We start from the raw sequence: 115,343 nt of genomic DNA on the forward strand, positions 1-115,343 counted from the left end.
CTTCCGCGTCTTGGAAGGACTTGCGCCCGGAAGGATTGATCTCGGTGTCGGACGTGCTCCGGGAGGGATGCCGATCGCTTCCATGGCTCTTCAAAATGGAGGAAGACGGATGACTGACCAATATCCCGAACAAATTCAGGATCTCGTCACATATTTACACGATCAAGCCGATGAACACCACCGCTTTCCCAACTTGACCGCATCGCCGAACGTGGCCGCAGCGCCCGCTGTCTGGCTGCTCGGCTCCTCAGGGGAAAGCGCGAGGCTTGCCGCCCAAACAGGGGCATCGTATACATTTGCCCAATTTATTAACGGCGAAGGCGGAGAAGAGGCGGCCAGACTTTACAAAGAGAGGTTCGAACCTTCTGTATTGGGTGAACAGCCAAACGTGATCATTGCTGTATTTGTGATTTGCGCTGAGACAGAAGAGAAAGCAGAGAACCTTGCAAAAAGCTTGGATTTCTCTTTATTAGCCAATGAACAGGGGATAGTGACCGAAGGCTTTCCATCATTGGAAACGGCGCTGTCATATCAATATTCTCCTTATGAAAGAAAGAGAGTGGAAGACAATCGAAAACGGATGGTCATCGGGACGCCGCGGCAGGTGAAGGAACAGCTGCTTGAACTGGCCGGCGCTTACGGAACGGATGAAATCATGGCGGTGACGATCACCCACGATTTTCAAGACAGGCTGGAATCTTACCGGCTGCTGGCCGAAGCGTTTCATCAGTCAATTTAACGTTTTTGCTGAAAAAAATCGAGAAAATGGCGGATCGGGAAAAGAATAAACAGAATGCATATGTATAAAGCGGTAAACAGCCAGCTGAGCGGAACGAGGATGACGGTATCGACGGTTTGCTCCGTTGCTTTTTGAAAAGGCTTGGGCTCGCGCTTCTGCAGGTTGACGGCGAAGTACAAAATCGTGAAAAATATAAAGCAGACAATAAGGAAGGATAAGCCGAATAATACGATAAAAGAAAGCATATATACGATGTCCTCCGATTGCTTTTTTCACGTTTTGAAGAGAAGGGAGAGCTTCTCCTGAACGCATTATCCGTATTTTAACATATAAAAGCCTTGTTGAGTGGTTCTCAACAAGGCTTGTCATTATTCGACGATAAAAGGGTCTTCCGTCAGAATGTAGCTTGATTTTCCTTTGGCGGACGCATAGGCTAGCATATAGTATTTTCCGGACTTAAGGGTTGCGGCGTCATTGATTTTGCCGTTCCATTGATAAGATTGATAGCCTTTGCCTTGGTTTTTATAAACGCCGGCCTGCCCGAGAAGGTTCAGATTTTCATCATAGACGAGAAATGCGAGCTCTTCAGCCCCGCCCGGCAGGTAGGCTTCGATCGTGTAAGCACCCTGCTTTGCCCCCGGTTCAACCGTTACGGATGTGACGCGCGGGTAGTCAGGCTCTTTGACGATCAACAGGAGCGGAATTTCGGCGACTTTTCTGCCTCCTTCACGGACGTAAACCGTGCCTTCATATGTGCCTGCTTTCGTTTTGGCGGAATTGACGGTTACTTTTGCCGTTGCTTTACCTGTTTGATGGGCCGGTACCACGACTCGTTCCGTTCCTGATACCGTGATGCCCGCTCCTTTAAAGGAGTATTCGAGCTGATAGGCTTTTCTGAATGAAGAAAGGTTTTCAATTGTGAACGCTTGTTTTTTCGTTTGTTTTCCTTTGTCTTTCAGGAACGTTCCGTATGAGTGGCTACCCGGCGTTACAATTGATGAAGCATGAAGGGCCTCGATGATGCGGATGCTGCCCGCTCCTTGCGTATTGTGAGGGAGAGGCTTTCCGTTTTCATCCGTCAATTTTTCCGCCGTATTCATCAGCACGCCTTTGATTTGCTCTGGCGTCCAATCCGGTTTGGCCTGCTTTAATAGGGCTGCCGTTCCCGCGACATGCGGGGAAGCCATGCTTGTACCCTGCTTTGAACCGTAACCGTGAGGGTTTTTCGGATCGTGGGTCGGAATGGTGCTGACGATATTGACGCCTGGCGCTGAAACGTCAGGTTTAATCATCCATGTATCCATGACAGGTCCGCGCGACGAGAAGGAGGCAATCGTTTCCCCGAGCTTTTTGTCCAATTTGAAAGAAAAGACAGCAGAGCGTTCCCCTTCTTTGATCTGCTGAACAAGCTTTTCGCCCTCTTCTTTCGACAATTTGACAGTCGGTACGGCCATCCCCATAACGTTGGCCTCGATTTCCCCTGTTACATTATTGTAAATCACGGCTCCGACAGCGCCGGCGTTTTTGGCGTTTTCGGCCTTATCCACAAATGGAATGACGCCTCTCTGGATAACCGCTACTTTTCCTTTCACATCTTTGCCTTTGAAATCGTCAGCTTGTCCGATCCCAGCTTCAACAAGTTCCACGTCTTGACCGTTCAAAGCTTCAAGATCTTTTTCCTCCTGGTATCCCATCACTTTTGCTGACGAATACGAAGGAAGCCTCACAGAATATTCATTATATGGAAGCTGCGAGGCGCCGACGGAAATCGCATCCCTTGAAGTTCCCGGCGAGCCGACCGTCCAGTTTTCCGGTCCGCTGTTTCCGTTTGACGTAACGGCGACAACTCCTTCGGCCATCGCCCAGTCCAGTGCGATGCTTGTTGCATAATCAGGGCTGTTCAGTGAATTGCCCAATGAGAGGTTCATCACTTTTGCTCCGTCCGCGACGGCTTTTTCAATGCCTGCAATCACGTTCTCGGTTGTTCCTGAGCCGCCGGGGCCGAGCACACGGTAAGCAATAAGCGTTGCTTCAGGCGCCACCCCTTTAATCTGACCGTTCGCGGCGATGGTCCCCGCAACATGGGTGCCGTGATCAGTCGCTTCTCCGCGCGGGTCGCCTGCCGGTGTTTCTTGTGGATCATAGTCATTATCCACAAAGTCATACCCCTTATATGGGCCGAAATTCTTCTTTAAGTCAGGATGTGTGTAATCCACACCCGTGTCAATGACAGCTACCTTAATGCCTTTACCGGTATAGCCTGATTTCCATGCCTGATCTGCTCCGATGTACGGTGCACTTTTATCCATCTGTGGATAAATGGCATCCGCTGCAAGTGTCACGTCTTTTCCTTTTATGCTGTCAGGTTTGTAAGCTGCGTTCGGATAAACCGCTTTTACTTCCTTGACGGCGAGCAGCTTCGGAATTTCACTGGCCGGCAGTTTCATTGAAAAACCCGAAAATACACGGTCGTATTCGCGGTTTATTTTCGCTTTTTTGAGTGTTTTCAGCGCACTGTTTTTCGCTTTGCTGCGAGCGGTTTTTAAAGAAGCTTTCGTTTGCTTTTCCCCATCCGCTTTTGCTTCGGCAAGCGACTTTTCTTTCAGCTCCACAATAACTGTTGTCTGTTTATCAGACGTCACATCAATATCACCGTAGATTTCAGCTTTCTCAAGTTCAGGCGACTTTTGATCGGGAACGGATGTTGCCTGCACTCCGGTGAGGAATGTGGATAACGAAAATAATAGAATAAAAGCCATAACGAAATAGCGCATGATACTTTTTCTCAATCTGTTTTCCCCCTTACGGATAAATGGTTTCTTTGTAATCCTTAGAGTTTCGAACTTTTAAAATATTCTCTCAGTTTCAAAAAAATCCTTCTATATATAGAAATAATTTTCAAAGATTCAATGTATTGGAGTGGATGTCTTTAAACTTATGCACAATTTACTGTGTATAAGTGAATAAACTTGTGTATAGATATTGTAGGGAATATACGTTCTTATACTAAATGTTGAATAAATATGTGGATATGTGGATATACCCTGTGGGTAATATGTGTTTATCCTTAGGATAAGCTGTGAGTAAGTTACATTCATGGTTTGTTTCCGTTGAATCATGCGTTTCCATCAGTTTTCAACAAAACTTCTAAAAACTAGAATCATTTTGCACACACATTGTGACAAACATTTTCATTTTGCTGGGATAAGATAGAGCAAGAAAGTTTAATAGAGTTGCTAGTTTTATCACAACGAAACTGGAGGGGATAGGTATGAAAGGTTTGATATCATTTTTAAAATTATGGACGGCCGTGCTGCTGAATGCGGTGGTGCCTGTCAGAGAGACTCAGATGAAGGTGATGGCGTTCGCCGGCGGTACATATCAGGCTGCCGATGCTTATCAGGCAGGCGGCTTTTCGGAAAAAAGAGAAGAATCAACAGAGCGGATGTCGGGCTGTAAGAGAGCGATGCCCGGCAGTTTTACGACAGAACCCAACCGGGCTGTTTGCCAAAAAGCGGTGAAGAGGGTAAGAGCCGGACCAACTCTTTACATGGGAACTTAAACAAGGTAAAATCCCACTCATAACGGGAAGTGGGTGACGGCTTTGAAAATCTATAAAGTATTGAACAACAATGCAGCAATCATAAAGGAGGATGGTCAAGAAAAAATTGTCATGGGGCCTGGTATCGCTTTTCAAAAAGGCAAAAACGATACCATTCCAAGAAACAAGGTAGAAAAAATTTTTACCATTCATGAAGAAAATGAAAAGTTTAAACAAATCCTCGAAACACTTCCGGAAGAACATATTGAAGCTGCCGAAGAGATCATCAGCTATGCGGAAGGGCGGCTGTCCGCACCGTTGAGCGATCATATCCACATCGCCCTTGTGGATCATTTGTCATTTGCGATCGAGCGAGTCCGCAAAGGATTCGTCATTCAAAATAAATTATTAAATGAAATCAAAGCGCTTTATAAAAAAGAATATGAGATCGGACTCTGGGCAATCGATTTGGTCAAAGAAAAATTGAAAGTCGAATTGCCTGATGATGAAGCGGGTTATATTGCGCTGCATATTCATACCGCAAAAATGGATGCGGAAAACATGCAGAAGACGCTTAAATACACGAACATCATCAAAGAATTGATAGAAAAAATCGAATGCTGTTTCAATCAGAAGATTGACGAAAACAGCATCTCATATCAGCGTCTTGTCACGCATCTCAGGTATGCCATCAACAGGCTGGAATCAAATGAAGCGTTTCATGTCATGGACGATGACATGCTTTATTTCATCCGGAAAAAGTATCCTGGAAGCTACCAGTGTGCGGCAGGGCTGGCGGATTACGTGAAAACTGAATATGATCTTCATCTTCCGGAATCGGAAGTCGGATATATTACGCTGCATGTCCAGCGTTTAAATGATTCCTATAGGTAATACCGCCTGATAACGCGCGATCAGGCTTTTTTTAGGTCGATTTTCACAGAAAATAAAAAAGTAGTTGACGAAAGCGTTATCACATAATAAAATGAAAGCGTATTAAAAAATAAATACCGGGGATTGTGACTGGTAAAGCAGGCAAGACCTAAAATTTGCTAGATGAATGGGGAGAATCTATCCGCCATTCGTTGGTGAATTTTAGGTCTTTTCTGCTTTTTTTTTAAAAAAAGGAGGAGTCATCATGAATCACAAAGAAATCGCCGTACGTCTTATACAGCTTCTTGGCGGAGAAGATAATGTTATCAGTGCAGCTCATTGTGCGACAAGGCTTCGTTTGGTGATCAAGGACGAAGCGAAAATCGACCAGGAAAAGGTCGAAGAGCTGGAAGGTGTAAAAGGAGCCTTTTCGAGCTCTGGCCAATACCAGATTATTTTCGGAACAGGACTTGTTAATAAAGTGTATGAACAGTTTGCCAAAGAGCTGAATCTTGACCAAAAGGAAACGGTTCAGCACAGCGATGCCGCAAAGGGAAAAATGAATCCTTTAGCGCGATTCGCGAAAACGCTGTCAAATATTTTCGTGCCCATCATCCCGGCCATTGTTGCAAGCGGTTTATTAATGGGGCTGTTGGGGATGATGAAGGCATTTCAGTGGGTCGATCCTGATGCAGCGCTGTATAAAATGCTTGATATGTTCTCAAGCGCGGCATTTATTATCCTTCCGATCTTGATCGGTGTCAGTGCTGCGAAAGAATTTGGCAGCAATCCTTACCTGGGGGCTGTACTTGGAGGTATTTTAATTCACCCGAGCTTGTTCAATCCTTGGGGACTGGCAACTGCATCTCCGGATGTGATGAACTTTTACGGGCTCAAAATTGAGATGCTGGGCTATCAAGGAACCGTTGTTCCAATTTTGCTTGCCGTGTATGTGATGAGTAAAATCGAAAAAGGCGTAAGAAAAATTGTTCCAAACGCGATCGATCTTTTAGTGACACCGTTTGTCACGATTATTTCAACGGGATTTATTGCCTTTATCGCAATCGGTCCTTTAGGAAGAATGCTTGGTACAGGGATCACGAACGTTTTAACTTATGTGTATGATCTTGCCGGACCTGTTGCCGGACTGATTTTCGGAGGAACATACTCGCTGATCGTTTTAACTGGTGTTCACCACAGTTTCCACGCGATTGAGGCCGGCCTTATCGCTGACATCGGCAGGAACTACCTGCTTCCGATCTGGTCTATGTCCAATGTCGCCCAAGGCGGGGCCGGACTTGCCGTATTCTTTTTGGCAAAGCGCGCAAAAACAAAAGAAATCGCTTTACCTGCTGCTTTCTCTTCTTTTCTTGGCATTACCGAACCTGTTATTTTCGGTGTTAACCTCCGTTACCGCAAGCCGTTTATCGCGGCAATGGCCGGTGGAGCGCTCGGTGCTGCATACGTTGTCTTTATGAATGTTGCGGCAAACGCCTACGGTTTGACGGGAATACCGATGATTGCGATTGTTGCCCCGCTTGGAATGGGCAACCTGATCCATTATTTAATCGGAATGGCGATCTCTGTGTCTGTCGCGTTTATCACAGCCTTTATCTTAGGAATTAATGAAGACGAGAAAAAGTGACGGAAGGAGGGGAAAACGATGAATCAAGATCAGGAGCTTCGTCAAAAGGCAATAAACCGGGTTGAAGAATACCGGGATATTGTAAACCTTGATCCCTATCGGCTGCATTATCACATCATACCTCCTGTCGGACTGCTGAATGATCCGAACGGATTCATTCAGTGGAAGGGAGTTTACCATCTTTTTTATCAGTGGATGCCTTTTAAAACGGGGCACGGTGCAAAGCTGTGGGGGCACTACTCTTCAACAGATCTCGTGAACTGGCGGCATGAAGAGATCGCCCTCACGCCGAGCGACTGGTTTGATAAAAACGGCTGTTATTCAGGAAGCGCGATCGCTGAAAATAATGTGCTCCACCTGTTTTATACGGGGAATGTCAGAGATGACGAGGGAAATAGGGAGACCTATCAATGTCTCGCCGTCTCAAAAGACGGCATCTCGTTTGAAAAACAGGGGGTTGTTGCAAGGCTTCCGAAAGGATACACGGCTCATTTCCGCGATCCGAAAGTATGGAAAAAGAGTGGCAGCTGGTACATGGTGCTCGGCGCCCAGACTGAAAAACTTGAGGGCAGAGCCGTTCTGTTTCAATCGGATAATTTGAAAGACTGGCAGTTCCTTGGCGACATCACAGGTTCAAATACAGATCAGCTCGGGGAATTCGGCTATATGTGGGAATGCCCTGACATGTTCGAACTAAACGGCAAAGACGTCTTAATTGTCTGTCCGCAAGGCCTTGAAGCAAAAGAGATGCGCTACCAAAACGTCTATCAGTCAGGTTATTTTGTCGGTGAATTGAACGAGCAGAAACCGGGTTTTACACACGGAGACTTTGAAGAGCTTGACCGCGGCTTTGATTTTTATGCGCCGCAGACGACAAAAGACGAATCAGGCCGGAGGATACTGGTTGCCTGGATGGGTGTTCCAGACCAGGATGAACAGAGCCAGCCGACGATTCAGCATCAATGGGTGCACTGTATGACATTGCCGAGGGAATTGCATTTGCAAAACGATAAAATCGTTCAAAAACCGGTCGCGGAGCTTAGAACGCTCCGCCAAAACGAAAAACGCGCAGCAATATCACTTAATCAAGGCACCGAAAAACTGGACATTGTTCAACCGGACAAAACCGAGCTTTTCATCAGCCCGCAACTTATTGAAGACAGCTTTGAGATTTCCTTCAGGGGTGCCGCGCGACTCATTTACAATAAAGCTGACGGCATCATAACTTTGGAAAGAAACAGCTATGTTGATGAAAGAACGGAAGCCAGACATTGTCGTTTGCATGAGCTCCGCGATTTAAACATCTTTTTAGACGCGTCTGCGATTGAAATCTTCGTCAATGGGGGAGAGGAAGTCTTTACGGCAAGATATTTTCCTTACCCGGGAAATAATGATGTTTGGATCGGTGCCAGAAAAGAAATCATAGTGAATGTGACATCCTGGACGGTGGCATAAAGGGTGCGGTTTGCTATTTTCTGTACAATCCCTTTATGATATGCTTTTTTTAGAGAGAGTGCAGTGAAAAAGGGGTTGTTTTTTTGGATCAAAACCAGCAGAAGTTGACAGCTGTGCGTTTGAAAAAAATGGCGGATCATATTGAGGATACGAGAGAGGAATACAATGGTTTGCTCCTTCAGATGAAGAAGCTGATCGGCGGTATTGAAGATAAAACAATTCCGGATGATGAAGAAATACAAAAGAAACTTCAAGACACTTATGAACAAATGAAAGAATATGCTCTTTTTGTGGAATCGATCGAGACTTTCTTAAGATCATCTGCAAGAACGATCAAACGCGAAAGCTAAATAAAAGCCAGCCCCTTTTAATGGGGCTGGCTTTTATTTGCCGCTGAGCCGTAAAGCGGAGTGCTTCGTCGGCCCGACGTATTGATTCAAACGGAATGATTCGCGGATGGCTTCCGTAATAAATGTTTTTGCAGAATAAATGGCTTCTTTTACATTTGAACCTTTGGCGAGTTCAGCCGTAATCGCTGCGGAATAGGTGCAGCCCGCCCCGTGCGTGTATGGAGTTTCAATTCTTTCTCCTTCGATGACTTCTGCATCCCGGCCGTCAAATAATACATCTACCGCTTTTTCGTGATTCAGTTTGCCTCCTCCTGTAATGAGGACGTGTTCAGCGCCGAGGCCGTGAATGACTTTTGCCGCTTCCTTCATTTGCTCAACCGTTTTAATTTCTCCAAGTCCGCTGAGCTGGCCGGCTTCAAAAAGGTTTGGCGTAATGACCGTGGCAAGCGGAGCCAAAAGCTCTCTTAAAGCCTTTGCGTGTTCGGGATACAGCACTTCATTTGCTCCTTTACATACCATAACGGGATCAATGACGACATTTTTCATGCTGTGCTTCTTGATTGTGTCTGCCGCCAATTCAATGATATCAACGGTCGGAAGCATGCCCGTTTTCATCGCATCTACCCCGATGCCGTCCACAATCGTCGACAGCTGGGCGCGGATGACTTCTGTATCAACTGGGAATACCTGGTGATTCCAGTTGTTCTCAGGATCCATGGCGACAACAACCGTAAGGGCCGTCATTCCATAGACGTTCTTTTCTTGGAACGTTTTTAAGTCCGCCTGAATGCCGGCGCCTCCGCTTGAGTCAGAGCCGGCGATTGTCAGTGCTTTGTGCATTGTCATGTTCAGTCAATCCTCCACGATAAGAGATTCCATCCAAAGTTGGTTTATTACTTATTATAGACAGCTTTTCGCAAGATCACAATGAAATGGCTGCCGCTTTATAGTGCAGCGGTCCTCTGCCAAATTTCGTGAATGGATTGGCATAAAAAACCAAACCATCTTTTGATCCATGTGAAATTATTCGCATTATGATTTAATATGTTTAGAATGAAATAAGAAGGAGCGTATATCACAAATATGAACATATCTATCGTAGTTGTCACGCACAACCGGGTCACCGCTTTGTGCGAATTGCTTGAATCCATTACAAAACAGTCTGTTGCACCATTTGAAGTCATTATTGTTAATGATGCCGGGGAGAGCGTCGACTTTGTTGAGCGCCTTTATTCAGACCTTCCGATCAGAGTTATCCATCTGAAAGAAAACGTGAAGCATGTAAAAGCGAGAAATATAGGGGTGAAAGAAGCTTCCGGAGATGTTATTATGCTGTGTGATGATGATGATTTTTTCACTCCGTGCCATATGGAAAGAATGTTGAATGCGCTGGAGACCGCCGATTTTGTTTATTCGGATGCTGAGATTGTGTCTTTCGAAGAAAAAGAGGATAAAAGAATTCCGACAAGCCGTTATCTTTTTGCGTATTCCTTTAACTTGGATGAAATGAGGAAGTTTTCTACATATGTTCCTTCAGGGAGTATGTACAAACGGTCTCTTCATGACGAGATCGGCTATTTTGATCCTGCTGTCCACAATTATTGGGATTGGGACTTTTTCCTGAGAGCAGCTGAGCGCTTTCGCGTGAAAAGGGTTCCTTTTGCAAGCGTCATCTATGCGTTTTCAGATCAGGGTGACAACCAATCCGGAGATCTTGGCGGAATGAGACAGTATTATTTGGATGTCTTGAGTGAAAAGCATCAGCTTGGCAAGCTGCCGACAAAGAACTTTTTCGTACTTCTCGAAGAACCTGCTATGAAAAAAAGGGAAGCGGAAAGCGAAATCGTCTGGGACGGAAAACCGGTCGCATCCAGGCTTTCCGCTGCAAGACAATTGAGTTAAGGAGGCCTGAACATTGAAACAGATTTTGAATGACAGCTGGTGGCAGCAGCTGAAGGACGAGTTTAATAAGCCTTACTATCAAGAACTGAGGGAAATGCTGAAAAGGGAGTATGCAGAGCACACCGTATATCCTGAACCGAACGATATATACAATGCTTTGCATTATACTTCCTATGAAAATGTTAAAGTCGTGATTCTCGGCCAGGATCCGTATCATGGCCCGGGGCAGGCCCATGGCTTAAGCTTTTCCGTACAACCCGGTGTCAATCCGCCGCCTTCTTTGAAAAATATCTTTATAGAATTGCAGAATGACATTGGCGCCGACATCCCTAATCACGGTTCTCTCGTCAGTTGGGCCAAGCAAGGCGTTCTGCTGCTGAACACCGTTTTGACTGTGAGACGGGGCCAGGCAAATTCGCATAAAGGAAAAGGGTGGGAACAGCTGACAGACAGTATCATAGATGTTTTAAACAAAAGAGATAAGCCGGTCGTTTTTATTCTCTGGGGCCGGCATGCCCAAATGAAAAAAGAGCGAATCGATACATCCAAGCATTTCATTATCCAGTCGCCGCATCCGAGCCCATTCTCGGCTAGAAACGGGTTTTTCGGGAGCAGACCGTTTTCAAGAGCCAATCAGTATTTGGAACAAATCGGTGATGAGCCGATTGATTGGTCCCTTCCGAATCTTTAAAATCGCGAGAACCGCTAAAATAAGCGGTTCTTCGTTTGTCTGGCTCCTATCTACCTGAGAAGTTTTTTGATGATTCGCAGCCCGTTTTTTGATGAAGGGTAACGGAATGAAATGTCAAACAGGTTTGTCTGTTTTAAAACGCTTTTCTCGTGGGAAAACGTCTTAAAGCTGTGATACCCATGGTAACTTCCGATTCCGCTTTCGCCTACGCCGCCGAAGGGGAGGTAAGGTGTGGCTGTGTGCATCAGCGTGTCATTGATGCATCCCCCGCCAAATGAAATCCGGCTGAGGATGTGCTTCTGTACCGGTTTTTCATTCGTAAACAAATAGAGCGCGAGCGGTTTAGGGCGGCTTTGAACCATTTGGATAACGTCTTCGATTGTTTCATAGCCGATGACAGGAAGGAGCGGCCCGAAAATCTCTTCCTGCATGATCGGCGATTCCCAGTCGGGTTCATCGATAATGGCCGGAGCAATTTTAAGTGCGTCTTTTTGATACGTTCCGCCTGTTACGATATTCTCGTTGTGTAAAAAGCGGAGTAACCGTTCGAAATGACGTTCGCTTATGATTTTTCCGTACGCCGGATGGCTTTCCGGCGCTTTTCCGTAAAATGTTTGGATCGATTGCTTCAGAGCGTGCAACAGCCCGCTTTTCACATCTTTGTGTACGAGCAGATAATCAGGCGCAATGCACGTCTGTCCTGCGTTTGTCAGCTTTCCGAAAACAATCCTTTGAGCTGCAAGCTTAAGATCAGCATCCTTGTGCACGATGCAGGGGCTTTTTCCGCCAAGCTCAAGTGTGACTGGAATGAGCTGTTTTGCTGCGGCTTCCATGACGACTTTGCCCACGGGAACACTGCCTGTAAAAAAGATATAGTCAAATTTTTGCCGCAAAAGCACTTGATTCGTCTCCACCCCGCCCTCAATAACGGATACATATTCGGGGGGAAAGATTTCTTTAAGCATCTTGGATATGACGCTGGATACAGCGGGAGCAAGCTCTGACGGTTTGATGACGGCCGTATTCCCCGCAGCAAGTGCGCCGATCAGAGGCGAAACGGCAAGCTGAAACGGATAGTTCCATGGCGCGATGATCAGGACCGTGCCATAAGGCTCCGCAATGACGATGCTTTTTGAACCGATGTGCGAGACGGCCGCTTTCGCCTTTTTCGGCTTGGCCCATTTTTTTAATCGTCTGCTGATGAAGCGGATTTCTTCCAGTACAATGCCGATTTCCGTCATATAGGCTTCGTGCTCTGATTTATTAAGGTCTTTCTGAAGGGCTTCAAGTATGTCCCGTTCATATTTTTTTACAGCATTCTTAAGAATGTTAAGCTGTTCCAGACGATTTTCAACAGCGAGTGTTGCCCCGCTTAAAAAATATCGCTTTTGCTCGGTAACGGTCGTTTCGATGGAGGGTGTACGTTCTGCCATTCCCTGATTCCTTTCGCTTTTAGAAATTCGAGTGAAGTTTTTTTTCATTATGTGTGACAGCCTTTTCAGCTGTCAACTTTTAGCCGTAAGAAAATCGGCGTTTTCTACCTGCGTTTGCCTGCAGATATCTTTTTTAAAAGTGCAAAAGGTGATATTTCACAGCAGGAGAGGCAATTTTTCGCAATGGATATTTGCAAAGTGCATTCGGCACGGGAGAAGTTAATTTGGTAAAATGAAATGGAAACTGAAAACGGTTTGGAGGATCGATTTGATGAACATACATATATCAAGTTTGCTGCAGAAGATGGAGGACGAATTGAAAAAAGCAAAGGAATGCAGCCAGGAAAATGAATTGAAAATGCACATCGCGGTTATCCGCTCCCTTTGCGACGTCATTGTTGAACCGCAGCAGCGGCCGTCCGTCCAGTCTTCACCCTATGTTCAAACGGCCAATAAACCATCGAGCTACCAGCTGATGCTAGAAAAAATGATGGGGAGCGCCGGTGCTGAACAGTACAAAAAACAAGAGAAACAAAAGCACGAAGATGACGGCAACGGAGATTCTATTTTTGATTTCTAGGCGCCGTCGGCTGTTTTAAAAAAGAGAGGTTGATCAACTTGAAACTGCTTTTTGGGGCTTTACAATGGACGGCATTTATTATTGCGGCCGCAATCGTGGTGCCAATTGCAATCGGGCAGTCATTCGGGCTGAACCAGGCAGAGACCGCTGGGCTGGTTCAAAGCACTTTTTTCGTGCTCGGCACAACGGCTTTTATCCAATGTTTATTGGGACACCGCCTGCCGATTAATGAGAGTCCGGCCGGCCTCTGGTGGGGCGTGTACACGATTTATTCCGGTCTTACAGGGACCGTATTTGCGACTCATATTGAAACGCTTCAGGGGCTGCAGGGAGCGATGCTGCTAAGCGCGGTTTTCTTCTTTATTTTTAGTTTATTTAAAGTTATTGATAAGCTGGCTGTGATGTTTACTCCTGTTGTGACGGGCATTTATTTACTGCTGCTGGTCATCCAGCTTAGCGATCCGATCGTTAAAGGTGTCATGGGGATCGGCTACCGGAAAAACGAGGTCGATATACCCGTGTTTTTGCTGGCGGTTGTGGTCATGCTGGCTACGTTTCTGATGAGCCGGTCAAACATTCCGGTTCTCAAGCAATATTCAATTTTAATTGCGCTTTTCGGCGGCTGGGTCTTATTTGCCGTATTCGGCGTGGCGAAGGCGCCTGAGCATGCGAACCAGCTGTTCCGCCTTCCGGATATTTTTCCGTTCGGAATGCCGCTGTTTGACAGCGGATTAGTCGTTACTTCGCTGTTTATTACAGTATTGTTAATCGTCAATATGCTCGCCAGCATACGGGTGGTTGAAGGAGCGGTCAGACAGTTTGAGAAGCTGGAGGAGAGGAGGCGGGCACGTCCTGCCGGATTTATCGCCTCCGTCAGCCATTTGCTGAGCGGATTGCTCGGAGCTGTAGGCACGGTGCCGATATCCGGGGCGGCCGGGTTTATTCAAACGACGAGAATGTCTTCGAAAAAACCGTTTTTGCTCGGGAGTTTGATCGTGATCGTCATCAGCTTTTTCCCGCTGGTCATGAATACTTTTGCCAGCCTGCCGTCTCCGGTCGGCTTTGCGGTGAACTTCGTCGTGTTTTCAACGATGGTCGGCCTGGCATTTGCCGAATTCGATTCTTATGAAAAGGACGAGGCAGGCCGCATCCGTTTTGTTACCGGGATTGCGCTCCTTGCCGGCGTGGGGGTCATGTTTGTACCTGAAAGTGCTTTGGAAGGAATGCATCCTGTTTTTGTTTCCATTTTAAGCAATGGGCTTGTCCTTGGAACAATTGTAGCGATTGCTGCGGAACAGATGCAGCTACGGAAAAAGAAATTTGACAATATCGTGTCATGAGATGTGCAAACGTTGAAATTAAAGGCGTGTGCGCTATGATGATAAAAGAAAGGCGGGCGATTTGATCGTGAAATTATTTTTAATTTTAGGTGCTGTCAATGCGATGCTTGCGGTTGCTTTAGGGGCGTTCGGAGCTCATGGTCTTGAGGGGAAAATTCCCGAGAAATATTTGCAAATCTGGCAGACCGGCGTCCAGTATCATATGTATCATGCGCTCGGTTTAATTGCCGTCGCGCTCATCGCGTCAAAGCTTACAGATGCGGGAAGCGTAACTGCGGCAGGTTGGCTGATGTTTGCCGGAATCGTTTTATTTTCAGGAAGTTTATATGTCCTCAGCCTTACGCAAATCAGCGTCCTCGGTGCGATTACTCCGCTGGGCGGCGTGGCGTTTATTGCCGCATGGATCATTGTTGTTGTATCAGCTGTTAAATACTTGTAGCTTACTAAAAAGCCAATCTCCTGAAAGGATTGGCTTTTTTTTATTTTAACAGGGGCTGATTCATGGTAATTTAATGTTATGAACAGGGCGAAAGACCCGGCTTTTGCATTTTGACAGAAGGGATGTGCATGACGGAGGACCGGTCTCCGTTCAAAGATGAAAATTAAAGTGATCATTGCGGATGACAATTCATTCATAAGAGAGGGTATGAAAATCATACTGAGCACTTATGATGAATTTGAAGTGCTGGCGACGGTGGAGGATGGCTTGCAAGCGGTCGAATTTTGCCGCGGCCAAGCTGTGGATATTGCACTGCTTGATGTCCGCATGCCCAACATGGATGGAGTGGAAGCTGCGCGGCTCATTTCAGAAACGGGCGCCAAGCCTTTTATTTTAACAACGTTTGATGATGACGAATACATCGTCGCTGCCATACGGAACGGAGCAAAAGGATATTTGCTGAAAAATGCCGATCCTGAGCGAATTAGAGACGCAATTAAAAGCGTGTACAACGGCCATACTGTCATGCAGGATATCATCCTCGACAAGATTAAATCCAATTTGGCGGAGCATAAAGAAGCGGAATCAAAAATAGACGAAAGCCTGTTTACCGAACGCGAGCTCGGAATTATGGCCCTGATTGCCAGAGGGCTGTCCAATAAAGAAATATCGAAAGAACTGTTTATTTCTGAAGGTACGATTGCCAATTATATTTCCTCGATTTTGGGGAAAACAGGGCTTGAACACCGGACGCAAATCGCAATTTATTATTTAACTGGAAAAGTTAACTTTTAATCTGGGGGATCACCATGGAATTGCGGATTATGACCGGCAAACTGATTTTGCTGGGATTTATCATTTATCAATGCGTTTCTTCGGAAATTGACAATCTGCCGTGGCTTGTGTTCAGCATTCTTGTTTACGCCTGTATCAACCTCGGGATTTCAATTTTATCTGAAGGAAAAATAAAAAAGCTTTTTATTATTATGTCTGTCATCATTTCAATTTTTTCTTATGCCGAGGTGCACCCCCTATTTATTTTATTTCTTCCTTTTAGCCTGTATGAAGGAGCAGCTGATTTCGGGCTGCCGAAGTGGATGGTACTTGCCGCTTCAATCGTTCCGGTTTTGTTTATCAATGAAAGCATCTCAGCGGTCTACGCGTTGACAGCCGCTTTTCAATTTTTGCTGTACTGGGCGGCAAGCCAAGATGCAGCGCGGATTGAAAAGCTTGAACATCATATCGATCAAACGAGAAGAGACCTGGAGAAGGTAACAAACATGCTGCGGGAAAACAAAGAGTTCATCAGACAATCCGAATATACGTATAAGCTTGAGGAGCGGAACCGGCTTTCCCAGGAAATACACGATAAAATCGGCCATTCCATGACAGGAGCGCTGATTCAGCTCGAAGCGGCGAAGCGCGTCCTTGACATAGACAAGGAAAAAGCTTCCGAGCTCCTGCAAAACGCGATTAACATCTCCAAGGACGGGATCGAAAATATCAGATTGACGTTAAAAAGCGTCAAGCCGCCCTCAGAACAGATGGGTATCCATAGATTGAAGCTGTTTATCGATGAATGTTCGGCGCGGTATCATATGAATATTTCATTTTTGCATAAAGGTGATTTGGATGTTATTTCTCAAATTCAGTGGAAGATTATGTTTGAAAATATCACCGAAGCACTGACAAACTCGGTGAAATATGCAGAAGCGACACATGTATCCATCTATATTCATGTGCTGAATACACTCATTAAAGCCGAAGTGAAAGACAATGGAAAAGGGCGACAGAAAATCAAGAAAGGGATGGGGATCATCGGGATGGAGGAACGGGCCGCTTCTGTTAACGGAAAGGTGATTGTTGACGGTTCGAACGGCTTCTCTGTCACCACCTTGCTGCCCAAGCATGAATGATTTCATGAATTGAATATGAATTTTCTCATGTGAAAAAGATGAAATGCTGCACTGCCGCACCATTCATCTTTTTTTTATAATGAAATCAAAATGAGGTGAGAACATGAATGTATTGGAAATCCATCATCTAACAAAAAAATTTGGCGACTTCGTTGCCGTCGACAATATATCACTCTCGATCGAAGAGGGCGAAATATTTGGATTGCTCGGCGCAAACGGGGCCGGAAAGAGCACGACCATTCACATGATCTCGAGTTTGCTGAGATGCAATGAAGGCGAGATTTTGATTCTCGGAAAAAACATTGCGAAACACCGCAAATTCGCCAAGATGAATATCGGCATTGTCCCGCAGGATCTGGCCATTTACGAGGATTTAACGGCATATGAAAATGTGAAGTTTTTCGCCGGACTCTATGGTCTCCGCGGGGCCCAATTGCGCAATCGGGTGGAAGAAGCATTGCAGTTCGTCGGTTTAAGCGATAAGCATAAAAGCTTCCCGAAAAATTTTTCAGGCGGAATGAAAAGAAGGCTCAATATCGCCTGCGCGATCGCCCACAGGCCAAAGTTGATCATCATGGATGAACCAACGGTGGGAATTGATCCGCATTCGAGAAATTATATTTTGGAATCCGTCAAAAAGTTAAATGCGATGGGCTGCACGATTATTTACACCAGCCATTATATGGAAGAAGTTGAAGAGATCTGTACGCGGATCGCCATCGTGGATCATGGAAAAATTATCGCCGAAGGAACGAAGGAGCAGCTGAAATCGATCATTACCAACACGAAAGATATTCAGGTCGTTCTTAAATCGGCGGAAAATGTCGATATCGGCGAACTGAAAACGATCAGCGGCGTGGAGGCGGCTGCTCTTGAAGACAATACGATCAAAATCAACTCGGATGCAGGTGTCAATAATTTAAACCAGATTATTGAGAAGCTGATGAAAAACGGGGCCGAGATTCGTTCATTGGAAGAAAAAGCGCCTAATTTGGAAACCGTGTTCCTGACCTTGACCGGAAGACAGTTGCGCGATTAGAAAGGGGGCCATGGTTTGAATACACTCATCATTGCGAAAAAAGAAATTGTATCGGCTTTTCGGGACAAGCGGACATTCCTTTTTATGCTGGCATTTCCGATTGTACTGATTATGATTTTAGGCACCGCGCTGACGAACGCTTTCGATCAGCAAACAGCAGCGGTCGGCGAGGTTCATGTTCTGTATAAAGACAAGGCTGACGGAGCGTTTTCGGAAGGTTTTAAAACATTCGCAAAAGAAGCGAAAACATCCGGCGTTCATTTTAAAAAAATATTGTCTGATACGGATGGAAAACAAGAAATCAAACAAGGGAACTACGATGCTTACCTTGAGATCGAAAACAGCGGCATCAAGCTTTACCAAATGGATAAAAACAGTATGAAAAACAGCATTATTCAAGGAATGCTGACCGCGTTTGCAAACCGGTACAATGCCGCACAAGAGATCATCAAAGCCGCTCCTGAGCAAGCGGGTGCCGTGCTCGGGGACACACCTGGCGACCATTATATCAAGGAGACGTCTCTCAGCTCAGACAGAAAGCCCAACTCCATGGATTATTACGCGGTTACCATGACCACTCTGATCGCGCTTTACAGTGCACTAAGCGCCAGTTATTTAATAAGGGGAGAGCGGCTTGGAAAAACAGCCGACCGGCTGATCGCGGCGCCGGTTCATAAAGGCGAGATTTTTGCCGGCAAGCTGATTGGCAATCTTGTGACAAACGGATTATGTATTTTTGCCGTCGTCATATTCAGCAAATACGTATTTAAAGCGTACTGGGGAGATCATCTCGCCCTTGTGGCGGCCGTGCTGTTCAGCATCGTATTGTTTGCCGTATGCCTCGGCCTTGGCGTCAGTTATTTGACGAGAACGGGGGAAGCGGCAGTGGCGATCATTAACGTGTTGATTCCGCTGGTTGCATTTTTCGGAGGCGCTTATTTTCCTGTCGAGGGTGCGGAAGGTGTTTTAGCTTTGATCAAAGACCTGTCTCCGCTCACATGGACGAACGAAGCTATTATGAACATTATATTTGCGGACGATCTAGCGGCGGGGCTGCCCGTAATCTTGCTGAACATCGGTTTATCCCTGTTATTTCTGCTGATTGCCGTTGTCTCATTGCAGAGAAGGGAGGGGCTGTAAGATGAAAGAAATGCTATGGCTTGTCAAAAACACACTGAATGTCACCTTCAAAAAGAAAATCAATATCTTTCTGTTCGTATGTCTGCCCTTGCTAGGCATATTCGTATCGCTTTTAACAGAGGGAAGCATGGACAAGACAGATTTGCGCGTCGGAATTATCAATCATGACGGCGGACGAATCGCCGAAGATACTAAGGATTTTTTGAAGGGGATCGAGAATGTCAACATCAGCGCGGTCAGTGAAGCAGAAGGGAAAAGTCAAATTGCGTCAGGGGAGCTTGATTGCGTCATTACGTTTGAACAAGGCTTTTCTCAAAGCGTGCAGAGCGGAGAACCGGCTCATATCGCCATTGCATCTGTCAAAGGCGCTGAAATCACCGGGTTTGTGAAATCGTATGTTTATCATTACATTGATAATATCGCCGCAATCGGCAAATCGGCGCAGGGGAATGAAAAGCGTTTTGAGGAAATGTATAAAAATTACCGGAGTTCTGAAACGGGTGTCAAAACATATACGGTTGAAGACACGGCGAAAAATAGAAACATGACGGAGCGGACGGTCGGTTTTCTTCTGATGGCGATGCTTTTTTCAGCGGGAAGCTTGACCGAACTGTTAGTGAAGGAAAAAGAGAACAGAACGTATTTCAGGCTTTTGACCACACCGATAACGGCAAGACAGTACGTTATGTCCAATGTGGCCGTCAGTATGTCTGTCATCGCATGCCAAATCTTTTTAACATTGATAATGGTGAAATATGTGTTCCGGATGGAGACTGGCATCTCATTTTGGGAGATGGCAGCGGTGCTGTTGATTTTTGCGCTAAGCGCGGTCGGCCTGGCGCTGATCACCGTCGTCTTTGCAAATAGCTCTAAGTCATCCGGGGTATTGCGAAATTTAATATTTATGCCGACGATCATGCTGTCCGGATGTTTTTGGCCGATTGAAATCATGCCGTCTTTCGCACAGCGTATCGCGGACTTTCTTCCGCAGCGGTGGGTGCTGGATACGCTGGCAAAATTGCAGGAGGGACAGCAGCTTCAAGGTCTGTATTTGAATATCATGATCCTGTTTGCTTTCGCTGCTGTCTTTTTCCTCATCGTTATTTACAAATTCAAACGTAATAATGATGTGAGAAACTTTACTTAATATCTATAAAAAAAGGGTTCGGTTTTAATGAAACCGAACCTTTATCTTGGGGTATATGAGGCCATTGAATACGGATAATCATAAGTGATCGGCTCATCAAACGTAATATAGTCAAGATACACCATCAGCAGCAAATAGCGTGTGCCTGTTTTTCTGTCGCTTAAAATAATGTGGTCGCGGCCGGCTGCTTCAATTTCTCCCCGAAAGACTTTCGCATTCCATTCCGGATTGTTTTCAAATGTCATATATACGGTTGCCACTTTTCCGCGATTGAGCCGCAAAATATTTTCAATGTAGGATTGCTCAAGCGGCAGCATGCCGGGGATACTCGGTGAAGTCTGCTGTGCTGAAGGCATCGGAGGGACCTGGACTCCTGCCGGCTGCGGCTGGAACAGCTGTGGGCCGGGCTGCTGATACGATTGCTGCCCCCCCGTTTGGGTGAAAGGCTGCTGTCCATGCTGCTGGTACATTTGCCCCATCTGCCCCATCTGCGGATAAGGGTTGGGCCCCATTTGCTGCCGGAAATCCGGCATTTCAAGCTCCTGAAGCGGCTGAATCTGATTTTTTTTAAATTTCATCTCGTTCCTCCTCATTTCATTGTGTCAAAGTCATGCCTACCGTCCATACATGAGGAATGATAAAGTGCTGCTATGAAGACGATCCGGCTGTAAAAGACTCAAGATGATAGATCAATATTTCCCATCCCTTTTACAGTATGAACGGGCGGGATGGAATATGACGACACATCATGTTGGAAAGAGAAAAACAAAAAGACCGCTCGTGAAAAGAGCGGTCTTTCTGCATATTAACCTGTGATCACTTCATCTTCAGGATGGCGGATCGGCGCCTTCTTCGGCTTGGCCAGCGTAAACGCCATAGTGAGAGGCCCGACGCGGCCGATAAACATCATCATCATGATAACCGCTTTGCCTGCGGTCGTTAAATCAGGTGTCAGTCCCATCGACAGGCCGACCGTTCCAAAAGCGGAAAATACTTCAAAGACGATTTCCAAAAATGGAGCATTCTCTGTGATCGTCAATATAAATAATGCGAAAAGCACGAATAAAAAACTGATCACAATGATGGCCAAAGCTCTTAAAATGGTTTTCATTTTAATCGCCCTTTTGAACACAACCGTCTCGCTTTTTCCCCTTAAAAAGGTGATCGTCGCCAAGATCATCACGATAAACGTTGTCAGTTTAATTCCACTTCCTGTTGACGCGCTTCCGGCTCCGATAAACATCAAAACGATGGTTAACAGGAGGGACGGCGTTGTCATCTGGGCGATATCAAGCGTATTGAATCCGGCAGTTCTCGGTGTCACACCCTGGAAGTAAGCGCCCCACATTTTGTCGGCTAAAGGCAGTCCGCCGAGCGTACCTGGATTCGAGTATTCCAAAATAAAAATCAGCAAGGCGGCTGTCGTATTGATGATCAATGTTCCAACGATCATGAGCTTGGAATGCAGCGATAATGTCCGGAAGTTTCGCTTTGTCCATAAATCCAGCAGAACGGTAAAGCCGATACCCCCTGTAATGAAAAGGCCTGTGATGACAATGTTGACAATCGGGTCGCCCACATATTGAGACAAGTTGTCCGGCCACAGGGAGAACCCCGCATTGTTAAAGGCTGAAATCGTGTTAAACAAACTATGAAACAAGCCTTTTTGCAAACCGTATTCAGGAACCCATCTGATCGAAAGGATCAAAAATGCGACAAATTCTATGACAATGGTGAAAATAAACAAATGCTTGACCAGGCGGACAAGTCCGCCTAAAGAAGTCTGGTTAAATGCTTCTTGAACGAGAATCCGCTGCTGCAGGCCGATTTTTTTGCCGATCATCATGATGACGAGAACGGCAAACGTCATTAAGCCGAGTCCGCCGATTTGAATCAGGCACATAATAACTGTTTGTCCGAAAACCGTAAAATCTGCCCCTGTATCGACAACAACAAGCCCCGTTACCGTAGTTGCAGAGGTGGCCGTGAATAAAGCATCCACCCATGAGATGTAAGTAGTGGATGCGCCGGGCAGCTTCAATAAACAGGCGCCGATGGCAATGATAATCAAGAAACTGAGCGCCAGCGTCTGCGGCGGACTAATATTGATGTTCTTACCTTTTACAAGATTTGAAGAAACCAATTTAGGCATTTTTTCGTTCCTTTCTTCATCCATTCAGTCAAAACATGAATGGAGAAAAAGCAAGGTGATTTCAAATTTAAACGCAGATGGTCATGTTTCAATAATGTCAATAATGTACAGCCAGATACACCGTTTGTCAACAAAAATCAGGAGAATGAAGAGAAGGAATGCGGACGGGTCTTTTGTCCTTTACTAAAGAACAGCGAAGAAAATCAAGAGGAGCAACGCCTGGTTAAATTCTATTATTTTGCATTTCTTTTAAAAATATGACATGGAAAACATTTACTACCTGTTGAAAAAATGGTAGTTTTTAATAGAAATCACCAAAGTGCCGGCGCTTTGGGAAGAAGGCGTTGCTTGATGTTGCCTTTCTTGTACGCTTTCGTCATGACGAATGATGAAAAAAATGATGACTAGGGGGAATTGCTGTGTTGAAAAGAATGTATCGTTCTAAATTGTCAATCTTGGCGGTTAGTCTCGTGATGATGGTTTCGATTTTTCTGCCTTCGTTCCAGGCTAGCGCTCAAACAACCAAAACTGAATCTGTCTACCACCCGGCTGCGAACGCTTCCTTGTATGCGACTATAACAGGTGCCAGCAAACAGGAGTGGTCGTTCTCGGATATTGAGCTGACGTATCGTCCGAATTCAATCCTGGCGCTGGGAACGGTTGAATTTACATTGCCGTCGGGATTTTCCGCAACAACGAAAGATACCGTGAACGGAAGAGCGTTGACTACAGGGCAAATTTTGAATAACGGAAAAACGGTAAGGCTGCCGCTTACAATTGATCTGTTGGGTATTGCGGAGTTTAAGCTTGTGCTGGCAAACAAAACGCTGCCTGCCGCAGGAAAGTATACATTCCGGGCGGAGAACAGAGTGCTGGGGCTCGGATCGACTTTCTATGCCGAATCTTCAATCGAGGTGCAAAAAAGGGCGACTCCGCCTACACAGCCGTGTAACTGCAAGTAATAGGCAAAAAAGCTCCAAAGACCGAGGTCTTTGGAGCTTTTTATCATTACACATGCAAAAATGCAGGCAGCTGTTCATTTGCGAGGCGGTTGCCGACAAAGAATGAACCGAATTCACCGTACCGGGCGCTTACTTCATCGAAGCGCATTTCATAGACGAGCTTTTTGAACTGGAGCACATCATCTGAAAAGAGCGTGACACCCCACTCATAATCGTCAAATCCGATTGAGCCGGTAATAATCTGTTTCACTTTGCCCGCATAGCCGCGGCCGATCATCCCGTGGCTGCGCATCAAGCTTCTTCTCTCTTCCATAGACAGCATGTACCAGTTGTCATCGCCCGATCTTCTTTTATCCATCGGATAGAAGCAGACATATTTGGCGTTCGGGAGCTCAGGGTACAGGCGCGCACGCACTTGCGGATTTTCGTAAGGGTCTCCCTCGCCGCTTCCCATATAGTTGCTCAGCTCGACAACGGATACGTATGAATAAGCAGGTATCGTGTATTCAGCGAGTTTGGATTTATTGAACTCAAGTTCAATTTGATTTAATTCCTCCATCGTAGGACGCAAAATCATCAGCATGAAGTCCGCTTTTTGGCCGACGATGCTGTATAGCGTGTGGCTTCCGTTTCCTTCTTTTTGAGCAGCTCCCCATTTTTCGAGAAGACCTGTAAATTCGCTGATAATGATCTGGCGCTCATCGCTTGAAAGCATTTTCCATGCGGACCAGTCCATTGTCCGGAAATCGTGAAGGGCATACCAGCCGTCAAGCGTTTGGGCGGCTTCGTTCGTTTTTTGCTGTTCGCTCATTTTGCAATCACTCCCAATTTGTATGTACTTGCCTTCATCATATCATAGTTTGCCGCGTTTTATCCGTTTAGAAGATTTGAACAAAAGGTGACGATCTGTCGTATAACTGGGAAAGGCTGTTATATACTAATAGAAGTGTTTAAACCCTGCCGCACTTAAATTAATTTAAAAAAAGCGTTTAAAAAGTGAAAGCATTATAATAAAATACAGAAGGATTGAATTTATATCACAAAAGAGTATGCTTAATAGAGAAATGAAGTATTTGTGACACTTTCAAGGAGGGTATATAGTGGCAGATCTATTTACAACAGTGCAGGAAAAAGTAGCAGGAAAAGGAGTTAAAATCGTATTTCCGGAAGGTATGGACGAGCGCATTCTCAAAGCTGTCAACGATTTGGCCGGAAACAACGTATTAAAGCCGATCCTTGTGGGAAACGAGCAGGAAATCAAAGATAAAGCGAACGGGTTGAATTTGACGCTGGATGGCGTTGACATATACGATCCTCATACATACGAAGGAATGGAAGACCTTGTTCAGGCTTTCGTTGAACGCCGCAAAGGAAAAGCGACGGAAGAACAGGCCCGCCAAATCCTTTTAGATGAGAACTATTTTGGAACGATGCTTGTTTATAAAGGGCTTGCCGACGGTCTTGTCAGCGGTGCGGCTCATTCAACAGCGGATACGGTTCGCCCTGCGCTGCAAATTATTAAAACAAAAGAAGGCGTGAAGAAAACTTCCGGCGTGTTTATCATGGCGCGCGGCGATGAGCAGTATGTATTTGCAGACTGTGCGATCAATATTGCGCCTGACAGTCAGGACCTTGCGGAAATTGCAATCGAAAGTGCGAACACAGCGAAAATGTTCAACATTGACCCTCGTGTCGCCATGCTCAGCTTTTCAACAAAAGGCTCTGCAAAATCAGACGAAACTGAAAAGGTAGCCAATGCGGTTGCGATCGCCAAAGAAAAAGCGCCTGAGCTTACACTGGACGGCGAATTCCAATTTGATGCGGCATTCGTTCCATCTGTCGCCGAGAAAAAAGCGCCGGACTCCGTCATTAAAGGTGATGCAAACGTATTTGTTTTCCCAAGCCTTGAAGCGGGGAACATCGGCTATAAAATCGCTCAGCGCCTCGGCAACTTCGAAGCGGTCGGTCCGATTCTGCAAGGGCTGAACATGCCTGTAAACGACCTCTCCAGAGGATGCAACGCTGAAGACGTTTATAATCTTGCGCTGATTACGGCAGTTCAAGCGCTGTAATTTGTTTTTGAAAAAGGTGAACCTGAAGAGGTTCGCCTTTTTTTATGCTTCAATCGCTACATTCAGCAGAGATTCCGCCCCTTTCCGACCGGGATCGAGAGGCGGCCACTGACAAAGGTCAAAAGGAAAATCGGAACCCGGAACAAGGCGGTCTTCTCCGATGAGCTTCTTTAAATATGCCGCACTTTCTTTCTCCCACAGCACGCTGTCAAACCAAAACTTCCGCAAATATTCGCGCGGCGGCGCCGAAAGCGATGAAGAAACGCCGGCCCATTTGTCATATCCTTTGTCCAGTCTTCCGATCTGATAGGGCAAAAAGCCGCCGCCGTGCGCCAGCAGAATTTTCACATTGCGAAAACGGTCTGTAAACCCGCTTAACAAAAGATCAGCGGCGCAAATTGTCGTTTCCCACGGAACGCCGATCAAATTTGGCAGCATCCTGCGGCGAAGCCGCGGATCTTCAGAAAGGAGCGGATGGATAAAGATAATCGCTTTTCTTCTGTCAGCCGTTTCCCAAAACGGTGTAAATGCTTCGTCTGAGAGAAGCATTTGCGAAGCGCCGGGGCCGATAATCGCTCCTTTAAGGCCGTTGTTCATCGCTTCATTCAGGCGCTCGCTCGCCTTTAAAGGGCTGTTCAGCGGGACGGTGCCGAGGCCTGAAAGGCGGCCGTCGTGTTTTTTAACCCATCCGGCAAGCGCTTTGTTGTATACAAAGGACAATTCGTCTGTGATTTCTTCGGCGAGATCGTAAAGGAAAAGCTGGGGAACCGGCGATACCAATGAGTGTGAGACGCCGGCTTCCTGCTGGGCTTCCAAATATAAAGCTTCCTGGTAGAACAGCTCTTTTAATTCAAAGCCCCATTTGTGATTGACCGTCAAAAACTCCGCTTGGCGGCCATCCTTTTTTTTGCGGACGGCGTGGACCTTCTTTTCATTGTCGTCCAGCCAAAGCAGCACATCGTGCGGTATAAAGTGCGTGTGAAGATCATACAAAGCCGATTCCCCCAATTTTTATATTCGTTTCCAGTACCCGATTCTTTCGGAAATATCCCGGGCCGCTTTTTTCACTTGGTATACGATTTTCGCCTGCCGGGCCTTTATGCGTTCTGCCGGACCTACGACACTGACGGCGTACAACACTCGTCCCGCGTGGTTTCTGACGGGAGCTGAGATGGATGTGACACCATCAATGAATTCCCCGCAACTGACGTCAAACCCGTTTTCTTTAACGGTTTTCAGCGCCTCCCTCAATTTGTCCTCGTTTGTAATCGTTTGTTTTGTACAGCTTTTCAAGCCTTCCTTCACATACTCATCCAATATGCCGTCTTCGTCAAAGGCGAGAAGCACCTTGCCCGAGCTTGTGCAATGCATCGGGTTTTGCCGCCCGATATATGAGAGAAGTTCGACAGGGCGGGGGCATTCCGTCCGATTGAGATAAACGACGCTGAGCTCGCGTCGCATCGCAATATGCGACGTTTCGCCGGTCTCTTCTGTCAGCCGTTTGAGGACCGGCTGGGATTCGCGGTTGATTTCAAGAGTGGAGTTGACAATGGTGTTTAACTTCAGAACCGATAAGCCGAGCTTGTATCTTCTGGATTCCGGGTCCTTCATGACAAACCCTTCGCTTTCCAATGTAGTCAAAAGGCGCGATACTGTGCTTTTTCCGAGGCCGAGCGATGAGGCGAGTTCGGTTAGTTTCTTTTCTGGTGTCTCTAATGTAAACGATTGAAGCAGACGAAGTGCATTTTTTACTGAACCGAGCAGCTGGTGGTCCTTTGTCTCAACAGTCATAGGTTCCTCAACTCTCTCCCTTGTTTTCGTTGCCTTTTATTCCATAATATAACATGATTTTAAAAATAAAAAAGCGGAAAATATCAAATTTTCGGAAAAAATGTCTGAGTTGTTCCGCATAGAGGAACATTGCTGTTTTCTTGTCGTTTAAAATCATTTAACTTAATGGAAAGGATTTGAAAAGGAGGATGTTTGTAGAATATGAATGTTCAGACCCCATCGGCAAAACTCGTAAAACCTTTTGACTGTCAGCACTACATAAACGGCAGGTACTTTCCTTCAGAGAACGGCAGTACGTTTGACAACATCAATCCGGCTACACAGGAAATCATCGGGAGCGTTGCGGAAGGAGGCAAAAAAGAGGTCGATCTTGCAGTCGCGGCAGCAAGGCGTGCTTTAAACGGACGCTGGAAAAACATGACCGCTGACGAAAGGATTCGGATCATCAGAAAGGTCGGCGACATCATACTTGAGCGTAAAGACGAACTGGCAAGGCTCGAGACATTGGATACGGGGAAGCCGCTTTCGCTCTCAAGTAATTTAGATATTCCGCGGGCTGCTTTCAACTTTCATTTTTTTGCGGATTTTATGAGAGGAGCCGGAACAGAAGCTTATCAAACTGACGATCTTGCAATCAATTATGCGATCCGCCGTCCGGTCGGCGTCGTCGGGCTGATCAATCCGTGGAACTTGCCGCTGCTTTTGCTGACGTGGAAATTGGCGCCTTGTCTGGCGGCGGGAAATACAGCCGTCATCAAACCGGCTGAACTGACGCCGCTGACAGCAACGCTCCTCGGGGAAATCTGCCATGATGCAGGAATGCCTGACGGAGTCGTCAACATCGTCCACGGGTTTGGGCCTGATTCCGCCGGCGCTGCGCTTTCTGAGCATCCCGATGTTGATGCGATATCTTTCACGGGAGAAACGACTACCGGCAAAATCATTATGGAAGCTGCTTCGAAAACATTAAAGAAACTTTCCTTTGAATTGGGAGGAAAGAACCCGAATATTATTTTTGCCGATGCCGACATGGAGGAAGCCGTCAGCATCTCATTGAAATCGAGTTTCGTCAACCAGGGCGAAGTATGTATGAGCGGCTCCCGCATCTATGTCGAGCGGGAAGCGTATGACGAATTTCTGAACAAGTTCGTTGAGAAAACGAAAGAGCTCAAAGTCGGCGATCCTTTTGATCCGGATACGAATATCGGCGCCTTAATTTCTTCTGAACACACCGAGCGTGTGATGAACTACATCGAATTGGCCAAACGGGAAGGCGGCGTTATTTTAACCGGAGGAAAACGCCCTGAAGGACAGGAATCCGGCTGCTTTCTTGAACCGACGATTATCACCGGACTTTCCCGCAATTCCAGGCTCATCAAAGAAGAAATCTTCGGGCCGGTCGTGACGGTGATTCCGTTCGACGAAGAGGAGGAAGTTATTGCACAGGCTAATGATACACATTACGGATTAAGCGCGACCGTATGGACGAACGACCTCCGCCGGGCGCACCGCGTAGCCGGGCAAATCGAATCGGGCATGGTATGGGTCAACAGCTGGTTTCTCCGCGATCTTCGGACACCGTTTGGCGGCATGAAACAGAGCGGGCTCGGACGAGAAGGAGGCATTCACAGCCTCGAATTCTTCAGCGAATTAACCAATATTTGCATCAAGCTGTAAAAGGAGGAAAACGGATGAATGCCACAGCATTGAAGGATACGGCGCGCCTCTTGTATCTTGCTGAAACAGAGAAGCGCGAGGTTGAAAGAATCACAAAGGACTACCCGGAGCTGACCGTCGAAGAGGCGTATGCGATTCAAGAAGAACTGATTCAACTGAAATTATGGGATGGCAACGGCATTATCGGTCCGAAAATGGGCCTGACAAGCCGGGCGAAAATGGAGCAGATGAACGTCGAGGAGCCGATCTACGGTTATATTTTTGAAGATATGATCGTACCAAACGGCGGAAGCATCCGGAGGAACGAGCTGATTCACCCGAAGGTTGAAGCCGAGATTGCTTTTGTGCTTGGAAAGGATATTGAAGGGCCGGGTGTTACAAAGGAGAAGGTCCTTGAAGCCGTTGCTGAATTGATTCCCGTTCTTGAAGTGATTGACAGCCGTTATGAAAACTTCTCATTTACCCTGCCTGATGTCATTGCGGACAATGCGTCATCTTCAAGGGTGGTGTTAGGTGAAAAAGTGAAGATGCCGGACCATTTCAAGCTTGATGAAGCAAAAGTCTCTTTAGTGATAAACGGCGAGGTCAAAGAGCAGGGCACTGGTGCAGCAGTTGTCGGACATCCCGCAAATTCGGCGGCCATGCTCGCCAATATGCTCTCCAGGAAGAAACAAAAGCTTGCGGCCGGAAGCATCATTTTAACGGGCGGTGTAACGGGAGCTGTCATGCTGCAGCCGGGCGACCGCGTTTCAGCACAAGTAGAAGGACTGGGAGATGTATCATTTTCAGTCCAATCATAACCTGAGGTGATCATATGCCGATCGTTCATATTCAATTATTAGAAGGCCGGCCGCCTGAAAAGGTCGAGGAAGTCATTCAAAAAGTGACGGAAACGTTGAGCGCCACCCTTGATGCTCCGAGGGAAAACGTCCGTGTTCTTGTCACCGAAATTCCTAAAAGCCACTGGGGCATAGGCGGAACACCGGTTTCAAAATTAAGACCTTAAAGAAGGCGACGGGAGGAATCTACATGTCAATCGAATTGGCGGCGCTTGTTCCGCATACACCGAGGATGTGCTTTGAAGATAAAACCCCTGACTTTCAAAAAGAGCTGGTCAAAGGGATGAAGCGGCTCTCCGGGATCATCGAAAGAATTCAGCCTGATGCCGTTGTCTTGATTTCCTGTCACTGGACGTCAAGCTTCGATCATCTGATCGATGCGGCTCCCGATCATCAAGGCGTTTTAACAGCTTTGGAGTGCCCGAATTTAATTTCCGATGTTCCGTATTCTTACCCCGGGGACACGGAATTGGCGCTGCAGTTGGCCGAAGCCGGCGCAAAAGAGGGGCTTTCCGTCATTCCTATCAACGATCCCGCCTACTGCTGGGACTACGGGACAGTTGTTCCGCTGCGCTATCTCGTTCCAAAAGGGGATATTCCGGTCATCGATTTATCGGTTACATTGGCGGCGAACCTGGAAGAAACGTATTTGTGGGGCCGGATTGCCGGAAGAGTACTGAAGGAAAGCAGAAAGAAAATCGTGTTCATCAGCAGCGGGGCACTCAGCCACCATTTGGTGAGAGGGCCCGAATGCATGCCGACTTTGGCCGAACAGGCCCTCGATGCTCAATTTTTAACCTATTTAACAGACAACGATCTTATATCTGCTCAGCAGATGCTGCCTCAATATGCTAAAAATGCCGGACTTGAAGCTGGCGGCCGTCACATTGCAATGCTTTTGGGCGTGCTTGAAGACGGATGTAAAAGCACGTTTTACGGATACGGCCAGTCTTCCGGGAGCTCCAATGTCGTCATGGCATTCGAACCTGCGGGGCAAAAAGCTCGCACGCACGCTTTCAATGAAAAAGACACCGTACGTTAAGCTGTTCTCATAATACGATTAGAATCGTGGAGGGAAACATGAAAAATCGTTCAGTTCATCCAGCAGAAATCATGGCGGCCAGCAAATTCAACAAAGTGCATCTGACTGTTTTCCTATGGTGTTTTTTCGCCATCGCCTTTGACGGTTATGATATTGCGATGTACGGCGTCAGCTTGCCGTGGCTGATGGAGGAATGGAGCCTGACCGCCATTCAAGCCGGAGCGATCGGCAGCTATACATTGATCGGTATGATGCTCGGCGCACTTATTTTTTCACCGCTCGCAGATCAATACGGCCGCAAAAAGGTGTTAGGCTTCTGTATTTTTCTGTTCAGCCTGTTTACGGCATTGGCCGGGCTGATCGATTCTCCGCTTTTGTTTACGATCATGCGGTTTCTTGCTGCTCTTGGAATGGGCGGGTTGATGCCAAATGCGATTTCGCTGATGACCGAATATTCGCCGAAAAAAAACAGAGCGGTGATCGTAGCCGCCATGTATTGCGGCTATTCCGCAGGCGGTGTGCTGGCGTCTCTCGTCGGCATGTTCGCCGTGCCCGGGACAAGCTGGAGAGTGCTGTATCTGATCGGAGCCGTGCCGCTCTTTGTGCTTCCGTTTTTTTTCAGCCGGTTCCCCGAATCTCTGTCATTTTACGTTTTGAAGAAGAAGACGAAAGCGTTGGCTGAGATTCTCAATCAGGTGCATCCGGCGGGACGGTACAGGGAAGACGACAATTATCAAATTTCGGTGATTGCGAAAGAAAAGAAGGGCTTTCCAGTTAAAAAACTGTTCGAACAAAAACGTGCAGCGAGCACATTCGCATTCTGGCTTTCCGTTTTCAGCTGCCTTCTCATGGTCTACGGCTTAAATACATGGCTTCCGAAAATGATGCAGGAGTCAGGTTACGGGCTGTCGTCAAGCTTGTCATTTAATCTGGCGCTGTGCAGCGGACAAGCCGCAGGAGCGGTACTCGGCGGATATTTGGCAGATAAGGCCGGCCATAAAAAAGTGCTTGCGGCGATGTATGTCATCGGGGCCTTTTGTTTTGCAGCGTTTGGAATGACGATGAACGCCGTTCTTCTGTACTTGCTGATTGCTTTAGGCGGAGCATGCACTGTCGGAGCGCAAAATATCGCTAATCCTTATATTTCAGAATATTATCCGAAAGAAATCAGAGCGACCGGAATCGGCTGGGCGCTCGGGGTCGGCAGACTCGGAGCGATCATTGCCCCTTCGCTGTTTGCATTGATTCTTGCTGCCGGGATGGAGCCGAAGCAGGCTTTCATGGTGTTCGCGATCCCGAGTGTTTTTGCTGCGCTTGGCATCATGCTCGTCCAAGAGAAGCATGCTTCATTTGATTTTGTCTCTCAATCGGAAAGCGCCGAGTTTACGTTATAAGCCACATCAAAACATGGATAAAGGGAGGAAACCATTTTGCGGATACAAGTGGGAATTATCGGAGCGGGGCCTGCCGGGCTTATGCTCGCAAACCTGCTCCAACGCCGGGGAATCGAAGCGGTCGTGATCGAATCCCGCTCGCGAAAGGAGATTGAAGAAACCATCCGTGCAGGCGTTCTTGAACAGATGACGGTAGATTTGCTAAATGAAACAGGCGCCGGTGAACGGATGATGAAAACAGCCATGTTTCATCAAGGGATTGAGATCCGCTTTGGCGGCAAGCGGCACAGAATTGATATGCACAAGCTGACGGGAGGAAAGTACATTGCCATCTATCCCCAGCATGAAGTGATCAAAGATTTAATCGACGTCCGTCTGCAATCGGGAGGGCGCATCGTTTTCAATGTGTCTGGCGTCCGCCTGTCAAATATTGATACAGAAGCGCCCGTCATCACTTATCAGACTGAAAACGGCGATACAGAAGAACTGACCTGCGATTTCATTGCGGGGTGCGACGGATTTCATGGGCCGAGCAGACAAAGCATTCCGAGGGAGATCCGCAAAGAGTACGAAAAGGTGTACCCATACGGATGGCTCGGCATATTGGCTGAAGCCCCTCCGTCCTCGTCTGAACTTGTGTATGCCCATCATGAGGACGGGTTTGCCCTCGTCAGCACGAGGACTCCGGAAATCCAGCGGCTTTACCTGCAAGTCAGCCCTTCAGATTCAATCGGGAACTGGCCGGACGAAAGGATATGGGAGAAGCTTCATTTAAGGCTGTCGGCCGATGACGGATGGAAGCTGACTGAAGGCCCTGTGATTCAAAAGAACATTGTCTCGATGAGAAGCTTTATATGCGATCCGATGCAATACGGCAGACTGTATTTAGCGGGGGATGCCGCGCATATTGTACCGCCGACCGGTGCGAAAGGCCTGAATCTTGCGATGGCGGATGTCCAACGGCTTGCGTGGGCGCTCGAAGACTATTACGAAGCCGGCAATACCGAACGGCTGGACCGCTATTCTGAGGCTTGCCTCCGCCGCGTCTGGAAAGCGGAGCGCTTTTCCTGGTATATGACATCCCTGCTGCACCGTCATCACGGCTACACGCCATTTGACTACCAAATTCAATTGGCTGAGCTTGACCATGTCACAACCTCAACAGCGGCCGCTCAAAGTCTTGCCGAAAATTACGTCGGGCTGCCGCTCGAATTCGGAGAACCGTCTTTAAGCGTCACATGAATGAAGGAGAAGCGCCGGAGATAAGAAAAATCCCACATCATGTTTTCGTAAATGGTATAATGGATGTTGGCTGAAATGCATAACGAAAGGGTTTACAATATATATGGCAAAGCAACCGATTGATCTACTCATCCAGCCGAAATGGAGAATTATTGACCAATCCAGCCTCGGCCCATATTTTGATGCAAAACAATCATTTGCGATAGATGATACGCTGTGCGCTTCTGTCGGAAAGGGTTTGTCTCCGGCGACGGCGCGTTCCTGGGTGCACCATGACACGATCGTGCTCGGAATTCAGGATACAAGGCTTCCTTATTTACAAGACGGGATTTCATTGCTTGAAGAAGCGGGCTATCAAGTCATCGTTCGCAATTCCGGCGGACTGGCCGTCGTTTTGGACAGCGGGGTTTTAAACGTTTCGCTGATTTTTCAGGATAAGAAAAACGGAATTGATATCGACCGGGGCTATGAAGCGATGTTTGAGCTCGTTAAGCGAATGCTGTCATCCTATGACGCAGCAATCGAAGCCTATGAAATCAAAGGCTCTTACTGTCCGGGGAGCTTTGATTTGAGCATCGGGGGAAGGAAGTTTGCGGGAATTTCCCAGAGGCGGCTGAGAGGCGGAGTGGCTGTTCAAATTTATTTATGCGCTGATCAAAGCGGAAGCGGTCGCGCTGAGCTGATCAAACGTTTCTACGACACCGCATTGAAAGACATGCGCGGGAAAACAAAAGCCGTTTATCCCGATATTCGCCCGGAAACGATGGCTTCGCTCTCTGAGCTTCTCAATGAAGACATCTCGGTGCAGGACTTGATGCTCTTGCTTCTGACACAGCTGAAAGAGCTGGGCGGGGAGATTTATCAAGGCCCCCTCACGCCCGCAGAAGAAGAAGCCTATGAAAAAAACCTCGTCCGTATGATTGAGCGGAATGAAAAAGTTTTTGGATAGAAGAAGAGCCTCTGCGCTCCCGTTATATTCGTTGCCAGGCATGCTTAAAGCGGCGAAAAACCGCGGCTGCCTCTAGCGGATTGAGAAAATGCTTCATAGACGGCAAAATCCTAAAACGGTTGAACGTTTCAGGATTTTGTCACACTTCACCGCTTCCGAAGCGGTTTTTTTATGCTGCGCTCAAAGCGCTTTTTCGTTTTACATATGTTTTGATGAGAAGATAAGCCGTCAAAGCGATGATATACGCCAAACTGACAGCCATTAAAATTACGGTTGCCGGCGTATGCTTGGCCGCGTAGACGAAAAAATCAAGCTGGGAAATATCGTGTGCGTATTTTATGGAGTCCTCTCCATAGAGCAGTTTTGTAAACTTGGCTGTATATTTCCACTCCCACGGCACCTTTAAAAGCTCGCTGCCTTGATACCAGCTTGCCAATGCAGAAAACAAAAACAAAAGGGCTGCCGTGCCTAACTGAACCGCATATAAAACAAACTTCATCGAATACCCCGCCTTATAAATTGCTATCCCTATTATGAAATTTTTGTCATATGAAAGCAAGCCGCAGAGGTAAAAAATACCCCCTTTTTTCAAGAAAGGGGTATCAGCGTATCGGCAAATTTTTATGTTTCAGTTCTGTCTCTTTGCCGCACCCTCTGAAAGCGCTATTCAGCCATTTTTTCTAAATTGCCGTTCCGGTCCATTTTGAAGGCGGGCGCAGCGTGTTCGTCTTCTTCGAATAAAACTAGTTTTCTTGCACGGTTCATAATTTTTACGAGCGTTTCGTAGTCTTCCTGGATGGTCGACTGGTCTTTTTCCAGCTTTTTGACTTCAGCTTCAAGCTTTTCAACTTTTTTCGTCAGCTCTTCATTTTCCTGTTTTAAGCGGTCATTTTCCATTTTTAAAGCGGCAGTCTGTGCTTCGTTTCCTGTGTAGTTTTGCAGGAAGCGGATCACATCATCGATCGTCATGTCTTTCGATGAATCGGCTGAATGGCCTGCCTGCGGCTGGTTTGGCGATAGAAGGTGCGATAAACTAGCTAACTCTTCTTTAAAGCTCTCATCAACATAAGGCAGATGCTCGCTGGCGATCGGCTGCTGTTCGCTTGAATCGGCGGTTGCTTTCTGCTGCTCAATGACGCTTTCTGCAGGCGGTTCAGCCTCTGTTTCGACAGGCGGCTTGTATAATAAGCGTTTTTTCGCCGGCTGGCCGTTTCCAAGGGCGCGCATTCTTTGCTTCCTTTGTTTTTTAGCCAGCTGCAATGCTTTTTCGTATTGGTGGCGGACAACCGCGTTCCATCTAAAACCGCAGGCGGCTGATGTCCTGTTCAGTCTGTCTCCGACTTCCTCGAAGGCGTTCAGCTGTGTGCTGCCTTCTCTGACATGCCGCAATACCGTTTCAGCAAGCAGTAAATCATTCTCTTCAGACCAAGCGTCTTGTCTTTGTTTCATCACTTCTCAACTCCCATTGTCAGTATTGGTATTAGATTGTCCATTTTGGAAAATATTTATACAAGTTTGCTAAAAGAATAGGAACTGATTTTTTTAGCGCGATCCTTGCAGGAATGAAAGAATCCTTGTAAAATGAAGGATGGTGTCATTTTTTATCAAAGTTCGGCACGGTTGAATGCCTTTCATAAAGACAGATGAACAAAACGAAAGGAAGCGTATGAAATGGCTAATGAATTTCGAGTATGCGACGATTGTCAGGCCACTAATTTAAAGACGCTTTTGCCCCGTCTGAAAGAAATCGATCCGGATGCAAAAGTGGAAATCGGCTGCCAGTCTTACTGCGGGCCGGGACGAAAAAAATCGTTCGCGTTTGTCAATAATCGTCCGCTGTCAGCTCCTGATGAAGACGAGCTGATCGAAAAAGTGAAAAAGAAACTCAAAAAATAACCGCCTCCCTAACGGGTCAGGCGTTTTTGCTTGTTTGCCGGCTTTTTTGCAGTCTGGAACAAATAGCCGGGTAAATTCAAGGATGTTTTCAAAAAAGCAGACTCGATATAATAGAAACAGACCTAAAAGAAAACAAGCAGATCGGGCAATACTTACAATATACATTTAGTTCTCCGAAGAAAAAGAGACGGATGGGCAGCGATCAGTTTGCCTCACGTTTGAAAAAAAGAGGGACAAAAATGGCGTATCCAAACGGAAAATTATCAGAAGAAAAAGTGTTTAAAGATCCTGTTCACCGCTATGTCCATGTACGGGACAAGCTGATATGGGACTTGATCGGAACCCGTGAATTTCAGAGACTGCGCAGAATCAAACAGCTTGGAACGACCTATTTGACGTTTCACGGAGCCGAACACAGCCGTTTCAACCATTCTCTCGGCGTCTATGAAATTGTCAGAAGAATGGTTGATGACGTTTTTAAAGGCAGGGAGGAATGGGATGACAGCGAGCGTGATCTGTGCCTTTGCGCCGCATTGCTGCACGATTTGGGGCACGGCCCGTTTTCCCATTCGTTTGAAAAGGTCTTCCGGCTTGATCATGAAGATTTTACGAGAGCGATCATTTTAGGCGATACAGAAGTTAACCAGGTGTTAAACAAGGTGAGCCCGACGTTTGCAAAGGATGTCGCTGAGGTCATCGCGAAAACCTATCAGAACAAGCAGGTCGTCAGCCTGATCTCAAGCCAGATTGACGCTGACCGCATGGACTATCTTCAGAGAGACGCCTATTATACCGGCGTCAGCTACGGCCATTTCGATATGGAGCGGATCCTCCGCGTGATGCGGCCGCGCGAAGACCAAATCGTGATTAAGCAAAGCGGAATGCATGCCGTTGAGGATTATATTATGAGCCGGTACCAGATGTACTGGCAGGTCTATTTCCATCCTGTGACAAGAAGCGCGGAAGTGATTTTGACGAAGATTCTTCACCGTGCAAAGCAGCTTCATGAGGAAGGCTATGTTTTCACGTATGCGCCCGTGCATTTTTATTCTATTTTTGAAGGCAATGTCACATTGGAAGATTATTTGAGTCTTGATGAAGCAATCATTCTTTATTATTTTCAGGCCTGGGAAAAAGAAGAGGATGAAGTTTTGTCTGATTTATGCCGCCGGTTTATCAACCGCAGGCTGTTCCAGTATGCGGAATTCAATCCGAATGAGGAAATGGCGACTTACTTTGAACTGACCGCCTTGTTTAAAGAATCAGGGATTGATCCCGATTATTACCTTGTGGTGGATTCGTCCTCAGACCTTCCTTATGATTTCTACAGACCGGGGGAAGAAGAGGAGCGCCTCCCGATTCAATTGCTGACGCACAACGGCCAGATTAAGGAGCTGTCGCGGCAATCCGATATTGTCGATGCGATATCAGGCAAGCGGAGAACGGACCATAAGCTGTATTTCCCGCTCGATTTAATCGAAGGATTGCCTGACGGCCGTCATGCGAAAAGAATGAAAGAATTGCTCGGACTGATATAGAAAGAAAAGGATGAAGGAGATGGCGGAGATTTGTTAAAAGAACATGCAAAGCTGATGAAGGTCTTCTCGGATTCGGGGGAGATTGTCGGGCGGAAAAAGCTGCAGAAAATCATTTATATCGCAAAGAAATTGGAGCTTCCCTTTTATGAAAAGTATGATTTTCATTTTTACGGGCCCTATTCAGAGGAGTTGACGCTTCAAGTCGAAGAACTTTGCAATCTCGGATTTCTTCATGAAGTCAAAGAAAAAAAAGGCGGCTATTATCAATACCGCTATTCGCCCACTGAAGCGGGAACGCAGTTTTTGAGCCAGTGTGAGCTGGATATGCGGGATATTAAAGCCTATATAGACGACGTGAACGGCCAGTCATCGCGCTTTTTGGAACTGGTGTCGACGATTCTGTATTTTGAAGGACTGGAGCAGGAAGAGATCAGAGAAAAAGTGTTTACCGTAAAAAGCAAGCAGCGGTATACGGACGAAGAATTCGATGAAGCCGTCGCTTACATAAAAAAGCTCAGAGACCTTTGTTCATAAACCTGCCGGAAAACGGTAGGTTTTTTGTTTTGTTTTTTTGTAAACATTTTGGAATTTTTGTGGGGAAATAGAAAGGAGCAGTAAACAGAACGCGTGCAATATTTCCTCTTTTTGGATGAATTGAAGGAATTTTTAGACAACTAGCAGAATCTTTCATTCGTTCAAAAAAAGGAGGGAATTAGCAGTGAAAAAGCGTTCTATATTCTTATCTCTATTACTTTCCGTCAGTCTCATCCCCGGTTTGACGGCAGGCGCCGCCCAGGTTGACGGGCACGATCATGACCACGGCCATGAAGTAAAAGGCACTCATATCGATTCTTTGCCTAAAGCGAAAGACTTTAAAGACTTGAAAGGAAAAGTTCAAATAGAAAGAACGGTCAATACGAAAATATTGGATGAGAAAGGAAATGTGACGGGGACAAAAACGTTTAAAAAGAATACGAGCAAAGGGACATTTTCAACCCAGGCAGGCACGGGCAGTCAGAAAGTGAGCGTCCTGGCCGTGGCTGACGCTCAGTATCGCGCGAAATACAGCGATTGGCAGACGAGAATCGTCCAAATTATTGAGCAGGCGGATGTCATGTTCAACAGGGACCACGATATTGATTTTGTCGTCGAAGCCGTGGCGCCTTGGACTTCTTCAGGCAGCAACAGCTCTCAAATTCTATCAAACCTTCAGAGCAATTTCAGCGGACGCAGCTATAAATTTGTCGTCGGATTTACGGCGAACAGCAATTTTGACGCCGGCGGCATCGCATACGTATACAACAGCAAGCCGAACGGCAGCGCCTTCAGCATAAACCTCGACCAGGGAACGGCCAACACGGCAAAAGCGGCGACCCACGAATTTTCCCATAACTTCGGCTTGAACCACGATGCGCAAGGAAGCGGAATCCGCTGCATTATGAACTACGACTACGCCTACACGGTCGATGTCTGGGATTCGGCTCACAATAGCCAGATCACAAGAAATAAAGCTTGGTATAAATAATAAAAACGGCGTCCCGCATGTAAGCGGCAGACGCCGTTTTTATTACATATCGCTCATTCGTTTGCCGGCGACACCGTAGTTTTCCTTTTTCAATTCCTCAATGATGACCGCGATTTTTTCTGCAGGTGCGCCTGTTGTTTCGGAGACGGCTTCGGTCACTTTTTTCACCAGATTTCTTTTTTGATCATCTGTGCGGCCTTCCAGCATTTGAACCGTTACGTACGGCATATGTTCTCCTCCTCCTTTTAAAAAATGGCTGCTTACTTTAGCATCAGCTGCTCTTATAGTATACTGGAGATAGTAAATCTTTGTATATGAGAAAGAGGGAAAGCCACATTTTAGACCGTTTTCTTATTTATCCGCTGGAAATGATTCCGTATGTTGTTTTGACACTTGCTGCCGCATTCACCGTGCATGAGGTCGCCCATGCATATGTGGCATACAAATTCGGTGATGAGACGGCCAAACGGCAGGGCAGGCTGACGCTCAACCCGCTCAAGCATCTTGATCCGTTTGGAACGATTTTGATCTTTATTTTGGGATTCGGATGGGCAAGGCCGGTGCCCGTTAACCGCTTTTATTTTAAAAATCCGAGGCTGGCCGGATTTCTCGTGTCAATCGCAGGACCGATCAGCAACCTGATCCTTGCTTTCATCGGTTTTATATTGCTGCTTTTGTCCGTGAAGCTGTCCGGGACGCTGCCTTCCGGTTTTTACAGCGGCTTGCTTCAATTTTTTACGATTTGGGTGAATCTCAACCTGCTTTTATTTCTGTTTAATTTAATGCCGTTCCCGCCCCTTGACGGTTTTCGGGTTATACAGGATGTGGTCGCCCCCGATGTGCGGGCGAAGCTGTCGAAATATGAAGCGTACGGCTCGATCGTGTTTCTGATCATCGTCATTACGCCGCTTGGCCAATATGTATTCTGGCCGTTTTTGAATGAAGGGCGGGAATATATCATCTCGATATTTAACAGCGTTTTCCGGCCGCTGATGTAGGAGGTATTTTTGATGGAACAAGGAAAAAAGAAAAAAACAATCGGATTCAATATTATTAAAAGCGATCCGACGGACGGACACGGGGGATTTGGTGCAGGGGCTTTAAGCCTTGACAACATCTCGCCTGTCTTTGTCGATGTCGAAGAGAAAGAAGCGTTTGTTGATATCGGCGCCATGCACGCCCGCAGCACGGTTGAAAAAGGAATCAAATTTTTGCCGAACAAGGAAGAGGTGCCGAACGGAAAACCTTACTGGCTTGTGTGGGTTACGATCGACCGCAGGGAAGAAGGCCCTTATTATGCGGGGGTGACGGCTTGCGAAATGACGGTGGACAGAAGCATCCGCCGCGGCTACAAATCGCTTCCGGAGCACGTGAATTTAATGGATAAGTCGATGAAGCGGAAGATTATCGTCGAGCACATGGATGAAAGTTCCAAGCGCGTTCTGGCCGATTTTCTGAAAAATCATGATCAAGGGCTTTGGGACCGTTCATCAGACGAGCTGAAAAAGGGATTGCTTCAGCAATAGGAAAAAACCCCCCGGACCGCCGTGAAGTCCGGGGGATTCGTCTATCCCGCCCAAAAGTTTATTCTTCTTTTTTAAACCATTTTTCCCACCACTTTTTCCGCTTGTGGGGAGCGGCGGGTTTTTCGCGCCCGGCTTTTTGATCCTTATAGATTTCTTTTCCGTAGCAAATCTGCTCGGGTTCAGTACCTTCGATAAAATAAGCGAAATATTTGGACGGACAGCTGGGCGCCGCCGCATAGCCTGTAGCAGGGTCAATATACATCCCTTTCACGCCTTCCGGCGGCTTTAAAGCTGCGGCGGGCGCGTTTTCAAGCGCTTTTTCCATAAATTTGGCCCAAATTTGTTTGGCATAGTTTTTCTCTGCGACGGCATCGATTGTCCGCTCTTTGTCATATCCCGTCCACACGCCTGAAGCAAGGCCGGGATAAAAGCCGATCATCCAGCTGTCGGTGCTGGTCGTTCCCGATTTTCCGGCGTATGGGCGCGTCAGCTGATCTGCGATCGTCCGCCCGGTAACAGATGTATAGCCGTTGAGTGATTTGTCGAACATTCCGCTCATCATGTTGGCCGTGATAAAAGCCGCTCTTGGGTCAAGGATTTGTTTGCTTCGCTTCGGTTTTTCGTAAAGAACCTCCCCGTTCGAATCGGTAATTTTCGTAATAAAGGAAGGTTCGATTTTTTTTCCGCCATTGGCAAACATGGCGTATCCGTTTACCATTTCAATCGGCTTCACGGGGGATGTTCCGAGCGCAAGCGACGGCACTTTTTGCAGCGGGCTCGTGATGCCGAATTGTTTTGCAGCATCAATCAGTTTGTCCATGCCGAGGAAAAGGTGCGTTTTCACGGCGTAAATGTTATCGGACAAAGCCAGGGCCTGAAGAAGAGTGATCGGGCCGTCTGCGTAATAGCCGTGATAGTTGCTCGGCGAATAAGCGCTGCCTTGCCCGAGCTCAAATGTCGTTTCCGCGCTCCTCATCCGGGTGGCCGGCGTAAAACCGTTTTGAACAGCCGAATAATAAAGGAAAGGCTTCATGGTGGAGCCGGGCTGCCGCATAGCCTGGGTTACGCGGTTAAACGGGCTTTTTTCGTAGTCGCGTCCTCCGACAAGCGCAAGAACGCTGCCGTCGGACGGATTGATCGCTGTAAACCCTGCCTGAATGTCAGATGACGAATCAATCGTGCGTTCGATCGTGTCCTCGGCAATTTTTTGGAGACGCGGGTTGAGCGTGGTGAATACGTTGTAGCCGCCGGTTTCTGCTTGCTCCGGTGTCAAATGCAGCAAGCGCGCGATTTCTTTAACCGCTTCGTCATAAAAGTACGGAGCGGTTTTAGCGGTTGTTTGCTTATCCTGTTTTTCAAAGCGGAGCGGCAGTTTTTTCAGTTCTGCCGCCTGCTTTTTCGTCAGCTTGTTTTCTTTCTCCATCATTGTCAGGATCATTTCCTGGCGTTCTTTCGCCTTTTTTTCATTAACAAAAGGCGAATAAACGGAAGGACCCTTTGGAATGCCGGCAAGCATCGCAGCTTCCGCCGCATTGATATCCTTGGCCCGTTTGCCAAAATACATCCGGGAAGCAGCTTCGATTCCGTAGGCTCCATGCCCGTAATAAATCGTATTTAAATAGCCTTCCAAAATATCTTTCTTTGTGTAGTTTTGTTCGAGCCGTATCGTATAAAAAGCTTCATTCCACTTTCTTTTCCATGTTTTATCGTGGCCGAGGTAGAGGTTTCTCGCATATTGCTGTGTAATGGTGCTGGCTCCCTGAACTTTGGACATCGCCTTTAGATCGGCGATGAGGGCGCCGCCCATCCTCATATAGTCGAAGCCGTGGTGCCGGAAGAAGTTCCGGTCTTCAACGGCAAGTGTGGCATCGATGACGGCGGGATTGATGCTTTTCAGCGAAACCCAGTACCGCTTTTGCCCGTAATGCGTCTCTCCCATCTGCTTTCCGCTTCCGTCATACAGCACGGTAGACCTCGGCACCTGAATCGAAGGAGCGCCTTGCCATTTGGCTGCCAGGACCACCGTCATGACAACGATTGAAAGGAAGATCAGCATCAATGCTCCCATGAACAAAAATGCGCGTATCGTCTTGATAGTTAAACGGACCCGCTTGTCCGTCATCATGTCCATGTTCAAATCTCCTCCCGGATAAATAAATGTTCTTATCATTATGAGGAAAAAGAGGAGGGTTTAAACAAGCGGGAAGGAAAAAACCGCAGACCCTCTAGGAGGCGATTAACAGAGCAACCGGAGGAATCCTCAGTTTTGGCAGTCGCCGCTGCAGAATAAGCTTATGTACATCTGTGGCAAGCTCAGCCCAAAACGGCCGTCGGGAATGGAATGACTCCTGAAAATGAATCGATCCGTCTTTACAATCACCTGCAATTCCTCTATACTTTTTCCTTAGGCAAAAGCCGATGCTTCAGTGCAGAATAATCGTCGCCGCAGGCGAGAAAAATAGATGGAAATACAGCTTATCACGAAAGGAAGATGACGCTTTGAGCGGACTTTGGTACACAGAGAAGCAAACGAAAAACTTCGGCATTACGATGAAAATCAACAAGACTTTACATACAGAGCAGACGGACTTTCAAAAGCTCGAAATGGCCGAGACGGAAGAATTCGGCAACATGCTGTTTCTTGACGGCATGGTCATGACATCTGAAAAAGATGAATTTGTCTACCACGAAATGGTGGCGCATGTGCCCCTGTTTACGCATCCGAACCCTGAGCATGTACTTGTGGTCGGCGGCGGAGACGGCGGCGTCATCCGTGAAATTTTGAAGCATCCGAGCGTCAAAAAAGCGACGCTTGTCGATATCGACGGCAAGGTGATCGAATACTCTAAGAAATTTTTGCCTTCCATTGCAGGCAAACTTGACGATCCGCGCGTCGAAGTAAAGGTCGATGACGGCTTTATGCACATTGCAGAATCTGAAAATGAGTACGATGTCATCATGGTCGATTCAACCGAGCCTGTAGGGCCGGCTGTCAACTTGTTTACAAAAGGCTTTTACGCCGGCATAGCAAATGCGCTAAAGGAAGACGGCATTTTTGTTGCTCAGACGGACAACCCTTGGTTTACACCTGAACTGATCACTAACGTTCAGCGCGATGTAAAAGAGATCTTTCCGATTACAAAGCTGTATTTGGCCAACATTCCGACATATCCAAGCGGATTGTGGACGTTTACGATCGGTTCGAAAAAATACGATCCTCTTGAAGTGGAGGACAGTCGCTTCTTCGATATTGAGACGAAATACTATACAAAAGAAATTCATAAAGCGGCATTCGTCCTTCCGAAATTCGTCAGCGATTTAATCAAATAAAACAGTTTGGCGCAGGATGATATTCTGCGCTTTTTTTCAGGGAGGTTTTTGAAGATGAGATTTGATGAAGCATATTCCGGCAAGGTGTTTATCGCAAGCCGCCCCGATTGGGAAGAGGCGGACGCCATCCTTTACGGCATGCCGATGGATTGGACGGTCAGCTACCGTCCCGGATCGCGCTTCGGTCCGGCGAGAATCCGCGAGGTGTCCATCGGGCTTGAAGAATACAGCCCTTATTTGGACAGGGAGCTTGACGAGGTTCATTTCTTTGACGCCGGCGACATCCCGCTGCCTTTCGGGAACCCGCAGAAGAGCCTCGACATGATTGAAGAATATGTTGACAGCATTTTAGAAAAAGGAAAATTCCCGCTCGGAATGGGAGGAGAGCACCTCGTTTCATGGCCGGTTATTAAAGCGATGTATAAAAAATATCCCGATCTTGCCATCATCCATATGGATGCGCACACAGATCTCCGCGTCGACTATGAAGGAGAGCCGCTCTCGCATTCGACGCCGATCCGCAAAGCAGCGGAACTGATCGGTCCCGGCAATGTCTATTCATTTGGCATCCGCTCCGGTATGAAAGAGGAGTTTGAATGGGCAAACGAAAACGGTATGCACATTTCCAAATTTGAAGTGCTTGAGCCGCTTAAATCCGTCCTGCCGAAACTCGCAGGGCGTCCGGTTTATGTAACGATTGACATCGATGTCTTAGATCCCGCTCATGCGCCGGGAACCGGTACGGTTGACGCCGGAGGCATCACATCAAAAGAGCTGCTCGCTTCGATTCACGAAATCGCCCGCTCAGACGTCAACGTCGTTGGAGGAGACCTGGTTGAGGTCGCTCCGGTCTACGACCATTCGGAACAAACCGCAAATACGGCAAGTAAGCTGATTCGCGAAATGCTGCTCGGCTGGGTGAAATAAACAGGCTGTCCTTTTTCGGGACGGCTTTTTTCTTAGAAAATGGTTTATCTTCCCGTCCGTTCTGTTAAGATGGTATAAAGGAGCAGCGGTTGAACTTTTTTTCCCGAATGATTATACTAATCAAGTCAAATCGGATCAAAAAAGGAAGTGTCGGAATGAACCAGGAGACACCCGTTAATATCCATGTGAAATCTGTTATCCGGGAAGGATCGGACACGGAAACGATCGAGTTCCGGACAACTGGGTTTTATTATATGAAAAAAGATAAAATATATCTTTCTTATCATGAAGAGCATGATGCGGGAAAGGTGAAGACGATCGTAAAAGCAAGCGAAAACGAAGTTCTGGTGATGCGTTCCGGCGCCATTGAAATGAAACAGCGTTTCAGGCCGGGCAGCCGCACCGTCACTCATTATAAAATGCCTTTCGGCAGGCTCGAGCTTGGCGTGGATACAAAATCCGTATCAGTCACCCGGCAGCCGCCAGACGGAAAGATCAGCGTTGAGTACGATATGATTGTAAGCGATGAACAAAAGCATTTACATATGATGTCGATTTCGTATAGAGGAGGACACGAGTCATGAACATAGTCGAACAAATGAAAGATGTGCTGAAGCAGGAAATTAAAGAAGCTGTCATGAAAGCCGGCCTCGCCGCAGAAAGCGAGATTCCCGAAGTCGTATTGGAAGTCCCGAAAGACAAGTCGCATGGAGACTATTCCACTAACATGGCGATGCAGCTGGCGAGAATCGCCAAAAAAGCGCCGCGGAATATTGCCGAGGAAATCGTCGCATCCTTTGATAAAAGAAAAGCGTCGATCGACAAACTTGATATCGCAGGACCGGGTTTTATCAATTTCTACATGAACAATCAATATTTAACGAAGCTCATTCCGGCTGTGCTTGAAGCAGGAGAGGCCTACGGTGAAACAAATATCGGAGGCGGAGAACGCGTTCAGGTGGAATTCGTCTCAGCAAACCCGACGGGCAACCTGCATCTTGGACATGCCCGCGGAGCCGCTGTCGGAGATTCTCTCTGCAATGTACTTGAAAAAGCGGGGTATGAAGTGAGCCGCGAATATTACATCAACGATGCCGGCAATCAAATCAACAATCTCGCATTATCCGTCGAGGCCCGTTACTTTCAGGCGCTTGGAAAAGACAAGCCGATGCCTGAAGACGGATATCACGGCGAAGACATTAAGGAAATCGGCCGAAAGCTCGCCGATGAATTCGGCGACCGTTTTGTTCATGAAGAAGAGAGCGAACGCCTCGCGTTTTTCCGTGAATACGGCTTAAAGTACGAATTAGGCAAACTTCGTGAAGACCTCGAGAATTTCCGTGTCCCATTTGATGTCTGGTACTCAGAGACATCGCTTTACCAAAACGGAAAGATCGATCAGGCGCTCGAAGCCCTTCGCGAAAAAGGGCACATCTATGAAGAAGACGGGGCGACATGGTTCCGCTCGACGGCGTTCGGCGATGACAAAGACCGCGTCCTGATCAAAAAAGACGGGTCCTACACGTATCTTCTGCCTGACATCGCTTATCACAAAGACAAGCTTGACCGCGGCTTCCAAAAGCTGATCAACGTATGGGGAGCGGACCATCACGGCTATATCCCGCGCATGAAAGCGGCCATTGAAGCGCTCGGTTATGACAAAGAAACGCTTGAGGTCGAGATCATCCAGCTCGTCCATCTCTACAAGAACGGCGAAAAAATGAAGATGAGCAAAAGAACCGGAAAAGCTGTGACAATGCGCGATCTCATTGATGAGGTCGGCCTTGACGCGGTGCGTTACTTCTTTGCGATGCGCAGCGCCGATACGCACATGGACTTTGATCTTGACCTGGCTGTCTCCACATCGAATGAAAACCCGGTTTACTACGCGCAGTACGCTCATGCGAGAATTTGCAGCATGCTGCGACAAGGCGAAGAAAAAGGTATTTCATTTGAAGGGAACCTTGACCTGACGAAAATCGCTTCTGAAAAAGAGTATGATCTGCTTAAAGTGATCGGCTCGTTCCCTGAGGCTGTCGCCGATGCCGCAGAGAAGCGGATTCCGCACCGCATTACAAACTATATTTTTGAATTGGCATCTGTGCTCCACAGTTTTTACAATGCTGAGAAAGTTCTCGATCCGGCAGATGAAGAAAAAAGCCGAGCGCGTTTATCATTGATGAAGGCAACACAAATCACATTAAATAATGCACTCAAGCTGATCGGCGTATCAGCTCCTGAAAAAATGTAAAACGAATCCCCCGTCCTTTGAACGGGGGATTTTTTCTTGATTTGGTGAGGAGGCGTCTCACACAAGGAAGGTCCGTCGCCTTCCCTTATTGAACTTGAGCGTCAGAAAGAATCGATTGTGCTTTTCTTACTAACTCCTGCGCCATCTTCCCTTCGATGACAATCAGGCACTCATTTTCGCGATTGGCCATTCTGAACATTTCCAGTTCAATTAAATCTTTAATTTTGCACATTGTTTTTCTTGAGCATATATAAAGCTGATGTCTGGCTGAGCGGCAAAGTCTGTACAGCTCAATCAAGTTTTTTAATGTCATCGATTGTGCGCGGAGCTTAATCGACTCTGCTTGGTTCATCATATATCCCTCCGTATGTAATCATCACTTTGGTGAAATGTTACCCGCATGTTATGCAGGATAAACGTACGATTCATAAAAAATATGAAATCGATTTCGCCAGCCATTCGATGGGCCGCTGCATCACCGGCCGCTTCGCATACCGCTCCTTTGTCAGAAGCTCGGCGTGTTCAATACTTTCCTTGACGACGTCAAAGAATTGTTTTGTCCAGTCTTTATCATGGATGACGACATTCACTTCATCATTGAGAAACAGGCTTCGATTGTCAAAATTTGATGTTCCGATCATCACATGCCGGTCGTCGACGATCAATGCTTTTGCATGATAAAAGCCTCTGTAGTACCGGTAAATATAGCAACCCGCCTCCAAAAGTGCGGGAAAGTTCGTGTAGGCGGCCTCTTTGACAAGCGGATGGTCGGCTTTCATCGGCACGAGAACCGAGACGATCACGCCTCTTTCCCTGGCTGAAAGAACTGCTTGCTGCAAAGCCGGACTCGGAATATAGTACGGCGTGCAAATCATGATTCTTTCTTTTGCCTGATCAATAAATGAAATGTATTTTCCTTCCAGAGAAAACCCTTTTGTCGCATGTATCGAATGGGTGACAGCTCCTTGATGGAGCGGCGGGAACATACCGCTGTCCGGCTGTGATAGCGGCGCTTCTCTATTGAAGTCTGATAAAAAAATGTGCTGCAAGTCGGCAACACCTTCCCCCGTCATTCGCAAATGGTAATCCTTCCACGGGCCGAATTCCGCTTTTTTACCAAGGTATTCTTTCGCAATGTTAAATCCGCCCACATAGCCGATCTTTCCGTCTATGACGGCGATTTTCCGGTGATTTCTTGCATTCAGTCGATAAAAGAAATAAGGGAAGCCCGGATTGTTGACAAAAAAAAACGTGCGCTCCGCTTTGTTTCAAGTCTGACAGCGTTTTTTTCTTTACCTTCATCGCGCCGATCCGGTCAATCAGCAAGCGTACGCATACGCCGGCTTTCGCTTTATCCTTCAGCATTTTTAAAAATTCAAGGCTGATATCATCGTTCTTCACAATATAAAACATGACATGCACCGACGATTCGGCCTGGCGGATGTCATCCAGCAGCCGCTCACACAAGTCTTCTCCGTTATGAATCAGTTCAATATCGCTTTTCTTCTCTGAAAAAACGGGTTCGTAGGCTTTCCTTTCAAAGGCTTTGCGGCCGAAACGGAAATCGAGCGCAAGAAGCAGGATGAGAAAACATACCATAATCATAAGCGGCACCAATGAAGACACTCCCTTTTTTCGTGTAAAGAATAGTGTCCCCCTAATTTCCTGCATTTATGAAAACATATTGACTGAACACTCATTCATTATTTAAGATAAAGGTAGTTCAAGGGGATTTAAGGTTGGGGAAATGAAAGGGGGAGCAGCTGATGAATGTCTTATTGTGGTTGAATTTCATTGCGTTTTTAGGTGTAACCGCTTACGCCGTTTATCTGTTTGTCTACTTGATCCGAACGAGAATCAGTTACATCAGGCTCGGACAAAAAGAGGATTTTGATAAGCGGACGAAGGAGCGCCTTCAAAAGATATGGGAGAACGTGTTCGGCCAAAAGAAACTGCTTAAAGATAAAAAAAGCGGCATTATCCACGTCATGTTTTTTTACGGCTTTATTCTCGTTCAGTTCGGAGCGATCGATTTTATTTTGAAAGGGCTCGTTCCCGATCAAGGACTTCCGCTTGGCAGCGTCTACCCGGCGTTTACGTTTTTTCAGGAAATCGTCACGTTGATGATTTTAATTGCGGTGGTCTTGGCCTTTCACAGGCGCTATATTGAAAAACTCGTCAGACTGAAGCGCAATTTGAAGTCGGGGATCGTACTCATGCTGATCGGCGGCTTGATGTTTACCGTTTTACTCGGAAACGGTATGAACATGATCTGGCATGAACATTCATTATCATGGCACGAACCGATGGCATCAGGCATCGCTTTTGCCCTCGGCTTCATGGGAGAAACCGCCTCAGCGGCAGTGTTCTATGCGGCATGGTGGGCGCATCTTCTTATCTTACTGACATTTTTAGTCTATGTGCCGCAGTCAAAGCACGCCCACTTAATTGCCGGACCGGCAAACGTATTTTTCAGCCGGCTGACAAACCCGGGAAAGCTTCAAAAAATCGATTTTGAAGATGAAACAAAAGAAACGTTCGGCGTCGGACGGATCGAGGAATTCAGGCAATCCCAGCTGATCGATCTTTACGCGTGCGTTGAATGCGGGCGCTGTACCAATATGTGCCCGGCTACCGGAACAGGCAAGATGCTTTCGCCGATGGATCTGATTTTGCGGCTCAGAGACCATTTGACAGAAAAGGGAGCAGCAGTAACATCGAAAACGCCTTGGGTTCCCGCGCCTCTCTTTCAGCATACGAAAGGCAACCAGCTGGCCATGGCGGCGGGAGGAGAAGGATCAAGAGAAGCGGCTGCTTCAGAGCTATACAATCCGAGCTTAATCGGCGACATCATCACCGAAGAGGAAATTTGGGCATGCACAACGTGCCGGAATTGTGAAGATCAGTGCCCGGTCATGAATGAGCACGTCGACAAGGTCATCGATCTCCGCCGCTATCTCGTGCTCACAGAAGGAAAAATGGATGCAGATGCCCAGCGCGCCATGACGAGCATTGAAAGACAGGGTAACCCTTGGGGATTAAACAGAAAAGAACGCGAAAACTGGCGTGACATGAGAGACGACGTTAAGGTGCCGACAGTGAAAGAAATGAAGAAAAAAGGCGAGGCCTTTGAATACCTGTTCTGGGTCGGGTCGATGGGATCGTATGACCGGAGAAGCCAGAAGATCGCCATGGCTTTCGCGCGCCTTCTCAATCAAGCCGGGGTCACGTTCGCGATTTTAGGCAATAAAGAAAAAAATTCAGGCGATACGCCGAGGCGGCTTGGCAACGAGTTTTTATTCCAGGAGCTTGCCGCAAAAAATATTGAAGAATTTGAAAAAAATGATGTTCGAAAAATTGTAACCATCGATCCGCATGCATACAATATTTTTAAAAATGAATATCCTGATTTTGGTCTGAAAGCGGAGGTGTATCATCATACAGAAATTCTCGCTGCCCTTATTGAAGAAGGAAGGCTGAAACCTGAGTTTCCGGTTCGCGAAACCGTCACCTTTCATGATTCATGCTATTTGGGCCGCTACAATGAGGTTTACGAACCGCCGCGCGATATTCTGCGCTCCATTCCGGGCATCCATTTAGTGGAAATGGAACGCAGCCGTGAAAACGGAATGTGCTGCGGAGCGGGGGGCGGTCTCATGTGGATGGAGGAAGAGACGGGCACAAGGATCAACGTTGCCAGAACGGAGCAGGCGCTCAGCGCTTCACCTTCTGTCATCAGTTCGGGCTGTCCGTATTGTTTGACGATGCTAGGCGACGGAACAAAAGCCAAGGAAATGGAGGATCAGGTCGGCACCTACGATGTGGCGGAGCTGCTTGAACGCGCCGTATTCGGCTCAGAACAAAAAGAACATGCTTCATAGACGGATTTCAGGTTTTGAATAAAGAAGGTGTGAGCCGGATCTCCGCCTTCTTTTATCTTCGGTATGCACAAATCATGATAAGGGGAGAGGATGTCAGGTGGCGAGATCGGTTATTGCAGGCGGCGCGCGCACGCCTTTTGGAAAACTCGGGGGAGCGCTTCAGTCAAAGACGGCAGCGGAGCTCGGCGGAATCGCCGTAAAAGAAGCATTAAAACGTTCCGGTGTACATCCTGAGGATGTCGATGAAGTCATTATGGGTTCCGTTCTTCAAGGCGGACAGGGGCAGCTGCCGTCGAGACAGGCTGCGCGTTTTGCGGGACTGCCGTGGGATGTCAAAGCGGAAACGATTAATAAAGTGTGCGCTTCAGGTTTAAGAAGCGTCACAATGGCGGATCAGATCATCCGGGCCGGTGATGCGGAGGTCATTGCAGCAGGAGGTATGGAATCGATGTCAAATGCCCCTTATCTGCTTCAAAAAGCGAGATGGGGGCTGAGAATGGGAGACGGAGCGGTTAAAGATTTGATGATCACAGACGGGCTGACATGCTCATTTACGGGTGTTCATATGGGCTCCTACGGAAATGCCGCTGCGAAAGAGTTGGAGATTGCAAGAGAAGAACAGGATCGATGGGCGCTCAGGAGCCACATGCGGGCCGTACAGGCTGCAGCTTCAGGTGCGCTCGGAGAAGAGATCGTCCCTGTTTGTATACCGCAGAAGCGGGGCGGCGAATTAACGGTTGATCAAGATGAAGCTCCGCGGCGCGATACGTCATTGGAAAGGCTGTCACAGCTTGCTCCGGTTTTTGACCACGACGGGACAATTACTGCGGGAAACGCGCCGGGGGTAAATGACGGAGCATGCTCGCTTATCGTGATGAATGAAGACAGGGCAAAGGAACTCAATGTGAATGTGTCCGCCGTCATTAAAGCGCACACATCCATTGCAGTCGAAGCCAAAGACTTCCCGAAAACCCCAGGGCTTGTCATCAGAGAACTGCTTAACAAAACCGGAGCTGAGCTTTCTGATATCAAACTGTTTGAAATCAATGAAGCGTTCGCCGCGGTAGCTTTGGCAAGCGGAAAGATCGTGGGCCTTGACATGGAGAAGGTCAATGTCAACGGCGGCGCCATTGCGCTAGGTCATCCGATCGGCGCGAGCGGGGCAAGAATCATTTTGACGCTTATGTACGAATTAAAACGGCGCGGCGGCGGTACAGGTATTGCTGCCATTTGCAGCGGCGGCGGTCAGGGAGACGCCGTGATGATCGAGGTATAAAAAAGGGGGATTTTAAATGAAAAAAGACACGATCATGGTCATCGGAGCCGGCCAGATGGGGGCCGGGATCGCCCAGGTCTCTGCCCAGGCCGGATACAATGTTTACATGTACGACGTATCACCTGACCAAATTGAAAAGGGAATGAAGCGCATTTCCGGCCAGCTAGTCAGACAGGCGGAAAAAGGCAAGCTTCCGCATGGAGACGTACAGCAAATCTACCAGCGTCTTTCTCCTTCGGCTTCGCTCGACGATGCGCGGGAAGCTTTTCTCATCATTGAAGCGGCTGTTGAGCAAATGGATGTAAAAAAAGAGATTTTCAAACGGCTTGATGAAGTGACCGAAGACTCAGCCCTATTGGCATCAAATACATCGTCATTGTCGATTACGGAACTCGCTTCCGTCACGAAAAAACCTCAAAATGTCATCGGCATGCATTTTATGAACCCGGTTCCGGTCATGCAGCTTGTCGAGGTCATCAGGGGGCTTGAGACGAGCGGCGAAACATATGAAACCGTCGTGGCTGCGGCGGAGCGGATGAACAAGGTTCCGATCGAGGTGCGGGATTTTCCGGGATTTATCTCCAACCGCATTTTAATGCCGATGATTAACGAGGCGGTTTTTGCGCTTTATGAAGGCGTCGCCGAGAAAGAAAGCATAGACGGAATCATGAAGCTTGGCATGAACCATCCGATGGGTCCGCTGGCTCTCGCTGACCTGATTGGTCTGGATACGTGTCTGTATATTATGGAGACGTTGCATGAAGGTTTTGGCGATGATAAATACCGGCCTTGTCCGCTCCTTAAACAATATGTCAGCGCAGGACGTCTCGGAAAGAAAACGGGCAGAGGGTTTTATACGTACGAAAAGCAGCCGACATAAGGAGGGGTGACCTTGAATTTTCAGTTTACAGAAGAGCAGACCCGCATGCAGAAGATTGTCAGGCAATTTGTTAAACAGGAGGTCGCTCCTTTTGTACCTGAAATGGAGAAAGGGCGTTTTCCAACCTCTCTTTTGAAGAAAATGGCGGAGCGCGGCTGGATGGGGCTTCCGATTCCGGCTAAGTACAGCGGGGCCGGTCATGACTTTATCACCTATATAATGATCATCCATGAGCTGTCAAAGAAAAGCGCCGTTCTTGGCGCGGTTCTATCTGTACACACGTCAATTGTCACCATTCCCATTCTTTTATACGGAAATGAGCGGCAAAAAGAACATTATGTTAAAAAGCTGGCAGCAGGGCAGTACTTGGGAGCCTTTTGTTTAACCGAACCGAGTGCCGGTTCCGATGCGGGCAGTCTAAAAACCAGGGCCGAAAAGCGCGGCGATACCTATGTGCTCAACGGTACGAAAGTTTTTATCACAAACGGCGGAGCAGCCGACATTTATCTTGTTTTTGCTTCAACCGATCCGAAAGCGGGAACGGGGGGCATTTCGGCTTTTATCGTGGAGAAGGGCACGCCGGGCTTTTTTATTGGGAAAAATGAAGAGAAAATGGGGCTTCACGGTTCACTGACGGTCACTTTAAATTTTGATAACGCTGTCATCCCCGCCCGGCAGCTGCTGGGGAAGGAAGGTAAAGGATTCAAAATGGCCCTTTCCAATCTGGATACCGGGCGGATCGGAATTGCGGCGCAGGCTCTGGGCATCGCCGAAGGAGCGCTTTCTGAAGCCATCGAATTTCTAAAAATACGGTATCCGGACGGAGAGCTGTATAAGAACGGACAAGGGCTTGCTTTTAAGCTGGCCGACATGGCGGCGAGGACAGAGGCTGCCAGGCTTCTCGTTTATCAGGCCGCTTCGCTGAAACAACAAGGCGTCCAGACGGGAAAGGCTGCTTCAATGGCCAAACTGTTCACTTCGGAAACGGCAATGTATGTCGCCGGAGAGGCCGTGCAGCTGCTCGGAGATTTTGGATATACAAAGGATTTCAGCGCTGAACGATATTTCAGGGATGCGAAAGTGTGTGAAATTTATGAGGGCACAAGCGAGATCCAGCGGATCGTCATCGGTAAGCATTTATAAGGGGGGAAAAGAATGATCTTTAAGCTGAGTGAAGAGCACCAAATGATACAGAAGATGGTGCGCGACTTTGCCCGTCAAGAGGTGGAGCCGACTGCAAAGGAGCGGGATGAGGAAGAGCGGTTTGACATGGAACTGTTTTCCAAAATGGCGGAATTGGGGTTGACGGGAATACCGTGGCCTGAGGAATACGGGGGGATCGGCAGTGACTACCTCGCCTATGTCATCGCAGTAGAAGAGCTTTCGAAAGTCTGCGCCTCAACGGGCGTCACCTTGTCAGCACATACTTCGCTTGCAGGCTGGCCGATTTATGCATTTGGAACGGAAGAACAGAAGCATGAATACTTAAAGCCGATGGCCCGCGGTGAAAAGATAGGCGCCTACGGATTGACGGAGCCCGGTTCAGGCTCTGATGCCGGCGGCATGAAAACGACCGCGGTCAGAAATGGTGATGATTATATTTTAAATGGAACGAAGATCTTTATCACAAACGGCGGAATTGCAGACATCTACATCGTGTTTGCCAACCTTGCACCGGAACAGAAGCACAAAGGCACAACCGCTTTTATCGTTGAAAAGGATTTTCCCGGTTTTTCTGTCGGAAAAAAAGAAAGGAAGCTGGGCGTCCGTTCATCGCCGACAACCGAAATTATCTTTCAGGACTGCCGCGTGCCTTTAAAAAACCGCCTTGGCGGGGAAGGTGAAGGCTTTAAAATCGCAATGCAGACGCTTGATGGAGGAAGAAACGGAATTGCCGCTCAAGCCGTCGGGATTGCCCAGGGTGCATTTGAGGCGGCGAAGGCGTATGCGAAAGAGCGGAAGCAATTCGGCAGGCCGATCGCCGAGCAGCAGGGCATCGCTTTTAAACTGGCTGATATGGCGACGGAGATTGAAGCTTCAAGGCTTTTAACCTACCAGGCGGCATGGCTGGAATCAGAGGGGCTGCCTTATGGAAAAGCTTCCGCGATGTCGAAGCTATATGCAGGGGATACGGCTATGAAAGTGACGACGGAGGCCGTGCAAATATTCGGCGGATACGGCTACACAAAGGATTATCCGGTCGAGCGCTTTATGCGCGATGCAAAAATCACTCAAATCTATGAAGGAACGCAGGAAATACAGAAGCTCGTCATTTCGAGAATGCTGATGAAATAATGGCGGAAAACAGCCGTCTGGCACGGTTTGGACTGCTGCCGGCGGACAGGCCGCCGACGCAGTTTTTTCGTTTTCAAGGGGCCGGACGCTCCCGGCTGTTCTATGTTTCAATCCCGCTTGCCGCCGATTTCCAATGCAACAGGTAAAAATTATTGAATTAACGGGAATAAAGGTGGCATAAAGTGATTTCTTTTGTTTATAATGAGAGGTATGGTTTGTCGTAAAGACAGGGATTACATGCTTATTTTCTATGACAGAGATAGTAGATACATACATGAAGATAGAAAGGGAGTGTCTGGCGATGAGTTTGAAACAATACTCAGAGGAACAGCTAAAGGAAATGGCTTTAGTTGAAATCGCATACGAAATTTTTTCGGAACACAAAAAACCGATTACATTCCAGGAGCTAACAGATCAAGTGGCTTCCTTGCTTGGAATGGGGAAAGAAGAGCTGGAAGACCGCATCGCCCAGTTCTACACAGATTTAAATATCGACGGACGCTTTTTGGCGCTGTCAGACCAAACGTGGGGCCTGCGCAGCTGGTATCCGTATGATCAGCTTGATGAAGAAACACAACCGACTGTAAAAGCGAAAAAGAAAAAAGCGAAAAAAGTGGTTGAAGAAGATCTTGATCTTGACGAATTCGAAGAAATCGACGAGGATGATATTCTTCTTGACGATGTCGAAGACGACTTGGACATTGCCGCCGATGAATTCGAAGAAATCGATGAAGCCGACGATGATGAACTGGATGATCTTGAAGACGAGATCCTGGACGATGATGATGAAGATTTTGAAGAAGAGGAAGACGAGGAGTAATTTTGCCGCCTGAACGGAATTCATGTTTAAATCGATCTTGACTTTCACAGGCGAACTATGTAGTATGTATTTTGGGCTCTTCAAAACGAAGAGATTCGAGTGATACGGACTATCAGCTCCCTTTCAAGAAATTGAAAGGGAGCTTTCTTGTTTTTCCGCCTCCTTATCATTTAAATCATTTAGAAAAGATCTAAATGATTTTTCATAAAAAGAGCATTTTAAGGAATAAGCGTTAATCGAAGAGAGGGGTACAGAAATGACAAAATATATCTTTGTAACCGGAGGAGTTGTATCCTCGCTTGGAAAAGGAATTACGGCGTCTTCGCTCGGCCGCCTGCTGAAGAACAGAGGTTTGAATGTCACCATTCAAAAATTTGACCCGTATATCAACGTAGACCCGGGGACAATGAGCCCGTATCAGCACGGTGAAGTGTTCGTAACCGACGACGGTGCGGAAACGGATCTTGACCTCGGCCACTATGAGCGCTTCATCGACATCAATTTAAATAAATACAGCAACGTGACAACAGGAAAAATCTATTCCACGGTGCTGAAAAAAGAGCGCAGAGGCGATTATTTAGGCGGTACCGTACAGGTTATACCTCATATCACAAATGAAATTAAAGACCGCGTATTCCGCGCCGGAAAAGAAACGGGCGCTGATGTCGTGATCACCGAAATCGGCGGAACCGTCGGTGATATCGAATCGCTGCCGTTTCTTGAAGCGATCCGCCAGATCAAGAGCGATGTCGGCCGCGACAATGTGATGTACATTCACTGTACGCTAGTTCCATATCTTAAAGCGGCGGGAGAAATGAAAACAAAGCCGACTCAGCACAGCGTAAAAGAACTGCGCAGCCTCGGCATTCAGCCAAATGTCATCGTCGTGAGAACAGAAATGCCGATTTCTCAGGACATGAAAGATAAAATCGCGCTGTTCTGCGACATCGATCCTAAAGCCGTCATCGAGGCCGGCGATGCGGATACGCTCTACTCCATTCCTCTCGACCTGCAAAAACAAGGGCTGGACAGCTTAGTCTGCAGCCACTTGAAGCTGGATTGCAGAGAAGCCGATATGGAAGAATGGAAAGAACTTGTCAAAAAGGTGAAAAGTCTGTCCAAAACGGTGACAATCGCTTTGGTTGGTAAATACGTCGAGCTCCCGGATGCCTACATTTCAGTTGTGGAATCGCTTCGCCATGCGGGTTATGCGTTTGACGCAGACATTCAGGTTAAATGGATCAATGCGGAAGAAGTGACGGAAGACAACGTTGCCGATCTTGTTCAGAATGCGGATGGTATTCTTGTGCCGGGCGGATTTGGAGACCGCGGTGTTGAAGGGAAAATCACGACAGTCAAATATGCCCGCGAACAAAAGATTCCGTTCTTCGGCATTTGCCTCGGAATGCAGGTGGCATCGATTGAATACGCAAGAAATGTGCTCGGTCTTGAAGGAGCGCACTCAGCCGAAATCGATCCTTCCACACCGTATCCGATTATCGACCTTCTCCCTGAACAAAAGGACATTGAAGACCTTGGCGGAACACTGCGTCTCGGACTTTATCCATGCAAGCTTCAAGAAGGGTCGAAAGCGTATCAGGCATATGAAAATGAAGTGGTCTATGAACGCCACCGCCACCGCTATGAATTCAACAACGAATTCAGACAGCAGATGGAAGAAGCCGGATTTGTATTTTCCGGGACAAGCCCTGACGGCCGTCTCGTGGAGATTATCGAGCTTAAAGATCATCCATGGTTTGTCGCGTCTCAGTTCCACCCTGAATTCACGTCAAGACCGACAAGACCTCAGGCTCTGTTCAGAGACTTCGTACATGCTTCGCTGAAGACTTCGGAAAAGCTGTAAAAAAGAAAAAGGCCTGCCGGCACATCACGCCGGCAGGCCTTTTTTGGATTTTTCTGGTGATAATGGCGGCCCGAACTGGTACTATATTCATTAAGGCCGGCCCCACCGTCATTAATTTCCTTTAGGCAACCCTGTTTTATTGGTATTCCTGAAGAATTTCCTTTAATGTAAAGGATAGGGCATGATAAATGTAGAGGCTGACCATCAGGGACGGAAATCCGAACCTTGTTCCGTCTTCATCGGGAAGAAGCGGCATTCTCAGCTTTGAATCGATATGGACATCGGCGAATGATGCGATCGGGGCGCCGTCTTTTCCCGAAGGGGAGACGACAACAAGTCCGATTCCTCTTTCATACAGTTTTTCCGCCATTTTCAGCTCTTCGTCATCCGCTGAACCGGCGCAGAACATCAGCACTTTGTCCGTCATTTCAAAATCGGGCCAGTTTTCTTCGTTCTTCGGCAGCACTTTGACTGAGGGGAACGGTTCAGAACTGTACATCGCTTCTTTCAAAATGCCTTCCAATTCATTTTTTCCGTATACATAAACCGAATGATCACTGATGACCGCCTGAGCCAACAAGCGGGCGCCGTCCTCTATCGATTGGGCCTCGCCCTCTTGAATCCGGTTGAAGATTCCCGTCAATTGAGTGGTGAAAATTTTAAGCAAGCTGACTCCTCCTTTTTTACTGACTATCATTATATAACAAAAGAGAATAATGGGAAAAATCCTCTAAATATGTCGCAAACTTAAATATTTTAATTAAAGGAAAAGAGAAAAACAAAACAGAATAGATAAACTACTGCTTAATTTTGGCGAAAATTATAAATATAGAGGTGTAAATCATGAATGAGAAGATTTTAATCGTAGACGACCAGTACGGGATTCGGGTTCTGCTGAATGAAGTTTTCAATAAAGAAGGATACAAAACCTTCCAGGCTGCGAACGGGATTCAAGCGCTTGACATTGTGAAAAACCAGCGCCCCGACCTCGTTTTGCTCGATATGAAAATCCCCGGCATGGACGGAATTGAAATTTTGAAAAGGATGAAGGTCATTGACGAGGGGATCCGGGTCATCATTATGACGGCCTACGGAGAGCTCGACATGATCCAGGAATCGAAGGAGCTCGGAGCCCTGACGCACTTTGCGAAGCCTTTTGACATCGACGAAATTCGCGATGCCGTTAAAACCTATCTGCCTATAAAGTCCAACGGATAGCTGAAAAGTTTTTGATGTTGTCACAGTCACAATGTTGCCGATTTGTTGATTAATTGTTATTCTATATAAGTAGAGAAAAGCTATCTAACGTTTTTAAAAAACCAAAACATTTTACATATGGCGGATTTTTCTGGTCATGCTAGGTAGGTGTGGAGGCTTTTTTCGCAAAAGCAAATCAGGCTACATAAGGAGGACTTTCGACATGCCTTTAGTATCAATGACGGAAATGTTGAATAAAGCAAAAGAAAACGGATATGCTGTCGGACAATTTAACTTAAATAACCTTGAGTTCACTCAAGCGATTTTACAAGCCGCTGAAGAAGAGAAATCTCCTGTTATCCTCGGTGTATCAGAAGGTGCAGGACGCTATATGGGCGGATTTAAAACCGTTGTGGCAATGGTTAAAGCGCTGATGGAAGAATACAACGTAACAGTACCTGTTGCGATTCATTTAGACCACGGCTCAAGCTTTGAATCTTGTGCAAAAGCGATTCATGCGGGATTCACTTCCGTTATGATCGACGCTTCCCACCATCCTTTCGAGGAGAACGTTGCGACGACTTCAAAAGTTGTTGAGCTTGCTCATTTCCACGGTGTATCAGTTGAAGCTGAGCTTGGAACTGTAGGCGGACAGGAAGACGACGTAATTGCTGAAGGCGTCATCTACGCGGACCCTAAAGAGTGTCAAGAACTTGTTGAGCGCACAGGAATCGACTGCCTTGCACCTGCATTAGGTTCTGTTCACGGCCCTTACAAAGGCGAACCAAACCTTGGATTCAAAGAAATGGAAGAAATCGGAAACACAACTGGTCTTCCGCTCGTACTTCACGGCGGTACAGGCATTCCGACTGCCGACATCAAGAAAGCTATTTCTTTAGGTACGGCAAAAATCAACGTCAACACTGAAAACCAAATCGCTTCTGCGAAAGCTGTTCGCGAAACGCTTGCTGCGAAGCCTGAAGAGTATGATCCGCGCAAATACCTCGGACCTGCACGCGAAGCTATCAAAGAAACAGTGATCGGCAAAATGCGTGAATTTGGTTCTTCAAACAAAGCATAATGACGATTGGAAAAGCATCTGTTTTCCCGCAAAGCCGGGGGAACAGGATGTTTTTCTGATGTTTTAGGGAAGTGCTGTTAACACATGCCTTTGACGGCATGAGGCTCTTTTGCTTCCCGTTCAGTCAAAAAAGCCGCCTGATAGCGACAGGCGGTTTTATCCATATCATCCGGAAAGCGCAAACATGTTCCACAGTTCAGACATTTTCATGACAGGAGGTTTTATCAATATGCTGTTTTTTATTGATACTGCAAATTTAGACGAAATTAAAGAGGCACACGCTCTCGGCGTGCTTGCAGGAGTTACGACAAATCCTAGTTTAGTAGCAAAAGAAAACATTTCGTTTCATGACCGTCTGCGTGAAATTACCGAAGTGGTTTCTGGGTCAGTCAGCGCCGAGGTTATTTCTCTGAAGGCTGAAGAGATGATTGAAGAAGGAAAAGAGCTTGCGAAAATCGCGCCGAATATTACGGTGAAAATTCCGATGACGGCTGACGGCCTGAAAGCTGTTAAAGCATTAACCGATCTCGGGATTAAAACGAACGTCACGCTGATCTTCAGCGCAAACCAGGCGCTTCTTGCCGCAAGAGCAGGAGCTACGTATGTTTCCCCGTTCCTGGGACGCCTTGACGATATCGGCCACAACGGCCTCGATTTGATCAGTGAAATTAAACAAATTTTCGATGTGCACGGTTTGGACACGCAAATCATCGCCGCGTCCATCCGCCATGCGCAGCATGTGACTGAAGCCGCGCTAAGGGGAGCGCATATCGGTACGATGCCTCTCAAAGTCATTCATCAGCTTACAAAGCACCCGCTGACTGATAAAGGGATTGAACAGTTTTTAGCTGACTGGAATAAATAATTGCTTCATGTGGGTGGCAAGTGGAGGGGCTCCCTCCGTTTGTCACCATTTTGTCTTACAAAGAGAAATGAATGTTTTGCAGAAGAGAACCTTGCCGCAGTCTGCTTCGCTACTTTTCTTCCCGATAAATTTAAAATGTGTTGTATTCTTTCTCTTTTAATTGGATAGATTTTGAAATGAACCATTTATTTTGAGTCTGAAGGAAATCTCATTATGAAGCGCTCCATTAGCTATCTTCTTTAAGGAAGGAGACGATCATGGAAAAGTTAAATATAGCCGGCGGCGATCCTCTCAATGGCACAGTACATATAAGCGGAGCGAAAAACAGCGCTGTCGCTCTCATACCTGCGACGATTTTGGCTGATTCGACGGTTACGCTTGAAGGCCTTCCCCATATTTCAGACATTTTGACGCTGCGCGATCTGCTGAGAGAGATCGGCGGAAACGTTCACTTTGAAAAGGGAGAAATGGTCGTTGATCCTGCGCCGATGATCAGCATGCCTTTGCCGAATGGAAAAGTGAAACAGCTTCGGGCTTCTTATTACTTAATGGGCGCGATGCTCGGACGCTTTAAGAAAGCGGTCATCGGCCTTCCAGGCGGCTGCCACCTCGGTCCGAGACCGATTGATCAGCATATCAAAGGTTTCGAGGCGCTCGGAGCCGAAGTGACGAACGAACAGGGTGCGATCTATCTGCGTGCGGAGGAATTAAAAGGCGCGCGCATTTATCTTGATGTCGTCAGTGTTGGAGCAACGATCAACATCATGCTTGCCGCCGTGCTTGCCAAAGGCAGAACCGTAATTGAAAATGCTGCGAAAGAACCTGAGATTATCGATGTTGCCACCCTTTTAACGAGCATGGGAGCAAAAATAAAAGGTGCCGGTACGGATGTCATTCGCATCGAAGGCGTTGAGTCGCTTCACGGGTGCAGACACTCGATTATTCCGGACCGGATCGAAGCCGGCACTTTCATGATCGCAGCTGCTTCCATGGGACAAGAAGTGCTGATTGATAATGTGATTCCGACGCATTTGGAATCGTTAATCGCCAAGCTCCGCGAAATGGGAGTTCGAATCGAAGAAAGCAGCGAGCAGATTTTAATGGTCGGCGGACAGAAAGAGCTGAAACCCGTCGATTTAAAAACGCTCGTATACCCCGGTTTTCCGACAGATCTGCAGCAGCCGATGACATCGCTCTTAACGAAGGCAAACGGGACGAGCGTCGTCACTGACACCATTTATTCCGCCCGCTTCAAACATATTGACGAGCTGAGGCGCATGGGCGCGTCGATGAAGGTCGAAGGCAGATCGGCGATTATTACCGGTCCCGTTCCTCTGCAGGGCGCCAAGGTGAAAGCGAGCGATCTGCGGGCGGGAGCGTGTCTCGTTGTTGCGGGTCTAATGGCGGAAGGAGTCACGGAAATCACCGGTTTGGAGCACCTTGACAGAGGCTACAGCCAGCTTGAAGAAAAGCTGGCAAAGCTTGGGGCCACTGTCTGGCGCGAAAAATTGACAGACCAGGAAATTGAACAGCTGCAAAATTCCTGATGGACAAATGCTGTGATAGATCAAACATAAAACGATTTCATACGGGTGAGGGGAGATTAGATAGGAATGGAAAGAAGCTTATCGATGGAACTGGTGCGTGTGACAGAAGCGGCTGCGCTTAAGTCAGCGCGCTGGATGGGTAGAGGTAAAAAGGACGAGGCCGACGACGCTGCGACAAGCGCCATGAGGGATGTATTTGACACCATTCCTATGAAGGGAACGGTCGTAATCGGAGAAGGGGAAATGGACGAAGCGCCGATGCTTTATATTGGAGAAAAGCTCGGCAACGGCTACGGCCCTCGCGTAGACGTAGCAGTAGATCCTCTCGAAGGGACGAACATCGTCGCAAGCGGCGGATGGAACGCACTCGCAGTCATTGCTGTGGCTGATCACGGAAACTTGCTGAATGCACCTGACATGTATATGGATAAAATCGCTGTAGGTCCTGAAGCTGTCGGCTGCATCGATATTGAAGCGCCTGTGATTGACAACTTAAAAGCTGTGGCAAAAGCAAAAAATAAAGATGTAGAAGATGTCGTAGCCACGATTTTGAACCGTCCTCGGCACGAGAAAATCATCCATGAGCTTCGCGAAGCAGGCGCCCGAATCAAGCTGATCAACGACGGGGACGTGGCCGGTGCCATTAACACCGCTTTTGATCATACAGGCGTCGATATTTTATTCGGCTCAGGAGGAGCTCCGGAAGGCGTCTTGTCTGCTGTCGCACTCAAAGCTCTCGGAGGAGAAATTCACGGAAAGCTTCTTCCTCAAAACGAAGAAGAACTGAGACGCTGTGAAAAGATGGGGCTTGATACGGGCAAAGTGCTCCGCATGGAAGACCTCGTCAAAGGAGACGACGCGATTTTTGCTGCAACCGGTGTCACAGACGGAGAGCTCTTAAAAGGCGTGCAATTCAAAGGATCTGTTGGAACGACCCACAGTATAGTCATGAGAGCGAAATCCGGTACGGTGCGGTTTGTGGACGGAAGACACAGTCTCAAGAAAAAACCTAACCTGGTCATCCGGCCATAAGAAAAAGCGGGGATATAGATGACCCGCTTTTCCCTTGTATTTCACTTCACGAATTGAATCAAGGTTCATACTCTGATACAATAGCTAACGGCTTTTCTTCTTTATGTCAAGGCATTTTCAAAACAGGGTCATCTCTATCAATTTCATGTCAAATCGTAAATGAAGTTGAATATGTACGACAAATGGGGTAAAACTAAAGAGTGCTGCGAAATTTTCTGCACATGTTGGTTCTTAGAGAGCCAAAATCCTGCCGCATCTATCAGATATGCGATTATCTTCTCTTGTTAAGTCCTCGCTTCTTTCTCGACTCATACTTATAATCCTTTTCAATACGTCGATATATATGGGTAGAAGCGTTGCCGGTAAACGAATCGGCAGTATAATCAAGCGTCTTTCATGAAATTGATGAGACAAAGTAAATTATTCGATTAGAAAAGAGTGGTGTTCTTAGTGAAAGATGTATCCATTTCATCTTTGGAAAATATGAAATTAAAAGAGCTGTATGAGCTTGCAAGGCATTATAAAGTCTCTTATTACAGCAAACTGACAAAAAAGGAACTGATTTTTGCCATTCTGAAAGCGAACGCCGAACAGGAAGATCTGCTGTTCATGGAAGGCGTATTGGAAATCATCCAGTCTGAAGGGTTCGGCTTTCTCAGACCGATCAATTACTCCCCTAGTTCAGAGGATATCTATATTTCCGCTTCGCAAATCCGCCGTTTTGATTTGAGAAACGGTGACAAAGTGTCCGGAAAGGTCCGTCCTCCAAAAGAAAACGAACGGTATTACGGCCTTCTGCATGTTGAAGCGGTTAACGGCGACGATCCTGAATCGGCAAAAGAGCGCGTGCACTTTCCAGCGTTAACGCCTCTTTATCCAGACCGCCAGATGGTGCTTGAAACGAAACCGAATCACCTGTCAACACGGATCATGGACATGATGGCGCCGGTCGGATTTGGACAGCGCGGTCTGATCGTCGCTCCGCCTAAAGCAGGTAAAACCATGCTTTTGAAAGAGATCGCGAACAGCATCACAACCAACCATCCGGAGGCGGAGCTGATCGTGCTTCTTATCGATGAAAGGCCTGAGGAAGTGACTGATATCGAACGTTCGGTTGCAGGAGACGTCGTCAGCTCCACGTTTGACGAAGTGCCTGAAAACCACATCAAGGTGGCCGAGCTTGTTTTGGAACGTGCGATGAGGCTTGTCGAACATAAAAAGGACGTCATCATTTTAATGGACAGCATTACAAGGCTTGCCCGCGCTTATAACCTAGTCATTCCACCGAGCGGCCGAACGTTGTCAGGGGGAATCGATCCCGGCGCTTTCCACCGTCCAAAGCGTTTCTTTGGAGCGGCCCGCAACATCGAAGAGGGCGGCAGCTTAACGATCTTGGCGACCGCGCTTGTCGACACGGGCTCGCGGATGGATGACGTCATTTATGAAGAATTTAAAGGGACAGGGAACATGGAGCTTCATCTTGACCGTTCTCTTGCGGAAAGAAGAATCTTTCCTGCCATTGATATTCGCCGTTCGGGTACGCGTAAAGAAGAACTTCTCGTTCCGAAAGAGCACCTTGACCGTCTGTGGTCCATCCGGAAAACGATGTCTGACACGCCTGATTTCGTCGAGAAATTTATGAGAAAAATGAAAAAGACGAAAACGAATCAGGAGTTTTTCGATATTCTGATCCAGGAATGGAAGCAAGCGAATATGTCGGCTGCAAGGCGCTGATTTAAAACTTTAGTTTGCAAAACGTCCGAATCGCTGTTATAATTTCATCATGTGCGTTCCGGAGGTTTTGTCCCGGAATAATAACTCTGTTTCCGAATTGGATTCAGGGCGGAAGGAGATGACAGATATGAAAGCAGGAATTCATCCTGAGTTCAAAAAAGCAACAGTCAAATGCGCTTGTGGAAACGAATTTGAAACAGGTTCAGTAAAAGAAGAGGTACGCGTTGAGATTTGTTCTGAATGCCATCCGTTCTACACTGGCCGCCAAAAATTCGCTTCTGCTGATGGTCGTGTTGATCGCTTTAACAAAAAATACGGTCTTAAGTAATAATAGATATGATAAACAGGCAGGATTTTTCTTGCCTGTTTTTTTACTTGCAATAATCGCTGGAGAGGAGTTAGTCGGATGTACATCATGAAGCAAAGCGGATGGCTTGAGCTCATATGCGGAAGCATGTTTTCGGGCAAGTCAGAGGAGCTTATCCGCCGGATCAAAAGGGCAACGTTTGCGAGACAGGAAGTCAAAGTGTTTAAACCAGCCATTGATAATCGCTACAGCAGCGAATCGGTTGTTTCGCATAATGGGACATCCATTGTTTGCCATGCCATCGCATCTCCGGAAGAAATTTTTCAATACATAAGCAAAGAAACGGATGTCATCGGCGTCGATGAAGTCCAGTTTTTTGACGAATCGATTGTCGGCACGTTAACTTCTCTGGCTGATCAGGGCTACCGTGTGATTGCAGCAGGTCTTGATTTGGACTTCCGGGGCGAGCCTTTCGGTGTCGTGCCAGATCTTATGGCTTTAGCGGAAACGGTGACGAAGCTGCAAGCGGTGTGCTCTGTCTGCGGATCTCCGGCCAGCCGTACGCAGAGGCTGATCAATGGAAAACCTGCTTCTTATGACGATCCGGTCATTTTGGTGGGGGCTTCCGAAGCATATGAAGCACGCTGCCGCCACCATCATGAAGTGCCTGGAAAGCCAAAATGAAATCGGACAAACACATAAGATTTTCACGCAAAAAACACTTGGTAAAAACAAGTGTTTTTTTTATTGAATCCTTTTTATAGGAATTAATGTAATTAAAAAACTTAATTAAGAATACGAAAAAATTAACTAATTTTCATCGCTTGAATTTTGACAAAGTCAGGCATAAAATGACTTACTGTAGTCAGTAAAAAGTAAATAGGTTTTAAGAAATGTTCAGTTTTTTGTCAAAAACGCGCGTTACATATTTGACAATCTACATGTGTAAAAAAGGCAAATGTTCTATATTGTTTACCGTATTTATTTCACTTCATTAATATTTTAAGAAAGAAGGTAATTAGTGTGAACAACATGAGAAGAACGAAGGAAGGATATTTGGAGACTTCTTTGCGGGGAAAAGACGTTCTTTCCATTCCGACGCTTAATAAAGGTGTTGCATTTTCGCTTGAAGAAAGAAAGAACCTTGGTCTTGAAGGGCTTCTGCCGCCGACTGTTCTCAGCCTTGATCAGCAGGCGGAACGGGCTTATGAACAATTTTCCCGTCAACCTGACAGACTTCGTCAAAATGTATATTTGAACGATCTGCAAAACAGAAACGAAGTGCTTTTCTATAAATTATTGCAAAACCATCTGCGTGAAATGCTTCCAGTTGTCTATACGCCAACTGTCGGTGAAGCGATTCAGGAATACAGCCACGAATACCGCAGACCGCACGGTGTTTACTTGTCAATCGATGATATAGACGGAATCGAAACGGCGTTTAAAAACCTGCAGGCGTCTGCTGATGACATCGATTTGATCGTTGCGACCGATTCCGAAAGCATCTTGGGCATCGGCGACTGGGGCGTCGGAGGCATCAACATTGCAATTGGTAAGCTTGCAGTATATACGGCGGCAGCAGGAATCGATCCGAGCCGCGTCATCCCAGTCGTACTGGATGTCGGAACGAATAATGAAAAACTGCTAAACGATCCGCTTTATATCGGAAACCGTCATCCGCGTGTAGAAGGTGAGCGTTACGAACAATTTATCGACGCTTATGTCGAAACAGCATTGAAGTTTTTCCCTAATGCGCTTCTTCACTGGGAAGATTTCGGAAATAAAAACGCTCGCAATATTATGAGTAAATATAACCATAAAATTTCAACATTTAACGATGATATCCAAGGAACAGGGGCTATCACGCTGGCAGCGATTTTAGCAGCTGTTAAAAAGACCGGCACGTCTTTGAAAGACCACCGCGTCGTCATCTTCGGACCTGGTTCTGCGGGTATCGGAATTGCTGACCAAATCCGTGACACCATGGTGCTTGAAGGGCTTTCAGAAGAAGAAGCCAGCCGCGCATTCTGGACAGTCGACTACAGAGGATTATTAACGACAGGCATGGATCAAATTTTGGATTTCCAAGAACCGTATTTGCGCGATACCGAAGAAGTGAAAGAATGGAAACGCAATGAAAAGGGAGAGATTTCCTTTGAGGAAGTCATCCGTCAAGTGAAGCCTACCATTCTGATTGGTACATCAGGTGTTGCCGGCGCCTTCACTGAAGAAATTATCAAAGAGATGGCGGCTCATACTGAACGTCCGGTGATTCTGCCGATGTCCAATCCGACACATCTGGCTGAAGCTGTTCCTGAAGACTTGTTCAAATGGACGGACGGAAAAGCGCTTGTGGCGACGGGAAGCCCGTTTGAAGCTGTTGAGTACAATGGCGTGAAACACGAAATCGGACAATCCAATAATGCTTTCGTATTCCCTGGATTAGGCCTGGGAACAATCGTTTCGAAGGCGAAAGTCATCACAAACGGCATGTTTGCAGCATCTGCAAACGCGGTCGCGAACATGGTTGACCATGAAAAACCGGGTGCAGGCCTGCTGCCGAAAATTGACGACCTGCAAGACGTATCCGTTCAAGTGGCAATTGATGTTGTGAAAGCTGCCATTAAAGACGGCGTGGCTCAAGTTCAGCCTGAAGATGTCGAAAAGGCGGTTCGCGAAGCCATGTGGCGTCCGGAATATCAAACAATTGTTGCAAAACGCGACTAATATTCAATACTGAGGAAACGATAAAAAGAAACAGCAGCCCGGGTCCGGATATTTTGTCACCGGGCTGCACCAATCAAAGATGAAAAATGGGATCGACGGCTGTGTAACAGGGCGACTGCGTTTATCAGCCGCCGTTAATTCGTCCCTGAAAGGGACAACATAGAGGAGGAAACAGTCTTGGACTTTTTAAATATTTTAATCCTCCTTGCGCCAATATTTTTTGTTATTGCGCTGGGATGGTTCGCGGGTCACTTTGGAAGCTATGATGCTAAATCTGCAAAAGGGGTAAGTACGCTCGTTACGAAATACGCGCTTCCGGCCCACTTTGTTTCAAGCATTTTGTCAACGCCAAAAGATAAGTTTTACAGCCAGATTCCGCTGATGATTTCACTGGTCATCGGTATCGTTGGATTTTACGTAATTATTTTGCTTCTTTTACGATTTTTATTTAAGTACGATTTAACAGATGCTTCAATGTTCTCATTAAACTCAGCTCAGCCGACATTCGCCTTTATGGGAATTCCGGTATTGGGCAGCCTGTTCGGCATGCAGGAAGTTGCGATTCCGATCGCGATTACGGGAATTGTCGTGAATGCGATGCTTGATCCTCTTGCGATCATCGTCGGAACTGTCGGCCGTTCTTCTAAAAAACAAGCGGAAACGACAGACAGCATTTGGAAGGTAACAGGAAAATCAATTTTACACGGTTTGTCTGAACCGCTCGCTTTTGCACCGCTTGCAAGTATCATTCTTGTATTATTCGGTCTGCAAATTCCTGAATTGCCGCAGAAAATGCTTGATATGCTCGGAAATACGACTTCAGGTATCGCTCTTTTCGCAGTCGGGGTGACTGTCGGAATCCGTAAAATCAAATTCAGCATGCCTGCTTTGAGCATCGCTTTATTAAAAGTCGCTGCTCAGCCTGCTTTAATGTTTGTGATCGCGATGGTCGTGGGCCTTTCTTCCGCCGACATGACAAAAGCGGTTCTGCTTGTGGCATTCCCTGGATCTGCCGTGGCGGCTATGATTGCTACAAACTTTGAAAGCCAGGAAGCAGAAACGGCATCCGCGTTTGTGATCAGTGCGGTGCTGTCAATTATTTCACTGCCGATATTGATTGCCATTACAGCATAATGAAAAAGCTTGCAAGAAGCCGTTTTATGGCCTTGCAAGCTTTTTTGCGCTTTAAAAAGAGAAGATCGATTTCAATTTGCTTTTCGGTTTTTTTTCTTCTCTTCTGCCGGCTGTATCTTTTTCGTGGCGGTTCATGCTTTCCAATTCACTGATTTTCTGTTCGAGATGTTTGATCTGCTGCCGTTCTTCTTCCAGTTCGCGCCTTTGCTGCAGAAGCTGATAGGAGACGACATCGTCCGCTTTTTGTTCAAGCTTTCTTTCCAGCTCGGCGATTTTCTTTTGGAGCAGCTCGCGTTCAAGCTGTTCGTGCTCTAAAAAACGCTGCAGCTTTTCTTCGAGCCGCTCATTCAACGGGGGTGCCGGCTCTTCCGTTTGAACCATTTCGTTTTTCTTGATGAGGAAGGTTTTTTTCGGGCGTTTGACTGTGACATCCTGCATAGGCGTACCGTTTTTTAACTGCTCTTTTACTTCTTTTAAAATGGCGATATCGTCTTTCGTGAAAAAGTAGTGGCCAAGCTCATTTCGGGAAGCGGGCAGTTGCAGCTGCTTGACCCAGCGCTGCACCGTTTTGGTTGATACCCCGAGTTCATTTGCCGCATCAGCAGTATTCATATGATACCTCCTTTTAACCTGTAACTGTTCATTAAAAAGGGTATTCGACCTGAATGAAAAGCTTCCTTCCTGTTAGACAAAAGAAGAAGGGATTCGGCAAAGAAAGCGGTTTTTCCACAGATGGCGAAGGCGTTGCTATGCCTCGTAAAGCTCTAAAGGCAGGCCGTCCGGATCGGAGAAGAACGTATAGCGCTTGCCTGTTCGGGGATCGGTGCGAACCGGTTCGGCAATGATGCCTTTTTGCTTGAGCTCCTTGACGGTCTGATCAAGATCGGCCACTGTGAAAGCCAAATGGCGGAGCCCGGCAGCTTCTGGTCTGGTAAGGCGCTCGGGCGGATCTGGAAAAGAAAACAGCTCGATGACATAGCGGCCGTTTAATGAGAGATCCAGTTTATATGAATCCCGGTCCTTTCTGTACGTTTCGCTCAGAATCTCAAGTCCGAGCTTGTCGACATAGAATGTTTTGGATGCTTCATAATCCGAGCATATGATGGCGATGTGATGAATCGATTCCAGCATTGAGTTAAGCTCCTTTTTTCTTAAAAGTATAGCAAAAAGACGCGGCAGCTGCCGATAACGGCGAAGTTGTTTTGACGGGGAGGAGTCCCTGTACTATAATTAGAATGTTACGCACAGCAAACAGAGGTGAATAGCGTGTTAGACCGTTTAAAATCGATAGAGGACCGGTACGAAAAATTAAATGAACTATTAAGCGATCCGGAAGTTGTCAACGATCCGAAGAAGCTTAGAGAATATTCGAAAGAACAATCTGATTTACAGGAAACAGTTGAAGTATACAGACGTTATCGGAGCGCGTCGGAACAGCTGAGCGATGCCAAAGCGATGCTTGAGGAAAAGCTGGACTCCGATATGCGCGAGATGGTTAAAGAGGAAATTTCCGAACTGCAGGAAGAAATCGAGTCGCTCACAGACCAGCTGAAGGTATTGCTGATCCCGAAAGATCCGAACGATGACAAAAACGTTATCATGGAAATCCGCGGCGCAGCGGGCGGAGAAGAGGCTGCTTTGTTTGCCGGCAACCTGTACCGCATGTACAGCCGCTACGCAGAGCTCCAAGGCTGGAAAACAGAAGTGATGGAAGCGAATATGACAGGCACAGGCGGATATAAAGAGATCATTTTTATGATCAATGGGAACGGCGCATACTCAAGGCTGAAGTATGAGAACGGCGCACACCGCGTACAGCGCGTTCCAGAGACCGAATCCGGCGGGCGTATCCATACATCCACGGCAACGGTAGCCTGTCTTCCTGAGGCTGAAGAGGTAGAAGTGGATATTCATGAAAAAGACATCCGTGTCGACACCTTCGCGTCGAGCGGTCCGGGAGGGCAAAGCGTCAATACGACGATGTCAGCCGTCCGTCTGACCCACCTTCCGACAGGTGTTGTCGTGTCTTGCCAAGATGAGAAATCTCAGATCAAAAACAAAGAAAAAGCGATGAAAGTTCTGCGCGCGCGAATTTACGATAAATTTCAGCAGGAAGCTCAGGCTGAATATGATCAAAACCGAAAATCCGCAGTCGGAACAGGGGACCGTTCAGAGCGCATCCGCACGTATAACTTTCCGCAAAACCGCGTCACTGATCACCGGATCGGCTTGACGATCCAAAAGCTCGACCAGATCCTTGAAGGCAAGCTTGACGAAGTCATCGACGCGCTGATCGTAGAAGACCAGGCAAGCAAGCTGCAAGAGGCGGAAAGCTGAGATGAAGACGGTATTTGAAGCCCTTAAATGGGCTTCTTCTTATTTGGCCGAAGCGGGAAGAGACCGGAATGCCGCGGAAATTTTGCTGACAGATCAGCTGAACATCGACCGCAGCAAACTGTTGGCAAGCTTCCATGATGTCATATCAGAGTCTGATTTTTCGCGGTTTAAAAAATCTGTCGAGCTTCATCATCAAGGAGTGCCTGTTCAATATATCACCGGAAAAGAATCCTTTTACGGACGGGAATTTTCCGTAAATGAACACATTTTGATTCCGCGTCCTGAAACAGAGGAAGTCGTTGAAGCTGTTCTTTCTGAAGCGGAAAGAGTTTTTCACGGAACAGATCGCCTTAAAGCCGTCGATATCGGTACAGGAAGCGGGGCGATTGCGGTGACTCTTGCGCTTGAGAGCCCGCGTTTTTCCGTCACGGCGACGGATATTTCGGAACAAGCTTTAAGCACGGCAAGACACAACGCTGACCGGCTTGGGGCGAAAGTGGATTTCATCGGCGGCGATTTGCTTGAGCCGCTTATCAAGCGACAGAAGAAAGCTGATGTCATCGTTTCAAATCCACCTTATATATCTGAGGAAGACATGAAGACGCTGTCAGATGTCGTACGTCTTCATGAACCCGCCGGGGCTTTGACGGACGGTGCTGACGGATTGCAGTTTTATAAGCGTTTCATGAAAGAAATTCCATTTGTCATCGCAGATCAGGCACTGGTGGTGTTTGAAATCGGCTGGACTCAGGGGAATGCCGTCAAAGACATGTTTCACCGGTTCTTTCCTGATGCTGACGTACGGGTGAAAAAGGATCTTAATGGAAAAGACCGCATCGTCTGCGCGGTAATTGAGCAACATCGTTAAGGAAACCGCCGGAAATGAAGCGACCCTAAAAAGTTAAAATCTCATGAAGCAGTTGACTGGCATGATTCCGGTATAGTACCAGGTTTCATGCCTTTTAATTTGATCTTGATCCGTTTGTGATTGTAGAGAATCAATATACTATGCGGGTCCTTTTTTGAAATGTTCGACGCTCCAAATTCTTTAAAATAAATGAATTCTGATTTTAAAATGCTAAAAGAAGCTTTCCGCCACCGCATTGCCGTGACAGTTGCCTTTACGGGACATGCTTTGTGTGATGTTTCGTTGTTTTGAACTAAGGCTTTCAACTTTTTTAAGCAGGCATTTTCCATCCGCAGGCGTTCAATTTCCGCTTGGGTCCCTTCGTCTGATCCTTCTTCATAGGTAAACTCCGCTTTTTAGGGTACCTATTCCTCCGGTTTCAAGCTGTTTCACGGATAGATGTCCCATTTTCGAGTGAAGTACCTTTTGGTTTATCTTCGGCAGAATAGCTTGTATAGGCTTTTTAGACGCGTCTTCTCCATGATATCGGTATTGCGAATCCACCCATGAAAGACACTGTGCGAATTTCCTCAACTGTAAATTTTAAAAACTGCACCTCCAATTGTGAAGTGTGTCTAACAAAAGAGGGGCAGTTCAAATTCCCGGCGGTCTTTTTTGTTAAAAAACAGCAACCGCAGCCATGACCGTTCAGAAGGCCTTCTTTACCGTTTTTTAACAAAAATTTTATCTGAATAAAATAAAAAATAGTTCAAGATTAATATATACCCTAAACAGATTGTCTGATTTTTAATGTAGGAGACAGAGTCACGACATCCCTCTGTAATCCGCTTTCCCCATTTAGGTGGTTTACCATTGCACATACGGCTTTTTGAGCCAGCTCTTCAACAGGTATATCGATTGTCGTGATTTCCGGATCGGTCACCTCACAGATCGATTGATTATCATATCCAAGCACTGCAAGCTGCTTTGGCACTTCATATTGATAATAGCGGGCCCTTTTAATAATTCCTGCGGCCACTTGGTCGTTTCCCGTAAAAATGGCGGTCGGCTTTTCGGACATGTTGTGGATCTGGTCCATAATACGGAAGCCGTCATGAATGGTAAATGCGTGGCTGAACATCCACTTCTCCTGGAAATGTAAACCCGCATCAGACAATGCTTTCATAAACCCTTCTTTTCTCATAATCTGGGCCTTGCTGTGTATCGTGTCACAGCAGAAGGCCATTAAATGATGCCCTTTTTGAATAAAAAGCTCCGTTCCTTTATATCCGGCTTCGAATTCGTCATAGCAGATCACCGGCACGTCCGCTTCGGCGTGGAATTCATTTGCCAAGACCACAGGACCGTATTTGACGTATTTTTTGATGTCTTCCCACTCATTTTCAAGGCTGCATAACATAAGCCCGTCGACTTCTTTCCTCTTGAGCAGCTCCAGTACTTTCAGTTCATTCTGCTTTTGATAAAACGTCTGAAACACAATGACTTTGTATTGGTGTTTCAGTGCTTCAGCGGACACATGCTTCATGAGCTGCGCGAAGAATGGATGGTCCGCGTGAGGGACAGACACTGCGAGAAACATCGTTTTGTTGGATCTGAGCTTTCGTGCAGAGGTGTTCGGAATGTAGTCCAATTTTTCGATGACTTCCAAAACACGCTTCCTTTTTTCTTCAGATACATAAGGATGGTCGTTCAGTACTCTTGAAACAGTTGTTTTTGACACATTACTTAATTTTGCAATTTCGTCAATCGTAGGCATAAAGTCACTTCCTGAAAAAAAGAGTTGTTATGGTATCGATTCCATCATTTAAGATATGTCATGAAATATGACAATTTCCCAAAATAATAAAAATGGGGTGAAATTGATGAAAACCGCAAGCGAAAACATGACTTGCACAAGCAAACAGCTATTTGTCCTTCTGAATGATTTGAAGGAAGGGAAGCACGCTGGTGAATGCCGTATAGACGACACACTGGCTAATCAAAAATTAAAAGAGACATTGCAGCAGGATCAATTCGACTTGACCGCCAATTTGCTAAACAGAATGGATTCTCCGCCCTCCAGAGTTGATTTTATGCCGCTTCATCGACTGATCACAGAAGAAGAAGTAGATGACGTGATTCATGCGGTGAAAGGCGTGCTGCCGACCGGGCAATTTACAAGCGGTTCTTATGTCGGTGTATTTGAAGCTGAAATAGCCGCTCTTTTGAGAAAAAAGCATGTCATGGCTTCCTCCAGCGGAACCGATGCCATGATTGTCGCACTGAAAGCTGCGGGTATTGGACAAGGTGATGAAGTCATTATGCCTGCAAACAGCTTTGCTGCAACGGAAAACGCCGTGCTTGCAGCTGGAGGCACTCCGGTTTTCTGCGATATTGACCCTGTTACATTTTGCATGGATCCTTCTGAACTTGAAGCATGCATCACTTTGAAAACGAAATGCATTTTGCCTGTACACCTTTATGGAAAGCTGCCAGACATGGAAGGCATTGCAAAAATCGCTGATAAATACGGCATCCCGATTATTGAAGACGCCTGCCAGTCGATCGGCGTTTCCGATCTGGGAAAAAACAGCCTTTGCTCCATATTAAGCTTTAATCCGTATAAAAATCTCGGCACTTGCGGAAAAGCAGGCGCAATTGTGACTGATGATCCATCATTTGCATCCGCATGCATGGAATATATGTACCACGGCTTTGAACTGAATCAAAAAAATAAAAAGGCTGCTGATTACGGCTTTAACGCTAAGATTGATAATCTGCAAGCCGCTATTGGACTGGCAAGGATGAAACATCTTTCATTAAATAATCTGAAGCGCTTATATTTAGCAGATCGTTATATTACGCATTTGCAGCAGTATGAAGACAGAGGTCTGATCCAATTGCCTCAAATGACCGATGATCATGTATGGCATTTGTTTACAATTAAAATGATAAGCGGAAATCGAGACCAAGTCAAAGATATGATGCTTAAATTTCATAATGTCCAAACAGATATATACTACCCGATTTTATCCCATCATCAAAACACACCACTTGTAAAAGCCGATTATCAGCATACATCGCTGCCGGTCACTGAATCAGTGCATAAACAAATGCTTCAGCTTCCTCTCTATCCGGGACTCACCGTAGAAGAACAAGACAAAGTAATGGAGGCCTTAATTGATGTCGTATCATGAAACACTTTCTTTTCACACTTTGCAGCAAGTAAACAAGCCGAAGTACGCCGTATTTTGCGATTTTGATGAGACATATTTCGCCCACAGCATCACCGATGAATCGAGGAAAGCGCTCATGGACCTTGAAACATTTATTCATTCGAACCATCTCGATCACAAGATTTTGCTCGGCTGGGTGACCGGGAGCAGCCTGTCATCTGTTCTTGCAAAAATGAAGCGGGGAGGCTTTCGATATCTTCCGCATTTTGTCGCCAGTGACCTTGGCACTGAGATCACGTATTTCTCTGAAGAAGGCCAAGTCTCTGATAAAGATTGGGAAGCCCGATTGCAAGAATCGAATTTCTCCCATGATCTGGTCGAAGAAATCAAGCAGACTCTCTCTAAAAAATATGAGATTGAGCTTGTGCCTCAGACTCAGCATGGTTTTTCCCGCTATAAAATCAACTATTACTATAGATCGTCGGATGAGAACACAGATAAGAGGGCGCTTGAAGCCATCAGACGGCTTGCAAGAGAGCATGAAATAGGAGTAAATATCAATCGCTGCAACCCTTTGGCAGGCGATCCGGAAAACAGCTATGATGTGGACTTTATCCCTTTGCGGACAGGCAAACCGTACATTGTGGATTTTATATTGAATAAATTCGCGATAGAGAGGGAGAATTCATTTGCTTTCGGCGACAGCGGAAACGATGTGGATATGCTTAAAAAAACCGGACATGGTTATCTGGTGGGGAATGCGACAGCAGAAGCAAAGTCGCTCCATTCCCGTATGACAGAAGGCAGCTATACGGCTGGAATTTTAGAAGTGCTAAAAGCCCATATCAAAAGATAAGGAGTGTCCTTAGATGAAAATCGGAATTATTGGAGCCGGTGGAATTGCAAAAGCTCATGCGAAAGCTCTTTCAACAGTCAAAGGTGCCGAGCTTTCCGGGTTTTTTGATATCAACTCGCTTGCCTCGCGCAAATGTGCGTTTGAATATGGAGGAACCGCATTTAACAGTATGCAGGAGCTGTTGAATCAGTCGACGGCAGTCATCGTTTCATCGCCGAACTTTTGCCATAAAGAACATGTGCTTGAAGCGATGGCCGCAGGTAAGTATGTATTGTGTGAAAAACCGATGGCTGTCTCAATGGAGGAAGCGGAGGAGATGAAAAACAGGGCGTCTCAATCTGCTTATATTCCGATCATGGGCTTCAATTACCGCCATCTTACATTTGTTCAGCGCCTAAAAGATATGCTATCCGGCAATGAACTTGGAGATATCTTGTCCATCAATGTCCATTTTAAGAAAAACAGCGCCTTGAGAAGAAAAAAATATACTTGGCGCGATCATTCGAAAAGCAATAAAACGAGCGGGGCATTAGGAGATTTGGGTGTGCATTTAATCGATCTCATTCTTTATTTGTTCGACAGCCCGTTTAAACTGGACAGTTTAAAAGTCAAAATGATGACGGTCGTCAAAGAAAAAGAACAAAAACAGGTATATGTTGATGATCATTCTGAAGTATACGGCCAGCTTGAAAATCATGTGTTTGTCAATATGATTACGTCAAAATGCACAAAAGCGGATGAGTGCGGCTTTAGCATCGAGGTCAATGGCCAAAACGGCGTATTCTACTATCATTCACGGCAGAAAAATCAGTTTTTGCTGAGGACCGGATTGACGGAGCAGATGATAACAATGCCGGACACGTGGCTGACAGACCCTGAAAATGAATTTTACGGATGGGCCGATTCCTTCAGAGTTCAGCTGATTCAATGGATGAACGGAATTCGGGATCGCAATTTCGCACCTCTTGCCACTTTTGATGATGGATACAAGACGCAGTTCTACTTAAATGAATTTTTCAATAAAGGTCAGCAGCTGTCCCTTTCAAAACAAGCAAACTAGCATTGCGAAAAGCCCTTGCCGGCCGTGCCAATAGCCGCAAGGGTTTTATGGTCTGCAACGAAGGAGTGAGTCTAATGAAAAAAATATTTCTATTCGGCTGTTCGTTTTATTTTCTCGTAGGGGTTATCCATATCCTGCTGGGGAGCCTGTCACCTTATATCATTCAAGAATATCACCGGGATGTTCATGATCTATCCTTCCTGATCTTTTTCCAATTCACCGGTTTTCTAATCGGTGTCCTGCTTGCGCCGATATTTGTCAGGCGCACCTCTCATGCGGCTGTATTGACGTTTGGCCTTCTTCTTATTCTCGTAACGCTTTTAGGCGTGTTCCTTTTTGATATGTTCATCTTTTTTGTCATCATGGGGTTTTTGCTCGGCTTTGGCGCCGGTACTTTAGAAACGACGATGGGAGCGTATGTGATTGCCCAAGATAAAAATGCGAAGGGGATGAATATTTTAGAGGTTTTTTTCGGATTGGGCGCTTTGCTGTTTCCTTTTCTGATTTATATCCTTACGGAACGATATGCCTGGCATTTCCCCTTGTATGCTTTATTTATCTTCGTTTTTGTGCTTGCGTGTATGTGGGTGGTTTATTTGTGCAGAAAAACCCCTGACACTGCTTCCGGTCAAATGACTTATCAGGAAAAACCGACTGTGTCAGCCATATTTGAAACCGGAAGGAAAGAAAAAAGCATTTTCCTTTTTCTCATATTCGCTTTTGTATATGCGGGTATCGAGACCAATTTCGCAAACTTTTTGCCGGCGCTGATGCTGGAAAAAGGAGCAGAAGAAATCAGCGTGATCAGCGTTTCGTTTTTTTGGACGGGAATGGTGTGCGGGCGTTTGTTGACAAGTATTTTTGGCGGACGCTTGACTTCCGTTGCCTTTCTGATCTTCAGTGCCGGAGCCTTGACTGTTTTGCTTTTGATTCTGGCATGGTTTCCGGTTCATCAAACACAGCTGCTCCTCGTATTTTTCATCGGGCTCTCGGCAGCCGGCATTTTTCCGTGCGCCGTCACTCTGGCCTCGTTGGCTGGAAAGCCTTTTACAGAGGAAATCACCAGTCTCTTCATTTCATCCGCAAGTCTGGGAGGAGCGCTTCTTTCATTTTTGATCGGCTGGGCGATTGATGCAAGCGCAGCGGCTGTCTTCCCGTTTCTGCTGTTCGGCGGATTGGGGGGCTTGCTGCTCGTGATCAGCGCGGTGATTTTTTTATCCGGCCTGCAAAAAAACAAGCAGAGCCATTTGGATATGTAGACCTTTTAGGAAGAGATTACAAGCTTAGTAGAATTTTTTTCAGCATCCGTTTAAACCGTTCCATCTTTGACCATAATATTGCTAGAAAAGGTTGAAGAACGGAGAGGAACGGTGGGGAAAATGAAGAAATCAAAATCAAACATTGCCTGTATGTATATTTTTCTTTTATTAATAGGAGCGCTTGCAAATCTCACGACGGAAGAGACGGCCCAATCATCAGACGGGAAGCCTGCCGTGATTCCAGATGAAGCGATTCGGCTGCGGATTTTGGCAAACAGCGACAGCGGGAGCGACCAAAGCGTCAAACGTAAAATCAGGGATGAGGTCAATAAACAAATTACGAAATGGGTGGAAAACCTGACCTCGGTTGAGGAAGCGAGACAAGTCATCAGGTCGAAGCTGCCCGAAATCAAAGAGGTTGCCAAGGATGTTATGAAGCGCGAAAATGTCCGGCAATCCGTGTCTGTCCGTTTTGATCGAGTTTCATTTCCGACAAAGCTATACGGCAATATGGTGTATCCAGCCGGAGAATATGAGGCTGTTTTAATTACATTAGGCAAGGGAGAGGGAGCCAACTGGTGGTGTGTCCTGTTTCCGCCGCTTTGCTTTCTTGATTTTTCCAATGGGGAAGCCGTAAAGTCGCCTGAAGACGAACAAACCGATGCCGGGGAAAACGCCCGGGAAGAAAAAACAGTCGCTGCAGATGAAGCGGTATCTGGCAAAGATAAAGAAGACAAAGAAGTGAAATTTTTTCTTGTCGAATGGATTACCGGGCTTTTTTCTTAAAGGAACCGCCGTGCTTTCGTGCAGGGCGGTTTTTTACTGTTTGTTTTTTCATGATGGTTATTCACGCTTTTGAATATGATATAATTTTCCAAAACGGTTCAGGGAAAATACTGCTTTTCGAATATACACCTTCTGCCCCTTTCTGATGTGTCAATTACATTGCCCGGTAGAAAGAGAAACTGTCTTATCACCAGTACAGAGTTCATTTGCATACTCATTCAAAGCATTAGTTCCTGCTAATCAAAATTGAAAAATGAATTGCCGGCTTTCTTCCAAATCAAAAGGTATATTTTACTGTCGCCCTCATAGATTGGATAGAGAAGTTAAAAAACGGGGTGAAAAGATGTTCTACCAATTGAGGTTAGCGGAAATGAAAGACATGAATGCGATCGAAGCGTTTTTAAAAAAGGCGGGGACAAGCCATAAAGGCATTGAGGAAGCGAAGAGCCAGTTTATCATGATGGAAGACCCTCCCGATGAAATCGTCGCCTGCCTCGGAATGGAGGAATTTGAAAACAAAAAAGGGCTGCTGCGCTCGCTTGTCGTGTCTGACAAGCTCAGCCAGGGCCACATCGTTTCCCTGTTTCAAAGCATGCAGGTATTGTGTGAAAAGCGGGGAATCCAAACCCTGTATTTAGTTGCCAATAAACGAACATCGATGGATTTCCTTGAAGTGCTCGGTTTTAAACAAGCTGCGGCAATTCCGGAAGAGCTTGATGGATCAGAGCATGTTTCAGACTCGTTGAGCGTAAACGGAGCCGTTTTGATGGAGAAAACGTCTAATTAGCCGTTAACTTATACACAGAGATATCCACGGATTCAAAAGCGTTATCCACAAAATGTGGACAACGCTTGTTTTCTTTTTCTTCATCTTTTATACTTTCAACAGGATTTACATGAATGATTAACGTTTTTAGTGTTTTGTTAAGGGAGTTTTGATGTTAATGAAAACAAAAGTATGGACTGTGGATGTAAAACGTGATTTGTCCACAAACTGTCCACAAATTGCACAAGCGGCAAGACTGCTCAAGCAAAATGAAACGGTTGCTTTTCCGACAGAGACGGTTTACGGTCTTGGTGCAAACGCCAAACACAGCGAAGCAGTAGCTAAAATATACGAAGCGAAAGGGCGTCCGAGCGACAATCCGCTCATTGTCCACATCGCTGAAATTGAACAGCTCGGAGAATTTGCAGAGGTTGATTCGCCTCAGGCCGAAATGCTGATGAAGCGTTTTTGGCCCGGACCGCTGACCCTTGTGCTGCCTTGCAGACCCGGGGTGTTATCCACAAAGGTGACGGCGGGGCTCGATACGGTCGCGGTCAGAATGCCTGATCATCCTGTTGCCCTTGAGCTGATTAGACAGGCCGGCGTTCCGGTGGCCGCCCCGAGCGCCAATCTGTCCGGGAAACCGAGTCCGACGAAAGCCGAGCATGTCGTTCACGATTTAAATGGAAGGATTGCAGGTATCGTTGACGGCGGTCCTACAGGAGTAGGGGTTGAATCAACAGTTGTTTCATGCACCGGGGAAATTCCGGTCATTTTGAGGCCGGGCGGCGTCACAAAAGAGCAGCTCGAAGAAGCGGCCGGCTCTGTCTTGATTGACCAGGGCCTCACCGACGAAAAAAAGGCGCCGATGTCTCCTGGGATGAAATATACGCATTATGCACCGGAAGCCCCGCTTGCCATTGTGAACGGAAGCGTTGAAGATATTCAACGGCTGATCGGCCAATATCAGAAAGACGGCATGAAAGTCGGCGTCCTTACGACAGAGGAACGGGCCGGTGCCTATCAGGCGGATGCCGTCCGCATCTGCGGCAGAAGAGACTGTCTTGAAACGGTTGCCGCCGGTTTGTATGACATTCTCCGCAGCTTTGACGAAGAACAGCTCGATTTTATTTTTGCTGAGTCTTTCCCTGAGGAAGGGGTGGGCCGGGCGATTATGAACCGGCTCTTGAAAGCGGCAGGCCATCGCGTAATCGAAGCGTAGCCTAAGCAGGGTTGTTCTATCCGCCTTTGGACGTGCATAAGCTAGAAAAGCTGGCGTGTCCAAGGGGGAATTGCATGAATGTTGATGTGTTAATAGGCGAAATCCTGACGCTCTCGATCATGGCTTTTGCACTCGGCATGGATGCCTTTTCAGTCGGTCTTGGAATGGGAATGGCCAAGCTGAAAAGGAACCAAATCTTTCAAATCGGCGTCATTATTGGATTGTTCCATGTCATCATGCCGCTTGGCGGTATGATTGCGGGACAGTTTCTTTCGGGCGCGCTTGGTGCGCTTGCGGGGTATCTTGGAGGAGCGCTTTTATTGGTGCTGGGCATTCAGATGATTGCCGCATCTTTTAATAAAAGCGGGGAGCAGATCATCTCTCCGCACGGCTTCGGCTTATTCATTTTTGCCGTCGGCGTCAGCCTCGACAGCTTTTCAGTCGGTCTCAGCCTCGGCCTCTACGGGACGAAACCGCTATTAACGATCTTTTTGTTCGGTTTGTTCAGCATGGTGTTAACTTGGGCGGGTCTGCTGCTTGGAAAAAAGGTTCAAACGTGGCTTGGTGCTTACAGCGAAGCGCTCGGAGGAGCCATCCTACTGAGCTTCGGCCTGAAGCTTTTGCTGCCCATTTAATTGAAAGAGGAGAAAATCTTTTTCCCGCTTTGCATAACATAATGAAACTTAGAAAAAGAGGGGAGAGATCCTCTCTTTTTTGATTTCTGGAGCGGATTTTATTATTTTCCGGCTGAATCCTTTATAATATGAACAAAGGAGTGAACAGGATTGAACATACTATTTGTCTGTACTGGAAATACGTGCCGCAGCCCGATGGCGGAAGCGCTTTTTAAATCTGCGGCTGCCGAAAAAAAACTGGATGTCTCCGTCAAATCTGCCGGGTTGTTTGCTCCTGAAAACGGAAAAGCTTCTTTATATGCAGTCGAAGCGCTTTTTGAAAAAAACATCGCTCTGAATCATACATCTTCACAGCTTTCCGAGGAGAAGGTTGAATGGGCGGATCTCGTGTTGACGATGACGGAGCAGCACAAACAGGTGGCAGTACATGAATTTTCAAAGAGCCGAGATAAAATCTATACGCTGAAAGAGTATGTCAAAGGAGAAAGCGGGGACATCATTGACCCGTTCGGCGGATCTCTCAGCGACTATCAAAAAACGAGAGATGAGCTGGAGCAGCTGCTGAAAAAATTGGCAGAAATGCTGGCGGGAAAATCTCGGGAATAGAAGCTAAGGAGCGTTTGCAAATCGAGCGGCAGCGGGTACAATAGACATGATCAATCAGAAATATATAGCGGCTGTATACTGCTTAACGGTCTGCACGAGACTTTTGGCGGCACATCAAACGAGGAGGAGTCATTCCAATGAAAGTAATCATTGCTTCAGATCACGGCGGAATCAATATCAGAAAAGAAATTATGGCATTGATGGATGAATTGAACATCGAATACGAAGATTACGGCTGCGAATGCGGTTCAGGATCTGTGGACTACCCGGATTATGCGTTTCCGGTCGCGCAAAAAGTGGCGGACGGGGAAGCTGACAGAGGCATTTTAATATGCGGAACAGGAATCGGCATGAGCATTTCCGCCAATAAAGTAAAAGGCATCCGCTGCGCCCTTGTCCACGACGTTTTCAGCGCGAAAATGACAAGAGAGCACAATGACACGAATGTTCTTGCGATGGGTGAACGGGTGATCGGCCCTGGTTTAGCGAGAGAGATTGCAAAGGTTTGGCTTACGACTGAGTTTTCAGCCGGGCGGCACGCTGTCCGCATCGGAAAAATCGCCGATTATGAAGACAAGCATGAATAAAGGGTGTCGTCAATCATGAAGAATCTCGAACAAACATGGCGTTCTATATTAGATGAATTTCATCAGCAGGCAAATTTACGCAACGGCCACATCGTCGTCATCGGATGCAGCACAAGCGAGGTGGCCGGAAGGCGAATCGGCACTTCGGGAAGCGGACAAATCGCTGAAGCGGTCTACAAAGGCTTAGAAGAGCTCAGGGATCAAACAGGAGTCGCCCTTGCTTTTCAATGCTGCGAGCATTTAAACAGGGCGTTGGTTGTCGAGGAAGAAACGGCGAAAGCATACCGTCTTCCCGTTGTTTTTGCTGTTCCTGTTCCGAAAGCGGGGGGTTCCATGGCTTCATATGCCTATCAACATATGAAGGCTCCTGTCCTTGTTGAACAAATAGAGGCCGATGCGGGGATCGACATCGGCGACACGTTTATAGGGATGCATTTAAAGCCTGTGGCCGTTCCTGTCCGCGTCTCTCAAAAACAGCTGGGCGAAGCGCATGTGACGCTTGCGCGGACAAGGCCGAAGCTGATTGGAGGCGTCCGCGCCGTCTATGAAGCGGAGTAGCGGAAGAAGCGGGGGGAAGAGCCGGACAGGCTTTTTTTCTTTATTAAAATAATTTTTTGAACAAATGATATGTCGAACTATATGATTTGTCTATTCGTTTAATATTCGGTTTTTCCAATAATAAAAAACGATTTTTAAAAATAATCTCTTACATTTGCATGAAAAACCGTGTACAATGAGATGGTATAATTAACGAAATGGAAACAGATAGGAGAGGATCTCGCTGATGAAACATTTACCTGCGCAAGATGAACAAGTTTTTAGCGCCATTCAAGATGAGCGGAAACGTCAACAGTCGAAGATTGAGCTGATCGCTTCTGAAAACTTTGTAAGCGAAGCGGTTATGGAAGCTCAAGGCTCGGTTTTAACAAATAAATATGCGGAAGGATATCCTGGTAAACGCTACTACGGCGGATGTGAGCATGTAGATGTCGCAGAGGATATCGCGCGCGACCGCGCCAAGCAGATTTTCGGCGCCGAGCACGTCAACGTTCAGCCGCATTCCGGCGCACAAGCGAACATGGCGGTATACTTCACGATTTTAGAGCACGGTGACACCGTATTGGGAATGAACCTTGCTCACGGCGGACATTTAACGCACGGCAGCCCTGTCAACTTCAGCGGTGTTCAGTACAATTTCGTTGAATACGGTGTTGATAAAGAGACGCAGTATATTGACTACGAAGATGTACGTGAAAAAGCGCTTAAACATAAGCCTAAGCTGATCGTGGCCGGGGCAAGCGCGTATCCGCGCACCATCGATTTTAAAAAGTTCCGCGAAATCGCTGATGAAGTCGGAGCCTATGTGATGGTAGACATGGCGCATATCGCCGGACTTGTAGCAGCAGGTCTTCACCCGAATCCTGTTCCTTACTCTGACTTTGTGACGACGACAACTCATAAAACGCTTCGCGGACCGCGCGGCGGCATGATTCTTTGCCGTGAAGAGTTTGCAAAGCAAATCGACAAGTCGATCTTCCCTGGAATTCAAGGCGGACCGTTAATGCACGTGATCGCTGCAAAGGCTGTTTCCTTTGGCGAAGCTTTAAAAGACGAATTCAAAACATACGCCCAAAATGTCATCAATAATGCGAAGCACTTGGCTGAAACATTGAAAAAAGAGGGCATCGAGCTCGTATCAGGCGGAACGGATAACCATCTTGTGCTGGTCGACCTGCGCTCTCTCGGCATGACCGGAAAAGTGGCTGAAAATGTTCTTGATGAAGTCGGCATCACCGTCAACAAAAACGCGATTCCTTATGATCCTGAAAAACCTTTCGTAACAAGCGGAATCCGCGTAGGTACAGCAGCCGTGACAAGCCGCGGCTTTGATCTGGAAGCGATCGAAGAAGTGGGAGCGATCATCGCGCTTGCCCTTAAAAACCATGAAGAAGAAGCGAAGCTGGAAGAAGCAAAACAGCGCGTAGAAGCGCTGACAAGCAAATACCCGTTATATACCGGGCTTGATTACTAAGATATTTGTGCCGCTCCCAAAAGGGGCGGCTTTTTTCATAAAATTGTCTCCTGATTTTTGTTGAAACAAGCTGTTTTTTTATGTAGAATCAATAGAAGTGTGTGAAAAAAAGGAGCTGAAAACGGATATGGGAAAGGTATATGTGTTTGACCACCCTCTTATACAGCATAAGCTTACATACATCCGGGATGTAGAGACCGGAACAAAAGAATTCAGAGAGCTTGTTGATGAGGTTGCAACGCTGATGGCATTTGAGATTACGCGGGACCTGCCGCTGGAGGAAGTGAATGTAGAAACTCCTGTGCAAATGGCAAAGTCAAACGTCATCGCCGGAAAAAAACTCGGGGTTGTTCCGATTCTAAGAGCGGGACTGGGAATGGTAGACGGAATTTTGAAGCTGATTCCCGCTGCAAAAGTCGGACATGTCGGGCTTTACCGTGATCCTGAAACATTGAAGCCTGTTGAATATTATGTCAAGCTTCCATCCGATGTTGAAGAACGCGAATTCATCGTCGTCGATCCGATGCTGGCTACCGGAGGTTCGGCGGTAGAGGCGCTGAACAGCTTGAAGAAACGCGGCGCAAAAAATATCCGTTTTATGTGTCTGATCGCTGCTCCGGAAGGTGTAGACGAAGTTCAGAAGCATCATCCTGATGTTGACATTTACATTGCCGCTTTGGATGAGAAACTAAATGAAAAAGGATATATCGTTCCCGGATTGGGCGACGCCGGAGACCGCATGTTCGGAACGAAATAATGTAAGAAAATCCTGAAAAAGGGTTTTCTTTTTTTGTGTTTTATACCATAATTAAACATGTGTGCGTCTTAAATGGGGCGAATTTGTGAACATTTTGTGAGAGACGCTGTGATTATGAATAGTTTTTTAACTTTAAACAGATTGACACCTCAGGGGGGCTATTGTATGCTAAAATAGGCTATTATGATAAGGTTTTCATAGCGGTTATCATAATGACCAGTCCTCTGTTAAAATCCTTTGAAAACCCCATATTTGCAGGCGACAGACAGATCACCGGCCCGAGAATTTTCGGAGTGTGTGAAGTCTTGAACAGAACACTACGTTCTGTAAAATGGTCAGACCGCCTAGTTTACCGTAATCGTAAGATAGATTTAAAATTTTCACATCAGGAGCGTATTTGATGACCGATGCGAGTCTTTCATTCCGTAGGCAACAAAAATATGTCCTATATATTTTAGCAGTCTGCGTGTTAGGCTATGGATTTCTGCCATTTCAGGCGATTTTTTTAGGCCTGATTACCGGCACTGTTTTCAGCTATTTCAATCTCTGGCTGCTGACCAAAAGGATGCAGGCCTTCGATAAAGCAGTGGCAAAAGGCAAAATGATCCGTTCTCTCGGGACTGCTTCCAGATTGTGCAACGCCATTATCGCGGCGGCCATTGCTTATAAATACCCTGAATATATTCATTTGGCAGGCGTCATTGTGGGGTTGATGACAATTTATCCTGTCATTATGATAGATTCCTTTATCCAGCTAAAACGTTCATCAATGGAAGAGAGGTGAAGACCCTTTGCACGAATCAAGAGTTGTTAACTTTTTAGGCCTTAACTTTGATGTATCAAGTATCTTAATGATTACTGTGACAAGCATCATCGTCTTTCTGATAGCGGTGCTGACCACAAGAACACTTGCGATCCGGCCGACGAAAGCCCAGAACTTTATGGAGTGGATTGTCGACTTTGTTCGCAATATTATCGGCAGCACAATGGATCTTAAAGTCGGCAGAGACTTTCTCGCCCTTGGCATAACCCTGCTGATGTACATATTTGTTGCCAACATGCTCGGCCTTCCGTTTTCCATTACAGTAGGCCATGAATTATGGTGGAAATCCCCGACAGCCGATCCGGCGGTTACTTTAACCCTCGCCGTCATGGTAGTAGGCCTCACTCATTACTACGGAGTGAAAAGAAAAGGGTTGGGGGAGTATACCAAAGATTTCTTCAGACCAATTCCGTATTTAGTGCCGCTCAAAATTATTGAAGAATTTGCGAATACATTAACATTGGGATTGCGTCTTTACGGTAATATTTTCGCCGGCGAAATTCTGCTCGGCCTTCTTGCCGGAATGGCAACCAACTTCTATTCTCAAAGCATTTTCATGGGGCTGGTTGGAACCATTGGAGCGGTTGTGCCGATGATCTTATGGCAGGCGTTCAGCTTGTTCGTAGGTACAATCCAGGCATTCATCTTCACGATGTTAACAATGGTTTACATGTCTCACAAAGTAAGTCATGAACACTAAAAACAAGACATATCCGAAAAGGATAACAATTTAAAGGAGGAACTTTTTCATGAATTTAATAGCAGCTGCAATCGCAATTGGATTAGGTGCACTTGGTGCAGGTATTGGTAACGGACTTATCGTATCACGTACAGTAGAAGGAATCGCACGTCAGCCTGAGGCTGGTAAAGAATTAAGAACGCTTATGTTCATCGGGGTAGCATTGGTTGAGGCCCTTCCGATTATCGCTGTTGTTATCGCGTTCTTAGCATTCTTCGGCTAAAAACTTATATAACTAGTAAAATGGCGAAGATCACTGCAAGAGGCCTTCGCCATTGCTTTATGGTTGCTTGAACTGTCATAACGGCCGGAAGAAACAACCTCTTGAAAAAAGAGGGAGAACATTTTTTCGATGGCCTCGGAGAGATAATCTGCAAGAAGGGAGTTGCCGTATTCGATGTCTTTTTTACCACAGGTTATGGGTGCAGGAGTAGGGTTTAATGCCGGAACAATGCTGTTCCAGCTTGTTGCCATGCTGATTTTGTTAGCGCTCTTGAAGAAATACGCTTTAGGGCCGCTATTAAATATAATGAAAGAGCGTGAAGACTACATTACCGGAGAGATTTCCTCTGCCGAGAAAAAGAATGAAGAAGCGAAGAAGCTCATTGAAGAGCAGCAGGCGCTTTTGAAAGAAGCGCGTGAAGAATCCCATTCTCTGATTGAAAACGCGAAAAAACTGGGAGAACAGCAAAAGGATGAAATCATCAAGGCTGCGCGCCAGGAAGCAGAACGCATGAAAGAATCAGCCAGAAGCGAGATCGTCAAAGAAAGAGACCAGGCTGTCAGCGCGCTGCGCGAGCAGGTTGCATCACTGTCTGTGATGATCGCTTCGAAAGTGATCGAAAAAGAGCTTGACGAACAAGCCCAGGAAAAATTGATCCAAGACTATCTTAAAGAAGTGGGAGAAAGCCGATGAGCCAATCAGCTGTCTCCAAACGCTACGCAGCCGCTTTGTTTGACATTGCCCTTGAATCCAAGAAGGTCAATGAAATAGAAGAAGAGCTGACCGTCGTTAAGAAGATATTTATTGATCATAAAGACCTCAATGCCGTTCTGAGTCATCCTAAAGTGCCCGCTGAAAAGAAAAAGCAGATTTTAAAAGACTCGTTCGGATCTGTTTCGACTGCAGTCTTACATACGCTTTATCTTCTCGTTGACCGCAGCCGCACGTCAATCGTCCCGGATCTCGCGGACGATTATGTAAAAATGGCGAACCGGTTCCGCGGGACGGAAGACGCGATCGTATACTCTGTAAAACCGCTCAGCGAAGAGGAAATTTCCTCTTTTTCTCAAGTGTTTGCAAAAGAAGCAGGCGCCGCTTCACTGCGCGTCAGAAACGAAGTGAATCCGGATCTGATCGGCGGAGTAAAAATCCGCATCGGGAACCGTATTTATGACGGCAGTGTAAGAGGAAAGCTTGACCGGATAGAACGTCAATTAGCAGGCGAAAATCGAAAGAAGGGGTGAAACCTAAGTGAGCATCAAAGCTGAAGAAATTAGCACTCTTATTAAACAGCAAATTGAAAATTATCAGTCTGAAATAGAAGTTCACGACGTAGGTACGGTAATTCAGGTCGGTGACGGTATCGCACGCGTGCACGGCCTTGATAACTGTATGGCAGGTGAGCTTGTCGAATTTTCAAACGGTGTGCTGGGCTTAGCTCAGAACCTTGAAGAATCAAACGTAGGTATCGTTATTTTGGGACCTTACAAAGACATCCGTGAAGGTGACGAAGTCAAAAGAACCGGACGGATCATGGAAGTTCCCGTCGGTGAAGAGCTTCTCGGCCGCGTTGTCAATCCGCTCGGTCAGCCTGTAGACGGAATGGGCCCGGTTCTCACAAGCAAAACCCGTCCGATCGAAAGCCCGGCACCTGGTGTTATGGATCGTAAATCCGTTCATGAACCGCTTCAAACGGGAATTAAACCGATCGATGCGCTGATTCCTATCGGCCGCGGTCAGCGTGAGCTGATCATCGGTGACCGTCAGACGGGTAAAACATCGATTGCGATTGACACGATCTTGAACCAAAGAGATCAGGACATGATTTGTATCTATGTTGCGATCGGTCAGAAAGAATCGACTGTTCGCGGTGTCGTTGAAACGCTGCGCAAAAAAGGCGCTCTTGACTATACCATCGTTGTCACAGCTTCCGCTTCACAGCCTGCACCGCTATTGTATCTAGCGCCGTATGCGGGTGTTACGATGGGTGAAGAATTCATGTACAACGGAAAACACGTGCTGGTTGTGTATGACGACCTTTCAAAACAAGCGACGGCTTATCGTGAACTTTCCTTGCTTCTGCGCCGTCCTCCAGGCCGTGAAGCATTCCCTGGAGATGTATTCTACCTGCACTCCCGCTTGCTTGAGCGCGCTGCGAAACTGAGCGACGCTAAAGGCGGAGGATCTTTAACAGCATTGCCGTTTGTTGAAACGCAGGCTGGCGACATTTCAGCCTATATTCCGACAAACGTCATCTCAATCACAGACGGACAGATCTTCCTGCAGTCTGATTTGTTCTTCTCAGGCGTGCGCCCTGCCGTCAACCCTGGATTATCGGTATCCCGTGTCGGCGGATCTGCGCAAATCAAAGCGATGAAGAAAGTAGCCGGTACGCTTCGTCTTGACTTGGCATCTTATCGCGAGCTTGAGTCATTTGCACAGTTCGGATCTGACCTTGATAAAGCGACGCAGGCCAAGCTGAACCGTGGAGCCCGTACAGTGGAAGTTCTGAAACAGGATCTGAACCAGCCGCTCCGCGTCGAAAAGCAGGTTGCCATTCTTTATGCCCTGACCCGCGGATTCCTTGATGATGTGCCTGTAGAGGACATCAGACGCTTTGAAGAAGAGTTCTTTATGTACCTTGATCAAAACCATAAAGATCTCCTTGATTCAATTGCTCAGACAGGAAACCTTCCGGCCGACGAGGACATGAAGGCTGCGATCGAAGGCTTTAAACGTACGTTTGCACCTAGCAACTAAACATTTGAAGTGAGAAAAAGATCTTCTTTTTCTCTCTTTTTCACGTAAATTCGGAGTGAATTTGAAAACAAAAAGGTGGTGAAACCTTTTGGCCTCATTACGGGATATTAAATCCAGAATTACTTCAAATAAAAAAACGAGTCAAATCACCAAAGCTCAGCAAATGGTTTCTGCTTCAAAGCTGAACCGCGCTGAGAGTAAAGCGAAATCGTTCGTTCCATACATGGAGAAAATGCAGGAAGTCGTTGCTGATATTGCGCTTGGATACACCGGAACGCATCCGATGATGTCGAGCCGTCCCGTGAAGCGGACCGGCTATCTGGTCATCACATCTGACCGCGGACTTGCCGGCGCTTTTAACGCTAACGTTCTCCGCAAAGCGTACCAGAAAATCCAGGAGCGCCATCAGTCAAAAGACGAATATGCGGTCATCGCGATCGGAAAAATGGGACGCGAGTTCTTCAAAAAACGCGGCATCCCGGTTATTTCCGAAATGACCGGCATCAGGGACGAAGTTTCCTTTCCAGAAATTAAGGATTTGGCGAACAGTACGATACAAATGTTTATCGATGAGACATTTGATGAACTTTACTTGTTCTACAACCACTTTGTCAGCGCGATTTCTCAAGAGGTGACGGAGAAAAAGCTGCTGCCATTATCAGATATCGCGCCAAACAAAAAAAGAACTTCCTATGAATTTGAACCGGACGAAGAAGAAATTTTGGAAGTGCTTCTGCCTCAGTACGCTGAGAGCTTGATTTTCGGCGCGATTCTGGACAGTAAAGCGAGTGAACATGCTGCGCGGATGACAGCGATGAAAAACGCAACGGACAATGCGAAAGAGCTTATCGCTGACCTCGAACTGTCTTACAACCGTGCTCGTCAGGCGGCGATTACGCAGGAGATTACGGAAATTGTCGGCGGTGCAGCTGCCTTAGAATAGAAAAAGCTTGTCAGGAGGGATAGAGATGAAAAAAGGACGCGTTAGCCAGGTATTGGGACCGGTCGTAGACGTTCGTTTTGAAGACGGTCACTTGCCTGAAATATATAATGCGATTAAAGTTACACATAAAGCGCAGAACGAGAATGAAGTAGATATCGAACTTACCCTTGAAGTAGCGCTTCACTTGGGTGATGATTCAGTTCGGACGATTGCAATGGCTTCAACTGACGGTGTTACACGCGGAATGGAAGCCATCGACCTGGGAGAGCCGATCTCCGTTCCGGTCGGAAACGTGACACTCGGCCGCGTATTTAATGTACTCGGGGAAAACATCGATTTGGATGAGCCGCTTCCGGCTGATGCTGCCAAAGATCCGATTCACAGAGAAGCTCCAACATTTGATCAGCTATCAACAGAGGTTGAAATCTTAGAGACGGGTATTAAAGTCGTCGACTTGCTCGCTCCATATATTAAAGGCGGAAAAATCGGTCTTTTCGGAGGAGCGGGAGTTGGAAAAACCGTCTTGATTCAGGAGCTAATCAACAACATCGCTCAAGAGCACGGCGGTATCTCTGTATTCGCGGGTGTCGGCGAGCGTACGCGTGAAGGAAACGACCTTTACTATGAAATGAAAGATTCCGGCGTTATCGGCAAAACGGCAATGGTCTTCGGTCAGATGAACGAGCCGCCTGGTGCGCGGATGCGCGTTGCCTTGACAGGACTTACAATGGCAGAGCATTTCCGTGATAAAGAAGGCCAGGACGTATTGTTCTTTATCGATAACATCTTCCGATTCACTCAAGCCGGATCTGAAGTATCTGCACTTCTTGGACGCATGCCGTCTGCGGTTGGTTATCAGCCGACGCTTGCAACTGAAATGGGTCAGCTTCAGGAACGGATCACTTCTACAAATGTCGGTTCCGTTACATCGATTCAGGCGATCTACGTTCCTGCCGATGACTATACTGACCCGGCACCGGCAACAACGTTCGCTCACTTGGATGCGACAACAAACCTTGAGCGTAAGCTGTCTGAAATGGGTATTTACCCTGCGGTTGACCCTCTGGCTTCAACTTCTCGTGCACTTGCGCCAGAAATCGTCGGAGAAGAGCACTATCAAGTGGCCCGCCAAGTACAGCAAATCCTGCAGCGCTATAAAGAGCTTCAGGATATCATTGCGATTCTCGGTATGGATGAGCTTTCTGACGATGATAAGCTTGTCGTCAGCCGTGCGCGCCGCGTACAGTTCTTCCTATCGCAAAACTTCCACGTAGCTGAACAGTTTACAGGACAAAAAGGTTCTTACGTTCCTGTCAAAGAAACGGTAAAAGGCTTTAAAGAAATCCTTGAAGGTAAGTATGATCACCTTCCAGAGGACGCTTTCCGTCTTGTCGGCCGAATCGAAGAAGTTGTCGAAAAAGCGAAAGAAATGGGTGTAGAAGTATAATCTGGTCCTAGGAGGGTAAAAGCATGAAGACCTTAAAAGTCAATATCGTTACTCCCGACGGCCCAGTATACGATGCGGATATAGAAATGGTAAGCGTTCGAGCAGAGAGCGGTGAGCTTGGTATTTTACCCGGCCATATTCCGACGGTTGCTCCGCTAAAAATTGCTGCAGTCCGTCTGAAAAAAGACGGTCAAACTGAGCTGGTTGCCGTCAGCGGGGGCATAGTTGAAGTCCGCCCTGACCATGTCACCATTCTGGCCCAGACGGCGGAAACATCTGAACAAATTGACAAAGAACGCGCCTTGGCCGCAAAACGGCGTGCCGAGGAACGTTTGCAAAAGCATACGCCAGATGTTGACATTATTCGGGCAGAGCTTGCTTTAAAACGCGCGATTAACCGGTTGGATGTTGCGAGATAAAGATGAGGATCCTTCCCATATTAAGGATGGGAAGGGTTCTTTTATATTCATGATTAAACAGAATTGAAAATGTTGAAAAAAGTTCACAAATTGTTCGCCTTTTTAGTTTGAATCTATCTATAATACAAAATAGTAAGCTATGTTCTCTTCCGCCAGAAAGAGGATGTAAGACATTCAAGCAAACTCCTCAACATTGGCCTCAGGCAACAGAGGATCACTCCATCTATGGGAAAAAGTTCTATCCATGAACGTCTTAACATGAAACATCAAAACTGTTAAAATGACTTGAAATGACCGGCATTATTCCTTTATCCCACAGCAGAAGAGACTAGGCAGGCCGGAGCCACCAAACCGGCTGGAACGTAAGGAGGCGTCATCAATAATGGAAGAGATCGGACAACAGGCTGCTGTCAGTATCATCGTTCATCTTTTTTTTATTGCATTGACTTGGTGGGCTCTTCTGGCGGTCAATATTGATCCGCTTATCAGGAAAGGAAAAGTCATTCAGGCGAGGGTGTTAATGATCATCATTACAATCGCCGTCGGCTCCACCGTCAGCAATTTTTTCCTGGACTATCTTTATTATTCCAGACAGCTTCAAAATTTATTTTCATGATTGAGTAAAAGAATTTTTGGGAATGGACAAATGTGGGTAACGCCGCATTCCGCAAAATCACCGGGGGACCTTGTTTTTCCACGTATGCTTTTCCTACGATCCGTCAACAATGGAGAGTAGGAGAGGATGATGCGGAATGAAGACAAAACAAACGGTTAATGCCCTCATTTTTATTGTGGTTTTATTTTTAATTGTTCATGTCTTTCAATCGCTTGAAGCAGCGGGCAATACGCCGCTGGAACAGCTGGCGGAAGGTTTGAGCCGCCATGATGTCGAGCTTGAAGAATGGACCCTGCACACAAAAAAGCAGCTTACCCTAAGTGAAAAAGATTTTTTTGCAAAACTGAAACATTTCAAGAAACAGCATCGACAATATCAATGGACTATAACGCGGGAAGACGATGATACAGTTAAAGCAACAGGTGTTTTTCAGGACAAAAAAAATCACATCAATTCCAAAATACATTTGGTATCCACCCACAAAAACCAGAGACTTGTTTCGTATTTATTGTATGAGCAAAAAGGCGCGGGACCACGGGAAAACTGGAATACTACATATAAGCAGTTTGAACGGGATGCATTCGACATAATGCGAGAAAAGACCGCAATTTTTACTTGTCTAAAGGGCCATTTAAATGGTATGATGAATGTTGTTTTGCAAAAAAAAGCAAATGAACTAGTACATGAATTTGATGCAAAGTCAGTTGAAGATTTAATCGAACCAAATTTCGTTTCTATTTCTGCTTACACTAACGAGTGGAAAGAATCCATCAAGACAGAAAAACACCGTATGAATCTGCAAGTCTCGCTTAGAAATGCGGGAATGGGCGAAAAACTTACCGTCACGGTTGGCACACCAATCGTCACGACTGAATATTAATATAGAGAAATTGGGACGCGGAGGGGAATACCTTGGAAAAAATCATCGTCCGCGGCGGTCGAAAGTTAAACGGCACAGTCAAAGTTGAAGGAGCAAAAAATGCCGTTTTACCAGTTATCGCTGCATCTTTATTAGCCAGTGAAGAAAAAAGCGTAATATGTGATGTGCCTACGCTCTCCGATGTATATACGATTAACGAAGTGTTACGTCATTTAGGCGCAAGTGTACATTTTGAAAATAATACAGTAACGGTTGATGCATCTCGCACTTTGTCTACGGAAGCTCCGTTTGAATATGTTCGTAAAATGCGCGCATCTGTATTGGTGATGGGTCCGCTTCTTGCTCGCACAGGTCACTCGAGAGTGGCTTTGCCTGGAGGATGTGCAATCGGTTCAAGACCGATCGATCAGCATCTGAAAGGCTTTGAAGCAATGGGCGCAAAAATTAAAGTCGGAAACGGCTTTATTGAAGCGACTGTAGAAGGCCGCCTTCAAGGCGCAAAAATTTATCTTGATTTTCCTAGTGTCGGAGCAACTGAAAACCTGATTATGGCTGCAGCTTTGGCTGAGGGCACGACAACGCTCGAAAATGCTGCTAAAGAGCCTGAAATCGTTGATCTGGCTAACTATATCAATGCAATGGGCGGTAAAATTCGGGGTGCCGGTACAGGCACCATTAAAATTGAAGGCGTTAAGGCGCTTCATGGTGCAAAACATACCATTATTCCTGACCGGATCGAGGCGGGTACGTTCATGGTTGCCGCTGCGATTACCGAAGGGAACGTACTGGTAAAGGGAGCGGTTCCTGAGCACTTAACATCTTTAATTGCGAAAATGGAAGAAATGGGCGTTCAAATCATGGAAGAAGGAGACGGTCTTCGGATCATCGGTCCTTCTGAATTGAAGCCTATTGATTTAAAAACAATGCCACATCCAGGTTTCCCGACTGATATGCAGTCTCAGATGATGGCTCTTTTGATGCGCGCAAATGGAACCAGCATGATCACAGAAACCGTCTTTGAGAACCGCTTCATGCATGCGGAAGAATTCCGCCGTATGAACGGAGATATTAAAATCGAAGGCCGTTCTGTCATTATTAATGGTCCTGTGCAGCTTCAAGGTGCTGAGGTGGCCGCAACGGATCTTCGCGCCGGCGCAGCTCTTATCCTTGCTGGCCTTGTCGCTGACGGTCATACGCGCGTAACCGAATTAAAACATTTAGACCGGGGATATGTCAACTTCCACCAAAAACTTGCCGGTATCGGTGCTGATATTGAGCGCGTTAACGATGAAGAAGCGGTTCATATTGAAAATAAAGAAGTTGTATCCGATTTAAACGCATAAATCAACGTGAAATCAGTATGTCATCCGGCATACTGATTTTTATGTTTCAAGTATTCTATATCAGTATGCCTCCCATATCTATCATTATGCACAAGAATGGCTTTTAAAATACGCAGCCGCAGTTGAAAAGTACAGTCATATTAGCTTGTCCCCGCCCATAAAATGAAAGAGACAAAACAGAAATGGGGGCACTGATTTGAAACAGCTATTTATTGTACTAGCAGGAATCTGCATGCTGATTTTACTCATACCAACACTGCTTGTCCTCCCTTTTCACGGGGGACCGGGGGCAATCAAAACAGAAAAGCACGCTCAGCAACACGAGGAAAAAAAGAAAGTCACCTTAAAAGAGTCTCCCGTTTCAATTCCGGTCTACAGAACGGCTGACCGGAAAGTTGAAGACATTCCGCTTGAAGAGTATGTCATTGGTGTCGTTGCTTCGGAAATGCCGGCTGATTTCGATATCGAAGCTTTGAAAGCACAAGCGCTCGCGGCCCGCACATATATTGTGAGGCAAATGGTATCAGAGCAGGCTGTCCGATCGCCGAAGGGCTCGCTCGTCGATGATACGCAGATGTTCCAGGTGTATAAAAACAAAGAAGAGCTCCGCAGGCTGTGGAAGAAAGATTACGATTGGAAAATCAAAAAAGTGACCGAAGCTGTCGCCAGTACGCAAGGCAAAATTTTAACCTATGATCATAAGCCAATTGACGCTTCGTTTTTCTCGACGAGCAACGGGTACACCGAGAATGCGGGGGCTTATTGGACAAGTGATATTCCGTACCTGCAAAGCGTGAAAAGCTCCTGGGATACAAAGTCGCCGAAATTCCTGAACCACAAAACGTTTACTGTCACTGAATTTGAACAAAAGCTCGGCGTGAAGCTGCCCAGCTCAAACAGCATTGGGAAGATCACTGAAAGAACGCCGGGAAAACGCGTAGCGACTGCTGTCATTAATGGAAAGAAGCTTGAGGGAAGAGATATTCGTGAAAAGCTCGGCCTCAAATCGGCAGACTTTGATTGGAAACGCGACGGGAATCAGATTACCGTCACGACGAGGGGTTTTGGACATGGAGTAGGAATGAGCCAATACGGCGCACATTATATGGCGAAAGACGGCAAGAAAGCGGAAGCCATCGTCAAGTATTATTACAAAGGAACAGCCGTATCCAATGCTGATGAATTTTTAAATAAATACATGGCGAAAAAATAATAAAGAGACGTCTGCCTCATTGGCGGCGTCTTTTTGAATGTCATCAAATTTGGCATTCTCATGAAGTTGATGTGCGCCAAAATATTATACAAATATTTCAAGAATCATGTGCCGGAGGGCTTGCTGAACAGCGTCAAAAGGCCGTGAATCTCTTGTCAATATAAGGGTTCACAGGCTATAAAGTCTATTTTATCTGCTTGTTGTATGCTGAAATGAATAACGAGGAAAAGGAGACATGCCCTATTTATTTCTCCCTGGTGTTCTTCTACGATATTAATGTGTTAACGACTTTATTTAAGAAAGGGGAAAGGGAGAAATGAAGAAGAAGCTGACATTAGGGATTTTGACCGCTATGGTTCTTAGCCTTGGTTCACCTGCTTTCGCAGCTGAGAAAAAACAGGAGGTAACAGTTGCTGAAGATTCGCCTAACATCGCGATTATGCTTGATGCAAGCGGCAGTATGGCTAAAAAGATCGGCGGAGTCTCAAAATACGAGCTTGCCAAAAATGAGGCGTTCAGCTTTGGTTCAAAGCTTGAAAATGCAAACGTGCTCATGAGGGTTTTCGGTTCAGAGGGAAACAATAAAAACTCCGGAAAAGTACAATCCTGCAATGCAATCAGAGGAGTGTACGGATTCCAAACGTATGACGAGCAAAGCTTCCGCAATTCATTAAACGGCATCGGACCGACTGGATGGACACCGATCGCAAACGCGCTGCAAGATGCCAAAAACGCGCTTGACCAGCAGAACAACAACGGGAAAAACGTCGTCTATCTGCTGACAGACGGTGAGGAAACATGTGGAGGCAACCCGGTAAAAGTCGCAACAGAACTGCGCAAATCTAATGCGGTTGTCAACGTAATCGGCTTTGATTATGAAGGAGATTTTCACGGACAATTGACAAGCATCGCAGCAGCTGGCGGCGGTGAATATTTCCAAGCAAAAACCAAAAATGACATCAAAAGAATTTTCACTCAGGAAGCAATCGAGCTTTCTAAATAAACTGGAAAAAAGCTGTGGACATGTTTCCGCAGCTTTCCTTTTTTGATGAAAAGATTGTCAAAAGTCAAGTAAAACACTTTACAAATATTAAGTTATTGTTTCAGAACGTTGAACCCCGCTGAATCCTTTGGAGGGGTAATTTGTCGTAACTGTTGTTTTATTGGGACGAAAACGGTCTTTTAGCGGACTTTTTTGGTAGGACTTAAGTGGAAGTGTCGGTCGATTATCGTAAGGATTATGAAGAATTTGTGAATTTGAAAAGGAGATCCGGCCTATTTATTTCTATCAAGCCTTCTTTTACGATGTTGGTGGACTAGATCTCATGCGGAAGTTCGGTCCGAAAAAAAGTGCGGAAAGGAAAGTGAGAAAGGTGAAAAAAAGGTTTACTCTGTTAACAACGTTCACCATGCTTTTGTCATTGGCTCCGGCTGCTGCTTTCGCGGCTGAAGACGGAAATGCGGACAACAGCAAAAAAGATGTCAATGTTGCAGTTGTGCTTGATGCAAGCGGCAGCATGGCACAAAAGGTTGAAGGAGAAAGAAAATTTGATATTGCCAAAGAATCCGTAACCGACTTTGCTGACCTGCTTTCAAGCGATGCGAATGTTATGCTGAATGTGTTCGGACATAAAGGCAACAATAAAAACTCCGGAAAAGAACTATCTTGCGGTACGACGGAAACCGTCTATGATCTGCAGCCGTTTTCTTCCAACTCGTTCGAAAACGCTTTAAGCGGAATTAAGCCTACAGGCTGGTCTCCGATTGCAAAATCTCTTTATGATGTAAAAGAAGATCTTGCCGATAAAGATGGTAAGAATTATGTTTACATCGTGACAGACGGTGAAGAAACATGCGGAGGAGACCCTGTTCAGGCAGCGAAAGATCTGCGCAAATCCAACATTAAAACAATCGTCAACATTGTTGGACTTGATGTGAAAACCGTGAAAGAAAAAGCTAAGCTTAAAAAAGTAGCTGCTGCTGGCGGCGGAAAATTGATTGAAGCCGACTCAGCTTCTGATTTTAAAAAGGTATGGAAAGAAGAAGGCGTAAAACTGTCTCAGTAACTCCGTACGAGAGCGGGACGGCCGCAGTGCCGTCCCGACCTTCTGTTAAGCTAATCTGTCGACATTTCGAGTTCTTCGATTCGTTTTTCTGCATAGCGCGGATCTTTTCTTGAATGGAAAATCTCCGCCTTTTCAATCATGACCGCCGTGTTGTATTCCGGAATACGGGCATGGTTTTCGTATACGCCTTTAGGGATCAGGACATTTCCTTCCGGCCAGTAGACCGCCGTGTTTCCGCGTTGTACGGTGGCATATTTTGCCCAGCCTTGGAAAGTTCCGTAGCGGTTGAATAGAACGATCGCTTCTCCATCTTGAATATAAAGCTCCTTGGCATCTTTTGGATTGATCATGACATCCCGGCGATCTGCCGCGTTGAAAGGATCTTTTTTACTATAAATCATCGAGTTGAACTGTTTTCCCCTCCTTGTCGTCACGAGGAAGCGTCCTTCAGTTTGTCTGTTTTCAGGAAGATCGACGGGGATCAGGTTACCCTTACCGTCTGCCGTCGGACACATCCCGCCTTCACAAAGCCAGGCGCCGCCCCATTGAAAGACATCTCCGCGTTTTTTTAAATGCTGAATCCTGTCATAATTCCTGTTGGCAGCAGCGATTTCTTCACGGATTTCTGCAGCGTCGTCAAAATGGATCAGTTCTTTGTCTGCGGGCCGAACCCGTTTGGCAAGATCCATATAAATTTCCCATTCAGAACGGGCTTCTCCGATGCGCGGTCCTTTAATTTCAGGGCTGAAATAGACCATCCGTTCCGTACTGGTCGAGGTTCCTCCGCCAGGCTGTTCATATCTTGTCATTGCGGGGAGAATGATAACTTCTTCTTTGGCATCGACAAGGGTGGAAGTATTGAAGATGATGTCCTGATGGACTCTCATCTCAACTTCCTGTAATGCTTTTTTGATAAAATCGGGGTTCGGCATCGTTTCCAAAAAGTTGCCTCCGCTCGTATAAAACACTTTTACTTTTCTTTCGCTTTCGTTCGGCAGCAGCATGTTTTCGATTGTCTGGCCGATCGTATCGCCTTGCCAAGTCGGTATTCGAAAGCCCCAAATCTTCTCGATCCGTGCGGTAGTTTCTTCGTCAAAATCACCGCCTGGCAGGACGAAAGGATCGGCACCCATTTCTCCAGAACCCTGCACACCGCTGTGCCCTCTGATCGGCATGACGCCGCAATGCTTTCTGCCGATGAATCCTTGTAAAAGGGCGAGATTTGCCACCTGTGAAATGTTGTCGGTCGCAAAACGGTGCTGTGTGAGTCCCATGCTCCAAATGAAAACGCCGGTTTTCGCCCGGGCCAGCAAGATGGCGAATTCTTTCATTCTATCTTTCGATATGCCGGATGACTCTTCAAGCGTCTTCCAATTTTGTTTTTCGATATGCTGTTTAAGCTCATTGAATCCGTTTGTGTGTGCTTCGATAAAAGCGCGGTCAATGCTTGAACCGGGAGCCTCCCGTTCCATTTCAAACCAGTGCTTCATTACCCCGTTCATAAAGGCAATGTCGCCGCCGATATTGACTTGGTATACGTCATCAGTGATTTTGGTGCCGAAAAGGGCGCTCTCAGCTATCGATGGAATCCAGTATTTCTCCATCGAAGGTTCCAGGTACGGGTTGATCATAATGATTTTTGTTCCCGCTTTTTTGGCGGCATACATGTATTTTGTTGACACCGGCTGGTTATTGGCGGCGACAGATCCCCAGAAGACGAGGACATCCGTCCCGATCCAGTCTCGGTAGCTGCAGCTTGAGGCGCCGATGCCAAGGGACCTTTTTAAAGCCGTTTTGCTTGGCGAGTGGCAGATCCGCGAGGCGTTGTCAATGTTGTTTGTGCCGATAAACCGAGCCGCTTTTGCGGCTGTATAGTATACCTCATTCGTAATACCCCTGGCCGTTAAATAAAAGGCGAGCTGTCGTTTATCAATCGATTTGATTTTGTCCGCGATTCGGCTGAGTGCTTCGTCCCATGAAATTCTCGAAAACGACCGTTCTCCTTTTTTTCTCGACAGCGGATAAGGAATACGTCCGAGCTTTCTCAGCTCGGTGCTATCCAGCTTTCTCAGCTGTTCAATGTCGGCGGACAGCCATTTGTCCTCGATCGCAGGCATCGTATTTAAGCGGAGGACGTTCAGCCGCGTCGTGCATAGATGAGGCCCTGTGAGCGTCTGATCACGGAGCCCGGATACACCGAGCGCACAGCCGTCGCACACGCCTTGCGTCAAAATTCTGTAGGCGTACGAAAGGTTGTCTTTATTGTCCCACGCCGTTTTCATCGTATCTCTGATATGCTTTGGCTTTACCTTTCCGAGTCCCAGCGGCGCCCAAGACGCCCACAGTTTTGGCGCGGGTTTTTTATTCAGCTTCATCGGACCTTCATGCTTTGTTTTTCCCATTCCATTCTCTCCTTTCCAGCGGATACTGCCAGATCATCCTTTTATCGAGTTTGAGACATGAACCGCCGCTTTTTTTCGCAACTGTTTAATGTCGGTTCTAATGAAGATCGAAATGAACAGGCCGATGGCGAACAGTGCTGCGAAAACCGTCAGGCTCTGGCTGTAGCTTCCTGTTGCATCACGCACCCAAGAAGAGAACATCGGGCCCGCAAGTCCTGCCGCCGCCCATGCCGTTAAAATGTATCCGTGAATTGCACCGAGCTGCTTTGTTCCGAACAAATCCCCGATATAAGCCGGAATTGCGGCAAACCCGCCTCCATAGCACGTATAGATCAATGCCATCAAAACAGAGAATACGGCCTTGTCAGAAATAAACGGCAAAAGCGGAAAGGCGATCAGCTGTACAGCGAAAAAGACGGTATACGTATTCGGCCGGCCGATGTAATCAGATGCTGAGGCCCAGCCGATCCGCCCTAAGCCGTTAAATGCGCCCAAAACGCCGACGAGAGCGGCAGCAGCGGCGGCGGACATGCCCGCACTTTCCTGCGCCAGCGGCGAAGCGATGGATATGATGGCGATTCCGCACGTAACATTAATAAAAAGCATCAGCCATAAATAATAAAAGCGTTTCGTTTTAATGGCTTCATTTGCCGTCAGCTGGGAAATATCGGCGCTTTGCGCCTTTCCGTTTTTTTCGGTTGAAAATCCTTCAGGCTTCCAGCCGTCTTCCGGCGGAGCGAGGTAAAGCGAAGACAGCATCATCACAAGAAAGTAGCAAATGCCGAGAATAAAAAAGGTATTGGCTATACCGACCGCTGAGATCAGCATCTGTATGATCGGGCTGCTGATCAAGGCCGCAAATCCGAATCCCATAATGGCTAGCCCCGTAGCCAAGCCGCGGCGGTCAGGAAACCATTTAACAAGCGAAGATACGGGCGTAATATAGCCGACGCCGAGTCCGATTCCTCCGAAGACGCCGTAAAACAAATAAAGCAGGGGAAGGGAGCCGATCTGAACGGCGAAGCCTGAAAACGTCACGCCAGCTCCGAAGAAAAGAGCGGCGAGCATGCCTGCTTTTTTAGGGCCGTGCTTTTCGACGAAGTGCCCCAAAAATGCGGCTGAAAGACCGAGAAATAAAATAGCGATGCTGAACGTCAGGCTGATCTGGCTGAGGCTCCAGCCGAAGGTTTCAGCGAGCGGGTTTGTAAAGACGCTCCATGCGTATACAGACCCGATAGACAAATGAATACCTACAGCACATAAAGCAATGAGCCACCTGTTTTTCACTTTTTTCATGCGAGAACCTCCTGTGGAAAAGAAAGGCTTGTCATAAAGACAGAAGGCTGCCGGGGAGCGATTGTTTGAAAGCGGTTTCCGGGGTTGCTGCGAAGAAAGGCAGTCTGTTTGAAAAGTGTATATTTTTTGAACTTTTAAAAAATAATATCATGTTTTCAAGCTATCAACAAGATGAAGCTTCCAAATTTGACCTAACGGTTGTGAAACGGCATGATAGACGAGTATAGTAATAGATATGATAAGAAACAAAGGGGCGGGGTTTATTCATGGGGAAAAACATCACAACAAGCCGAAAAATTTTCCGTTATGATAATGGAGAGATGACACAGCAAGAAGATCAGATGGCAACGGAATTCCCCCTGACTGTCATGGTGAACGGTGAGGAATTTGTCACGCTTGTTTGTTCGCCGGACAGCCTGGAAGAACTGGTGATCGGATTTCTCGCGTCTGAAGGTGTGATCCGATTTAAAAATGAGATTAAAAGGTTTACAATAGATGAAAGTCTCGGATTCGCATATGTCGACCTTGTCAGCTCAAAAAAGCTGGTACTGAAGGATTACACGAAGCGGGTGATCGGCTCCTGCTGCGGAAAAGGGCGGCATTTTTATTTCCAGCAGGACGTCAAAACCGCAAAAACGGCGATTGACGGCGTGACCATTACGCCTGAGAACTGTTTGGCGCTGATGCGCGACATGCAGAAAAACAGCAAGCTTTTTCGCCATACGGGGGGCGTTCATAATGCCGCTTTGTGCAGCACTGACAAGCTGATTGCAGTCAGATCTGATATCGGAAGACATAATGCGCTTGATAAATTGTACGGATATTGTCTGCTTCACCAGGTCCCTGTGCGCGACAAGCTGATCGTGTTCAGCGGCAGAATTTCTTCGGAAGTGCTGCTTAAAGCCGCAAAAATCGGGGTTTCCGCGGTCATTTCCAAGTCGGCGCCGACCGAGCTGGCCATTCAAATGGCAGAGGAGCTGAATATCATGACGATTGGTTTTGCCAGGAACCGGTCATTTAATGTATATACGCATCACGAGCGAATTCAGTTAACATAAAGGAGGCAACAGGCGTGAACAACAACAGTGAACAAGTTTTGGATCAGAAAAGCCGGCCGCTTCGGGATTTAAGAATTTCTGTCACCGACCGCTGCAACTTAAGATGTACGTATTGCATGCCTGCCGAAATCTTTGGACAGGATTATCCGTTTTTGCCAAAAGGCGAACTGTTGTCCTTTGAAGAGCTTGAACGATTGGCCAAGCTGTTTGTTCATCAGTTCGGGGTGGAAAAAATCCGCCTCACCGGCGGCGAGCCGTTGATGAGAAAAGATATGCCGGAATTGGTCGGGAAGCTTGCGGAGATCAAAGGGATTCGCGATATTGCGATGACGACGAACGGCGTTCTGCTGCCGGTTTACGCTGACAAGCTGAAAAAAGCGGGGCTGAAACGGGTTACGGTCAGCCTGGATTCCCTGGATGACGAGCGTTTCAAAGCGATCAACGGCAGAGGCGTCTCCGTCAGCAAGGTGCTGGCCGGAATTGAAGCGGCGAAAGAGGCCGGACTCGGCGTCAAGATCAACATGGTCGTCCAAAAAGGGGTCAATGAAAAGGATATTTTGCCGATGGCCCGCTATTTTAAAGAAAAAGGCCATATTTTGCGGTTTATTGAGTTTATGGATGTCGGGAACACAAATGAATGGAACCGTCAGTCAGTGGTGACAAAAGCGGATATCATCCGGATCATCAATGAAGACATGCCGGTTGAACCGATCGACCCGAACTACAAAGGAGAAGTCGCCAAACGGTACGGATATCTGGACGGTTCAGGAGAAATCGGTTTTATCTCTTCTGTATCCGATGCTTTTTGCAGCACGTGCAACAGAGCAAGACTATCAGCGAAAGGCGAGCTTTTCACATGTCTTTTCGCATCGAGCGGGTTTGATTTAAGAACTCTGATCAGAAGCGGGCAGACCGATCAGGAGCTGGCTAAGGCGATCGGCACCGTCTGGCGGAATCGCGATGACCAGTATTCGCTCGACCGCGCTCTTTCAAAAGCGGCTCCGCGGAAAAAGGTTGAAATGTCCTATATAGGAGGATAATTGACCGCCTTGGAGAGAGCCGTCCATTGAAAAGATGGGCGGTTTTTTTCATGCTTCAGAGGCCGGCTTGACTTGCATATTGACAGGTTTGATACGGGGGGAAAAGCGGAAATTCTTTAAAAAACATGGGCTGAAACAGAAAGGATGATTGAATGTTCGGACTGCAGGATATTGTCAAATTCTTCTGGTCGTTCTTGATCGTTTTTCCCGCCGTGTCGGTGCTTCATGTCTTGGGCCACAGCGTCATGGCGGTGTTGTTCGGCGGGAAATCTTCGCTTGAAATCGGGATGGGCAAAAAATTGCTGAAAATCGGCCCTGTGCAAATCAGAAGTGTTTACTTCATGGATTCCTTCTGCAAATACGGAGATCTGAAATACGATAACCGTTTTACGAATGCGATGATTTATGCCGGCGGATCGCTGTTTAATTTAGCGTCTATTTTTATTGTCAATCTGCTGATTATCAAAGACATCATACCCGAAAATATTTTTTTCTACCAGTTTGTTTATTTTTCAACCTATTATGTATTTTTTGCTCTGATTCCCGTGAGATATTCCGAAAATCATCTATCTGATGGAATGGCAATTTATAAAGTGCTGAGATATGGGGAGAAGTACGAGATTAATAATTGAGTATGCCGGCTGCGGGCACAACCCGAAGCCGGCGTTTTTCAGACATGCATGATGTCTTCAGGCAGTTTCCTTAGCTTTCGAACGGATTCGATGAATGTTTCCAAAGGATCACAGCCGCTAAAATATTGAAATGCTTCCCGATCCCCGTCGTTCATCACGACGAGGTGATCGCCTCCTGTTATCAGCCCTTTTTCTCGGCGGAACGAGGAGATGGTATCATAGCGGATGTCAAGGTGAAAAGGGGCGCCAAACAGAGAAGAATAAAACATGAGCCGCCTGTCAGTGGCCGCAAGCACGCCTCTGTAAGGAGTGTAACGTGCAGACAGTCTCGCGTTATAAGCGCAAAGAATAATAGATCTGATCTCTTCATTCGGCTCAAGCCGGACATCCAAAGCTGCTTTTCCTTCTGCTATCTCTTTCATTGAAAACACTCCTTTCATCAATCAATACGAAAGATCCTATGAAAAAGTTCCAAAGTGAGACATGAAGGTGGTTTGAAAAAAATTTTATTTATTCTTACGATTATTAAGGATATGATAATAGTTGACAAAAAACTTATCCTGTAACTATAATAATTACATCGGTGGTGAAAACTTATGGTGAACACCCGTCTTTCAGTGGCCATTCATATTTTGTCTTTAATCGCTGCAAACCCGCGGGAATCTTCGGAAATGATCGCCGGGAGCGTCAATACGAACCCGGTTGTGATCAGACGCATGATCAGCCAGCTCAAAAAAGGCGGTATTCTGACGTCGCGGCCGGGAGTGGCCGGGGCAACCCTGAAAAGAGATCCTGAAGATATATCTCTGCTGGATATTTACCGCGCGGTTCAGCCGCAAGAGGAATTGTTTGCGATTCATGACAAGCCGAATCCAAACTGTCCGGTTGGAAGACAAATTCAAACAACGCTTGACCAAACGTTTCACAGCGTTCAGCAGGCGATGGAGAACGAATTGGCCAGCAAGTCTCTTAAAGACGTCTTAACTCATCTCTTTTAAATAAGAGATGATGTTTCATCATCAACATGTAACTTATTTTGTTGCAAATAAGGAAATATTATTGATGACACATCCACAATCATCACAACACAGCCTTATGAGGCCTATGGTGGACATTCATGATCGTATGCCGGTTATCCTTACTGATGAGAATGAAAAGGGAGGGCTCACCTAAAACTGCATATCTACAAAGCTTGCTGCAGCCATATGATGTTGATGTAGGGAAGCATATCGCTTAATATATCACCTTCGCTTAGCTACTATGTTCTAAGTAATCGGTGATATTTTGTTGTATCGCCAATTCAACATCGTTCAATTCCACTCTTCCTTTAAAATAGCGTAATAATATTCATCCCACCATTCATTGTCTTTGGGAATACATTTTTTAAAGAAGCCTTCTCTTCTCATTCCAATCTTCTCCATCACTCGGTATGATGGAATATTCTCAGGTTGACACGTAGCTATAATCCTATGTAAGTTCATTTCTTTAAATCCATATTTCAAGATAGCTTCTGCTGCTTCAGAAGCATACCCTTTATTTTGATATTTACGATTAAACACCCACCCGATCTCATATGTATGTTCACCAAAATACTTATGAAAAACAATATGGCCTATAAGTAAATCTTCATCCATTAGTATGACAGGGAATTTTTCAGCGTTATTCCCTTTGTTTTTATTTACAAATGCCTTTGCATCTTCTTCAGTAAAAACGCCTTCCGGTATATACTTCATCACATTAATATCTGATGTATACTCATATACAGCTTGCCAATCTTTAAATTCAAATTCACGTATCAATAACCTTTCTGTTGTGATATGCATGAAACGAACCTCCCATCACTCTTTATTTCGATATTAAGACAACAATGACCTCTTTAAAGACGATCCTTATTCAACAATCTGGCACAAAGCAAGTAGCTCAGCCTGTATCTTCATGCAGACTATGCCATTGCAGTGGTGGACGAGGCTGAAAAAGGCGAGCATATCAATGAGCGTTTCACTGTTGTCGGTGAAGCCGAATAATAAAAGCCTGTCTTGGGATCAATTCCCGAGACAGGCTTTTGATTTTCATTCATAATAATAAGGATCATATCCGCTGTGTAAATCAGTAAGAATACCTAAAAAGATGAGGAAGAAAAAGGCGACTATGCATAAAATAAAGATCACAATAATGGATAGTAAGAAGAAAAATTGCCATTTCATAAACTTCACATAGTTGTCAAGCAAGGCTTCATGCGGTTCTTGCGGCATGTCATCACTCATTTTCTGAGCGGCGTTTGCCGATTTTATAAGGTAGATCCCCGAAAAAATCATCAGCACACCTGGAGCGGCTCCGATGATAAGCAAAGAAATTCCGAAGAAGGCATAGATGCCTCCGCCGATAATCATAAAAACGCCGGTTATTTTCCCCCATTTTGCAATCGCATCAAGCGATTTTTTCATGCTGGATGTCATTTCCAAAATAAGAAGTCACGCCTTCCCTTTAAATAATATAGTCATTTCTCTATAGTTATACACCAGGCAAAAAGATATTGAAATGATAAGTATTGATTTTTTATTATATTTTAAAGTGCACATTGGGCAAATGACCGCACTGACAACATTATTCCCCAATAAAAGCGACTGTGTTATAGTAAATCGTAAGAAGCATATTGCTATAAGTGATGTGAAATGCACCTTGCAAACTGGTATTTTGTGCCGGACCAGAACCCCGCAACCAATTTACCATATTGTTTTAGGGGCATTTTTATTTTTGTGATATTACTGGTGTTAAGAAAGGCGGTTTTTCTATGAAATCTTCTTATTTCTATCGTCTCTTGCAAGTCGATCATATTAGAAAGCCCGGCGATCTTCCGGATGAACAGCAGCTGGCAGACTCTTTTGTTTTGATCTTTCACTTGAAGGGTGAAGGGAGAATTGATATACAGGCATCAGGCAGTCCGCTCCAAAAAGAAACGCTGTATATTGTTCCGCCTTATGAAACATTCGGAATCACAGCTTCGTCAGCTGAAATCAGCGGGTATCTCATCAGGCTGCAGCCCTACAGCTATGACGACCGCCGCCTGACACTTGAAGCAGACACCGATCCTGACGTTTTTTCCGACCTTCAGATGATGAATGTCCATTCTGTCGGAAATCTGGCCTCCCGCCTTCAGGAACTTTCCGCCTTATGGCCGGCATCTTCAGCACTCCAGGAGCTGAAATGCCAAGCAGACCTGCAGCAGCTTTTGTACGATATCTATTCGGCTAAACTGACCCATCCCGAAAACACCGCATCAGCCATAGGAAAAACAAAGGAGTATATTGAAGAGCATTCAGATGCACACCTGACGCTTGATCAACTCGCGCAAATGGCCGGAATCAGCGCGAAGCACTACAGCGAAACGTTCAAAAAGCTGTACGGTCGAAGCGTGACAGAGTTTATCACTGAGACGCGGATGACGAAAGCAAAGCAGCTGATGGCAAAAGCAAGCTACAAGCTGAGGGAAATCTCAAGCCAAATCGGGTATCAGGATGAATTTTATTTCAGCAGGACATTTAAGAAGCATACGGGCTTATCCCCGACCGTTTATATGAAAAAAAGGCGCAGGAAACTGGCGGCCTACGGCCAGAATACGATCGGTCAGCTGATACCGCTGCACCTCATTCCTTACGCAGCTTCTCTGCATCCGAAGTGGACATCGTATTACTATAAACATTACGCGGCAGATATTCCGGTTCATCTGAGCGCTTACCGCTTTCACGAGCCGTGGGAAGAAAACCTGCGGACATTGTCATCGGCTGCCCCTGAGCTCATTATCAGCATGGACAGCGTGTCTCACGAGGAACGGAAACAACTCCAGTCGATCGCCGATGTCTTCTTTTTGCCTTCACAGGAACAATGGAGGAGGCATTTTATGCTGACCGCATCCCATTTGGATGAAGAAGCGGAGGCTCAGAAATGGCTGCTGTCTTACCAGCGTCTCATCGAAACCGCAAAAGAAACGCTTTATCCAATCTGCGGACGCCGAAGTTTTTTGTTTTTGCGCCTGCATAAACACGAGATTTATCTGGCGCATAACCGCTCTGTTCAAGATGTATTTTTCGGCGACCTTGGCTTTGAACCTGCTGTATCGCTGGAAGAACCGATTGACCGGTCCGTCTCCATCGAAACGATTGCGGCATATCAGCCGGATATCATCATGATTTTCATTTTTAAAGAGCCCGAGACGCTGGCATTCTACCGGGAGCTGCAGCAGTCGGCTGCATGGCAGGATTTGAAAGCGGTGCGGCATCACCGGGTGTATCAGGTGAATTCAGATCCTTGGCGGGAATATTCCGCATGCAGCCATGAACGAATCATTCGCCAGGCGGTTCGGCTGCTGTCCGGAAAAAATCCATTTTAATTGCCGGATATAATCCATGGTGTTATCGAAGAGGCTTACCTATAATTTTAATTGATAATAGTTATCAATTAAATCAGGGGGTCTCAGTCAGATGAGAAAACTATCAATCTTATTATTTATTCTCCTTCTCGCGTTTGGCGCAGCGGGATGCGGGAACAGCAAAGAAAAGGCGGGCGGCGATGGCAAGAGCTCAGCATCAGCTGAGAAAAGCATCGAGTACCTCGATCATACATACAAGGTGAAGACCCCGGCCGAACAAATCGTCATTACGGGAAGCGTGGAATCGATGGAAGATGCCAAGCTTCTGGATGTTCACCCGGCCGGTGCCATTTCCTTCTCCGGAAAGTTCCCGGACCTGTTCAAGAGCATTACTGACAAAGCAGCTGCCGTCGGCGAAAAAACAGAACCGAACCTAGAGAAAATTCTTGAGCTTAAACCGGATGTCATCCTGGCTTCAACGAAATTTCCCGATAAAGTGGTGAAAAAACTGGATAACATCGCGACGACGATTCCTGTTTCCCACGTTTCTTCAAATTGGAAAGACAATTTAAAGCTGCTGGCTGAACTGACAGGCAAAGAAGATAAAGCGAAGCAGATTATTTCGGATTATGAAGCAGACCTTAAGGAAGCAAAAACAAAGCTTGAGAAAACGGCCAAAGATACAAAAGCGCTCGTTGTCAGAATTAGACAAGGCAATGTCTTTATCTATCCGGAAGACGTATTCTTTAATTCCACATTATACGGCGAGCTGGGTTTCACAGCTCCAAAAGAAGTCAAGGCGGCAAAAGCCCAGGAGTTAGTTTCTTTAGAAAAACTGAGCGAAATGAATCCGGACTATATGTTTGTTCAATTCTCTGACGATGAGAATGCAGACAAGCCGAATGCGCTGAAAGATCTAGAGAATAATCCAATTTGGAAAAGCATTTCTGCAGTGAAAAATGACCATGTATTTGTCAATGCTGTAGATCCGCTTGCGCAGGGCGGCACGGCATGGAGCAAGGTTGAATTTTTAAAGGCTGCAGCTGAGAAATTGGCGCAGAACAAATAGAAAAGGTTCCTTGAGCTATGCATTCAAAGCAAATGACCCGCATCATTATGATTTCTGCTCCGTTTGCCATACTGCTGTCCGTTTTTCTGTCGGTATGTTACGGTGCAAAACAGCTTGAGCCCGAAGTGATTTTTTCAGCGCTGCTGCATTTTGATCCGGGCAACACAGATCATCAAATCATTTGGCATTCCCGCCTTCCGCGCGCTGCCGGCGCTCTTTTAATCGGAGCGGCGCTGGCGGTGTCCGGTGCGCTTATGCAGGGCATTACCCGAAATTATTTAGCTTCTCCGTCGATTATGGGTGTTTCCGACGGATCAGCATTCGTGATCACGCTGCTGATGGTGTTGATTCCGGGTTCGACTTCCCTGGAGATGATGGGCTATTCGTTTATCGGATCAGCCGTTGGCGCCGGCCTCGTCTTCGGCCTCGCCTCGGTGATTCCAAACGGTTTTATGCCGGTTCAGCTTGCCATCATCGGAACGGTCACAAGCATGCTGCTCAGCAGTCTGTCAGCGGCGATGTCGATTTACTTTCAAATTTCCCAGGACGTCAGCTTCTGGTACAGCGCCAGGCTGCATCAATTGAATCCCGAGCTGCTGAAGTATGCTGTGCCGTTTTTTGTGATCGGCATCATTCTGGCACTCTCTCTCAGCAAAAAAGTGACAGCTTTATCATTGGGAGATGACATTTCCGAAAGCCTCGGCCAGAAAAAGCAGGCCGTCAAATGGACAGCGATGGCAGCGGTTGTCATTCTGACAGGCTGCTCCGTCGCCATGGCGGGAAAAATTGCTTTTGTCGGACTGATTGTACCGCATATTACGCGTTTTCTCGTCGGGGCGGATTACAGCCGGATGATTCCATGCTCCTGCGTTCTCGGCGGCATTTTTTTGACGCTGGCCGATCTTCTCAGCCGGCTGCTCAACTATCCGTTTGAGACACCGATTGAAGTCGTCACTTCGGTGATCGGCGTTCCTTTCTTCCTTTATTTGATCAAAAGAAAAGGAGGGGAGCAGCGTGCCTAAAAAAGTTGCAGTCATCTATGCTGTTTTTATTGTGCTGATTCTCACAATCTGTTATCTCAGCATAACAATAGGATCGTTTGTCGCACATCCGGCTGAGCTGTTATCAACATTGCTTCACATCAATCCGAATGAGCAATACGCCATTCTTCTTTTTGAGCTGCGTCTTCCAAGGATTGTGACGGCAGCACTCGTGGGTCTTGGGCTCGGCATTGCCGGTTCCGTTATCCAGGCGATGACAAGGAACGGACTGGCTGACCCGGGAATCCTGGGGATTAATGCCGGTGCGGGTGCAGCAATCGTCGGCTACATGCTGATCTTTCAAGGCCAGACTGAAACGACAAGCCTGCTCGCTGCAATGGGGATGCCATTCTTCGGCTTGATCGGGGGCATTTTGGCGGCGATATTCATTTTTATGTTTGCCTGGCATGGCGGCAACTTGGATTCGGGCAGAATTATTCTCGTTGGGATCGCGATCAATTCGGGTTTCAGCGCTATTTCGCTGTACCTGTCATTGAAGATGAATCCGAATGACCACGAAATGGCCATGGTTTGGAAAAACGGGAGCATCTGGTCAGCGAATTGGACGTATATTCAAGCGGCACTGCCGTGGCTGTTGCTTCTCATCCCATTCCTGCTGACAAAATCCGGCCTGCTCGATACCATTCGCTTTCATGAAGATACGGTGAAGAGTCTCGGCGTATCCGCCAATGTTGAAAAAGTGGTGCTGCTGACGGCTTGTGTCGGCATCATCAGCGCCTGTGTGGCTATCTCCGGAAGCATGGCATTTGTCGGCCTGATTGCTCCGCACATCTCGCGGAGGCTCGTCGGTGTTCTGCACCGCCACTCATTGCTGTTAAGCGGATTGATCGGGATGTTTCTCGTATTGTGTGCCGATTTTGCCGGAAAGCTGCTGTTCCAGCCGTCCGAAGTGCCGGCGGGTATCATCCTCGCCATTTTCGGTGTGCCTTACTTCTTATTTTTACTGTTTAAACAAAAAAAGACGGTTCATTAGACTGTTTTTAGCTCAATCAAAGAGGGGAAGGGAGAATCACATGGCTCAAGAAAAACTTCAGCAGTCTGTCAATGCTGCTGAATGTATTCCGGTGGCGATACCGGGGACAGAACAGCGGTGCATGCGTTCAACGGATGGGAGCCGCACATACCGGATTTTTATTGCGAAACCATTTGGGGAACCGCCGCCCGCAGGATATCCCGTAATTTATCTGCTTGACGCCAATTCCGTGTTTGGAACAATGGTGGAGGCATTGCGGATGCAGTCGCGTCGTCCCGATAAAACCGGCGTCGTGCCGGCCGTTATCGTCGGCATCGGCTATGAAACCGACGCTCCCTTTGACCGGGGGCGATATTACGATTTTACTCTGCCGGATTCGGGCGCCGAGCTGCCCAGGAGACCCGATGGAGCAGACTGGCCGGAGCCGGGCGGGGCGAAAGCTTTTCTGTCCTTCATCGAACAGCAGTTAAAGCCGGAGATCGAACAGGAATTCACGATTGATGTGAAAAGGCAGGCGATTTTCGGTCATTCCCTTGGCGGACTTTTTGTTCTGCAGACCCTGTTTACAAAACCGGCCCTGTTTCAGACATATATCGCCGGAAGTCCGTCCATCCATTGGCATCCGTCCTTTTTTGATGAAGAGCATGACTTTATTTCGAAGCTGCAGGAAGCGGATGGCGATGTAAAGGTATTGCTCGGGGCGGGAGAGCTTGAAAAGACGCATAAAAGCGGGATGAACGACAATGCAAAAAGGCTGGCCGCCCGCTTGGCCGCCTTGGAAAAGCAGGGGATTCGTGCGGAGTACCATGAATTTAAAGGGGAAGGTCATATATCGGTTCTGCCTGTGTTAATCAGCAGAGCGCTCCAGTTTGCCTTCAAGCCTGTTTGACAGCGGGGCGCTTCCGGCGCCCCGAGCTTTAAGAAAAGATAAGAATGGATAACAGATAATATACCATGAGCATTGATACGGATAAACAATCGAAAACGATTTGACCGTTTGCATTTATTGGTATATTATATTTTTGAACGATAATGATTATCATTATCAATTAAGAATTTAGCTTT

Annotated in this window: 116 protein-coding genes and 3 pseudogenes (1 of these 119 cut by a window edge); 94 read left to right on the plus strand and 25 right to left on the minus strand. The window is 46.7% G+C overall.

Translation table 11 applies throughout. The annotated features are described in order from the left end of the window. On the plus strand, nucleotides 1-739 hold the 3' portion of the coding sequence (locus M1E03_RS01665) for an LLM class flavin-dependent oxidoreductase (protein WP_105979506.1). Its footprint begins 269 nt before the window's first position; 739 of the gene's 1,008 nt are visible here — the last part of the coding sequence; its start codon lies off the left edge, out of view; the stop codon is at nucleotides 737-739. Here M1E03_RS01665 and M1E03_RS01670 read toward each other — a convergent pair. Both M1E03_RS01670 and M1E03_RS01675 read right to left on the minus strand, forming a co-directional pair. Further along, nucleotides 736-984, minus strand: coding sequence for a hypothetical protein (locus M1E03_RS01670; protein WP_023857017.1), 249 nt, complete (start codon nucleotides 982-984; stop codon nucleotides 736-738). The genes M1E03_RS01665 and M1E03_RS01670 overlap by 4 nt on opposite strands. Nucleotides 985-1,107: 123 nt before the next feature. Beyond that, the gene (locus tag M1E03_RS01675) at nucleotides 1,108-3,528 is read right to left on the minus strand and encodes a S8 family peptidase (protein ID WP_458110636.1); all 2,421 of its coding nucleotides are present in this window, start codon (nucleotides 3,526-3,528) and stop codon (nucleotides 1,108-1,110) included. 482 nt (nucleotides 3,529-4,010) lie between these two features. Here M1E03_RS01675 and M1E03_RS01680 point away from each other — a divergent pair, with 482 nt between their 5' ends. The 5 genes from M1E03_RS01680 (at nucleotide 4,011) to M1E03_RS01700 (ending at nucleotide 8,603) form a co-directional block, all read left to right on the plus strand. Next, nucleotides 4,011-4,301, plus strand: a complete 291-nt coding sequence (locus M1E03_RS01680; protein WP_095291406.1) for a hypothetical protein — start codon at nucleotides 4,011-4,013, stop codon at nucleotides 4,299-4,301. 42 nt (nucleotides 4,302-4,343) lie between these two features. Next, nucleotides 4,344-5,174, plus strand: coding sequence for a PRD domain-containing protein (locus M1E03_RS01685; RefSeq protein ID WP_095291409.1), 831 nt, complete (start codon nucleotides 4,344-4,346; stop codon nucleotides 5,172-5,174). A 244-nt stretch (nucleotides 5,175-5,418) separates the two neighbouring features. After that, nucleotides 5,419-6,798: a sucrose-specific PTS transporter subunit IIBC gene (locus tag M1E03_RS01690; protein ID WP_023857021.1), complete on the plus strand. Its 1,380-nt coding sequence runs from the start codon at nucleotides 5,419-5,421 to the stop codon at nucleotides 6,796-6,798. A gap of 18 nt (nucleotides 6,799-6,816) precedes the next feature. After that, the gene (locus M1E03_RS01695) at nucleotides 6,817-8,253 is read left to right on the plus strand and encodes a sucrose-6-phosphate hydrolase (protein WP_095291412.1); all 1,437 of its coding nucleotides are present in this window, start codon (nucleotides 6,817-6,819) and stop codon (nucleotides 8,251-8,253) included. Between the two features lie 83 nt (nucleotides 8,254-8,336). Beyond that, on the plus strand, nucleotides 8,337-8,603 hold the full coding sequence (locus M1E03_RS01700) for a hypothetical protein (protein WP_165389258.1): 267 nt from the start codon (nucleotides 8,337-8,339) through the stop codon (nucleotides 8,601-8,603). Nucleotides 8,604-8,636: 33 nt separating this feature from the next. On the opposite strand, the gene M1E03_RS01705 is transcribed toward M1E03_RS01700, so the two are convergent. Further along, complete coding sequence (locus tag M1E03_RS01705; RefSeq protein WP_020453339.1) at nucleotides 8,637-9,449, minus strand: bifunctional hydroxymethylpyrimidine kinase/phosphomethylpyrimidine kinase; 813 nt, start codon at nucleotides 9,447-9,449, stop codon at nucleotides 8,637-8,639. Nucleotides 9,450-9,686: 237 nt separating this feature from the next. Between M1E03_RS01705 and M1E03_RS01710 the strand changes: the two genes are divergently transcribed. Both M1E03_RS01710 and M1E03_RS01715 read left to right on the plus strand, forming a co-directional pair. Beyond that, nucleotides 9,687-10,505 carry a glycosyltransferase family 2 protein gene (locus M1E03_RS01710; RefSeq protein ID WP_020453338.1) on the plus strand — a complete coding sequence of 273 codons (819 nt, stop codon included), beginning with the start codon at nucleotides 9,687-9,689 and terminating at the stop codon, nucleotides 10,503-10,505. Nucleotides 10,506-10,518: 13 nt separating this feature from the next. Further along, nucleotides 10,519-11,196 (plus strand): uracil-DNA glycosylase, encoded by a 678-nt coding sequence (locus M1E03_RS01715; protein WP_020453337.1) that lies wholly within the window; start codon nucleotides 10,519-10,521, stop codon nucleotides 11,194-11,196. Nucleotides 11,197-11,246: 50 nt separating this feature from the next. On the opposite strand, the gene M1E03_RS01720 is transcribed toward M1E03_RS01715, so the two are convergent. Further along, entirely contained in the window at nucleotides 11,247-12,629 is a 1,383-nt protein-coding gene (locus M1E03_RS01720; protein WP_026580265.1) for an aldehyde dehydrogenase, read from the minus strand. Between the two features lie 271 nt (nucleotides 12,630-12,900). Between M1E03_RS01720 and M1E03_RS01725 the strand changes: the two genes are divergently transcribed. The 8 genes from M1E03_RS01725 (at nucleotide 12,901) to M1E03_RS01760 (ending at nucleotide 20,230) form a co-directional block, all read left to right on the plus strand. Then, nucleotides 12,901-13,209, plus strand: a complete 309-nt coding sequence (locus M1E03_RS01725) for a YwdI family protein (protein ID WP_458110637.1) — start codon at nucleotides 12,901-12,903, stop codon at nucleotides 13,207-13,209. A 38-nt stretch (nucleotides 13,210-13,247) separates the two neighbouring features. After that, nucleotides 13,248-14,549, plus strand: coding sequence for a purine/pyrimidine permease (locus M1E03_RS01730; RefSeq protein WP_023857027.1), 1,302 nt, complete (start codon nucleotides 13,248-13,250; stop codon nucleotides 14,547-14,549). Between the two features lie 67 nt (nucleotides 14,550-14,616). Next, complete coding sequence (locus M1E03_RS01735; RefSeq protein ID WP_023857028.1) at nucleotides 14,617-14,988, plus strand: DUF423 domain-containing protein; 372 nt, start codon at nucleotides 14,617-14,619, stop codon at nucleotides 14,986-14,988. A 156-nt stretch (nucleotides 14,989-15,144) separates the two neighbouring features. Further along, complete coding sequence (locus M1E03_RS01740) at nucleotides 15,145-15,783, plus strand: response regulator (RefSeq protein ID WP_023857029.1); 639 nt, start codon at nucleotides 15,145-15,147, stop codon at nucleotides 15,781-15,783. A gap of 14 nt (nucleotides 15,784-15,797) precedes the next feature. Then, nucleotides 15,798-16,904 carry a sensor histidine kinase gene (locus M1E03_RS01745; protein ID WP_023857030.1) on the plus strand — a complete coding sequence of 369 codons (1,107 nt, stop codon included), beginning with the start codon at nucleotides 15,798-15,800 and terminating at the stop codon, nucleotides 16,902-16,904. A gap of 103 nt (nucleotides 16,905-17,007) precedes the next feature. Further along, nucleotides 17,008-17,943 carry an ABC transporter ATP-binding protein gene (locus M1E03_RS01750; protein ID WP_023857031.1) on the plus strand — a complete coding sequence of 312 codons (936 nt, stop codon included), beginning with the start codon at nucleotides 17,008-17,010 and terminating at the stop codon, nucleotides 17,941-17,943. Nucleotides 17,944-17,958: 15 nt separating this feature from the next. Beyond that, nucleotides 17,959-19,083: an ABC transporter permease gene (locus M1E03_RS01755; protein ID WP_023857032.1), complete on the plus strand. Its 1,125-nt coding sequence runs from the start codon at nucleotides 17,959-17,961 to the stop codon at nucleotides 19,081-19,083. A 1-nt stretch (nucleotide 19,084) separates the two neighbouring features. Further along, nucleotides 19,085-20,230: an ABC transporter permease gene (locus tag M1E03_RS01760; protein ID WP_458110638.1), complete on the plus strand. Its 1,146-nt coding sequence runs from the start codon at nucleotides 19,085-19,087 to the stop codon at nucleotides 20,228-20,230. Between the two features lie 41 nt (nucleotides 20,231-20,271). On the opposite strand, the gene gerQ is transcribed toward M1E03_RS01760, so the two are convergent. Continuing rightward, on the minus strand, nucleotides 20,272-20,808 hold the full coding sequence (gene gerQ / locus M1E03_RS01765) for a spore coat protein GerQ (RefSeq protein WP_020453327.1): 537 nt from the start codon (nucleotides 20,806-20,808) through the stop codon (nucleotides 20,272-20,274). Nucleotides 20,809-21,035: 227 nt separating this feature from the next. After that, the gene (locus tag M1E03_RS01770; RefSeq protein WP_458110639.1) at nucleotides 21,036-22,382 is read right to left on the minus strand and encodes a TrkH family potassium uptake protein; all 1,347 of its coding nucleotides are present in this window, start codon (nucleotides 22,380-22,382) and stop codon (nucleotides 21,036-21,038) included. A gap of 422 nt (nucleotides 22,383-22,804) precedes the next feature. On the opposite strand from M1E03_RS01770, the gene bslA reads away from it, so the two are divergent. After that, nucleotides 22,805-23,344 (plus strand): biofilm surface layer hydrophobin BslA, encoded by a 540-nt coding sequence (bslA, locus tag M1E03_RS01775; RefSeq protein ID WP_458110787.1) that lies wholly within the window; start codon nucleotides 22,805-22,807, stop codon nucleotides 23,342-23,344. A gap of 46 nt (nucleotides 23,345-23,390) precedes the next feature. Here the strand turns inward: bslA and hemQ are convergent, their stop codons facing one another. Further along, on the minus strand, nucleotides 23,391-24,155 hold the full coding sequence (hemQ, locus tag M1E03_RS01780; protein ID WP_020453323.1) for a hydrogen peroxide-dependent heme synthase: 765 nt from the start codon (nucleotides 24,153-24,155) through the stop codon (nucleotides 23,391-23,393). A 289-nt stretch (nucleotides 24,156-24,444) separates the two neighbouring features. On the opposite strand from hemQ, the gene pta reads away from it, so the two are divergent. Beyond that, a complete protein-coding gene (gene pta, locus M1E03_RS01785) occupies nucleotides 24,445-25,416 on the plus strand; it encodes a phosphate acetyltransferase (protein WP_020453322.1) in 972 nt (323 codons plus the stop codon). A gap of 42 nt (nucleotides 25,417-25,458) precedes the next feature. Here pta and M1E03_RS01790 read toward each other — a convergent pair whose 3' ends face one another. Continuing rightward, complete coding sequence (locus tag M1E03_RS01790) at nucleotides 25,459-26,409, minus strand: amidohydrolase family protein (protein ID WP_020453321.1); 951 nt, start codon at nucleotides 26,407-26,409, stop codon at nucleotides 25,459-25,461. Nucleotides 26,410-26,427: 18 nt separating this feature from the next. After that, nucleotides 26,428-27,207: an IclR family transcriptional regulator gene (locus tag M1E03_RS01795; RefSeq protein ID WP_095291419.1), complete on the minus strand. Its 780-nt coding sequence runs from the start codon at nucleotides 27,205-27,207 to the stop codon at nucleotides 26,428-26,430. Between the two features lie 201 nt (nucleotides 27,208-27,408). Here M1E03_RS01795 and M1E03_RS01800 point away from each other — a divergent pair, with 201 nt between their 5' ends. The 7 genes from M1E03_RS01800 (at nucleotide 27,409) to M1E03_RS01830 (ending at nucleotide 34,350) form a co-directional block, all read left to right on the plus strand. Then, nucleotides 27,409-28,884 carry an aldehyde dehydrogenase gene (locus M1E03_RS01800; RefSeq protein ID WP_025810619.1) on the plus strand — a complete coding sequence of 492 codons (1,476 nt, stop codon included), beginning with the start codon at nucleotides 27,409-27,411 and terminating at the stop codon, nucleotides 28,882-28,884. Nucleotides 28,885-28,898: 14 nt separating this feature from the next. Continuing rightward, a complete protein-coding gene (locus M1E03_RS01805) occupies nucleotides 28,899-29,684 on the plus strand; it encodes a 2-keto-4-pentenoate hydratase (RefSeq protein ID WP_103749422.1) in 786 nt (261 codons plus the stop codon). Between the two features lie 14 nt (nucleotides 29,685-29,698). Next, the gene (locus tag M1E03_RS01810) at nucleotides 29,699-29,890 is read left to right on the plus strand and encodes a 4-oxalocrotonate tautomerase (RefSeq protein WP_020453317.1); all 192 of its coding nucleotides are present in this window, start codon (nucleotides 29,699-29,701) and stop codon (nucleotides 29,888-29,890) included. A 23-nt stretch (nucleotides 29,891-29,913) separates the two neighbouring features. Next, a complete protein-coding gene (locus M1E03_RS01815; RefSeq protein ID WP_023857038.1) occupies nucleotides 29,914-30,765 on the plus strand; it encodes a DODA-type extradiol aromatic ring-opening family dioxygenase in 852 nt (283 codons plus the stop codon). A gap of 38 nt (nucleotides 30,766-30,803) precedes the next feature. Next, complete coding sequence (locus tag M1E03_RS01820) at nucleotides 30,804-32,159, plus strand: MFS transporter (protein ID WP_103749421.1); 1,356 nt, start codon at nucleotides 30,804-30,806, stop codon at nucleotides 32,157-32,159. 36 nt (nucleotides 32,160-32,195) lie between these two features. Then, complete coding sequence (gene pobA, locus M1E03_RS01825) at nucleotides 32,196-33,401, plus strand: 4-hydroxybenzoate 3-monooxygenase (RefSeq protein ID WP_103749420.1); 1,206 nt, start codon at nucleotides 32,196-32,198, stop codon at nucleotides 33,399-33,401. Nucleotides 33,402-33,504: 103 nt separating this feature from the next. Continuing rightward, nucleotides 33,505-34,350, plus strand: a complete 846-nt coding sequence (locus M1E03_RS01830) for a lipoate--protein ligase family protein (RefSeq protein ID WP_026580256.1) — start codon at nucleotides 33,505-33,507, stop codon at nucleotides 34,348-34,350. Nucleotides 34,351-34,519: 169 nt separating this feature from the next. Here the strand turns inward: M1E03_RS01830 and M1E03_RS01835 are convergent, their stop codons facing one another. Together M1E03_RS01835 and M1E03_RS01840 are read right to left on the minus strand one after the other, a co-directional pair. Next, nucleotides 34,520-34,849, minus strand: a complete 330-nt coding sequence (locus M1E03_RS01835) for a YjdJ family protein (protein ID WP_103749419.1) — start codon at nucleotides 34,847-34,849, stop codon at nucleotides 34,520-34,522. Nucleotides 34,850-35,013: 164 nt separating this feature from the next. After that, entirely contained in the window at nucleotides 35,014-35,802 is a 789-nt protein-coding gene (locus M1E03_RS01840; protein ID WP_023857043.1) for an RsfA family transcriptional regulator, read from the minus strand. 219 nt (nucleotides 35,803-36,021) lie between these two features. Between M1E03_RS01840 and M1E03_RS01845 the strand changes: the two genes are divergently transcribed. The 4 genes from M1E03_RS01845 (at nucleotide 36,022) to M1E03_RS01860 (ending at nucleotide 39,309) form a co-directional block, all read left to right on the plus strand. Beyond that, nucleotides 36,022-36,246, plus strand: coding sequence for a YuzB family protein (locus M1E03_RS01845; protein WP_003186096.1), 225 nt, complete (start codon nucleotides 36,022-36,024; stop codon nucleotides 36,244-36,246). Between the two features lie 239 nt (nucleotides 36,247-36,485). After that, complete coding sequence (locus M1E03_RS01850) at nucleotides 36,486-37,784, plus strand: HD domain-containing protein (protein WP_023857044.1); 1,299 nt, start codon at nucleotides 36,486-36,488, stop codon at nucleotides 37,782-37,784. Nucleotides 37,785-37,814: 30 nt separating this feature from the next. After that, complete coding sequence (locus tag M1E03_RS01855) at nucleotides 37,815-38,318, plus strand: YwgA family protein (protein ID WP_023857045.1); 504 nt, start codon at nucleotides 37,815-37,817, stop codon at nucleotides 38,316-38,318. Nucleotides 38,319-38,502: 184 nt separating this feature from the next. Further along, complete coding sequence (locus M1E03_RS01860; RefSeq protein ID WP_219191887.1) at nucleotides 38,503-39,309, plus strand: zinc-dependent metalloprotease; 807 nt, start codon at nucleotides 38,503-38,505, stop codon at nucleotides 39,307-39,309. A 42-nt stretch (nucleotides 39,310-39,351) separates the two neighbouring features. Here the strand turns inward: M1E03_RS01860 and M1E03_RS01865 are convergent, their stop codons facing one another. Further along, nucleotides 39,352-39,537 (minus strand): 2-hydroxymuconate tautomerase, encoded by a 186-nt coding sequence (locus M1E03_RS01865; protein ID WP_025810627.1) that lies wholly within the window; start codon nucleotides 39,535-39,537, stop codon nucleotides 39,352-39,354. Between the two features lie 86 nt (nucleotides 39,538-39,623). On the opposite strand from M1E03_RS01865, the gene M1E03_RS01870 reads away from it, so the two are divergent. Next, nucleotides 39,624-40,307, plus strand: a complete 684-nt coding sequence (locus M1E03_RS01870) for a site-2 protease family protein (RefSeq protein ID WP_230368477.1) — start codon at nucleotides 39,624-39,626, stop codon at nucleotides 40,305-40,307. 12 nt (nucleotides 40,308-40,319) lie between these two features. After that, entirely contained in the window at nucleotides 40,320-40,835 is a 516-nt protein-coding gene (locus M1E03_RS01875; protein ID WP_020453305.1) for a YwhD family protein, read from the plus strand. Nucleotides 40,836-40,893: 58 nt separating this feature from the next. On the opposite strand, the gene M1E03_RS01880 is transcribed toward M1E03_RS01875, so the two are convergent. Next, entirely contained in the window at nucleotides 40,894-42,966 is a 2,073-nt protein-coding gene (locus M1E03_RS01880) for a transglycosylase domain-containing protein (RefSeq protein ID WP_458110640.1), read from the minus strand. Nucleotides 42,967-43,334: 368 nt separating this feature from the next. On the opposite strand from M1E03_RS01880, the gene speE reads away from it, so the two are divergent. The 4 genes from speE (at nucleotide 43,335) to argS (ending at nucleotide 47,343) form a co-directional block, all read left to right on the plus strand. Continuing rightward, nucleotides 43,335-44,165, plus strand: a complete 831-nt coding sequence (speE, locus tag M1E03_RS01885; protein ID WP_023857050.1) for a spermidine synthase — start codon at nucleotides 43,335-43,337, stop codon at nucleotides 44,163-44,165. A gap of 54 nt (nucleotides 44,166-44,219) precedes the next feature. Next, entirely contained in the window at nucleotides 44,220-45,092 is an 873-nt protein-coding gene (gene speB / locus M1E03_RS01890) for an agmatinase (protein ID WP_023857051.1), read from the plus strand. Between the two features lie 155 nt (nucleotides 45,093-45,247). Next, nucleotides 45,248-45,676 carry a YwiB family protein gene (locus M1E03_RS01895; RefSeq protein WP_023857052.1) on the plus strand — a complete coding sequence of 143 codons (429 nt, stop codon included), beginning with the start codon at nucleotides 45,248-45,250 and terminating at the stop codon, nucleotides 45,674-45,676. After that, complete coding sequence (gene argS, locus M1E03_RS01900; protein ID WP_458110641.1) at nucleotides 45,673-47,343, plus strand: arginine--tRNA ligase; 1,671 nt, start codon at nucleotides 45,673-45,675, stop codon at nucleotides 47,341-47,343. Before M1E03_RS01895 ends, argS begins: the two co-directional genes overlap by 4 nt. Before the next feature lie 85 nt (nucleotides 47,344-47,428). Here the strand turns inward: argS and M1E03_RS01905 are convergent, their stop codons facing one another. Both M1E03_RS01905 and cls read right to left on the minus strand, forming a co-directional pair. Further along, on the minus strand, nucleotides 47,429-47,695 hold the full coding sequence (locus M1E03_RS01905; protein WP_023857054.1) for a hypothetical protein: 267 nt from the start codon (nucleotides 47,693-47,695) through the stop codon (nucleotides 47,429-47,431). A gap of 73 nt (nucleotides 47,696-47,768) precedes the next feature. After that, nucleotides 47,769-48,969: pseudogene (gene cls / locus M1E03_RS01910) on the minus strand (cardiolipin synthase). 140 nt (nucleotides 48,970-49,109) lie between these two features. On the opposite strand from cls, the gene M1E03_RS01915 reads away from it, so the two are divergent. The 8 genes from M1E03_RS01915 to M1E03_RS01950 all read left to right on the plus strand — a co-directional run bounded on the left by M1E03_RS01915 (nucleotide 49,110) and on the right by M1E03_RS01950 (nucleotide 58,359). Further along, a complete protein-coding gene (locus tag M1E03_RS01915) occupies nucleotides 49,110-51,224 on the plus strand; it encodes a (Fe-S)-binding protein (RefSeq protein WP_458110642.1) in 2,115 nt (704 codons plus the stop codon). A gap of 97 nt (nucleotides 51,225-51,321) precedes the next feature. Beyond that, nucleotides 51,322-52,500, plus strand: coding sequence for an acetyl-CoA C-acetyltransferase (locus M1E03_RS01920; protein ID WP_103749417.1), 1,179 nt, complete (start codon nucleotides 51,322-51,324; stop codon nucleotides 52,498-52,500). A gap of 16 nt (nucleotides 52,501-52,516) precedes the next feature. Continuing rightward, nucleotides 52,517-53,380, plus strand: coding sequence for a 3-hydroxybutyryl-CoA dehydrogenase (locus M1E03_RS01925; RefSeq protein ID WP_023857058.1), 864 nt, complete (start codon nucleotides 52,517-52,519; stop codon nucleotides 53,378-53,380). Nucleotides 53,381-53,392: 12 nt separating this feature from the next. After that, entirely contained in the window at nucleotides 53,393-54,523 is a 1,131-nt protein-coding gene (locus M1E03_RS01930) for an acyl-CoA dehydrogenase family protein (RefSeq protein ID WP_025810635.1), read from the plus strand. Nucleotides 54,524-54,535: 12 nt separating this feature from the next. Next, nucleotides 54,536-55,675, plus strand: a complete 1,140-nt coding sequence (locus M1E03_RS01935; protein ID WP_025810636.1) for an acyl-CoA dehydrogenase — start codon at nucleotides 54,536-54,538, stop codon at nucleotides 55,673-55,675. Then, a complete protein-coding gene (locus M1E03_RS01940) occupies nucleotides 55,675-55,821 on the plus strand; it encodes a hypothetical protein (protein WP_164468295.1) in 147 nt (48 codons plus the stop codon). The genes M1E03_RS01935 and M1E03_RS01940 overlap by 1 nt, the downstream gene beginning before the upstream one ends. Nucleotides 55,822-55,976: 155 nt before the next feature. Then, on the plus strand, nucleotides 55,977-56,495 hold the full coding sequence (gene rpoE, locus M1E03_RS01945) for a DNA-directed RNA polymerase subunit delta (protein WP_023857062.1): 519 nt from the start codon (nucleotides 55,977-55,979) through the stop codon (nucleotides 56,493-56,495). Nucleotides 56,496-56,751: 256 nt separating this feature from the next. Beyond that, nucleotides 56,752-58,359, plus strand: coding sequence for a CTP synthase (locus M1E03_RS01950; protein ID WP_020453291.1), 1,608 nt, complete (start codon nucleotides 56,752-56,754; stop codon nucleotides 58,357-58,359). 136 nt (nucleotides 58,360-58,495) lie between these two features. Here the strand turns inward: M1E03_RS01950 and M1E03_RS01955 are convergent, their stop codons facing one another. After that, entirely contained in the window at nucleotides 58,496-59,026 is a 531-nt protein-coding gene (locus M1E03_RS01955) for a DUF2529 domain-containing protein (protein WP_023857063.1), read from the minus strand. A 173-nt stretch (nucleotides 59,027-59,199) separates the two neighbouring features. Here M1E03_RS01955 and M1E03_RS01960 point away from each other — a divergent pair, with 173 nt between their 5' ends. The 10 genes from M1E03_RS01960 to M1E03_RS02005 all read left to right on the plus strand — a co-directional run bounded on the left by M1E03_RS01960 (nucleotide 59,200) and on the right by M1E03_RS02005 (nucleotide 69,983). Beyond that, nucleotides 59,200-59,577, plus strand: a complete 378-nt coding sequence (locus M1E03_RS01960) for a response regulator (protein WP_094777382.1) — start codon at nucleotides 59,200-59,202, stop codon at nucleotides 59,575-59,577. Nucleotides 59,578-59,779: 202 nt separating this feature from the next. After that, the gene (locus M1E03_RS01965; RefSeq protein WP_020453288.1) at nucleotides 59,780-60,637 is read left to right on the plus strand and encodes a class II fructose-bisphosphate aldolase; all 858 of its coding nucleotides are present in this window, start codon (nucleotides 59,780-59,782) and stop codon (nucleotides 60,635-60,637) included. A 229-nt stretch (nucleotides 60,638-60,866) separates the two neighbouring features. Further along, on the plus strand, nucleotides 60,867-61,502 hold the full coding sequence (gene fsa / locus M1E03_RS01970) for a fructose-6-phosphate aldolase (protein WP_080131574.1): 636 nt from the start codon (nucleotides 60,867-60,869) through the stop codon (nucleotides 61,500-61,502). Nucleotides 61,503-61,759: 257 nt separating this feature from the next. Beyond that, a complete protein-coding gene (locus M1E03_RS01975; protein WP_023857064.1) occupies nucleotides 61,760-63,049 on the plus strand; it encodes a UDP-N-acetylglucosamine 1-carboxyvinyltransferase in 1,290 nt (429 codons plus the stop codon). Between the two features lie 66 nt (nucleotides 63,050-63,115). Beyond that, on the plus strand, nucleotides 63,116-64,081 hold the full coding sequence (gene glpX, locus M1E03_RS01980; protein WP_080131527.1) for a class II fructose-bisphosphatase: 966 nt from the start codon (nucleotides 63,116-63,118) through the stop codon (nucleotides 64,079-64,081). Nucleotides 64,082-64,531: 450 nt separating this feature from the next. Next, nucleotides 64,532-65,815 (plus strand): transcription termination factor Rho, encoded by a 1,284-nt coding sequence (rho, locus tag M1E03_RS01985; RefSeq protein ID WP_003186053.1) that lies wholly within the window; start codon nucleotides 64,532-64,534, stop codon nucleotides 65,813-65,815. Nucleotides 65,816-65,942: 127 nt separating this feature from the next. Next, nucleotides 65,943-66,143, plus strand: a complete 201-nt coding sequence (gene rpmE, locus M1E03_RS01990) for a 50S ribosomal protein L31 (RefSeq protein WP_003186051.1) — start codon at nucleotides 65,943-65,945, stop codon at nucleotides 66,141-66,143. Nucleotides 66,144-66,221: 78 nt separating this feature from the next. After that, the gene (locus M1E03_RS01995) at nucleotides 66,222-66,806 is read left to right on the plus strand and encodes a thymidine kinase (protein WP_020453284.1); all 585 of its coding nucleotides are present in this window, start codon (nucleotides 66,222-66,224) and stop codon (nucleotides 66,804-66,806) included. A gap of 339 nt (nucleotides 66,807-67,145) precedes the next feature. Then, nucleotides 67,146-68,849 (plus strand): oxaloacetate-decarboxylating malate dehydrogenase, encoded by a 1,704-nt coding sequence (malS, locus tag M1E03_RS02000; protein ID WP_023857066.1) that lies wholly within the window; start codon nucleotides 67,146-67,148, stop codon nucleotides 68,847-68,849. 177 nt (nucleotides 68,850-69,026) lie between these two features. Further along, the gene (locus tag M1E03_RS02005) at nucleotides 69,027-69,983 is read left to right on the plus strand and encodes an AEC family transporter (protein ID WP_020453282.1); all 957 of its coding nucleotides are present in this window, start codon (nucleotides 69,027-69,029) and stop codon (nucleotides 69,981-69,983) included. Nucleotides 69,984-70,034: 51 nt separating this feature from the next. Here the strand turns inward: M1E03_RS02005 and racA are convergent, their stop codons facing one another. Both racA and gloA2 read right to left on the minus strand, forming a co-directional pair. Further along, complete coding sequence (racA, locus tag M1E03_RS02010) at nucleotides 70,035-70,595, minus strand: chromosome-anchoring protein RacA (RefSeq protein ID WP_043054497.1); 561 nt, start codon at nucleotides 70,593-70,595, stop codon at nucleotides 70,035-70,037. Between the two features lie 135 nt (nucleotides 70,596-70,730). Next, the gene (gene gloA2, locus M1E03_RS02015; protein ID WP_145654597.1) at nucleotides 70,731-71,114 is read right to left on the minus strand and encodes an SMU1112c/YaeR family gloxylase I-like metalloprotein; all 384 of its coding nucleotides are present in this window, start codon (nucleotides 71,112-71,114) and stop codon (nucleotides 70,731-70,733) included. Between the two features lie 135 nt (nucleotides 71,115-71,249). Here gloA2 and prfA point away from each other — a divergent pair, with 135 nt between their 5' ends. Both prfA and prmC read left to right on the plus strand, forming a co-directional pair. After that, nucleotides 71,250-72,320, plus strand: a complete 1,071-nt coding sequence (gene prfA, locus M1E03_RS02020) for a peptide chain release factor 1 (protein WP_020453279.1) — start codon at nucleotides 71,250-71,252, stop codon at nucleotides 72,318-72,320. 1 nt (nucleotide 72,321) lies between these two features. Beyond that, entirely contained in the window at nucleotides 72,322-73,188 is an 867-nt protein-coding gene (gene prmC / locus M1E03_RS02025; RefSeq protein WP_458110643.1) for a peptide chain release factor N(5)-glutamine methyltransferase, read from the plus strand. Nucleotides 73,189-73,229: 41 nt separating this feature from the next. Here prmC and M1E03_RS02030 read toward each other — a convergent pair whose 3' ends face one another. Together M1E03_RS02030 and M1E03_RS02035 are read right to left on the minus strand one after the other, a co-directional pair. Next, complete coding sequence (locus M1E03_RS02030; protein ID WP_391509848.1) at nucleotides 73,230-73,397, minus strand: IS3 family transposase; 168 nt, start codon at nucleotides 73,395-73,397, stop codon at nucleotides 73,230-73,232. Nucleotides 73,398-73,954: 557 nt separating this feature from the next. Continuing rightward, nucleotides 73,955-74,944: a LacI family DNA-binding transcriptional regulator gene (locus M1E03_RS02035; protein ID WP_020453276.1), complete on the minus strand. Its 990-nt coding sequence runs from the start codon at nucleotides 74,942-74,944 to the stop codon at nucleotides 73,955-73,957. A 106-nt stretch (nucleotides 74,945-75,050) separates the two neighbouring features. Between M1E03_RS02035 and M1E03_RS02040 the strand changes: the two genes are divergently transcribed. The 28 genes from M1E03_RS02040 to M1E03_RS02175 all read left to right on the plus strand — a co-directional run bounded on the left by M1E03_RS02040 (nucleotide 75,051) and on the right by M1E03_RS02175 (nucleotide 100,381). Then, entirely contained in the window at nucleotides 75,051-76,364 is a 1,314-nt protein-coding gene (locus M1E03_RS02040; protein ID WP_035337900.1) for a DegT/DnrJ/EryC1/StrS family aminotransferase, read from the plus strand. Continuing rightward, nucleotides 76,351-77,199 carry an HAD-IIB family hydrolase gene (locus M1E03_RS02045; RefSeq protein ID WP_025810643.1) on the plus strand — a complete coding sequence of 283 codons (849 nt, stop codon included), beginning with the start codon at nucleotides 76,351-76,353 and terminating at the stop codon, nucleotides 77,197-77,199. Before M1E03_RS02040 ends, M1E03_RS02045 begins: the two co-directional genes overlap by 14 nt. 13 nt (nucleotides 77,200-77,212) lie before the next feature. Further along, nucleotides 77,213-78,259, plus strand: a complete 1,047-nt coding sequence (locus M1E03_RS02050) for a Gfo/Idh/MocA family protein (protein ID WP_105979544.1) — start codon at nucleotides 77,213-77,215, stop codon at nucleotides 78,257-78,259. Nucleotides 78,260-78,333: 74 nt separating this feature from the next. Then, entirely contained in the window at nucleotides 78,334-79,518 is a 1,185-nt protein-coding gene (locus M1E03_RS02055) for an MFS transporter (protein ID WP_095291445.1), read from the plus strand. Nucleotides 79,519-79,638: 120 nt separating this feature from the next. Beyond that, nucleotides 79,639-80,304: a stage II sporulation protein R gene (gene spoIIR / locus M1E03_RS02060; protein WP_186439812.1), complete on the plus strand. Its 666-nt coding sequence runs from the start codon at nucleotides 79,639-79,641 to the stop codon at nucleotides 80,302-80,304. Between the two features lie 343 nt (nucleotides 80,305-80,647). Continuing rightward, nucleotides 80,648-81,091 carry a GNAT family N-acetyltransferase gene (locus M1E03_RS02065; RefSeq protein WP_023857076.1) on the plus strand — a complete coding sequence of 148 codons (444 nt, stop codon included), beginning with the start codon at nucleotides 80,648-80,650 and terminating at the stop codon, nucleotides 81,089-81,091. Between the two features lie 157 nt (nucleotides 81,092-81,248). After that, nucleotides 81,249-82,292 (plus strand): L-threonylcarbamoyladenylate synthase, encoded by a 1,044-nt coding sequence (locus M1E03_RS02070; protein ID WP_186439811.1) that lies wholly within the window; start codon nucleotides 81,249-81,251, stop codon nucleotides 82,290-82,292. A 74-nt stretch (nucleotides 82,293-82,366) separates the two neighbouring features. Beyond that, the gene (locus M1E03_RS02075; protein ID WP_023857078.1) at nucleotides 82,367-82,927 is read left to right on the plus strand and encodes a manganese efflux pump MntP; all 561 of its coding nucleotides are present in this window, start codon (nucleotides 82,367-82,369) and stop codon (nucleotides 82,925-82,927) included. A 150-nt stretch (nucleotides 82,928-83,077) separates the two neighbouring features. Further along, nucleotides 83,078-83,533 carry a low molecular weight protein arginine phosphatase gene (locus M1E03_RS02080; protein WP_023857079.1) on the plus strand — a complete coding sequence of 152 codons (456 nt, stop codon included), beginning with the start codon at nucleotides 83,078-83,080 and terminating at the stop codon, nucleotides 83,531-83,533. Nucleotides 83,534-83,670: 137 nt separating this feature from the next. Further along, nucleotides 83,671-84,120: a ribose 5-phosphate isomerase B gene (gene rpiB / locus M1E03_RS02085; protein WP_020453266.1), complete on the plus strand. Its 450-nt coding sequence runs from the start codon at nucleotides 83,671-83,673 to the stop codon at nucleotides 84,118-84,120. A 15-nt stretch (nucleotides 84,121-84,135) separates the two neighbouring features. Next, nucleotides 84,136-84,678 carry a TIGR01440 family protein gene (locus M1E03_RS02090; protein ID WP_105979548.1) on the plus strand — a complete coding sequence of 181 codons (543 nt, stop codon included), beginning with the start codon at nucleotides 84,136-84,138 and terminating at the stop codon, nucleotides 84,676-84,678. 226 nt (nucleotides 84,679-84,904) lie between these two features. After that, a complete protein-coding gene (gene glyA, locus M1E03_RS02095) occupies nucleotides 84,905-86,152 on the plus strand; it encodes a serine hydroxymethyltransferase (protein WP_020453264.1) in 1,248 nt (415 codons plus the stop codon). A gap of 127 nt (nucleotides 86,153-86,279) precedes the next feature. Then, nucleotides 86,280-86,909: a uracil phosphoribosyltransferase gene (gene upp / locus M1E03_RS02100; protein WP_020453263.1), complete on the plus strand. Its 630-nt coding sequence runs from the start codon at nucleotides 86,280-86,282 to the stop codon at nucleotides 86,907-86,909. Nucleotides 86,910-87,309: 400 nt separating this feature from the next. Further along, nucleotides 87,310-87,693: an ATP synthase subunit I gene (locus tag M1E03_RS02105; RefSeq protein ID WP_020453262.1), complete on the plus strand. Its 384-nt coding sequence runs from the start codon at nucleotides 87,310-87,312 to the stop codon at nucleotides 87,691-87,693. 67 nt (nucleotides 87,694-87,760) lie between these two features. After that, nucleotides 87,761-88,432 carry a F0F1 ATP synthase subunit A gene (gene atpB, locus M1E03_RS02110; protein WP_025810648.1) on the plus strand — a complete coding sequence of 224 codons (672 nt, stop codon included), beginning with the start codon at nucleotides 87,761-87,763 and terminating at the stop codon, nucleotides 88,430-88,432. A gap of 49 nt (nucleotides 88,433-88,481) precedes the next feature. Beyond that, complete coding sequence (gene atpE, locus M1E03_RS02115; protein WP_020453260.1) at nucleotides 88,482-88,694, plus strand: F0F1 ATP synthase subunit C; 213 nt, start codon at nucleotides 88,482-88,484, stop codon at nucleotides 88,692-88,694. Between the two features lie 174 nt (nucleotides 88,695-88,868). After that, nucleotides 88,869-89,387 (plus strand): F0F1 ATP synthase subunit B, encoded by a 519-nt coding sequence (gene atpF, locus M1E03_RS02120; protein WP_020453259.1) that lies wholly within the window; start codon nucleotides 88,869-88,871, stop codon nucleotides 89,385-89,387. Further along, on the plus strand, nucleotides 89,384-89,938 hold the full coding sequence (locus M1E03_RS02125; RefSeq protein WP_020453258.1) for a F0F1 ATP synthase subunit delta: 555 nt from the start codon (nucleotides 89,384-89,386) through the stop codon (nucleotides 89,936-89,938). Before atpF ends, M1E03_RS02125 begins: the two co-directional genes overlap by 4 nt. Before the next feature lie 7 nt (nucleotides 89,939-89,945). After that, nucleotides 89,946-91,454, plus strand: a complete 1,509-nt coding sequence (gene atpA, locus M1E03_RS02130; RefSeq protein ID WP_020453257.1) for a F0F1 ATP synthase subunit alpha — start codon at nucleotides 89,946-89,948, stop codon at nucleotides 91,452-91,454. A gap of 88 nt (nucleotides 91,455-91,542) precedes the next feature. Then, the gene (atpG, locus tag M1E03_RS02135; RefSeq protein ID WP_020453256.1) at nucleotides 91,543-92,397 is read left to right on the plus strand and encodes an ATP synthase F1 subunit gamma; all 855 of its coding nucleotides are present in this window, start codon (nucleotides 91,543-91,545) and stop codon (nucleotides 92,395-92,397) included. 25 nt (nucleotides 92,398-92,422) lie between these two features. After that, the gene (atpD, locus tag M1E03_RS02140) at nucleotides 92,423-93,844 is read left to right on the plus strand and encodes a F0F1 ATP synthase subunit beta (protein WP_020453255.1); all 1,422 of its coding nucleotides are present in this window, start codon (nucleotides 92,423-92,425) and stop codon (nucleotides 93,842-93,844) included. A 23-nt stretch (nucleotides 93,845-93,867) separates the two neighbouring features. Beyond that, the gene (locus tag M1E03_RS02145) at nucleotides 93,868-94,263 is read left to right on the plus strand and encodes a F0F1 ATP synthase subunit epsilon (protein WP_020453254.1); all 396 of its coding nucleotides are present in this window, start codon (nucleotides 93,868-93,870) and stop codon (nucleotides 94,261-94,263) included. 382 nt (nucleotides 94,264-94,645) lie between these two features. After that, nucleotides 94,646-94,879, plus strand: coding sequence for a DUF1146 family protein (locus M1E03_RS02150; RefSeq protein WP_003186001.1), 234 nt, complete (start codon nucleotides 94,646-94,648; stop codon nucleotides 94,877-94,879). Nucleotides 94,880-95,015: 136 nt separating this feature from the next. Beyond that, nucleotides 95,016-95,759, plus strand: coding sequence for a YwmB family TATA-box binding protein (locus M1E03_RS02155; RefSeq protein ID WP_020453253.1), 744 nt, complete (start codon nucleotides 95,016-95,018; stop codon nucleotides 95,757-95,759). 32 nt (nucleotides 95,760-95,791) lie between these two features. After that, on the plus strand, nucleotides 95,792-97,102 hold the full coding sequence (murA, locus tag M1E03_RS02160; RefSeq protein ID WP_020453252.1) for a UDP-N-acetylglucosamine 1-carboxyvinyltransferase: 1,311 nt from the start codon (nucleotides 95,792-95,794) through the stop codon (nucleotides 97,100-97,102). 196 nt (nucleotides 97,103-97,298) lie between these two features. Further along, complete coding sequence (gene spoIID, locus M1E03_RS02165; protein WP_023857085.1) at nucleotides 97,299-98,315, plus strand: stage II sporulation protein D; 1,017 nt, start codon at nucleotides 97,299-97,301, stop codon at nucleotides 98,313-98,315. Between the two features lie 316 nt (nucleotides 98,316-98,631). Then, nucleotides 98,632-99,318 (plus strand): VWA domain-containing protein, encoded by a 687-nt coding sequence (locus M1E03_RS02170; protein WP_023857087.1) that lies wholly within the window; start codon nucleotides 98,632-98,634, stop codon nucleotides 99,316-99,318. A gap of 370 nt (nucleotides 99,319-99,688) precedes the next feature. Next, nucleotides 99,689-100,381: a VWA domain-containing protein gene (locus M1E03_RS02175; RefSeq protein ID WP_023857089.1), complete on the plus strand. Its 693-nt coding sequence runs from the start codon at nucleotides 99,689-99,691 to the stop codon at nucleotides 100,379-100,381. 50 nt (nucleotides 100,382-100,431) lie between these two features. On the opposite strand, the gene M1E03_RS02180 is transcribed toward M1E03_RS02175, so the two are convergent. Together M1E03_RS02180 and M1E03_RS02185 are read right to left on the minus strand one after the other, a co-directional pair. After that, nucleotides 100,432-102,783, minus strand: a complete 2,352-nt coding sequence (locus M1E03_RS02180) for an FdhF/YdeP family oxidoreductase (RefSeq protein WP_458110644.1) — start codon at nucleotides 102,781-102,783, stop codon at nucleotides 100,432-100,434. A 33-nt stretch (nucleotides 102,784-102,816) separates the two neighbouring features. Beyond that, nucleotides 102,817-104,079 (minus strand): L-lactate MFS transporter, encoded by a 1,263-nt coding sequence (locus M1E03_RS02185; protein WP_023857091.1) that lies wholly within the window; start codon nucleotides 104,077-104,079, stop codon nucleotides 102,817-102,819. Nucleotides 104,080-104,345: 266 nt separating this feature from the next. On the opposite strand from M1E03_RS02185, the gene fdhD reads away from it, so the two are divergent. The 3 genes from fdhD (at nucleotide 104,346) to M1E03_RS02200 (ending at nucleotide 106,809) form a co-directional block, all read left to right on the plus strand. Then, entirely contained in the window at nucleotides 104,346-105,137 is a 792-nt protein-coding gene (gene fdhD, locus M1E03_RS02190; RefSeq protein WP_023857093.1) for a formate dehydrogenase accessory sulfurtransferase FdhD, read from the plus strand. Between the two features lie 14 nt (nucleotides 105,138-105,151). Then, nucleotides 105,152-106,177, plus strand: a complete 1,026-nt coding sequence (gene moaA, locus M1E03_RS02195) for a GTP 3',8-cyclase MoaA (RefSeq protein WP_023857094.1) — start codon at nucleotides 105,152-105,154, stop codon at nucleotides 106,175-106,177. A 152-nt stretch (nucleotides 106,178-106,329) separates the two neighbouring features. Next, entirely contained in the window at nucleotides 106,330-106,809 is a 480-nt protein-coding gene (locus tag M1E03_RS02200) for a hypothetical protein (protein ID WP_023857096.1), read from the plus strand. A gap of 38 nt (nucleotides 106,810-106,847) precedes the next feature. Here M1E03_RS02200 and M1E03_RS02205 read toward each other — a convergent pair whose 3' ends face one another. Then, on the minus strand, nucleotides 106,848-107,231 hold the full coding sequence (locus M1E03_RS02205; protein ID WP_023857097.1) for a GRAM domain-containing protein: 384 nt from the start codon (nucleotides 107,229-107,231) through the stop codon (nucleotides 106,848-106,850). A gap of 174 nt (nucleotides 107,232-107,405) precedes the next feature. Between M1E03_RS02205 and M1E03_RS02210 the strand changes: the two genes are divergently transcribed. Then, nucleotides 107,406-107,807 (plus strand): Rrf2 family transcriptional regulator, encoded by a 402-nt coding sequence (locus M1E03_RS02210; RefSeq protein ID WP_020453242.1) that lies wholly within the window; start codon nucleotides 107,406-107,408, stop codon nucleotides 107,805-107,807. 69 nt (nucleotides 107,808-107,876) lie between these two features. Then, nucleotides 107,877-108,046: pseudogene (locus M1E03_RS02215) on the plus strand (SOS response-associated peptidase family protein); the annotation flags it as partial. Nucleotides 108,047-108,119: 73 nt separating this feature from the next. Here M1E03_RS02215 and M1E03_RS02220 read toward each other — a convergent pair. Then, on the minus strand, nucleotides 108,120-108,632 hold the full coding sequence (locus M1E03_RS02220) for a GNAT family N-acetyltransferase (RefSeq protein WP_025810650.1): 513 nt from the start codon (nucleotides 108,630-108,632) through the stop codon (nucleotides 108,120-108,122). A gap of 111 nt (nucleotides 108,633-108,743) precedes the next feature. Between M1E03_RS02220 and M1E03_RS02225 the strand changes: the two are divergent. Further along, nucleotides 108,744-108,833, plus strand: a pseudogene (locus M1E03_RS02225) (NAD(P)-dependent oxidoreductase); the annotation flags it as partial. 45 nt (nucleotides 108,834-108,878) lie between these two features. Here the strand turns inward: M1E03_RS02225 and M1E03_RS02230 are convergent. Then, nucleotides 108,879-109,265 carry a DUF5362 family protein gene (locus M1E03_RS02230; protein ID WP_031305133.1) on the minus strand — a complete coding sequence of 129 codons (387 nt, stop codon included), beginning with the start codon at nucleotides 109,263-109,265 and terminating at the stop codon, nucleotides 108,879-108,881. A gap of 335 nt (nucleotides 109,266-109,600) precedes the next feature. Between M1E03_RS02230 and btr the strand changes: the two genes are divergently transcribed. The 5 genes from btr to M1E03_RS02255 all read left to right on the plus strand — a co-directional run bounded on the left by btr (nucleotide 109,601) and on the right by M1E03_RS02255 (nucleotide 115,167). Continuing rightward, complete coding sequence (btr, locus tag M1E03_RS02235; RefSeq protein ID WP_025810651.1) at nucleotides 109,601-111,196, plus strand: bacillibactin transport transcriptional regulator Btr; 1,596 nt, start codon at nucleotides 109,601-109,603, stop codon at nucleotides 111,194-111,196. A gap of 91 nt (nucleotides 111,197-111,287) precedes the next feature. Further along, on the plus strand, nucleotides 111,288-112,244 hold the full coding sequence (locus M1E03_RS02240) for an iron-hydroxamate ABC transporter substrate-binding protein (protein WP_096748368.1): 957 nt from the start codon (nucleotides 111,288-111,290) through the stop codon (nucleotides 112,242-112,244). A 17-nt stretch (nucleotides 112,245-112,261) separates the two neighbouring features. Next, the gene (locus tag M1E03_RS02245; protein ID WP_101561370.1) at nucleotides 112,262-113,266 is read left to right on the plus strand and encodes a FecCD family ABC transporter permease; all 1,005 of its coding nucleotides are present in this window, start codon (nucleotides 112,262-112,264) and stop codon (nucleotides 113,264-113,266) included. Next, nucleotides 113,259-114,278 carry a FecCD family ABC transporter permease gene (locus M1E03_RS02250; protein ID WP_020453236.1) on the plus strand — a complete coding sequence of 340 codons (1,020 nt, stop codon included), beginning with the start codon at nucleotides 113,259-113,261 and terminating at the stop codon, nucleotides 114,276-114,278. The genes M1E03_RS02245 and M1E03_RS02250 overlap by 8 nt, the downstream gene beginning before the upstream one ends. 40 nt (nucleotides 114,279-114,318) lie before the next feature. Further along, nucleotides 114,319-115,167, plus strand: coding sequence for an alpha/beta hydrolase (locus M1E03_RS02255; protein ID WP_035337887.1), 849 nt, complete (start codon nucleotides 114,319-114,321; stop codon nucleotides 115,165-115,167). The last annotated feature ends 176 nt before the right edge of the window (nucleotides 115,168-115,343 follow it).

The organism is Bacillus sp. PK6-013 (assembly GCF_054161445.1).

Bases quoted from the DNA above. Each gene is read 5' to 3' on its own strand.
- M1E03_RS01670 (WP_023857017.1), bottom strand. From the start codon at position 984: ATGCTTTCTTTTATCGTATTATTCGGCTTATCCTTCCTTATTGTCTGC.
- M1E03_RS01680 (WP_095291406.1), top strand. From the start codon at position 4,011: ATGAAAGGTTTGATATCATTTTTAAAATTATGGACGGCCGTGCTGCTG.
- M1E03_RS01690 (WP_023857021.1), top strand. From the start codon at position 5,419: ATGAATCACAAAGAAATCGCCGTACGTCTTATACAGCTTCTTGGCGGA.
- M1E03_RS01695 (WP_095291412.1), top strand. From the start codon at position 6,817: ATGAATCAAGATCAGGAGCTTCGTCAAAAGGCAATAAACCGGGTTGAA.
- M1E03_RS01705 (WP_020453339.1), bottom strand. From the start codon at position 9,449: ATGACAATGCACAAAGCACTGACAATCGCCGGCTCTGACTCAAGCGGA.
- M1E03_RS01710 (WP_020453338.1), top strand. From the start codon at position 9,687: ATGAACATATCTATCGTAGTTGTCACGCACAACCGGGTCACCGCTTTG.
- M1E03_RS01720 (WP_026580265.1), bottom strand. From the start codon at position 12,629: ATGGCAGAACGTACACCCTCCATCGAAACGACCGTTACCGAGCAAAAG.
- M1E03_RS01725 (WP_458110637.1), top strand. From the start codon at position 12,901: ATGAACATACATATATCAAGTTTGCTGCAGAAGATGGAGGACGAATTG.
- M1E03_RS01740 (WP_023857029.1), top strand. From the start codon at position 15,145: ATGAAAATTAAAGTGATCATTGCGGATGACAATTCATTCATAAGAGAG.
- M1E03_RS01745 (WP_023857030.1), top strand. From the start codon at position 15,798: ATGGAATTGCGGATTATGACCGGCAAACTGATTTTGCTGGGATTTATC.
- M1E03_RS01750 (WP_023857031.1), top strand. From the start codon at position 17,008: ATGAATGTATTGGAAATCCATCATCTAACAAAAAAATTTGGCGACTTC.
- M1E03_RS01760 (WP_458110638.1), top strand. From the start codon at position 19,085: ATGAAAGAAATGCTATGGCTTGTCAAAAACACACTGAATGTCACCTTC.
- gerQ (WP_020453327.1), bottom strand. From the start codon at position 20,808: ATGAAATTTAAAAAAAATCAGATTCAGCCGCTTCAGGAGCTTGAAATG.
- M1E03_RS01770 (WP_458110639.1), bottom strand. From the start codon at position 22,382: ATGCCTAAATTGGTTTCTTCAAATCTTGTAAAAGGTAAGAACATCAAT.
- hemQ (WP_020453323.1), bottom strand. From the start codon at position 24,155: ATGAGCGAACAGCAAAAAACGAACGAAGCCGCCCAAACGCTTGACGGC.
- M1E03_RS01795 (WP_095291419.1), bottom strand. From the start codon at position 27,207: ATGACTGTTGAGACAAAGGACCACCAGCTGCTCGGTTCAGTAAAAAAT.
- M1E03_RS01800 (WP_025810619.1), top strand. From the start codon at position 27,409: ATGAATGTTCAGACCCCATCGGCAAAACTCGTAAAACCTTTTGACTGT.
- M1E03_RS01805 (WP_103749422.1), top strand. From the start codon at position 28,899: ATGAATGCCACAGCATTGAAGGATACGGCGCGCCTCTTGTATCTTGCT.
- M1E03_RS01810 (WP_020453317.1), top strand. From the start codon at position 29,699: ATGCCGATCGTTCATATTCAATTATTAGAAGGCCGGCCGCCTGAAAAG.
- M1E03_RS01815 (WP_023857038.1), top strand. From the start codon at position 29,914: ATGTCAATCGAATTGGCGGCGCTTGTTCCGCATACACCGAGGATGTGC.
- M1E03_RS01820 (WP_103749421.1), top strand. From the start codon at position 30,804: ATGAAAAATCGTTCAGTTCATCCAGCAGAAATCATGGCGGCCAGCAAA.
- M1E03_RS01830 (WP_026580256.1), top strand. From the start codon at position 33,505: ATGGCAAAGCAACCGATTGATCTACTCATCCAGCCGAAATGGAGAATT.
- M1E03_RS01835 (WP_103749419.1), bottom strand. From the start codon at position 34,849: ATGAAGTTTGTTTTATATGCGGTTCAGTTAGGCACGGCAGCCCTTTTG.
- M1E03_RS01845 (WP_003186096.1), top strand. From the start codon at position 36,022: ATGGCTAATGAATTTCGAGTATGCGACGATTGTCAGGCCACTAATTTA.
- M1E03_RS01850 (WP_023857044.1), top strand. From the start codon at position 36,486: ATGGCGTATCCAAACGGAAAATTATCAGAAGAAAAAGTGTTTAAAGAT.
- M1E03_RS01865 (WP_025810627.1), bottom strand. From the start codon at position 39,537: ATGCCGTACGTAACGGTTCAAATGCTGGAAGGCCGCACAGATGATCAA.
- M1E03_RS01870 (WP_230368477.1), top strand. From the start codon at position 39,624: ATGAGAAAGAGGGAAAGCCACATTTTAGACCGTTTTCTTATTTATCCG.
- M1E03_RS01875 (WP_020453305.1), top strand. From the start codon at position 40,320: ATGGAACAAGGAAAAAAGAAAAAAACAATCGGATTCAATATTATTAAA.
- M1E03_RS01880 (WP_458110640.1), bottom strand. From the start codon at position 42,966: ATGGACATGATGACGGACAAGCGGGTCCGTTTAACTATCAAGACGATA.
- speB (WP_023857051.1), top strand. From the start codon at position 44,220: ATGAGATTTGATGAAGCATATTCCGGCAAGGTGTTTATCGCAAGCCGC.
- M1E03_RS01895 (WP_023857052.1), top strand. From the start codon at position 45,248: ATGAACCAGGAGACACCCGTTAATATCCATGTGAAATCTGTTATCCGG.
- argS (WP_458110641.1), top strand. From the start codon at position 45,673: ATGAACATAGTCGAACAAATGAAAGATGTGCTGAAGCAGGAAATTAAA.
- M1E03_RS01905 (WP_023857054.1), bottom strand. From the start codon at position 47,695: ATGAACCAAGCAGAGTCGATTAAGCTCCGCGCACAATCGATGACATTA.
- M1E03_RS01915 (WP_458110642.1), top strand. From the start codon at position 49,110: ATGAATGTCTTATTGTGGTTGAATTTCATTGCGTTTTTAGGTGTAACC.
- M1E03_RS01925 (WP_023857058.1), top strand. From the start codon at position 52,517: ATGAAAAAAGACACGATCATGGTCATCGGAGCCGGCCAGATGGGGGCC.
- M1E03_RS01935 (WP_025810636.1), top strand. From the start codon at position 54,536: ATGATCTTTAAGCTGAGTGAAGAGCACCAAATGATACAGAAGATGGTG.
- M1E03_RS01940 (WP_164468295.1), top strand. From the start codon at position 55,675: ATGGCGGAAAACAGCCGTCTGGCACGGTTTGGACTGCTGCCGGCGGAC.
- rpoE (WP_023857062.1), top strand. From the start codon at position 55,977: ATGAGTTTGAAACAATACTCAGAGGAACAGCTAAAGGAAATGGCTTTA.
- M1E03_RS01950 (WP_020453291.1), top strand. From the start codon at position 56,752: ATGACAAAATATATCTTTGTAACCGGAGGAGTTGTATCCTCGCTTGGA.
- M1E03_RS01965 (WP_020453288.1), top strand. From the start codon at position 59,780: ATGCCTTTAGTATCAATGACGGAAATGTTGAATAAAGCAAAAGAAAAC.
- fsa (WP_080131574.1), top strand. From the start codon at position 60,867: ATGCTGTTTTTTATTGATACTGCAAATTTAGACGAAATTAAAGAGGCA.
- M1E03_RS01975 (WP_023857064.1), top strand. From the start codon at position 61,760: ATGGAAAAGTTAAATATAGCCGGCGGCGATCCTCTCAATGGCACAGTA.
- glpX (WP_080131527.1), top strand. From the start codon at position 63,116: ATGGAAAGAAGCTTATCGATGGAACTGGTGCGTGTGACAGAAGCGGCT.
- rpmE (WP_003186051.1), top strand. From the start codon at position 65,943: ATGAAAGCAGGAATTCATCCTGAGTTCAAAAAAGCAACAGTCAAATGC.
- M1E03_RS01995 (WP_020453284.1), top strand. From the start codon at position 66,222: ATGTACATCATGAAGCAAAGCGGATGGCTTGAGCTCATATGCGGAAGC.
- racA (WP_043054497.1), bottom strand. From the start codon at position 70,595: ATGAATACTGCTGATGCGGCAAATGAACTCGGGGTATCAACCAAAACG.
- gloA2 (WP_145654597.1), bottom strand. From the start codon at position 71,114: ATGCTGGAATCGATTCATCACATCGCCATCATATGCTCGGATTATGAA.
- prmC (WP_458110643.1), top strand. From the start codon at position 72,322: ATGAAGACGGTATTTGAAGCCCTTAAATGGGCTTCTTCTTATTTGGCC.
- M1E03_RS02035 (WP_020453276.1), bottom strand. From the start codon at position 74,944: ATGCCTACGATTGACGAAATTGCAAAATTAAGTAATGTGTCAAAAACA.
- M1E03_RS02040 (WP_035337900.1), top strand. From the start codon at position 75,051: ATGAAAACCGCAAGCGAAAACATGACTTGCACAAGCAAACAGCTATTT.
- M1E03_RS02045 (WP_025810643.1), top strand. From the start codon at position 76,351: ATGTCGTATCATGAAACACTTTCTTTTCACACTTTGCAGCAAGTAAAC.
- M1E03_RS02050 (WP_105979544.1), top strand. From the start codon at position 77,213: ATGAAAATCGGAATTATTGGAGCCGGTGGAATTGCAAAAGCTCATGCG.
- M1E03_RS02055 (WP_095291445.1), top strand. From the start codon at position 78,334: ATGAAAAAAATATTTCTATTCGGCTGTTCGTTTTATTTTCTCGTAGGG.
- spoIIR (WP_186439812.1), top strand. From the start codon at position 79,639: ATGAAGAAATCAAAATCAAACATTGCCTGTATGTATATTTTTCTTTTA.
- M1E03_RS02065 (WP_023857076.1), top strand. From the start codon at position 80,648: ATGTTCTACCAATTGAGGTTAGCGGAAATGAAAGACATGAATGCGATC.
- M1E03_RS02070 (WP_186439811.1), top strand. From the start codon at position 81,249: ATGAAAACAAAAGTATGGACTGTGGATGTAAAACGTGATTTGTCCACA.
- M1E03_RS02075 (WP_023857078.1), top strand. From the start codon at position 82,367: ATGAATGTTGATGTGTTAATAGGCGAAATCCTGACGCTCTCGATCATG.
- rpiB (WP_020453266.1), top strand. From the start codon at position 83,671: ATGAAAGTAATCATTGCTTCAGATCACGGCGGAATCAATATCAGAAAA.
- M1E03_RS02090 (WP_105979548.1), top strand. From the start codon at position 84,136: ATGAAGAATCTCGAACAAACATGGCGTTCTATATTAGATGAATTTCAT.
- glyA (WP_020453264.1), top strand. From the start codon at position 84,905: ATGAAACATTTACCTGCGCAAGATGAACAAGTTTTTAGCGCCATTCAA.
- upp (WP_020453263.1), top strand. From the start codon at position 86,280: ATGGGAAAGGTATATGTGTTTGACCACCCTCTTATACAGCATAAGCTT.
- M1E03_RS02105 (WP_020453262.1), top strand. From the start codon at position 87,310: ATGACCGATGCGAGTCTTTCATTCCGTAGGCAACAAAAATATGTCCTA.
- atpB (WP_025810648.1), top strand. From the start codon at position 87,761: ATGATTACTGTGACAAGCATCATCGTCTTTCTGATAGCGGTGCTGACC.
- atpE (WP_020453260.1), top strand. From the start codon at position 88,482: ATGAATTTAATAGCAGCTGCAATCGCAATTGGATTAGGTGCACTTGGT.
- atpF (WP_020453259.1), top strand. From the start codon at position 88,869: ATGTCTTTTTTACCACAGGTTATGGGTGCAGGAGTAGGGTTTAATGCC.
- M1E03_RS02125 (WP_020453258.1), top strand. From the start codon at position 89,384: ATGAGCCAATCAGCTGTCTCCAAACGCTACGCAGCCGCTTTGTTTGAC.
- atpD (WP_020453255.1), top strand. From the start codon at position 92,423: ATGAAAAAAGGACGCGTTAGCCAGGTATTGGGACCGGTCGTAGACGTT.
- M1E03_RS02145 (WP_020453254.1), top strand. From the start codon at position 93,868: ATGAAGACCTTAAAAGTCAATATCGTTACTCCCGACGGCCCAGTATAC.
- M1E03_RS02150 (WP_003186001.1), top strand. From the start codon at position 94,646: ATGGAAGAGATCGGACAACAGGCTGCTGTCAGTATCATCGTTCATCTT.
- M1E03_RS02155 (WP_020453253.1), top strand. From the start codon at position 95,016: ATGAAGACAAAACAAACGGTTAATGCCCTCATTTTTATTGTGGTTTTA.
- M1E03_RS02170 (WP_023857087.1), top strand. From the start codon at position 98,632: ATGAAGAAGAAGCTGACATTAGGGATTTTGACCGCTATGGTTCTTAGC.
- M1E03_RS02180 (WP_458110644.1), bottom strand. From the start codon at position 102,783: ATGGGAAAAACAAAGCATGAAGGTCCGATGAAGCTGAATAAAAAACCC.
- M1E03_RS02185 (WP_023857091.1), bottom strand. From the start codon at position 104,079: ATGAAAAAAGTGAAAAACAGGTGGCTCATTGCTTTATGTGCTGTAGGT.
- fdhD (WP_023857093.1), top strand. From the start codon at position 104,346: ATGGGGAAAAACATCACAACAAGCCGAAAAATTTTCCGTTATGATAAT.
- M1E03_RS02200 (WP_023857096.1), top strand. From the start codon at position 106,330: ATGTTCGGACTGCAGGATATTGTCAAATTCTTCTGGTCGTTCTTGATC.
- M1E03_RS02205 (WP_023857097.1), bottom strand. From the start codon at position 107,231: ATGAAAGAGATAGCAGAAGGAAAAGCAGCTTTGGATGTCCGGCTTGAG.
- M1E03_RS02210 (WP_020453242.1), top strand. From the start codon at position 107,406: ATGGTGAACACCCGTCTTTCAGTGGCCATTCATATTTTGTCTTTAATC.
- M1E03_RS02220 (WP_025810650.1), bottom strand. From the start codon at position 108,632: ATGCATATCACAACAGAAAGGTTATTGATACGTGAATTTGAATTTAAA.
- M1E03_RS02230 (WP_031305133.1), bottom strand. From the start codon at position 109,265: ATGACATCCAGCATGAAAAAATCGCTTGATGCGATTGCAAAATGGGGG.
- btr (WP_025810651.1), top strand. From the start codon at position 109,601: ATGAAATCTTCTTATTTCTATCGTCTCTTGCAAGTCGATCATATTAGA.
- M1E03_RS02240 (WP_096748368.1), top strand. From the start codon at position 111,288: ATGAGAAAACTATCAATCTTATTATTTATTCTCCTTCTCGCGTTTGGC.
- M1E03_RS02245 (WP_101561370.1), top strand. From the start codon at position 112,262: ATGCATTCAAAGCAAATGACCCGCATCATTATGATTTCTGCTCCGTTT.
- M1E03_RS02255 (WP_035337887.1), top strand. From the start codon at position 114,319: ATGGCTCAAGAAAAACTTCAGCAGTCTGTCAATGCTGCTGAATGTATT.